The organism is Streptomyces sp. NPDC055749 (genome assembly GCF_053617235.1).
On record NZ_JBSHFH010000033.1, the window covers coordinates 1 to 91,249 of the forward strand.

Here is a 91,249-nt window from a genome sequence, read left to right on the forward strand (position 1 = left end):
GTCCCCAGCCAAAAAGGCTGGGGACCACCCCGGATAAGTGAGTGGAGCTTCCGCTGCCTACCAGCGGTACCAGCGGCCACGACGGCCACCGGCCCCGGCAGAACGCATGATGAAACCGAGCAGCCACACAGCCAGCACGATCACAGCCACGATCCACAGAGCCTTCAGCGCAAAACCGGCACCGAAGAGAACCACAGCGAGCAAAAGCACGAGAAGCAGGGGGACCATATTTATCAACCTCCAGAGCTTCATGTGCCCTGCCGATCCCGCATCATGCACCCGAATTGATGGGTTGCGAATTCACGCAACGACGGGGAACTCGCGGGAGCACAACGGGCTACACGTGCCCCGGCCCCTGTGACGCGTCAGGCGGGCAGGGACGCGAGCCAGTCCGTCAGGTGCTGGTTGATCTCGGCAGGGCGCTCCTGCTGGATCCAGTGGCCGCAGCCGTCGATGATGTGAGAAGACGTCAGCCTGGGCAGCGTGGTGGGGTACGCCTTGATCGCATCGGCCATCCAGGTCGTGGAGGCGTCCAGGCCACCGCCGATGAACAGGGACGGCTGGGTGATGGGGGCGCCATCGAAGTCGGCGAGGTCCTCCCAGTCCCGGTCCATGTTCCGGTAGCGGCGCAGCGCCCCGCTCATGCCGGTCCTCTCGAACTCGCCGGCGTAGAAATCGAGGTCGCTCTCGCCGAGCCAGGCGGGCCGGGGCCCGTTGGGGAAGCGGTCGCGCAGCGTCCCGCCGCGGGCGACGAAGTGTGGGTCGGATGCGTCGGCGCCAGGCATGGTTTCGCCGTCCAGGGCAGCGTAGAAGCCTGCGAGCCAGCCGCGTACGTCGGGCTCGATCTCCGCTTCGGCACGTCCTGGTTCCTGGAAGTAGGAGACGTAGAACTCCTCGTCGCCGCCCATTTGCGCAAAAATCTCACTGGGCCTCGGCCCACTGCGCGGGGCGTACGGAACGCTCAGGAGCCCCACCGCGCGGAAGACATCCGGCCTGACCAGGGCCGAGTTGGCGGCGATGGTCGCCCCCCAGTCGTGGCCGACGATCACCGCGGACTCTTCGCCCAGGGCGTGCACTACTGCGACGTTGTCCTCCACGAGCTCCAGCATTCGGTACGCGTCGGTGCCGGCGGGTTTGGAGGAACGACCGTAGCCACGGACGTCGATGGCCACGGCGCGGTACCCCGCTGCCGCGAGGACGGGCAGCTGGCGGCGCCAGGAGTACCAGGATTCGGGAAAGCCGTGCACGAGCAGCACCAGTGGCCCGGAGCCCTGCTCCACCGAGTGGATACGGCCTGTCGGCGTGGGAATCAACCGGTGAGTGGTGTCTGTGGCCTGCTGCGACATGAGTTCTCCGATGCTCTCGATGCGCCGTGTGCCATGTACCGAGGCCCGGCGCCATGTGCCATGTGCCATTTTGCGGTGCCATGTACCCGAGGCTGGCTCTCTGATCATGCAAGGGATGACTGGGCGCGGCGAGCTTTGTTGCTGCTTCGGCAAAACGGCACTGGGCGCCATCTCTCGTGACGCGGTTCGTGACGCGGTTACGGCACCAGGCCCGCGATCACGGTGTGTGGCAACGAGGTGTTGGCAGCCGCGGCTTCCACCACTCGACGGTCGGTGTCGGCAAGCAGTTCCACGATGGTCGACGCCGGAAGCGCTGGATGACCGGCTGCCAGGGGCCTCGCCTGATCGTCTGCCAGGCACGCCAGCAGCGCCGCGGGCGTCGCGCGGCGATGCCGGGCAATCTCGCGGAACGCCTTCTGCACCGGGGGTATGTGCCGGGTCAGGTCCTCCAGCAGGGCGGGAGTCGCGTCGGGGTTGGTCGCTGCCTTGGCGACGACCCGGACTCCATGCCGGTCGACCATGGCGCGCAACCGGGCGTCCGACAGGCCCGGGTGCGGAGCGATGGACTTCACCACTTTCGCGTCGGGGTCGTCGGCCAGCGTGTCGCGGATCCCGGGTGGCAGATCTCGTCGCTGGGCGAGCAGCATGCGCGCGGACGGGTTCGGCGAGTGGGCCAGTTCCTGGACTTCGGCTGGAGTGGCGGCGGTGATCCGCGGCAGCAGGGCGGCGCCGATTCTGGTGGCGCGGGCCAGGTGGGTCAGCACATCGAGCGGGACGTGCGGGTTGTGTGCCAGGCTGCGCCGCACCTCGTGGTCACTGTCGTCGGCCAGCGTACGGATCACGGCGTCGTCGATCGCGGGATTCCTGGCAACGTCGGCCCTGACACCGGGGCAGGCATCCGCGGCGAGCCGTCGGCACACCTCCAGGGGCAGGTCGGCTCGCGCGGCGAGTGCCCAGCGCAGCAGCATCGACGGATGGTAGGCGAAACCGATGACTGCTTCGGTGGGCGTGGCCGGGTTCCGCAGTGCGGCCTCGTGGATGTCGTGCAGGGTGGACTCGTGGGAGCCGTCGCAGGAGGCGCCCGGCATCAGGTCGCAGTCGAGCCGCGGGCACTCGGGACCGTGTACGTACGGCGTCTCCTCCCGGTCGCAGACCAGGCATCGCTGCGCGGGAGGCAGACCCTTGCCTGTGATCAGCGCCGCCAGCACGGACGGGGGCGCCGCCTCGTTGAGCGCCACGGAGCGGCGTACCTCTGCGTGCTGATGCTCCGCGAGCCGGGCGGACATGTGCGGCGTGGTCCACGACGCGAGTTCCGCGACGACTCGTACGTCTGCGTCCGCGGCGAGAGTCTCCACCACGTCGGCAGGGAGGTCCGGGCAGGCCGCCAGCTTCTCCCTGTGCTCATGAGCCGGGGCCGCCGCGAGCAGCCGCGCCCATTCCGGGCCGCCGGCACCGGCACCGGCATCGAGCAGGGCGAGGGCGGCGAGCGGCTGTGCGACGGGATCGATGTCGGCGGCGGTCAGGTGGCCCTCGTACGCAAGGTGCACAGCACTCTCCGTGACGCGCGAGGCCAACGCGACAGCCTGCGCGTGGCTGAGGTCCGCACGGTAGGCGAGAACGTGGCCCACCTCGTCATCCGCGACCGCGATCAGACGGTCGACCAGTTCGGACGGCAGGGCTTCATTGGCGGCGAGCCCGCACAGGACGTGATTCACAGAGGGCATACTGCCCGGGTCCCGGCCGACCGGCTCGTGAATTTCCGGTTCACGTGATGCGAGGGGGGTGAGCGCCATCAATTCAGACGTCATTGGCGCGGCTCGAATTCCGGTGTGCTCGCGGCGGACCGAGTTCGACGCGGGCGTGCGAATGTGCACGGGCGAGTCCTTCTCGCCGTTCAGAATAGGCGTATCCACCGAGCGAGTGTCCGACGACCAGGGCCGGTCCGCGGTCGAGCGACGCCATAGCCCGTAACTCCTCTCGGAGCGACGTGAGTTGCAGGCTCAGCTGCCCCGCACTGAATCGCGTTCCGCGGACGAGGGCGAGGGCGAGGGCGAGGGCGATAGATGATGCGTCACCTGTCGGCGTTCAGCGGGACGGTGTCACCATGCCCGCCTCGTAGGCGAGGATGACGAGATGGACCCGGTCGCGGGCGTCGAGTTTGGACAGCAGGCGTGCCACGTGGGCCTTTGCCGTGGACACGCTGATGCAGAGCCGGGCGGAGATCTCGCTGTTGGACAGACCGCGGCCGATAAGCGTCAGCACCTCGCGCTCCCGATCCGTGATGCCCTCGACCGTACGCGGCCGGGGAGCGGGTTCGGGTCGTGCGGCGAACTCCTCGATCAGACGGCGGGTGACACTCGGAGCGATCAGGGCGTCTCCGGCGGCGACCACACGGACCGCGGCGAGGATGTCGTCCAGGTCCATGTTCTTGACGAGGAATCCGCTCGCACCGGAGCGCAGGGCCGCGTACACGTAGTCGTCGTCGAACGTGGTGAGGATCAGGACTCGTGCCGGTGTGATGTCGGCCGCGATCGTCCTGGTGGCCTCGATGCCGTCCATGCCGGGCATACGGATGTCCATCAGCACCACGTCGGGGCGTGTGTCCCGGACGAGTTGGACTGCTTCGGCGCCTGTCGCGGCCTCTCCGACGACGCGGATGTCGTCGGTGTCGGACATGAGCACGCGCAGCCCGGAACGTACCAGCGGCTGATCGTCTGCGAGCACGACACGGATCGTCACGGCAGGTGGGCTCCTTCGGGCAGGGGAAGCCGCGCCGCCACACGGAAGCCGCCTTCGGGTCGCGGCTCGGCGGTGAACTGACCGCGCAGCAGGGTGACTCGCTCACGCATCCCGACAATGCCAAAGCCGGTGGCGCCGACGGCGCCCGCCGCGAGGCCGCCGGGCCCGTCGTCCGAGACCTCGACGGACAGCTCACCGCGCCGGTAGTCGACGGTGACGTGGCAGTCGGTGGTGCCGGAGTGACGTACGACGTTGGTGAGCGATTCCTGGATGATGCGGTAGGCGGCGAGTTCGATGTCGGCGGGCAGCGTGCGCCGTTCTCCGCGCCACCGCAGGTCGACTCGGATGCCGGTGCTCCTCGCCGACTCGGTCAGGCGCTCGATGCTGTCCGCGTCCAGGCCGGGCGTCGGCTCGCGCGGTGCGGAACCCGGCGCGAGGTCGGATGCGGAGCCCGGTGCGGAACCCGGCGCGGAGCCCGAATCCGCGCGGCGCAGCGCGCCCAGCGTTCGCCCCAGACCGGCCAGCGTCTCCTTGCTGGTGGCCTCGATGGCGGCGAGCGCGTTGCGCGCCTCGTCCGGCTGCGTATCGATGACGCGCCTGCCCACTCCGGCCTGGATGGCGATGACGCCGACGCTGTGCGCGATCATGTCGTGCAGCTCACGTGCGATCCGGAGCCGTTCCGCGGTGACGGCCTGGGTGGTGGCCTGCGCGGTGGCCTGGGCGTGCAGCACCTCTGTGTGCTGCCGGCGCTCGCGGGCCGAGTCACCGGCCGTCCATGCGGCAGCGAGTGCGAAGCCGAGGAATGCCAGGGTCTCCACGTGCGGGCCCGTCCCCGCCCGGAGGTGGAGCGCGAACACCGCTTGGGCGCCCATTGCCATGGCGGCGGCGCTGAGCGAGATCCTGCGCGGGCGTGTGGCCGCGATGTAGGCGACTGCGAGGTCGCCGATCAGCACCTGGAGCAGGCCGAGCTCGGTCATGCTCCTCGCCGCAGCCCCGGCCAGACCACCGGCCAGCAGCACCGCCAGGGCGGGCAGCGGTCTGTGCCGCAGCCGAGTCGCGGTGTACGCCGTGAGTACGGTCACCAGGAGGAGCATGGGGGCGGAGAAGCCTTGCCGACTGTCACGCATGGTTGCGTACAGAATCCAGGGGTACGCAATGGCTCCGCACCAGGTCAGAACCACGCCCGCAACGCGCAGTGCACCCGTCGGTAGCGGTGGACGTGGCGTTGCGGGCATGGCCTGATCGTAGATGCCGGCGTCCTGGCGGGCCATTGGCCCGTGGGCGTACGCCTACGGGATACCGCAATGCCGGGCTCACAACGGCACGATCGGGTATACCGCGAGCCACGACGGCACCTGGCATGTGTCCTGGCTCGACGAAGTTATTCGTTCGCGTGGTGGCTGACCTGCGTGGGTTGGCTTGGCTTCCGTCTCGCGCGGACCCCACTCGGCTCCATGAGCGTCCAATCGCGAGGAAGGTGGACGGCCAGCATGGCCTTGACCTCATCGGGCGGGAAGTCTGGCCAGCTGCGCTCTACTTCATGTCGGCGGTTCAACCGACGGTCCAGGAAGCGTTGGGTGCGGATCAGACCATCCGCGGCCTCGGCAAAGCCCAGTTGGCCGTCGGCCATGGCCTCTGCGTATTCGTCAAGGTCGCCCGAAGTCTGCCGTCCCGCAGGACGGTCACCGGCTGTCCCAGGCGTGCCATCGAGTCAGTCACGGCGCCCAGCCTGCCATGGGCCATCGCTGCCATCGCATGGTCGGCTGGCTGACCACCACGCGACCATGTTCGTTGAGACAGGACACGGACCGCCGCTCGCTACGCTCGGCTCATGCTGCATGCCGACACCGACGCTGCCCCGTTCCACATCCCGGCCGAGTTCGTCCGGTACGCCGTGGCACTGGAGCCGGAGGAACTCGGCTGGGGGTACGCGACCGGCTGGCTGAGCGCCGAGGATGCCCTCCGCCTCGCCTTTCTGCGCAGGTGCGACCTGAGAGAGCACGCCGGGGCATTCGCCCGGTTCGAGGCGCTGGAACCGGGCGCCCCGGCGCTCGACGTGCTGTGCCGTCAGCTCGCCGACGGTCAGGACGGCGCTCACCGGATCTGGGATCATCTGGCGCTGAGCTGGTCCTGTTCCCACCCCGGCGAGGAGCGCTCCCCGCTGCTCGCCGGGGCGGGAGCAGACGAGGATTCCGACCTTGAGGACGCCGAGCACGTCGCGTACGACTCCGCCCATCACGACATGCTCCTGCTGGCCGCCGGGCGGGACGAGTTCCTCCTCGGGCGCGCCGCCTCCGGGCAGGGCATGAACTGGCTGAACAGTTCGGCGCTGTTGGGGACCGACCGGCCGGAGGAGGTCGACGCGGCCTTCGACCGGGGGGAGGATCTGGTCGGCGTGGCCGTGATCGGTCTCGCCCTCAACCATCCCGAGGCGCACGCGATCCTGCCCAGGGTCGCCCAGGCACTGGAGTCGGCGGACGCCGAGCTGCGTCGCCAGGGCCGCGTCGCACTCGCCCATGTCGCCCGCCTGCACCGCACCGTGGATCGCCGCTGCTTGGAACTCCTGCGCTCCCAGCCCCGGGGCAACGAGGCCGACGACGACCTGTGGTCCTACGTACCGCACCGTCGGCTGCCGATCTGGCTGTGGCGTCACCATCTCACCGAACGGCTGATCTGGCAGCTGCGCGACCGGTGGCGCGGCTGAGAGGCGAGGCCCAACAGAGGACCAGGACCAGCACCTGCACCCGCACCGGAAAATGGGAGGCCGGGACGCCGACCGCTGTGCGAGGCTGGCGGGCTGTCAGCTCATCCCTCTCCGTACTCCACTCCTACCACCTCGCCATGGGAGCCTCAGTGACACCGCCCCGCCTGGACCCGTTGTTGGAGCAGTTCGACTTCGCCTGCGAGCGCCTGACCGGCCGCCTGAGCGGACCGGTGATGGACAGCGGCGACGGTTCGGAAACCAAGGTCGGCCCCATGACTGACGAGGAGTACTTCTGGGAGCCGGTGCCGGACTGCTGGTCCGTACGGAGACGCACGGACGGTCCGGGGCCGCGCGCCACGCTCCTGGCCGGCGCCGGCGAGTGGGGGCGCGACGCCGCGTCGTACCCGCACCCCTGGCCGCCGCCCTTCACCACCCTCGCGTGGCGCTTGAGTCACCTCAGCGAGATGCTGACGCTCCGCGCGGAGCACACAGCCGGCGGCCACGCCCTCACCCGGACCGACTACCGCATCAGCGGGGATGTTACGGAGGCACTCGCCGCCTTCGCTGCCGGTGCCGCGGCCTGGCGGGAGGCTCTGCTGAGCGTCGAGGACGACGCCACGCTCGACACCGTCGGGTACTGCACCTACCCCCATGGCAGTGACGCGGAGGAACCGTTCATCGACATCGTGTGGTGGGTCAACCAGGAAGTCCTGCACCACGGGGCCGAGATCGCCCTGATTCGCGATCTCTACCGTGCACGCGGGCTCTGACCCGGAAACGACGGCACGCGAACAACGGCCCGGCATCGCTGTCGGGCCGTCGGCCGGAGATCATACGTATGTGACCCACATTGAGCGTGCTCCGTTCAGCCGGCCTGAAGCCCCCCTCGATCCGAACGCGTTGCTCGCGCTGGCCGATGGCCATCACGCCCGCACCGTGCGCCCGCTGCCCAGCTGCGAGATCGCCGGGCACCGGGTGAAGCCCTACGTGATCGAGGCGCCCGGGCGAGATGTGACGGACGAGGACGTGAAGGCCGCGCTGCGGCTCACGGCCGACCAGCTGGCCTCCGCCTACCTGCGGGGCTCGCTGGGTCTCGCCGTACTGGTCCTGCACGCCGGTGCAGACGGTGACTACGTCCTGGTGCACACGTGGATCGAGGGCTACATGTCCGATCTCGCGATCTTCACCGGTCCGGCCGGGGACGTCAGCCAGCTCCGCCCGGGTCGAACGGTACTTGCCCCATGCGTGTGGGAAGCCGCCGTACTGGCCCATGAGAGGGACGCCTTCAGCAACCACGTACTGGACGGTGAAGGCACACCTCGCACGCGGATCGAGGCATGGTGCGGCGACGTGCTGGAAGGCGAGGTCCGCTGATGAGCAACGCTGCCGTGCGGGTGCGCCACGCGCGCGTTGCCGACCTCCCCGACGTTGCGCGGCTGGCGGCCGAGCACGCCCGGTTCGAGCAGGCCGCACCGCCGCCCGCCGACTTGGCGCTGCGCCTGGAGTCGCTGCTCTTCGGCAACACGCCCCCGCGCCTGCGCTGCTTCGTCGCGGAAGTCGCGGAAGTGGCGGAAGCGGCAGAGGTGGCAGACGTGGCAGAGGTGGCGGAACTGCATGACGCCGAGATCATCGGCTACGCCTCCTGCGCACCCGAGCTGTCCACTTGGGACGGCGCGGAGTACCTCCACATGGACTGCCTGTTCCTGCGGGACGGCCACCGCGGTCTGGGGGTCGGCCGGATGCTGATGGAAGCGGTGCGAGCCGAGGCGCGCCTGCTGGGGCTCGGTCAGATCCAGTGGCAGACCCCACCGTGGAACGAGGACGCGATCAGGTTCTACGAGCGGCTGGGCGCCGAGGCGAAGGAGAAGCGGCGCTTCTTCCTGCCCGCCGACTGAGGTCGCTGCGCGGACGTCGGACAGAGCAAGCCGAGTCCGAGAGTCCACTTCGCGGCCCGAGCGAGCTCCAGAAAATTTCTGGAGTTCCGCAGGAGCCGAGCAGAGACTACGTGGATGAGCTCCGACGTCTCCTGGTCGCCGCAGATACGGGCCCTTCGTCATGTCGCCACGCTGGCTGCGGGCCCTCCCGTGGACCCGGAGCTGCGGGTGACTCTCAACTTCCACCCGGACCGTCTGCTGCACGGCAAGCCGATTCTGCGCGCTCTGGCCGAGGACGGCGTCTACCGCTCGCAGTTCGTCACGGGCACCAGCAACGGTGGGCTGACCGCTCACCCCGGTGGTGACCGGTGGCTCTGGGAGAGCCGGATGTTCCATGGGGTGTACGACAATGCTCCCGCTCAAGACCGGCCTGTCTACGGGGCGTTGAACTTCCGCCGCAAGCCGATCGGTGCGGCGCCTCGGTTCGGCTCGGCCCATTTCCGGCTGACCGCCCGGACCATCGCGCGGACCACGTTCTGTTATCCCGACAGTTGCGTCGAGCCCTCGGATTTCGGTGTCGCGTCTCGTATGGGGCTCATCGACGTGGCCCTGGCCGATGACCGGGACGACCTCGACGACTACATCGAGGCGCAGGTGCACGGACCGGTCCGGCTGGACACCGACGTGGAGGCGCTGGTTCTGGACCCCTGCTACCGGGGTACGGATGTCGAGGCTGCGGCCCTGCGCCTCGGCTGCCCCGTGGAGTGGCACCCCGGTCTGCGTCTCGGCGTCGAGGAACTGCGTCTTCATCCCGGCTACCGGGGCCAGGAGTACGTGGATCTGGGCACCCGGATCGCCGTGGACGGCGTACTCGATCCTCGCATCGTCGGGGCTGCCGCACGAACCGGCCGCCATGACCCGCAAGCGGTCAAGAAGGTGTGGCACTGCCTGGCCCGGTTCGGGGTTCCGCCAGAATTCTCCCCTCGGCCTACAACCAAGCCCGCTGCTCATGTGTCTTGATCGTCGGCGGTGACACTCCCGCCGTAAACGATCAAGCTGAAGGAACGCATGAACCGACCCAGAGGTACGACGGTCGCCACGGCCTGCGCCGTCGTTCTCGCCACTGCGGGCGGCCTGCTGACCGCGGCCCATCCCGCATCCGCTGCTGTGACCTGCGCTTCGCCGGTCTTCAAGCGGACGTTCTACGCGAACACCACCTTCTCCGGTACGCCCAAGGGCACGGACTGCGACTCCGTGATCGACCAGAACTGGGGCACCGGAGCTCCCGGTTACAAGGGCATGCCCGCCAACTACTTCGGCGTTCGCTGGGCCATGACCCGCGACTTCGGCTCGGGCGGGCCCTGAACTGGACCGGCGCCGCCGACGTCAAGTTCGCCTACGCTCCGCGCACTTCGGCGACGATCGACAAGGTCAAACCACTCGTCCCGGCCGGGACCACCGTCACCTACAGCTCGACGACCGCGTCCACGAAGGTCGCCTGGGCGAAGAACGTCGAGATGGACCTCGCCGGGTACCAGGTGTACCGGCGTCTCAAGGGCACCACCTACCCGGCGAAGCCGCTCGCGACGACGACAGCGGCCTCGTACACCGACACGGCAGTCCCGAAGGACGGCAGGTTCTACTACTACGAGGTCCGCGCCTTCGACAAGGCCGGCAACGTCTCCTCCGGCACCGCCGACCTCGGCGTCACCACCCTGGACCGGACCGCTCCCGCCGCCCCGAAGAGCGTCGAGGACAACTGGGCCATGGGGTACCCGACCAGCATCAGGCTCTACTGGGACAGCAATACGGAGGCCGACCTCGCCGGCTACCGGGTGTACCGCTCCACGTCCTCACAGGTCGCCCTCATCCCGGAGAACCGGCTGACCGGCGACACCTTGTCGCCCGGCGGATACAGCGGGCCCATCCCCCAGACGGGGCAGACCTATTACTACGTCGTCACCGCGGTGGACACGCACGGCAACGAGTCCCCGGCATCGGGCACGGCTGTGTACTACAGCCGCGACCTGACGGGCCCGGTGGACACAGCGCTCAACGCGCGAGCCGCGGAGAGCGAGGCGGGCGTCACGATGGCCTGGGACGCCTCCGAGCGGACCAGCGAAGACTTCGTGGGCTACTCGGTCTTCCGCTCGCGTCAGCCCCGCACCACCCCCGGGCGGACGATCGAAGAGGTCGGCAAGGGTGTGAAGGGCACCACCTTCACCGACGCGGCCCCGCCGCCCGGCGTCACGTACTACTACGCGGTGGTCGCCCTCGACCGTGAGGGGAACGGGGGCCCTGCGTCCCAGGAGCTCGCCGTCGCCGTCGTCGGCAACACGACCGCGCCCGCGGCGGTCACCGGCGTGACCGCGGTCCCGAAGGAGAACGGCGTCACGTTCTCCTGGGACGCGAGCAGCGATCCCGGTCTCGACCACTACCGCCTGCTGCGCGGAACCCTCGTCGACGGGCGGTGGACCTACACGCCGGTGCCGCACCCCTCGGACTTCCGGCCGTGGGAGATCACCGCGACGACGTTCCACGACTTCGTGCCCGCCGACGGGCAGGAGGTGCGCTACGGCGTCGTGGCTGTCGACCAGTACGGGAACCAGCTCACGCCGGACGCCGGTGCGACCGTCACCGCGGTCACCGAGCTGGACCTCCGCCCGACAACCTCGGCCGCCCCGGCCGCGTCCGGAGCCCCCCTCGCCTACCTCGGCGTGAACCAGAGCGGCTGGCTCAGCTGGGCCCGGGCCGGCGACGTGAACGAGAACGGCAGTCCGGTCGCCGGCTTCGCCGTCTACCGCTGGAACCGCCAGACCGAGGCGTTCGACCTGGTCGGAACCGAGCCCGAGGACAATTCCAGCACCGGGTTCTGGGTGGACAGCGCTCTGCCGGCCGCCACGACGGTCTACTACCGGGTTACGGTCCGCTACGCGGACGGCACCGAGTCGGGCGCGAGTCAGGCTGTCGCTGTGACTCACTGACCGCGTCCGCGCGGAAGGTGACTCCCGGGCGGCTCAGTGGGAGGCGGAGTCCGCGTCCCCCTGGTCGAGGGGCCGCAGGAAGCGACGCTCGTAGCGCCGGATGCACTGCGTCCGGCGCGCCAGCTCGAACGCGGCCTGGCACTCGGGGTCGGTGACGCTGTCCTTCCGGTACTTCTCGTACTCCGCGAAGCCGGGGAACGAGAAGAGCGCGTACGCGATGTCGCTGTCGCCCTCGCTGGGCAGGAAGTAGCCGTGGTGGATGCCGCCGAACCGGTTGACCAGGGTGACCCAACGGCGTCCGTACTCCTCGAAGTCCTCGATGCGGTCGGGGTCGATCTCGTACTTCAGGTGAATAGTGATCATGTGACGGCATGATGCCCGAAGAGTGAGGTCGTCACGCCGTACCGTGCGCTTCGGCCGCACTGGGAGCGGGTGCCTTCCCGTCGCCCGACGGCAGTAGTTCGGTGGTCACGAAGGCGACCACCGCCGCGAGGATCACGACGGGCATCATGTCGGCGCTTCCCAGCAGCAATGCCACGAGGACCACACTGCTGACCGGCAGACGAAGAGCGCCGGCAGCGGCTGCCGCCATGCCCGCCGCCATGGCCGGTACGACTCCCAGGCCGGGCAGTGGTGCGAGGAGGACCCCTGCGGCGGCTCCCAGGAAGAGCGCGGGGAAGACCGGCCCGCCGCGCAGGCTGCCCAGGCACAGGGCGTAGGCGACGCCTTTGAACAGCAGGACGGCGAGCAGCGCGCCCACACCCCAGGCGTGCGGGTCGGTGGCCAGTTCGCCCAGTAGCGCCTGACCCGACAGTGTGACTTCCGCGGGTGAGCGGTCCGTGGCCAGCGCGTAGAGGGCGGCGCAGGCGGCGGCCCCCAGAGCGCAGAGGACGGTACGCGGGAGTACGCGGGACGCGACGAACGCCGCCACCCACCAGCCCGCAGCCAGTACGCGCTGCAGGAATACGGCGAGAGCGACGGCGATGAGTACCCCCCAGAGCACGTCCGCGGCGTCCACGCGCGGGAAGGGACCGGGCAGGCCGACTCCGAGGCTGCCCGTTTCCAGCCCGGTCCAGCGTCCGAATCCGGTGAAGACCAGCGCCCCGACTCCGCTGGAGAGCAGGGCGGGCAGCATGACCGCGAAGAGCTGGGGACCGCCCACCCCCGCCACCTCGATCAGGAGCACGGCCGCGATCAGGGGGTTGCCGAAGATGGCCGCTATGGCGGCTGCGGCTCCGGCCGCGCCCAGGAGTGCCGTGCTCTGCGGGGTGGCCGGGGCCCGTGCGAGGTCGCGGAAGAGGAGAGCCAGACCGCCGCCCAGGGCGATCAGGGGTGCCTCCGGGCCCAGAACCGCCCCGAACGGCAGGCTCGCCGCAGCGGCGATCATCACGCCGGGCAGTCCTGCCGGCGAGGCACCGCCGGTGTGCAGCCCCGAGGCGGGGACGTGGCCGCCCGCGCCGGGCAGGTGGGTGGCGACCAGGCCGACGAGGATTCCGGCGACCAGGAGCAGGGGGAAGGGCCACCACCAGGGCGGGGTGTCCCAGCCCAGGTCGTGGGGAAGGTCCGCCCACAGGACGTGTTCCAGCTCGTGCAGTCCGACGAGGAACCAGAAGGCGGCCAAGGACACCGGGATGCCGAGAAGGGCCGAGAAGACGAGGACCTTGAGGTAGCCGGGTGCCCGGAGGATGTCACGCAGCCGGTCGGCCTCCTCCGGCTGCTTCCCGCCGACGGATGCTCCACTGCCGGGGCCGGGGCCGGGGCCGGGATCGTGGCCGGGACCAGGGTTCGGCTCCGTCATGACGGGTCCCCGCCCCGGGATCCGGACCGGGACCGGGACGGTGCGACGTCAGCCGTGGTCGGGCGCGCGGCGGCGGAAACCCTGTTCTTCTGCATCATCCAAAGTGACACGGGATGACGCCGCCGGCGGCGCGCGATCAGGAGCGCGGCGCGCACGCCACACGATTGGCGCTCACCCCTCGGGATGCCGTCGCGACAGGAGGCGAGGACCGCGCCACTGATGTCACGTCATGGCCCGTGCGTGAAGCGGCTGTCAGACCCGCTCGAGCGGCCGGTGCGGCTCGGCCGGGAGCTCCACCTTGATGGTGTCGCCGGGGCGGACCACTCCGCCCTCCAGCACGACGCTCATGATTCCGGCCTTCCGTACGAGGCTCCCCGCCGCGTCCCGGCCCACGACCTGCTTCAGCAGACCGTCCTGGAAGATGTCGATCTGCAGACACGGGTTACGGAGACCGGTGACTTCCAGGATCGCGTCGTCGCCGATGCACAGCCGTGTCCCGACAGGCAGCCCGAGGAGATCGAGGCCCTGGGTGGTGACGTTCTCGCCGAGCTCGCCGGGCGCGACCGAGAAGCCGGACGCGCGGAGCTCGGTGAAGAGTTCCTCGTGGATGAGGTGGACCTGGCGCAGGTTCGGCTGGGTGGGGTCCTGCGCGACGCGCGAGCGGTGCTTGACCGTCACACCCGCGTGGATGTCGCCCTCCACCCCGAGTCCGGCCAGCAGGGTGATGCTGTCCCGGTTCGGCTTGGTGAACGAGTACTCACCGTTGCTGCTGACTGCCGCCACTGCCCCGCTCATCCGCGGATCCCCCTCTTCCCACTTCACACGTCAGGCTGATCCGCCCAGAGCCTGGCTTCCGGCGTGATCCCCCGGGGCCGTACACCGGCCCCGGGCGCGGTCACTCGGGCTCGTCGGTGACGGGCGGGAGGTTCGGCTCCACGAACAGTCCCGCGTACTGCGGCTTGGGCTGCCCCCCGTCGAGGCCGGGGCCGGCGTGCGACTGCGTGTCGGCAGGACTGTCGTCCACGCGGCGCTGCGCCTGACGGGGCGAGGCATAAGACATCGAGTCTCCAGTACATGGCGTTAGCGGTGAGGGACACAGTCCGAGCAGATTGCAGGACTGGTCAGGCGACGAGGATCCGGCGCCGGTGCGGCGGCAGTCCCAGTGATCGGAAACCTGCCGCGCCTGCAGACTCTAACCCCCGCATCGACCGGACAGCCAGGCCACCACGGCGAGGGGCGGGCTCCAGTGCCCCGGATCCTTCGGATTCGATGTGTATGGAGGGGATCTCAGCTGGTGGCGGCCTCGCGAAGCAGGGGTCCGAGTACCTGCCGCGAACGAGCATGTCAGAGCGTCCGGGAGGCGGGCAGGCCCGCCCTCAGCGGCACACCTGCGCGGCCGTCACCCGCTCCTCGGCGACGTCCAGCGCGTGGCGCACCGCGCCCAGCGCGACCGCCCGTTCACCGAGCATCGACGCGTTGAGCTCGACGGGTATCAGGGCGTGCGCCCGCAGGTGCTTCCGTACGGGTTCGAGGAGCGTGTCCCCGGCTCGCGACACCCCGCCGCCGATGACGACCCGGCCGGGGTCGAGTACGAGGAGGAGTGCCGCGAGCCCGCGGGCGAACCGGGCGGCCACACGGTCGACCACCTCGACGGCGGCCCGGTCGCCGGCCTCCGCAGCGGCGAAGAGCGGAGCGATGTCGTGGTCGTCACCAACCGGAGCGCCCGCCTCCACTGCCAGCCGGTGAATGGCCTCGGCGCCGACGAGCTGCTCGAAGGGGCCCATCCCGTCGGCGGCCCGGGGGCCGGGCGGGGAGTCGGGCCCGCGTACGAGGTCGATGAAGCCCAGTTCACCGGCGGCGGCCGAATTCCCCCGGTAGGGCCTGCCGTTGATGACGATGCCGGTGCCGATCCGCGTACCCCACTGGACGAACACAAGGCAGTCACTGCCGGTACCGCCGTCGGCGTCGGCGTCGGGTCCCGTGTCGGCCGCGGCCCCGCGCCAGCGCTCCGCGAGCACCGCGAGATTGACGTCGTTGTCGATGGACACCGGGCAGTGGAGCCAGTCGCGCAGCATGGACACGGCCGGGAGACCGGCCCAGTCGGGGATGCTGGGGGCGAGCAGGACCTCGCCGCGCTCCCGGTCGACGATGCCGGGCGTGCCGGTGCTGACCGCCCACAGACCGGACAGCGGCACCCCCGCCTCGGCCGCCGCAGCCGTCAGCGCCGTCCGGACCGTGGCGAAGAGCTGGGGGCCCGCCGAGCCTTCGTGCACCGCCTCACGGTGGCAGGCCAGGACCGTCCCCGCCAGGTCCGCGATCATCACCAGGACCTTGTGGGGTCCGATGTCGACGCCGGCCACATGTCCCGCCTCCGCACGGAATCTGGCGTACTGGGCGGGGCGGCCGAGCTGCTGGGTTCCGGCGGACGCGGTGAACTCGACCAGTCCGCAGTCCCGCAGTTCCGTCAGGGCCCTCGTGACCGCGGGCCGCGACAGTCCGGTGCGCGAGGCGAGGTCGGTGACCCGGGCGGTGGGGGCGTCGCCCTCACGGAGCGCGGCCAGGACCGCGGCGACGTTCATCCGGCGAAGGACATGCGGACCCGTGGCCGCTGTTCTCCCGACTGGCATGCGCGTCAACTCCCTGGCCCGTACGTGCTGTCGGCACTGTACCCAGCGCATCCGGAGCGAAGGCTGCGCGTCCTCTTGACGACGACCGGGCACCGTACCCATATTAACGAATGCTCCGTTACTAACTCCCCCACGCCCCCGCACCAACTCCATTACGTCTCCCCTTACTTCACCGGACGAGGTCCCCCTTGAGAAGCCTCAGATCCTGGGCCGCCGCCTGCACGGCCACCGCTCTCGCCGTGCTCGCCACAGTCCTCAGCGCTCCGTCCGCACCCGCGGCGGACACACCCCTCGACAGACCCGCGTTCGCCGTCGGCCCCGCCGAGGCTGCACTGGGCCGGCTGCTTCCGCGGCACGTGTCCCAGTTCGACCTCGTGCCCGTGGGCCGCCCGGAAGCCGGTGACTACTTCACGGTCTCCGGGACCGCCGGGCGCGTACGGATCCAGGGCACCAGCCCGGCCGTGCTGCTCAGCGGCGTCAACTGGTACCTCAAGTACTCGGCCAAGGTGGACGTCGGCTGGCCGGGAACCAGCACGTCGAAGCTGCCGTCCAGGCTGCCCGCGCCTGCGGGCACCGTCCGCAAGGACGCCTCGGTGCCGCACCGGTTCGCTCTCAACGACACCGACGACGGTTACTCCGGCGCGTACCGGAACTGGGCCTCGTTCGAGAAGCAGATCGACCTCCTCGCCCTGCACGGCGTCAACGAGGTCTTCGTACAGATGGGCGCGGACGCCGTCTACTACGACACCTTCCAGGAGTTCGGCTACTCGAAGTCGGAGCTCAGGTCCTGGATTCCGGGCCCCGCGCACCAGCCGTGGTGGCTGATGCAGAACATGTCCGGTTTCGGCGGCCCCGTCACCGAGAGGCTGCTCGAACAGCGCGCGGACCTGGGGCGCAAGATCGCCGACCGGCTGCGCCAGCTCGGAATGACACCGGTCCTGCCCGGCTACTACGGCACGGTCCCGCCCGGATTCACGGACAGGAACCCCACGGGTCCCGTCGTCCCGCAGGGCGGCTGGGTCGGTTTCGACCGGCCGGACTGGCTGGACCCGCGCAGCGCGATGTACCCGAAGGTGGCCGCGTCGTTCTACCGCCACCAGGCGGCGCGGTTCGGTGGCTCCTCCATGTACAAGATGGATCTGCTCCACGAGGGCGGCAGGCCCGGCGACGTGCCCATCGGCGACGCCGCCAAGGCGGTCATGAACGCACTGCAGACCGCACACCCAGGCGCTACGTGGGTCCTGCTCGGCTGGCAGAGCAACCCCTCCACGCAGATCATCGACGCCGTCGACAAGAGCAAGCTGTTCATCGTCGACGGCCTGGCCGACCGCTACAACGGCCTGGACCGCGAAACCGCCTGGCACGGCGCGCCCTACGCGTTCGGGACGATCCCCAACTTCGGCGGCCACACCACGATGGGGGCCAATACCGCTGTCTGGGCCACGCGGTTCGAGGAGTGGCGCACCAAGCCGAACAGCGCGTTGCGAGGCATCGCCTACCTGCCGGAAGGCACCGGCGGCAACCCGGTCGCCTACGAGCTGTTCACCGAACTCGCTTGGCGTACGGGCACCTTGGACCAGAAGGCATGGTTCGCCGACTACGCCGAGCGGCGGTACGGCGGCGCCGACCCGCATGCCGCCAAGGCCTGGGAGCTGCTGCGGACCGGCCCTTACAGCACCCGCTCCGGCAGTTGGAGCGAGTCCCAGGACAGCCTGTTCACCGCCCGCCCCCGGCTGACGGCCACCACGGCGGCCAGCTGGAGCCCCGCCGCCATGCGCTACGACGCCTGGACGGTGCAGAAGGCACTGGACGAACTGCTTCAGGTGGCCCCGGCGCTTCGGACCTCCGACGCCTACCGCTTCGACCTGGTGGACGTGGCCCGCCAGGCTCTGGCCAACCGCAGCCGGACCCTGCTTCCGCAGATCAAGGCGGCGTACGAGGCGAAGAACCTCACGCTCTACCGGCAGCACGCCACCGAGTGGAAGCAGGACCTCGCCCTGCTCGACCGGCTGCTCGCCACCGACAGCCGGTTCATGCTGGGGCCCTGGCTCAAGGACGCCAAGTCCTGGGGCAGCACCGACGCGGAGCGGGCGGCGGCCGAGTTCGACGCACGCTCGATCCTCACCACGTGGGGGCATCGCTCCGGCAGCGAGTCCGGCGGACTGCGCGACTACGCCAACCGTGAATGGTCCGGTCTGGTCTCCGGCTTCTACGCCGAGCGCTGGACGGCGTATCTGGACTCGCTCGACACGGCGCTGGTCACGGGCCGGGCCCCGGTCGCCATCGACTGGTTCGCGAGGGACAACGCGTGGAACCTGGAGCGCACGGACTACCCGGTGAAGCCCACGGGCGACCCGGTCGCGCTCGCCGACACCGTACGTACGTCGCTTCCCGCACCGGCCGTTCCGGGTCCCGTCACCGGGACGGACGGCAAGTGCGTGGATGTCTCGGGCGGCAGCTCCGCCGACGGCACAGCGCTTCGGCTCGCCACCTGTGACGGCACACCCGGGCAGACCTGGACCGTGCCCGGCGACGGCACCGTGATGGCGTACGGAAAGTGCATGGACGTCCGTAACGGCTCCACCGCCGATGGCACGGTCGTCCAGCTCTACCAGTGCAACGGGACCCCGGCCCAGTCCTGGACGCACCGGTCCGACCGCACGCTGCAGAACGTCAAGTCCGGGTTGTGCCTGCATGCGGAGAACGGCGGCGCGGAGCTGCTGATCCGTGCCTGCACGGCAGCCGCCGAGCAGCGGTGGAACCTTCCCGGCTGAGTACGGCCGACACGGAATCCGGTGGCCGCCGCCCGCTGAGGGCGGCGGCCTTCACCCATCCCCCTTCATGCGTGCGCGAACGGGCCGTCCAGAGCGGCCCATTGGAGCAGCATGATGGTTTTGGCATCGGCGATCTCGCCCTCCCGGATCATCGCCAGCGCCCGGGGGAAGGGCAGCTCCACAGTGGTGATGTCCTCGCCCTCGGCGGCGATCCCTCCGCCGCCGGCAGTGGTGGTCTCCGAGCTGTAGGGGGCGGCGAAGAAGTGCACGCGCTCGGTGACCGATCCCGGACTCATATAGACGTCGAAGACGTGCTCGGCCGCGCCCAGGGTGTATCCGGTCTCCTCGGCCGCCTCTCTGCGGATGGCTTCTTCGGGGCTGTCGCCGTCCAGCAGTCCGGCGGCCGTTTCGATGAGCATGCCGTCGGGGTGGCCGTTGACGTAGGCCGGGAGGCGGAACTGCCGTGTCAGGAGGACGGTGCGGCGCTCGGGGTCGTAGAGGAGGATCGTGGCGCCGTCGCCCCGGTCGTACGTCTCGCGCTGTTCGCGGCTCCAGTGGCCGTCACCGTGCTGGTAGTCGAAGGTCGTTCTGCGCAGCACGTACCAGTCGCAGGAGAGAACCTCCACCTCGCGGACCCGCACGCGCGGGTTTCCTGTCAGGTCGAGGCCGTGGCGGTCCAGGCCGGTGCGTCCGCGGCGGTCGGGGGTGTCGATGCCGGGGGTGCCGATGCGGGCGGTCAACGGGCGGCCGGGACGTCGTCGAGGCCGATGTAGACGTTCTTGCCCTCGGCGCGGGCCTTCGCCACCATGCGGTCGGCGCCCTCGGATGCGCCCGGGATGCGCAGCACGGCGTCGCAGCGCGAGAGCAGTTGCTCGGCCACCGGGTGGAAGATCTCGTCGAACAGCGCGTCGCCCGGCCGCTCGCTTCCCGCCACGTCCAGGAGCGGAAGGGCGAGCGCCTCACCTGTGACGCCCAGATGTCCGGCCCGGAACAGCGTCAGTGCGGCCTGGGTCATGGCCCGTACGTTCTCGTCGAGTGCGGCGGGGTCGTCTCCGGTGCCCGAGCGGTAGGGGCCGGCGACGAGGATCATCTGCGGGCGGTCGGCCGGGCCGGGGGCCGTGCTGGGAGCAGTGCTGGGGACTGCGTTCATGGCGTCACCTCGGTGTCGGTGGATACGGGGCTCAGGCCAGCACGACGGGAACGCCCGCTTCGCGCAGGGCCTTCAGCGTGTGCGGACCGTTCGGATGGGTTTCGGAGTCCTCGGCGGCGGCGTCGGTGACCAGGCTGTCGACCGCACCGAGGGGAGCGACCTGACTGAACGCCCGGACGCCGAGCTTGGTGGCGTCGGCCACCGCGACCGTGCGGGCCGCCTGCGCGAGACCGGCCTGCTTGACCGCGGCGTCGTCGAGGGAGAACTCCGACCAGCCGTGCTCGGCGTGGACACCCCCGATGGACATGACGAAGCAATCGAAGGCGAGCGATTCCAGGGTGCGGAGAGCCAGCGGGCCGACCAGGGAACGCTCCCCCGCGCGGGAGCGTCCGCCGACGACGATCAGCTCGATCCCGGGACGGTCGGCCAGGCGGACCGCCGCCTGGAGGCTGAGCACCGCCACGGTCAGGGGCGCCCTGGCGGCGAGGTGCTCCGCGACGTACACGGTGGTGGTCCCCGCGTCGAGCAGCACGCGGGACCCCGGCTCCACCATCGCGGCCACACGTGCGCCCAGGCGGCCCTTCGTCGCAGCCTGCCAGGGTTCGCGCGCCGAGAACCCCGCGTCCTCGGCGCGGGTCCGGGTGGCGACCGCTCCGCCGTGCACTCTGCGGACCAGGTCCTTGCGTTCCAGAGCGTCGAGGTCTCTGCGCACGGTCATCTCGGAAACGCCCAGGCGTTGGGCGAGTTCCGCGACGGAGACCCGGTCGGAGCCCTGCACCAGCCGCAAGGTCAGGTCGAGACGGTCAGCAACACTCATGGCTCATTTCTACCATGTCATTGTTCAAATGCACACGACAGAGTTCGAGTGACTGGGTACGTGACCGGCTGCCCGCGCGGTGGGTCCTGCTTGACCTTGACACGGTGGCAGGGCCTTCACTGCTTGCCGAGGAGGTGGTCTCGATGACGATCACAAGACAGGACACGGATGTGGCGCGAGGGATCCAGGGGCTGGAGCACGGCCGTTCGTCCGTGCGGCTACGGGCCGCCCTGGCGGTCGGCACGGCGCCCGACCCGCGCCTCGTCGACAAGCTCATCGAGCGATGCTCGATCGAGCCCGAGTTCTTCGTCCGCGACATGCTGACCTGGGCGCTCACCCGCCACCCGAAGTCCATGACGCTTCCCGGGCTCCTTCGCGAAGTCCGCTCGGAGCATGCGCAGGCGAGGAGCCAGGCGCTGCACACGCTGTCCAAGATCGGGGACTGTCAGGCGTGGCCGGCCATCACACGTACGCTCCTGGCCGACGCCGACGACGAGGTGGCGCGGAGCGCCTGGCGGGCCGCGGTGGTCCTCGTACCGGAAGGCGAGGAGTCCGTGCTGGCCACGGTGTTGGCGACGCAGCTCGGGCGCGGTGGACGGGAGACTCAGCTGAGTCTCAGCCGGGCACTGGTCGAGCTGGGTGAGGTGATCGTGCCGGCTCTGCTTGCTGCGACGACGGCGCCCGACCCGCGCATGCGCTCGCACGCGCTCGCCACACAACGGCTGCTGCGCGACCCGGACGCCGGATTCGAGTTCGCGATCGAGGAGGCGAAGCGCGTCGTGGCCCTCGGCGGGTCCGGCCAGGAGGGACACTAGGACGTGTTGATCGGTGAGGTGGCGCGGCGGTCCGGGGTCAGCGCCCGCATGCTCCGGCATTACGAGTCGCTCGGTCTGGTGCGTCCTTCGGGTCGTACGGGCTCCGGTTATCGGGAGTATTCCGGGGAGGACATCCGGCGGATCTTCCATATCGAGAGCCTGCGGTCGCTGGGTCTGTCGCTGCGTGAGATCGGACGCGCGCTCGACGATTCCGGCTTCACGCCTGCGGCGCTCGTCGGCGACCTCATCCGCCAGACGCGCGAACGCATCGCGGCGGAGACCGAGCTGCTCACCCGGCTGCGCCGGATCGATGCCGCGGACCCCGCCGGCTGGGATGACGTCCTCCAAGTCGTGGCGCTTCTCCAGGCGTTGGGGTCGAAGAGCGCCGACACCCGCCAGCGCGCGGCCCTTTCCTCGGGCGACGAGGTTCCGGTGCCGGTGGAGGCCCTGGTCGAGGCGGCGCTGAGCGAGACGGAGCCGAACGTGGCCGGGGCCCTTCGCTGGGCGCTGGCCCGATCCGGCGACGGCGGCCCGGCACTGCTGGCGGAGGGCCTCGGCTCGCAGGTGGCCGCAGTGCGGGAACGTGCGGTTCAAGCGCTCACCGAGATGCCCGGCGATGAGGCAACCGGGCACCTGCGGGACGCTCTCGCGAACCCCGACGTCGTAGTGCGCGGGTACGCGGCTTTGGCGCTCGGGTCACGTGGTGCGGCCGATGCGGTTCCTACGCTCATCGACATGATCGTGGAGGGAAGGAACGACACCGATGCAGCGGATGCACTGAGCGTGCTGGCGAGCGACACCGAGACGGCGGATCAGATCGCGACCAGGCTCGTCGACCGCCTCGCCCACGACACAACTCAAGCGCCTGCACGCGGACGGCTGACCCAGTCACTGGCGGGCATCCCGGGGGTGGGAGCGTCACATGCCCTCGTGGAGCTGTCACATGACGCGGACCGTGCCGTTGCCCTCACTGCGGCGTACCTTCTTCAACTGCGCGCCCCACGGTGACGGATCGGGCTCTTCCCCCGCCGGTAGCGGAACCGCCCCCTCCCTGTACGTGATCCGTAACAGACATACGACGCAAACGCGTTGAGGGCAATCCCTGGTGCAGACTCTGCTCGCAATCGAGAGTCGCGAGCGGACGCGTGCGGCCGACAACGGGGGAACACAATGAACTCTGCAGCCCGCAAGAACCACAGGAGCCCCAGGGACTGGAAGTCCTACGCCCTCGGGGCCGCGGCGGTCGCCGCGCTGCTCGCGTCCACTGCGTGCGAGCCAAGCGCGGCCGATGGCTCGGACGACACCAAGCCCTCGGGCGCGCCGAGCGCGACGGCCTCGGCGAAGCCGGGCGACACCGGCGGAAGCGACGACAACGGCGACGAGAACGGCAGCAGTGACACCATCGCCGCCTGCACCATGGACGAACTCGCGGTCTCCGCCGTGGTGGAGCCCACGGACAATGATGACAACAGGCACCTCCTCATCACCGTCCAGAACGCCGGCGACAAGAAGTGCCACGTCTACCACTATCCGTACATCGAGATCGGCGACCCGCAGGGCCCGACCCCTGTGATCAAGGACAGCGAATCGGACCCGGGGAAGCCCGTCACCATCGCTCCGGGTGAGGAGGCGCACGCCGCTCTGCTCGTCGCCGGAGGCGCCAGGGACGAGTACGAGGCGAAGAGCATCACCCTCACCCTCCATGACAGCAAGCTCGGCAGCGAGGCGGGCGAACCGGTGGACGTCCCCATGCCCGTCGACGCGTTGTACGCGGACGACGGCCAGCTCGTCACCTACTGGACGACGGCTTCGGGCAGCGCCTTGGACTTCATCATGTCGAGGTGACGGACCTCGGCGGCGTTCGCGCAGAGATCATGGCCGATCCAGCGGCCCCCGGGAGCGGCACGAGTGCCGTTGAGGTCGCAGGAGTGCCCTCGCCGAAATAGGATTCAGGCACTTACGCACCCGGAGCGGCCATGAACCGGCGTCGGACCCCGCGCTCAGCAAGCGCCGAGGAGCTGCTCACCACGCTTCACCACCTGACGGCGCGTGCCCGGCAGGAAGTGGAACTGCACCGTGCCCGGGTGGAGCTGGCGCAGGCCCTGCAGCGGGGGATGCTGCCTGCCTCGCTGCCCGCTCTCCCGGGGCTTCAGAGCGCCGCCCGCTACACACCGGCGCACCACGGGCTGGACATCGGCGGCGACTGGTACGACGGGTTCGCCCTGCCCGACGGCTCGCTCGGCTTCGCCATCGGTGACGTCCAGGGGCACGACGTCGAGGCTGCCGCTTTCATGGGCCAGATCCGCATCGGCATGCGCGCCATCGCCGGCACCGAACCCGATCCGGGCGAGGTCATGGGCCGTACGAACGACCTGCTGGTGTCCGTGGGCTCGACGCTCTTCGCCACCTGTACGTTCTTCCGCCTCGACCCGCTGACCTGGGAACTCCACAGTGCGCGTGCCGGTCATGTGGCGTCCGTATGGGCCACCACCGACGGGCGGACGGGCATCACCGACGACGAGGGCGGGATGCCGCTGGGAATCGCGGCGCACGAGCGCTATCCGGTGACCCGGCACTCCCTCGACGCGGCCGGAGCCTTTGTCCTGCTGACCGACGGGGTGATCGAAGGCCCCTCGTTGCAGATCGACGAGGGTCTGGACCGCGTGCGGAGGATCGTGAGTGCGCATGTGGAGGCCTCGGCCGACGATCTGGCCGACGAGATCCTCCGGGCGGCGGAGCTCACCGGCCACGAGGACGACGCGGCGGTACTCGTCCTGCGCCACGAGGCCGCGCTCCGTCGGCCGAAGTGACAGCAGAGCCGAAGTGACGGCCCAGGTGACGTAGGGGTCCGCAAAGCGTGTCACGGCCGTCTGGAGGCATGGCCGGTGTCTGATGAGATCCGTGATCCGTAGCCAGGAATCGAGACGCCGGACCGTAGCCATCCTCCAAATGCTCGGCGTCGCCGCTGCCTACTACGCGTCCGCGCAGCTCGGTCTGCTCCAGAAGGTGTCGGTGAACGGCTCGGTCGTCACCCCGCTCTGGCCGCCGACGGGCATCGCTCTGGGTGCGCTGCTGTATCTGGGCACGCGGATCTGGCCGGGCATCGCCCTGGGTGCGCTGCTCACCATCATCGAGATCAGCGACTCCTTCACTCTGTACGGCATCGGGATCGCGGCGGGCAACACCGTCGCTCCCCTGTGTGCGTACCTCACGCTGCGCAGGATCGGCTTCCGTGTCGAGCTGGACCGGCTGAGGGACGGTGTCGCGCTGGTCTTCCTTGGCGCGCTGCTTGGCATGCTCATCAGCGCGACGGTGGGTGCCGGGATGCTGTTGCTCAGCGACAAGCTGCCCCTGGGCCACTTCTGGATGGTGTGGTCGGCCTGGTGGGTGGGGGACGCGATGGGCGTCCTCGTGGTCACGCCGTTCCTCCTCGTGCTGCGCAGGGCGCGGCTGCCGCGGAGGACGGACCGGTGGCCCGAAGCGACGTTGCTGCTGGCCATCGGGGTGGCGACGACGGTGGTGGCCACCAGGGGCTCGCTGTCCATGCTCTATCTGGTCTTCCCGGTCATCATCTGGGCGGCTCTCCGCTTCGAGCTGCCGGGAAGCGCCCCGTGCGCCTTGTTCGTCTCCGTGCTCGCGGTGGTTGCCGGGAGGGAGTCCATCGGGCCGTTCGAGGACCACACCGTGCTCGAGGTCATGGTGAACCTCGCCTTCCTCAACGGCTGTGTGGCGCTCACAGCGCTGCTTCTGGCCGCGATCGTCACCGAGCACCAGAACATGCGGCGGGAGACGGAGGTGGCCTGCGAGGAGCTGGCATCCCTGGTGGACCAGCTCGCGCCGCTGCCGCCGATTCCGCGCCCCGGCACAGGCACCGGCCCGTGGGGCGACGGCGAGCCCTGACGGCGCTCAGTACGGAAGCGGGCGGCCCGACGGCGTACGCAGGTCGAGCGGCGGCGGCCCCGAGGGAGGCGGCGCGGGACGACGGACGATCTGGATGCGGCCCATGGCCACCACCCCCTCCTGGTTACCCGGTATGTGCCCACCGTGGCGCCCTTCACACGTCCCGGCGACGGCCGGCGGGACCTCCCGGATGCGAAGACCACGGGGTGCGGTGACTCTGGACGGGTGGGGGTGCCGATTCGAGGAGGGTCATCCATGTCCGCGATGGACAAGATCAAGAAGATGCTGAAGGGCCACGAGGACCACGCCTCGAAGGGCGTCGACAAGGCGGGTGACATGTTCGACGCCCGCACGCAGGGCAAGCACAGCGACAAGGTCGACACCGCCCAGGACAAGCTCAAGCAGCAGCTCGGCACCGACCGCGAGCAGGAGGGTCCGCCCAGGACCTGACCGGGCACGCTCCATCCGTTGCCCCGCGCCGGACTCCGGCGGGCTCCACGCCCGCCGGAATCCGGCGCGGTGTGTTCGCACGAGTTTTCTTGTTATCGTCCCGGCCTCACCGCATCTCCCGAGTGTGGGACGTGATGGAACAGGACACCGAAAGAGTGAGCACAGCATGGGCGAGGCACACGAGACGGCGTTGATCAGGGCCGCGCAGAGCGGTGACGAGCAGGCACAGGACCAGCTCGTGACCTCGTATCTGCCGCTGATGTACAACATCGTCGGCCGCGCGCTCAACGGCCACGCCGACGTCGACGACGTGGTGCAGGAGAGCGTGCTGCGCATGCTTCGTGCCCTGCCTTCGCTGCGTACGCCGGACAGCTTCCGCTCCTGGCTCGTGGCGATCACCATGAACGAGATACGGGCGCACTGGCGTGAGCGCCGGGCCGAGCGGATACCGGCCGGCGGGCTGGAGGACGCCCATGACGTGGTCGACCCCGGTGCGGATTTCGTCGATGTGACGATCATCCGGCTGGGTCTCACCGGTCAGCGCCGCGAGGTGGCCGAGGCCACGAGGTGGCTGGACGAGGACGACCGTGCCCTGTTGTCGCTGTGGTGGCTGGAGACCGCCGGGCAGCTGTCCAGGTCCGAGGTGGCGCTCACGCTCGAGCTCTCCCCGCAGCACACCGCGGTACGGGTCCAGCGGATGAAGGGCCAGCTGGAAGCGGCCAGGCTGGTGGTCCGGGCCTTGGCGGCGGAGCCTCGGTGCGCGCTGCTGGAGTCCATTGCCGCCGAGTGGGACGGGGCTCCCTCCGCCCTCTGGCGCAAGCGGCTGGCCCGGCACGCCCGCGACTGCACGGTCTGCTCCGGTCACAGGGTGGGCCTGGTCCCGGCGGAGGGGCTGCTCGTCGGGATGGCACTGGTTCCCCTCGCCATGTCCGTCGCCGGCGGTGCGGCTCCGGACCTGATTCCGACAGCTGCGGTTTCGCACTCCGGGCAGCCGGGACGCGCGGAGCGCAGACGCCTGCAGTCCCGGCGGCGTCGCCGCAGTACGGTGCTGGCAGGGCTGGTCGCCGTCGCGGTCCTGGGGACCGGCGGTGCAGCGGTGCACCTGTACGCGGACGAGGAAGGCCGGGACGAGGCGAGCCAGGACGAGGTGCCGACGACGGCCGCAGCGCCCGCGACCCTCCCCACGGCCACGACCCCCACTCCGCCGACGTCCTCCTCGCCCTCACCGTCACCGACGCCGACCCCGTCCCGGACCCGGAGCGCCTCTCCGTCGCCGACTCCCACCCCCAAGGCCACGCCGAGCACGCGGAAGCCGACGCCGCGTCCCGCACCGCCCCAGCCCGCGCAGCCGGCTCCGTCCGGCATGTCCGATCAGGTCACCGCTCTGGTCAACTCCGAGCGTACGAAGGAGGGGTGTGGATCGGTCCGGAGCAACGACCAGCTGGCGACGGCCGCTTCGCGGCACTCGGCCGACATGGCTGCCCGCGACTACTTCTCACACACCGCCCCGGATGGTTCGGACCCCGGCGACCGCATCACGGCGGCCGGATACCGCTGGAGCACGTACGGAGAGAACATCGCGAAGGGCCAGCGGACCGCGGCCGATGTGATGGATTCCTGGATGAAGAGCCCGGGGCACCGCGCGAATATCCTGAACTGCTCGTTCAAGGAGATCGGCGTGGGCGTGAAGGACACGTCCGCGGGCCCCGTGTGGACCCAGAACTTCGGCACCGCGCTCTGAGGTTCCCGCTCCGAGGTTCCCGCTCCGAGGATCCCGCTCCGCGGTCCGCGCTCCGAGGTCCGCGCTGTCCGGCGATCGGCGGCACAAGGCCGACACCTTGCGGAAATGGGCAGGAAGCATCCCCTCCATATCGGGACTCTAGGCTGGCGTGACAGCGCTCAGGCCAAAGGTGTCCGCGCGAATTCCGATTCCCCGCGCACCACAGGAGTCCGGTGTTCAGACCCGCCTTTCCCACCCAGTCGCCTCCCATCCCGCCGTGGCTCGGCCACATGCTCCGCACCCAGCGGGGCCCCGTTCCGTGGAGTGCCGTGGTGCGTGGGGCGCTCGCCGCGGCTCCCCTGCTCGCGACGGTGCTCGCCGGTCACCCGACGGCCGGAGTTCCCGTGGCGCTCGGGGCGATGTTCGCCGGGATCAATGACAGGCCGGGCAGCCGGCGGGCTTCGGTCACGCGGCTGGGGGTTCCGGCTCTGGCGGGTGCGGCCGGTCTGCTGCTGGGCACCGCGACGGCGGTGACCGCCGGTCCGGATCGCTCCCTGTTCGTGCTGCCGCTCGTGTTCGGGCTGCTCGGGCTGGTCGCGGGAGCGATCAGTTCGGCCGGGCCCGTGGCATCGGCCTGCGGTACTCAGCTGATGGTGGCGGCCGTGATCGGCGCCGGTATGCCCTTGCCCGAACCGGGATGGCTGCGGGCCCTGTTGTTCCTGGCCGGGGCCGGCTGGCTCGCCTCGCTCAGGCTGGCGCTGCCCTCTCCTCGGGCTTCCGGCAGCGGGCCTTACCGCTTCGACGGGGAACGGGAAGCGGTGGCGGCCGTCTACACCGCCGTGGCCGAACTCCTCGGCGCCGCGGGCGGACCGGGGGCCCTCACCCGGCGCGCCGCCCTGACCGCTGCCCTTGACCACGCCCAGGACGCCCTGTCGGGTCCCAGACTGCGGCGGCATGCGAGTTCGGCGGCCGAGCGGCGACTGCACGCGCAGTATGCCGCGGCGCTGCCACTGGCCGAGGCGGCGACCGCGCTGGCCTGGGCGGGCGACGCGCTGCCCGCCCGTATCGCGGAAGGCCCTCGCCGTCTCGCCACCGCCGTACGCACGGGTGGGCCCTCCGGTCCGCTGCCGGCGCCGGCGCGGGGTGATGCCGGACTGCGCGCTCTGGACGACGCCCTGCTGCAAGCCGCCGCCGCCTTCGACTGCCCTACCGGACAGCGGCTGCGCACCCGGGGCAAGGGCGCGTACGCCTCCGTGCTGCGCAGGGCTTTCGGCGCCGCCGGCCGGGAGTACGGCATGCGCGTCGCGCTGTGCTGCGCGACGAGTACGGCGGTGGCGCAGAGCCTGCACCACGAGCACTGGTACTGGCTTCCCGCCACCACCGTGTTCCTCGTCAAACCCGATCTCGGGCCGCTCGTCTCACGGGTGCTGTGCCGGGCCGTGGGTACGGTCGCGGGCGCCGCGGTATTCGCCGCGCTGATGCTGTCGGCGTCCGGCCCGTTCACGCTGGTAGGGGTGGTCGCTCTCTGCGGCGCGCTGATCCCGCTCGCCACCCGGCACTTCGCGGCGCAGACCGCGGTGGTCACCGTGCTCGTACTCGCCCTGGTGCTGCTGGCCGGAGAACCGCAGGCGGCCTGGGACCGGGTGGTGGAGTCGCTGCTCGCCTGCGCGACGGTTCTGCTGGTCGGCCACCTTCCGCTGCCGGGACAGCGGGGCCACACCGTCCGCGCCGCCCTCGATACGGCGGTGAGCGCTGCGCACCGCTACCTCGGGCACGTCCTCGCGTCTCCGGAGGACCACACGGGCCGTGGTGCGCTGCGGCGCGACGCCTACCGCTCGCTGGCCGAGGCCCGGACGGCCATCGACCTGTCTGCGGCCGAACTCCCGGCGGTCGCGCGGCGGACGGCGGGCTCGGAGGACATCGCGGGCGCGCTGGAGCGTCTCATCGACACCACGACGGCCTGCGCGGTGCATCTTCACCACACGACCGCGGAGCTGCCCGCCGCCCATGCGGAGCGGCTCGCCGAGCAGGTGTCGGCGCTCAGCGCAGCCCGGAGTCCCGCGCCTTCCTAAGATGTGGAAATGATCGCTGAATTGCAATGCGTGGTGCTGGACTGCCCGGACCCTCTGCTTCTCGCCGGGTTCTACGGAGCTGTGCTCGGTGGGACCGTCAACCGGACCGATCCCCGGTGGGCGGTCGACGAGAGCTGGGCGACCGTACACACCCCGACCGGGGCCGTGTACGCCTTCCAGCGAGTGGCGGACTACCGGGCGCCGCAGTGGCCGGACCCGGCCCGGCCCCAGCAGTTCCATCTCGACTTCGGGGTCGCGGATCTGGACCGGGCCCAGGCCGACGTACTGGCCCTGGGCGCGACCCTGCTCGACGAGGGGCCCGACAGCGATAGTTGGCGGGTCTTCGCGGACCCTGCGGGACATCCCTTCTGTCTGGTACGTCATTAGGCCGCTGCGTCACTGAGGTCGCCCGCCCCCCGGCACCCGGCCGGGGGTCAGCGGGTGAGCAGCGTCAGTGCGGCGCAGGTTCCGCTCGCCGCGCCGACGGCCAGCACGACGGCCGCGAGGCAGCGCTTCCGGAGCAGGTGATAGCGGCCGGAGTACTCACCGCGGAGTTCGGCGGCGCGCTCGGAGATGCGGATGAGCGACTCCCGGCAGGAGGCCACACGGTCCGCCGTGTAGACGCGTTCGACGTCTTCCCGTTGTGCGCGGGTGAGCCAGGGCAACTGGTCGGTGAAGCGGCGGGCGCGCCGTCGGGCATCCTCCACCTCCGCGCTCCACAACAGGTAGCCCTCCAGCTGGGCCAGGCCCCGGGCGCTGTCCTTGTCGTGCTCCACGGCATCCCCTTCTCCGTCGGGCCGTCCTCGTCCTGAGCGGGCTTCCTCACGTCCACCGGTCCCCCGGCAGGACCGGCTTGTTGGCGGCGTCGTCGAGCGAACGGACCCCCGGGTGGTGCAGGTCGAACGCCGGGGATTCGGAACGGATCCGCGGCAGCGTGAGGAAGTTGTGCCGCGGCGGCGGGCAGGAAGTGGCCCACTCCAGCGAACGGCCGTAGCCCCACGGGTCGTCGACCTCGATCTTCTTGCCGTACTTGGCGGTCTTCCACACGTTGTAGAGGAACGGGAGGATCGACAGTCCGAGCAGGAACGAGGAGATCGTCGAGATCGTGTTCAGGGCGGTGAAGCCGTCCGCGTCGAGATAGTCCGGATAGCGTCGCGGCATGCCCTCGGCACCGAGCCAGTGCTGTACGAGGAACGTGCCGTGGAAGCCGATGAACAGCGTCCAGAACGTCATCCTGCCGAGCCGCTCGTCCAGCATCTTGCCCGTGAACTTCGGCCACCAGAAGTGGAATCCGGCGAACATCGCGAAGACCACGGTGCCGAAGACGACGTAGTGGAAGTGCGCGACGACGAAGTACGAGTCGGATACGTGGAAGTCCATCGGCGGCGAGGCCAGGATGACGCCCGTCAGACCGCCGAAGAGGAAGGTGACGAGGAAGCCGATCGACCAGAGCATCGGGGTCTCGAAGGACAAGGAGCCCTTCCACATGGTGCCGATCCAGTTGAAGAACTTCACACCGGTCGGCACCGCGATGAGGAAGGTCATGAAGGAGAAGAACGGCAGCAGCACGCTCCCGGTGGCGTACATGTGGTGCGCCCATACCGTCGCCGAGAGGCCCGCGATGGCGATGGTGGCGGCGATCAGACCGATGTAACCGAAGATCGGCTTGCGGCTGAAGACCGGGATGACCTCGCTGACGATCCCGAAGAACGGCAGGGCGATGATGTACACCTCGGGGTGGCCGAAGAACCAGAAGAGGTGCTGCCAGAGCAGCGCTCCACCGTTCGCCGCCTCGAAGACGTGCGCGCCGAACTTCCGGTCGGCCTCCAGCACCAGCAGGGCGGCGGCGAGTACGGGGAAGGCGAGCAGGACCAGCACACCGGTCAGCAGCACGTTCCAGGTGAAGATCGGCATACGGAACATCGTCATGCCGGGCGCGCGCATGCAGATGATCGTGGTGATGAAGTTGACCGAACCGAGGATCGTGCCGAAGCCGGAGAAGGCCAGGCCCATGATCCACATATCGGCGCCGATACCGGGTGAGCGGATCGCGTCGTTGAGCGGGGCATAGGCGAACCAGCCGAAGTCGGCCGCGCCCTGGGGCGTCAGGAAGCCCGCCACGACGATGAGCGAGCCGAAGAGGTACAGCCAGTACGCGAACATGTTCAGCCGCGGGAACGCCACGTCGGGCGCGCCGATCTGCAACGGCATGATCCAGTTCGTGAATCCGGCGAAGAGCGGCGTCGCGAACATCAGCAGCATGATCGTGCCGTGGATCGTGAACGCCTGGTTGAACTGTTCGTTCGAGATGAGCTGCGTGCCCGGACGTGCCAGTTCGGCACGCATGACCAGGGCGAGGACGCCACCGACGATGAAGAAGGCGAAGGACGTGACCAGGTAGAGCGTGCCGATCGTCTTGTGGTCAGTGGTGGTCAGCCACTTGATGACCACATTGCCCGGCTCCTTGCGCCGTACCGGCAGCTCGTTCTGGAAGACATCGGCATCCGCCGATTCTGAGGTGTCCCTCGTCGTCACTGCGACACTCCTTCGGTCGACGGCCGTTCGCGGACTCGGCGACCAGAATGGACCCGCAGCCATCCACGCTGTGGGACATCCTTCTCAGCACGGGGATGGCTGCCGCCAAGGACACTCCTTTGGCCGACGGCCGTGGCTGCGCGGACCCGATCGGCAGACTCTAGGCACCGGCCCATTCGCGCATGGCCCGGCGTGAGGGGAAGTCCGCGACGTCTCTGTCCAGGGGCTCGTCGGTGTACTGGTGGATGCGCCAGGGCGCCTTGATGCGGGGCTTGCCCGAGGTGACGTAGTCGGCGATCCACAGCCCGTCGCCCGCGTACGAGGTGGTGTCGTGGTTGAGCCAGAAATGGCGGTTGCAGTAGAGCAGGACGCGGTGGCCGGGCCGCAGGCGCTTCACCTCGCGGATGAACCGGTCCTTGTCGGCGTTGCTGGCGCGCGTGCCCTCGCCGGTCTGTTCCCAGTCGACGGCGAGCAGGTCACCGGCCCGCTCCGGGGCCTTGCCGACGAAGTACTCCGCCTGGTCGGTGATGTTCCCGGGCCAGAGGAAGTGGTAGAAACCGACCACGCAATCGGCGCCCCGCGCGCGCTCGGTCTGGGCCGTGAGACGCGGATTGATGTAGGAGCGGCCTTCGGTGGCCTTGATGAGGACGAAGTCGAGACCGTCGGTGTCGAAGGACGTCTGGTACGCGCTGACGTCGACGCCGTGCAGCATGAGGCCACCTCCAAGTGGGGGTATGAGGTTCCGGTTCTTCCCCGGTTACGTGCCCGGGCCGCCGGCCTCCCATCCCCCAACGGGATGAATAACCGGTCCCGCCGCATCGGAATAGTGTGCGCCCGCGCACAGTTGGTGACCGAACGAGACTTGATCACATCGCGCACGCCGGCACTCAGTATCGGAAGGTCGAAGCCATGAAGATCGGCATCATCGGAGCGGGCCACATCGGCGGCAACCTGACCCGCCGTCTCACGGCCCTGGGACACGAGGTCTCCGTCGCGAACTCGCGCGGCCCGGAGACCCTCACGGCGCTGGCCGAGGAGACGGGCGCCCGCCCTGTCTCCGCCGCCGACGCGGCGCGGGACGCGGAAATCGTCGTCGTGACGGTGCCGCTCAAGGCCGTCACGGCCCTGCCGAAGGGCGTCATCGACGGAGCGGCGCCGGGCGCCGCGGTCATCGACACGGGCAACTACTACCCGCAGCAGCGCGACGGCCGCATCGCCGGGATCGAGGAAGGGCTGACGGAGAGCCGCTGGACCGAGCAGCAGATCGGCCACCCCGTCATCAAGGCGTTCAACGGTACGTACGCCCAGGACATCCTCGACGCGGGCCGCCCCAAGGGCACGCCCGGCCGCCAGGCCCTGCCCGTGGCAGGTGACGACGAGGCCGCCAAGCAGGCCGTGCGTGACCTCATCGACGAGCTGGGCTTCGACACCGTGGACGCAGGCGGTCTGGACGAGTCGTGGCGCCAGCAGCCCGGCACGCCGGTGTACGGCAACCAGGGCGACGTGGAGGCCATCGTGAAGGCCCTCGCCGAGGCCTCGCCGGAACGTACCGCGGAGTTCCGCGCCTGAGCTACCCGCTTGACGCTACCGGTGAGTAAGGTGTGCCTCCGGGCGTCGGCGCCACGGCCCACCGGGTCCCGGTAGTTGTTCAGGGCGGCCGTGAACAAGGAGCCGCCGCATGCCCCGCACCATGTCCGTCTCGGACAGCATCGTGATCAACGCCGCCCCGTCGGCCGTGTACGAGCAGCTCAGCGATCCTACGGCGATGGGGCGGTGGAGTCCGGAGAACACGGGCGCCACCGTGGTCGGGGAACGCCGGGAGGCGTACGTGGGCATGGTCTTCGACGGGCGCAACAAACGCGGTTCGCTGCGTTGGACGACCAAGTGCACGGTGACGGCCGCCGACCCGGGCAGCCGCTTCGCCTTCCGTGTCCACGCGATCGGCGCCCGGCGCCCGAGGCTCCCCGGGTCGATAGCCACCTGGGAGTACCGCTTCGAAGCGGTCGACGGCGGCACCCGGGTCACCGAGATCTGGACCGACGACCGGCGCGCGTGGCCCGATTTCCTGGCCAACGCCTTCGACCGGGTCGCGACCCGGGGGCACACCTTCGCCGCGTTCCAGGCCCGCAACATCCGCACGACGCTGGAGCGGCTGAAGACGGCGCTGGAGCAGAGCGATGGGCGCCCGCTCGGCTCATGAGGCCCAGTGCGAAGGACGGCTCAGGGAGGGCGGCAGCTTGGTGCCGACGTCACCCCTGGCCGCGTTGAGCTGGGCCTGCGTGAGGAACAGGCTGCCGGTGAGGTCGGCGCCCGCCAGTTCGGCGTCGCGGAAGTCGGCGCCGATGAGATCGGCCAGGCGCAGGTCTGCCCCTGTGAGGTCGGCCGCGATGAGGTAGGCGCCCCGGAGGTCGGCGCCTTGCAGGTCGGCGCCCCTGAGCCGGGCTCCGATGAGGTCGGCGCCCCGGTGATCGCGCTTCTTGCGCCGGGGCGCGGTGGCGCGCACGAGTTCGCTGGTACGCAGAAGCAGGGCGGCCACACCGTCGCGATGCGCCGACACGTCCAGCTCCGCCAGGGAGCCGGCGGGGCGGTCCGTCAGGCGTTCCGTGGCGTCGAGCGCTTGCCGGATCTCGGCGTGGAGCGGCTTCGCCGCGGGCAGCGCGAGGGCCTCGGTGAGGTACCAGAGCAGTTCGTGGAGCTGACGCATCACCGGGAACACCTGGAACATCTCCTGGGCCGTGCCGGGCTGCCGCCGCCAGTCCCGGCCGCCGTAGGTCTCCTGAGAGACCTTCTGGCCGGCGCCGAAGCAGTCGTACACGGTACAGCCGGAGAATCCCTCGGACCGCAGCGTGGTGTGAATGCCACAGCGGAAGTCGTCCCGGAGGTTCCGGCAGGGCTGTCCCGCCTCCTTGTTGATCGCGAAGTCCGCCGAGGCGGTCAGGGTCAGTGCGACACAGCACAGCCCGAAGCAGTTCGCGCAGTCGGCGCGCAGAGCGGGGCGCTCGTCGGCAGGGACGGAGGTCGGATCGTTTTCGGGCACGGTGCGTGGCTTCCTCTGGTGCGACGTACAAGCCTCTTGTGTGACGTACAAGAAGGTCGAGCTTAACGAGGTGTCACCCATACGCGCCGCCTCATGATCATCACCCGGTGGGAGCTACCGCCGTAACGTCCAGTTTCGCCCTATTCCCCAGGCGAAAGAGCCCCCCTTCATGCGCGTACGTCCGATGGCTGCTCCCGGTTCCCCGTCCGGCCGCGACCCCCGTCACCGCCCGCTCGCCCGTCGGCTGGTCGTCTCCCTGCTTCTTCCGCTGCTCACCGTGGCGGGCAGCGCACTGTTCGCACCCGGTGTCTCGGCCGCTGCTCCCGTGGCCGTCTCGTCACTCTCCATCAGAGTCGCGCCGACTGCCGACGGGCCGTGTACGAGCAGCGACCCGGTCGTCTGCGCGATCCGGGAGATGACGCCGCAGGAGCGGGCGGAAGCGCGCGAGGTCCGCATGCGCTACCACGAGCTCCTGGACCACATGGAGCAGGTCGAGCAGCAGATGCGCGACGAGGGCCGGTCGGACGAGGAGATCGCCAGGGTCCTGGTGGACATGCGCAACGAGGCGAAGGACATCACCAGGGCCGGGATGTCCCCGGAGGCGGTCGCGCTCCTGGAGGCCCGCAACATGGTCAAGTACGGCAACCCGCTGGGCCCGACGGCCGATCAGCAGTTCGCCAGGTACGGGAGCTGGGACAAGGTCATCGACGCGGCGACCCGCAGCAGCGCCGCGGTCGACGAGGAGCTCGGGCTGGAGCCGCGTCGCTGATGTCGGCAGTCGTGCTGCAGGACTACGACCGCCACGGCGAAGTACGAGTGCTCGACCCGGACTCCGGCCGCCTGTCGACCGGCGGTGCGATCACGACGGTGGTCTGCCACGGCTTCGTCCATGTCCTGCCGCACGACCCCACCTCTCCCCGTGCGCTCGCTGAGGGCGCCGCCCTGTACGCCGAGTCGTCGAGGCTCTGGCTGCAGCTCGGCGGGGACCGCTGGGACTGCGAGGTGGTGTCGGTGCGGTACACCCGGCAGCCGGACGGCTCCCGCCTTCTCACGGTCGCTCCCGCGGACGGTCCGCCCCGGGTGCTTCCTGTGCCCGGCCCGGACGCCGGCCCGTTCGATCCGTCCTACGACTGGACGGACGCCGTCGCGGACGACTTCTTCCTGTGGGCTGCCGATCAGCTCGCCGACGCCGGACACCGGGCCGTGCTGCGCGCCCACTATCTGCAGGGTTTCGCGCCCGTGTGACCGGGGTTCGACGGCCCGTTCCGGGGCGTTGTCAGAGGGGTGACGCAGACTGGGGCTCACGCAGGTCACCGCCGAACGGGGGCACCGATGAGCACTGCGGACGAGGCGGGGTTCGAGCCCGCCACCGGAGACGGTCCGCCGCTTCCCGGCGCCGGGGAGAAGCGCGCCGGATCGGTCAGGACCGCGTTCGAGGGGATGCTGCAGATCCGGCGGCTGACGAACGCGGAGCACGCGAATCCGGAAGGTGTTCCTGCGCCTTGGGAGCTCCATCGGACGGTGCGGGCTGTGGCCCTTGCCCTGGAGGCCGCAGGAATGTCTCCCTCCGTCGTCGACCTGTCCGGCCAACGGGTCGCCCTCGGCTATCGCGTGAGCCCCGGTGAGTCACCCGGCTCCGTCCGCGTGGAGTGGCTCGGCCCGCCTGGCAGCGGGGCCGCCCAGGACGAGGAGAAGGCGCTGCCGCAGTGCGCGGAGGTGCTCCAGCGGCTGGGCTGGACGGCTCTGCTGTACCGGGGCCCGCGCCGCAGACGCTACCTGGAGGTGGAACCGCCTGCGGGTGACCCGCGTGGGCGTGGCGCCTGAGCGAGGGGCGATCGTGCGCACTGGGAGCGGTACCCGGAACGGTGGCAGGAGCGGCGCACGGAACGGTGGCGGGAGCGCATTGTCAGACCCATGGTGAATGCTTGACGGTCCGACACCTCTGACCGGGAGATGCTGAGATGCGTAACGACGAGATCGCCGCGGCCCAGGCGTACATCCGTCTACTGGAGGCCACCCGCGCCGCGCTCACCGACCCTGATGACGCCCCGCTCTACATACCGCTGCTAGCCTCGCCGATCGCGGAGGCCGACGAGGCGCTGCGGAGCGCGGGGCTCTCGGGGAACGAGGAGCGGCTGTTCTCGCTCGTACGGGCTCTTCGGCCCAGCCTCACCGGCTCCGACCGCTGACCGGCAGCAGGGGGGCCGCCGGGCTAGGCGCCCTACGCGGGAGAGCCGAGGCCCAGCTCCTGATCGCCGAGCGGCGCGAAGTAGCGGGCGACATCGGTTTCGGAGACGTCAGCGAGCTCGGCCGGGGCCCACTTGGGAGTGCGGTCCTTGTCGATGATCTGTGCGCGCACGCCCTCCACCAGATCGGGTCCGGTGAAGGCCCGGCAGGAGACGCGGTACTCCTGATCGAGCGCGGCCTCCAGGCTGTCGAGGCCGCGGGCCCGGCGCACGGCGGCGAGCGTGACCTTGAGTGAGGTGGGCGACTTGGACAGGAGCGCCTCGGCTGTCTCCTTCGCCGCGGTCACGCCACTGGCGTTGAGCCGGTCGACGATCTCCTCGACGGTGTCGGCCGCGTAGCAGGCATCGATCCACGCGCGCTGCGCGGCGAGCTCACCTTCGGGTGCCTCGGACGCGAAGCCCCGCACGGTCTGTGCCACTTCACCCGGGCTCGCGCACCCGGCGAGTGCCGCGGTGAGCTCGGGCAGCCGCTCCGCGCGTACGAAGTGGTCGGCCAGCCCGCACAGCACGGCATCGGCCGCGCCGACCGCCTGTCCGGTGAGCGCCAGATGGGTGCCGAGCTCACCGGGCGCCGATGCCAGCAGGTGGGTGCCGCCGACATCGGGGACGAACCCGATGCCGGTCTCGGGCATGGCGACGCGTGAGCGCTCCGTGACGATACGGACATCGCCGTGGGCCGAAACCCCCACGCCGCCGCCCATGACGATGCCGTCCATCAGCGCCACGTACGGCTTGGGGAATCGGGCGATGCGGGCGTTGAGCCGGTACTCGTCCCGCCAGAACGCCAAGGACGCCTCGCCCCCGGCGCGCGCGTCGTCATGGATGGAACGGATGTCCCCGCCCGCGCACAGTCCCCGTTCCCCCGCCCCGCTGATCACGACGGCGACGACCGAGTCGTCCTGCTCTGCGGTCGCGAGACCTTCGGCGACACGCCGCACCATGGTGTGGGTCAGCGCGTTGAGAGCCCGTGGCCGGTTGAGCGTGATGTGAAGGGTGTGGCCTTCGGTGTGCAGCAGGACGGTGTCGTCGGTCATCTATGCGCTCCGGTCAGGGCCTGGGCGTGTCTTCCGCCGGTCGTGGACGATCTTTCACTGCCATTCTGCGACGGCGGTCCCACGGCCCGGACAGCGGGCGCCCCGTTCAGAGAGCCTTGTGCATGATGTGCAGCCCGACGTAGCCCTCGACCGGATGGTTGAAGCCCTCGGGCAGAGTCCCCAGAACCTCGAACCCGAGGGACCGGTACAGGCGTACGGCATGGACGTTCGTCGCCACCACGGCGTTGAACTGCATCGCCCGGAAACCGGCGGTGCGGGCCCAGTCCACGCTGTACTCGCACAGGGCCCTGCCCACACCCTTGCCCGAGTGGGCGGGGTCGACCATGTAGCTGGCGCTGGCGATGTGTGAGCCGTTACCCATGTGGTTCCGGTTCATCTTGGCCGTGCCCAGAACGGCACCGGACTCGTCGACCGCGACGACCGCACGGTTCGGCGCCGGCACGAGCCACCACTCCCGTGCGTCGTCCCTGGCGAGGTCGACGGGGTAGGTGAACGTCTCGCCCGCGGCAACGATTTCGTGGAAGAACGGCCAGATGGCGGGCCAGTCCTCGGTGGTGGCTTCCCTGATCAGCATGGGATCAGAATGCCTGTTCCCTTCGCGAGCCGCGAATCCATTGCCGAGCGCCGGGCGGGGCTACGGCGCGGTCGCCCTCCTGCGCAGCCCCAGTCTGGCCAGCAGCCGCGGCCTCGTTCCCCGTTCGGAGTTCAGCGCGCCCGGGCCCGTCGACGCGGGCGAATCCACCGACTCGGGCGGGTCCACCACCGCGCCTGTGTCCGGCGCCGCGCCGTCCGCCCGCGCCGGTGCGACCCGGCGGCCTCGATCCTCACCCGGGCGCGGAGCGGGCCTCGTCTCACGGGCCCGGTCCAGCTCCAGGGTCAGATTGACCCGCCGCCACAGAATCTCGTCCGGATCGTCGGCGAGCATCAACTGCGCCATGATCTCCCGCCCGCTCACGGACCCCGGGCGTCCGAAGACCGGTTCCGGCCTGACCCTGGCGAGGTAGGCGCGCTCGTACGGATCGTCGACCACCTCCGCGAGCTGGACCGGATCGAGCGCGGATGCCTGTACGGATGCGCGCACCCACGAATCCTCGGTGCCGCCCAGCAGCCGGTCGATCCTGCCCGTACGCCAGTTGCGCGCCCGCCAGTCGACGCCCGCCTCCAGCATCGTGCGCATGCCCACCGGACTCTTTCCCGCGAGGAGCCCCGGTTCACGAGCGGCGAACCGGGCGAGTTCCTCGGCGAGATAGAGCCACACCACCGCGCGGTAGCGGTTGAGGTAGAACGAGACCGGGGAGACGCAGCCCACCCTGGCGAGTCGCGTGAACCGGACGGGACTGATCCCGAGCAGTGCGGCCCCTTCCGCCGTCCCCACAGTGCGCACCCGGTCCCGCAACGCTTCGGGAAAACCGTCCTGCGCGCGCAGTCGGCCGATCTCCTCGCTGTGGACCCTCGGCCGCCCTCCGCCCTGCCCCGCCGTGACCGCGATCAGGCCGAGATGCACGGCCAACTCGAACTCACCGCGCCTGAGCTCCAGTTGTTGCGCGGCGCGGCCGGCCGCCACCGTGACCGCAACGCCTGCGCCCGCCTCTTCCGTACCACTTACGCCGTACCCGCGCGTCGCTTCCCTGACAGCCATGACCGTCCTCCCCCGTGAAGGCTCGAATACTCTGTGTGATCACCGTAGCCCGGAGGAGGCTGTCCCGGTTCGGCCTGTGGATAACTTCGCGGCCGAACGAAAGGAGCAGGTCAGAGGCGGATGGGGCCGTCGCCTCCGCCGTTGCGTATCCCGACGCCGAGATGCTCGCCCACCCGGTTCACGAGCAGGGTCATCTCGTAGGCGACCTGGCCGACATCGGCCTCGGCCGCACTCAGTACACACAGACAACTGCCTTCGCCCGCGGCCGTCACGAACAGCAGTGCCTCATCGAACTCCACCATGGTCTGCCGCGCCCGGCCCGCTCTGAAGTGCCGGCCCGATCCACGGGCCAGGCTGTGCAGACCCGACGACACGGCCGCGAGATGTTCGGCGTCCTCGCGTGCCAGGCCCGTGCTCGCCCCGGTCACGAGGCCGTCATTGGACAGCACCAATGCGTGCCGTACGTGTTCCACCCGGCCGGTCAGATCGTCAAGGAGCCAGTCAAGTCCCCGGTCCAACGCCATGCGCTCTTCCTCCCCGCTCATACGTTCCCCACATCGCGCGTAAGCCTTGCGTACCGCTCCCGTACGGGCAAGCGCCTCCCTTTCGTCGGGGCGCCGCTTCGCGCCACGCCCTTTCCCCGTCCGAGGATGGCTCCATGGCACACCACATGACACGAGACGAGTGGCATTCCTTCGTTTCCGAGGGCACACGCACAGCCAAGGTGTCGACCGTCCGGGCCGACGGAAGCCCGCACATCGCTCCCGTCTGGTTCCTGCTCGACGGTGACGATCTGGTCTTCAACACAGGCAAGGAGAGCGTGAAAGGCCGGAACATGGCGCGCGACGGCAGGGTGGCGCTGTGCATCGACGACGACCGTCCGCCTTTCGCGTTCGTCGTGCTCCAGGGGCATGTCGAACTCAGCGAGGACCCTGCCGAACTTCGTCACTGGGCGACCCGTATCGCCGCCCGCTACATGGGCCACGAGGCGGCAGAGGAGTTCGGCGCGCGCAATGGCGCTCCCGGCGAACTCGTCGTGCGCGTACGCGTGGACAAGGTGACGGCGATGGCCGCCGTCGCCGACTAGCGGCGGCCCTTCGCCGGCCTCCAGGCCCTAGCTGACCGAGTCGAGGAGCCGGGCCGTGTGCATGCGGCCCGCGTACTCGACCATACGGATCAGGACTTCTTTTCCGGAGTCGCGGTCGCGCGCGTCGCACAGCACGACCGGGGTGCCCTGGTCGAGGTCGAGAGCCCGGGACACGTCCTGCGCCCCGTAGGTGCGAGCGCCCGGGAAGCAGTTCACCGCGACGACGAAGGGGATGTGCCGGTGCTCGAAGTAGTCGACGGCCGGGAAGCAGTCCTCCAGGCGCCTGGTGTCGGCGAGAACCACTGCTCCGAGCGCACCCTGGGACAGCTCGTCCCAGAGGAACCAGAAGCGGTCCTGCCCCGGGGTGCCGAACAGATACAACGACAGTCCGGACCTGATGGTGATGCGGCCGAAGTCCATGGCCACGGTCGTGGTGGTCTTCTGGTCGACGCCACCGGTGTCGTCAACCGTCTGTCCGGCTTCACTGAGAAGCTCCTCGGTACGCAATGGCCTGATCTCACTCACGGCGCCGACCAGGGTCGTCTTCCCGACCCCGAATCCGCCGGCGACCAATATCTTCAGCGCGAGTGCGGTGGACTCGCCGCCTTCTTCCCCGTCCATGGTGTCAGCGTTTCCCACGTGCTCGGAGGGCATCGATCACTTCTCTCACGCATGAGCCTCAAGAGGCATAAGTGCTGGTCATGGTCATCTTGTCGAGCTCGGTCGAGCATCTTCGGGCATCGGCACGGGGACAGCATCGCAAGCAGGGGACCGACCCCGAGGGGTGTGATCGGTTTTGACCGATGAGGCTGAACGAAGTTTGCCAATTGCCCATGTGCGGTCGTAATTCGAAACGGGATGGTCGATTTTTCGCCAACAGGATGCCGTCGTCACAGAGCCCGGAGGCCGTCGATCACCTCGCGCAGAATCCGCTCGTTGGGCAGTTGGGCGGGAGGTACGGGGCGACTGACCCGTACCTGGCCCGCTTCGAGCAGATCACCGAGCAGCACCCGCACCACGCCGACCGGAAGGTCCGCGTCGGCGGCGAGTTCCGCGACCGACTGCGTCTCGCGGCGGCAGAGGGTGAACAGCGCCCGGTGTTCGGGGCCGAGAAGGGGCGGGTCGGCGGCGTCGGGTGGATCGTCGGCGATGTCGACGAGCGCGATCAGGTCGAAGCGCACCCCGCTGGGCCCCGGTTCGGTACGTCCGCCCGTCATGGCGTAGGGACGTACCAGGGGGCCGGCTTCGGCGTCGTACCACTGGCTGCCCGGCAGATCCTCCTCGTCCGCCTTCTCCCGTGCCGGGTACCGGGCGTGGGCCCCGAAGGGGCCGTGGGGCGAGTACGAGTGGTCGGGTTCCTCGGTCATGCGCACGTCTCCGTCCCGTCAGCCCGCCGTCGGGGGTCCGACGAGCCGCGGAGGGGTCCGCAGGTGCTCGCCGACACGTTTCACGAGGCGCGCCATCTCGTACGCGACCAGACCGATGTCGGCAGCGGCGGTGCTCAGCACCGCGAGGCACGATCCGTCTCCGGCCGCGGCCACGAAGAGGAAGCCGTCGTCCATCTCGACCATGGTCTGGCGCACTCCCCCGGCCCTGAAGTGCCGGCCCGCTCCCTTGGCGAGGCTGTGGAAGCCGGAGGCCACCGCGGCCAGGTGCTCGGCGTCCTCACGGCTGAGCGCGCTGGAGGCGCCGACGGCCAGGCCGTCGCTGGAGAGCACGACGACGTGCCGCACTTCGCCGACCCGCGTCACCAGATCGTCCAGCAGCCAGTCGAGTTCGCCGGAGCGACGCGCCCCCGCCGTCCATTCGTTCACGGTCATGCGTGGTCTCCTTCGATGGGCTGACGGGGCCCGGAGTCGGGCCGGTGCCTTGCGGGGGCGGCCTGCGGAGCCGTACGTCCTGGGGCGGGGCCGCCACCGCGGACCCATCCGTCGCGGTACGCGGTCATGCGGTCGCGGGCCTGTTCCGGGGTGCGTTCGGCGGGCTGCGAAGTGCCCTCGGCGCTGTCACGGGGCGGCGGCTCGGGGCGCGGCTCCTCGCGCAGTTGGGGGACGAGGTGGGCCTGCCGTACGCGACGGGGCAGGTCGCTGTCATCTCCCCCGTCCGGCAGGTCCGGCATGTCCGGCGCATGCGCGGGAGGTGTCCGGACGGCTGTGCGTTCCGACCGTTCCGACCCTTCCGACCGTTCCGTGAAGCGGGCGCGGCCCTGCCTGCTCTCGTCCACGGATCGCGGACGCTGCCGCTGCCGCAGGCTCGTGACGGGCGCCGAACCGGGGCCCGGTGCCGACTCGATGGCGGGGACGGCGACCGGGGCGGGGAACGCGGTGGGGCGCCGGCGCGCCGGGCCGGGGCCCGGGTCCGCACGGCCGGCGTCGTCCCGGTCCATCGTCGCTGTCGCGGGGCCGGGGCCCACCGCGGCGGGTGGCTCGGCCGCGGGCAGTCCGCTCGGCAGCAACGCGGTCGGTACGAGGACGACCGCGGTCGTACCCCCGTAGGGAGAGGTGCGCAGCTTCACCTTGATCCGGTGGCGGGCGGAGAGGCGGCTCACGACGAAGAGTCCGAGGCGGTCACTGTCGAAGAGGTCGAGGGTCTCGGACTCCTCGATCCTCCGGTTGGCCTGGGCGAGGAGTTCCCCGCCCATTCCCAGCCCCCGGTCCTCGATCTCCAGTGCGTAGCCGTTGCCCACGGGTTCGCCGCTGATCCGCACCTTGGTGTGCGGTGGCGAGAACTGTGCCGCGTTCTCGATGAGTTCGGCGAGGAGATGGGTCAGGTCGGCGACCGCGTCGCCCTTGACCGCCGCGTCGGGCAGCTGGCGCACCTCGACCCGCGCGTAGTCCTCGATCTCCGAGACGGCCGCGCGTACGACATTGGTCAGTGGTACGGGCATGCGCCAGGCGCGCCCGGGGGCCGATCCGGAGAGGATGATCAGGCTCTCGGCGTGGCGGCGCATGCGTGTGGTCAGGTGGTCGAGCCGGAAGAGGTCGCCCAGTTCGTTGGGGTCCTCGGCGCGGCGCTCCATGCCGTCCAGCAGGTTGAGCTGCCGGTGGACGAGGACCTGGCTGCGGCGGGCGAGGTTGACGAAGACTCCGGAGATGCCGCTGGCGAGTTCGGCGCGTTCGACGGCGGCGGTGAGGGCGGCACGGTGGACGGTGTCGAGCGCCTCGCCCACCTGGCCGATCTCGTCGTGCGACGACCGGCCGGGTGGCGCCTCGGCCTCGATGTCGAGCTCTTCTCCCTCCCGCAGACGCTGCATGGCGTGGGGCAGTTTGCGCCGGGCGATCTCCAGGGCGCTGTTGCGGAGGCTCACGAGCTCGACGACGAGCGCGCGGCCGATGCGTACGGAGATGACGAGCGAAGCGGCCACGGCGACGAACCCGAAGAGGACCGCAGCCCCGGCCGGACTGAGCAGCCCGCCGGCCAGCGGATCGGCGCGGTCGGCGGCGTGGCGTGCGGCGGCCGTCTCGATCGCGCGCAGTTCGGCTCGTACGTTCGCGGCGTTACGGCCCCACTCGGCGGCCGGGACCGCCTGTGCGGCCTTGCGGCCGGGCGCGGCGGCCAGCACCTTCTCCTCGGTCGCCTGGATCCCCCGGTAGGCGCGCCCGTCGGTGACGGATCGCCAGGTTTTGCCGGCGGCTGCGGGAAGGTCGGCGCCGGCCGTGTCGGCGAGGCTCCGGTGGCTCTCCACGGCGCCGGTGAACCGGCGGTGTGCGGGGCCGTCGAGGGTCCCGGTGAGTGCGGCCGTGGCGAGCAGTGCGTCTTCGCGGGACAGCATCTCGCCGGCCCGGTTCAGTTCGAGCAGGACGCGGGCGTCGGAGCCGAACTCGGCGTCCTGGATCCCGGTGAGCGCACCGGAGACACCGAACGCCGCCGTGATGGCCTCGGTGTACTGCGTGTACGCGGCGTCCTGGTCGGCGTCCGTGTCCCGGTCCCCGGTGTCGCGGGGCGGCGGCTCCAGGAGACGGGTGCGCAGCGCGCCGAGCGGCCGGGTGCGGTCCAGGAAGGTGGTGAGGCGCTCCGTGACTCCCGCCGGGAGTCCGCCCGCGTCTGCGACGGTGTGGTTGTCTCCGAGCCTGAGCGCGGCGAGCGCGGTGTCGGTCTGCCGGGACTGCTGCCGCAGTTCGGCGGCGTGGCCCCGGTCGGGTGCGACGAGTTGGCGCAGCGCCGCCTTGCGTTCGGCCTGGAGTGCGTCGACGGCGCCCGAGACCGGTCCCCGCACGGTGGCGTCGACGCGCTGCAACTGGCGCAGACGGGCCACGTCCTGGGCAGTGGTCACCGTGGCGAATCCCCAGAGGGCGAGCAGCGACACGACGGGCACCATGAGCAACGAGATGATCTTGGCCCGTACGGTCCGGGGGCGCAGGGACAGGCGGCGTGGCTCGGGCCCTTCGTCGGACGGGGGCGCCCATGTCTCCCGCTCGTGTCGTTCGTCGGCCGGCGGCCCCGCGTGCGCGCGCCGTCCGCGCGTCGGGGGCGCGGGCCGGTCGGCGGGCGGGCCGGTCTCCGGGGTCGTGCGGGGTGGGCGCATGGCCTCCTCGTTCCGGTGTGAGCTCTTTGTGACACGTGGTGCGGGTGGTGGCCCGCCGCTTCCGGGTGACGCGGTGCGGCCGGGCGTGAGATGCGGGTGCGGTGCCCGGCGGGTGTCAGGGGGCCGGGGCAGCTTGTGCTTCCGCGGGGTTGCGTACGGGTTCGGCGGGCGCCGCGCCCGACCTTTCGGCCGAGGCGTAGGCGGCTCGCTCCCGGTCCGTGGGCGACAGGGCGACGAAGGCCGAGGTGAGGAAGAGGTAGGAGCCGAGGCCGACGGCGAGCGGGAAGATGAACTGCATGACCGTGGCCCCGGGCAACTGGCTGCCGGACGGGACGACCCCCACGTCGACGGCGAACATTCCGGTGTAGTGCATGCTGCTGACCGCCGCACCCATGACGAGGGAGGCGAGGGCAACGGCACCCGGGGTCTTGATGTTGAGCGCTGCCCACAGTGCGGCTGTCGCGGCGACGACGGCGATGACCACGGAGAGCGTCACCAGGAGCGGGTCGTACCGGATCGTGCCGTGCAGCCGCAGCGCGGCCATGCCGATGTAATGCATGCTGGCGACGCCGAGTCCGGTGGTGAGCCCTCCGATCAGCAGCGCCTGGGGCCGGCCCCGGCCGTATCCGACGGCGAAGACCCCGACCCCGACCACCACCATCGCGACGAGCAGGCTGAGCAGGGTGAGCGGCACGTTGTAGCGGATGTCGGTGCCGGTGACACCGAATCCGAGCATGGCGACGAAGTGCATCGTCCAGATGCCGGTGCCGATGGCGGAGGCCGCGGTGAGCAGCCAGTTGCGACGCGACCGGCCGCTCGCGTTGAGCGCGCGCACGGTGCAGCGCAGTCCGAGCGCGGCTCCGATGCATGCCATCGCGTACGACAGTGCGGGTGTAAGCCAGCCGAAGGTGGCGTGGTCCAGGTGTCCCATGAATCGGGGACGCTAGTCCGCCCGGGGGCGCACGCCAGGGGCGCAGTTCGAAAGCAGTTGAAATATGACAGAGAGATGTTCCCGAACGATCGCGCAGCGCTCGAACGTGCACACAACTTCTGACCGTTTCGTTCACTTGGGGACTGCGCGATCATGTGCGTATGACTGACGACCGCACACACGTGCAGGACTTCTTCGCCGCCCGGGCCGCCGGCTGGGACAGCCGCTTTCCCGATGACGGCCCGGCGTACACGGCCGCCGTCGAAACGCTCGGGCTGCGGCGGGGCGACGCCGTTCTCGATGCCGGCTGCGGTACGGGGCGCGCCCTGGCCGCACTGCGCGAGGCGGTCGGTCCCGGAGGCACGGTCCTGGGCGCGGATCTCACACCCGCCATGCTGGACACCGCGGTCCGGGCCGGACGCGACCGCAGCGGCGCCCTGCTGCTCGCGGACGTCGCACAACTGCCGCTGCGGGACCGGTCGCTCGACGCGGTGTTCGCGGCCGGTCTGATCTCGCATCTCGCACAGCCCGGGCCGGGGCTCCGGGAGCTTGCGCGCGTGGTGCGGCCGGGCGGGCAGCTGACTCTGTTCCACCCGCTCGGCCGGGCCGCGCTCGCGGCGCGTCACGGCCGCCCGATCACCGACGACGACCTGCGGGCGGAGCCGAGGCTCGGTCCCCTGCTGGCCGCTTCGGGGTGGCGCATGGACACGTACGTCGACGAGGACGAGCGCTTCCTCGTCCGTGCGGTACGTGTCGGCTGACCTTCCGCGTCACGTGTATCACGAGTGACGCGTCACTCCTCACTCGAAGCGTTCGGCAATCGCTCCCACCAGTGCGTCGGGCCGGTCGAACATGATGTTGTGCCCCGCACCTGGAACAGTGAGCACCCGTACGCCCGAGGCCATGAGCCCGTCCGCGCCAAGGAGTTCACCGCTCAGGGCGCCTTGCAGATAGATCCGGTCCGCCGTCGACTCCGTGAGCATGCGCCGCATGGTGGGATCGGTGCCACGCATCAGCGCGGTGGCGGTGCGGTGCAGGGCCAGGGGGTCCGCGAGCCGCATCGTGGCCGCCCACGTAGGACCGACGCGCTCCAGCACACGGGCGAAACCTCCCCCGTGCACGAAGTCCTCCTCCGTCCACGAACCGATGCCGCTGCCTCCGGTCGTCCCCGGCGGGTACGGGTCGAGGTTGGCCTCGGTCAGCACCAGGCGCGCGACCAGGTCGGGCCGCCGGTGCGCGAGTACGACGGCAACCGCACCACCCATGCTGTGGCCGACCAGCTCCGCGCCCCGCACACCGGCTGCGCCCAGCACGGCGGCCAGCGCGTCGGCGTGATCCTCCAGGGTGTACGCGAAGTCCGCGGGACGGTCACTGATGCCGTGTCCCGGCAGGTCGACGAAGAGCGAGCGCCGCCCCGCGAGCGCAGCGTCGGCGGCGATATGGGCGTGATAGACGGCGGACGTCGCTCCGAGACCGTGAACATAGACGGTCGCCCTCCCGCCACCACCCGGCCGCGCCACCGACTCAGTCCACCGGATCCTGCTGCCGTGCGCGTCGAACTTCGCCTCGTACATCGGCCCTCTCCCTCTGCATCGGACGCACACAATACCTCGGTGTCGATGTATAGCGCCATCGCAGTATGACGTCAGCGATGTACGCCGCCGTGCGGCAGAATGCGGGCATGCTGGAGCTCGCCATCCTCGGATTCCTGTACGCCTCCCCGCTGCACGGCTACGAGCTGCGTAAACGCATCACGGCCCTCACCGGGCATGTGCGGCCGGTCGCGGAGAGCACCCTCTATCCGGCGATCAAGCGGCTGGAGAAGTCGGGACTGCTGGCCCGGGAGACGCAGCCGGGCTCCACGGCGGCCCCTCGCCATGTGCTCACGCTGACGGACGAGGGCAGGGCGGAGCTGCTCCGACGGCTCGCGGGGCCCGCACGCGGGGACATCACCGACGAGAACCGCTGGTTCGTACTCCTGGCGTTCCTCCGGCATCTGCCGGACGCGGCTGCTCAGGCGGACGTGCTGCGGCAGCGGCTGGCGTTCCTCGAAGAGCCCGCGAGCTTCTTCTACGAGGGAGACCGGCCGCTGCGCGCGGAGGAACTGGACGATCCGTTCCGCCGGGGCGTCCTCACGATCGCCCGGGCGACGACGGAAGCGGAACTGCGGTGGCTGCGCGGCACGCTGGAGTCACTCGACGGGCGCGTCTGACCCCCGCAGGTGCGCGACAGGGCAGCCACGAACGCCCGGGGTCGGGAACGTACCGAGCGCCCCGACCTGGTAGCCGTTCGGGTATCCCTTGATCTCCGGATTGAGGCGGGCGTAGTGCGCCGTGGAACGGGGCGGCAGGAGACGTACCGCCCGGGCGCGCAGGCGCAGCGCCGCGCGGGTCAGCCCGCGGGCGACGGCACTCGGCCTCTCGTAACGGAAAGCTCGTAGCAGCGAGTCGTCCAGGAGGGCGAGGCTGGCCCCGCGCGCGACGCGGGAGAGGGGCCTCGGGTACCAGGAGGCCATCAGCGCGAGGGTGGCGTCGGACACCTCGCGCGCGCCCTCGTCCCAGCCGAAGTGCGCGTCCTCGTAGTCGTCGAGTGTGCGCTCGAACTCCTCGTACGTCTGCGGCACCTCCTTGATGCCCATGTGGGCGCCGAGCGTGCGGTAGTAGGCGGCGAAAGCCTTCAGTTCGTGGCCGGAGAGCCGACGCCATCCGTAGCTGTCGAGCCAGCGCTTCGGCGTAACGACGAAAGTGCACAGCACGTAGCGCATGTCGTCGTTGCTGATGTCGTAACTGCGGTGCATCTGGTTGATCCGCCGGACGGCGGTGCGTCCCGCCTCGCTGGTGAATCCGTGCTCGACGACGGTGTCCAGGAGGAGTGCCGTGTCGTCGTATCTCTTCTGCGAACGGTCGGTCAGTTCTGCCGTCTCCGCCAGCAGCCGCCCGATACTGGGCACGGCGTAGGTGCGGTAGAGGGCGAGTTCGAGTGCGCGTGTGATGTCCCAGGGGAACTCGAAGGCCGCGGTCAGCCGGTAGATCTCCAGGAACTCCCGCTCCGGGTCCAGTTGCTGAATCTCCTTCAGCCGGTCGTACCGCTTCGCCATGCTGTCCCCCTTCTTGGGCCGCTCGTCCCACCTTGCGAGGAGACCGGCGGCGCGGCTGCTCACGCGGGACATGTTCCTCCGCAGCACCTCCATTGTCAGGGCCTCGACGATGCGGTTACCGACTGGTTAAGGTGCGCCGACAGATCAAGCCATGACGAGAACGAGGAGGGCGCTGTGGCCGGGACGCAAGACACGGTCGCCGACGACGACGCACTCTATGTGCTGACCGCGGTGCTGTTGACGCCCGCGCAGTTCCCGAGTGTGTTGGGTGACGACTACGTGGCCGCGTGCGGTGCGCTGGCCCTTGAGCCGTTCGCCGAGGGGTACGGCCTGGTCCTGGGCCAGGACGGCGACGGGGCTCGTTGGACCGTGGTCGTCGACGACGTCTCGCTGGTCGCGGTGGCCATCGCCTCCTGGGACTGCGGCATGGAGTACGACCTCTCGCCCGACGACCGCTCGGTGGTCTGCGCGCTGCCGGGCTGGCCGCTCGCGGTCGCGGTCGCCGCGCCCGGCGTGCCCGCCCCGCACGATCCGCTGCCCGACCCTGAGGCGGGAGGCGAGGAGCCGGCCCCGCTGACCCCGCCGGACACGGAGACCTGGGGGCCCGCGCAGCGGCGCCTGGGAGCGGACGAGGTCGCCTCGCAGTGGGCGGCCTGGCGCGAGCAGATCGACGACGAGCCCAACGCGGAGGACAACGCGGGGAACGACGCGAAGAACCACGTAGAGAACGACGCGGGGAACGACGCGGAGAACAGCGGCTCCGCGCCCTCCGGCCGGCATCCCGGTATCCGGAGAGTTCTCGACGAAGCGCGTGCCTATGCCGCCGCTCCGCCTCCGCCCGGCCGCATCCGGTCCGCCTTCGCACCGGGCGACGCCCGCACCCTGCGCGTCGACGGTCCGGGCTGGTCCCTGGTCGCCAGGACCGACGACATCGCGTTCGTCCTGCTGGACGAGGAACCGGGTGAGGTGCTGCCGATCGGACGCGGGCCCGAGCTGCCCGGCCTGCTGAAGACGCTGGACGACATGGCCGTCCGCCCGGCCTGAGACCGCGCCCCGCAGCCGACGACGGAAGGTCGCACCGCCCCGCCATGTGCGCGCCCAAGCGCCGCCCGCGGGGCGGGCGGCGCAGCGGCGGGGGCTACCGGCGCCGGGTCAGCGTCCTATCTCCTTGCGGCCGACCCTGCGGATCCTGCGTCGCTGGGACGGGTCCAGCATCAGATAACCCACTGCGGGCACCCCGATCAGCACGAGCAGGGTCCACCAGAATCCGATGAGCGGCCACAGGATGGCTGCCGCGACGACTCCCCCGATGGCGATCTTTGCACCGTTGGACATGGTCCACGCCTCCTTCGCGGCCGGAGCCGCTCCTGCTGTGAGAACGCATCTACGCGTCCATCGGTTCCTGGGAACCGCCGCCTATCGCAGCGGTTCGCCGACCTCGTGCATGTGTGTCAGCGCTTGCCGGTAGGACTCGATGAGTCCAGTCTCCGCGTAAGGCATGCCGATCGCCTGGCAGTGGGCCTTGACCAGGGGCTGGGCGAGGCGGAGGTGGGGGCGGGGCATGCTCGGGAAGAGGTGGTGCTCGATCTGGTAGTTCAGCCCGCCGAGGAACCAGTCGGTGAGGACGGAGCCGCGGACGTTGCGCGAGGTGAGTACCTGGCGCTGGAGGTGGCCCCAGCGGTCGCCGTCCGGGTCGGGCATCTCCATGCCCTTGTGGTTCGGCGCGAAGGCCATGCCCAGGTGGAGGCCGAACAGCGCGTGGTGCACGAGGGCGAAGACGACGGCCTTGCCGAGCGACATGGTGGTCAGGAGCAGTGTCGCGTACAGAGCGAGGTGGCTGACCATCAGTACGCCCGATACGGCCCTGTCACGCACGGGCTGGTTGCGCAGGAACTGGAAGCCGGAGATCTTGAGGGCGATGCCTTCGAGCAGCAGCATCGGGAAGAAGAGCCGCGCCTGGTTGCGCGTGAGCCAGCGTGCGAAGCCTTCTCGCTGTGCCGCCTGCTTCTGCGTCCACACGAGCGCCCCGACGCCGACGTCGGGGTCCTTGTCTATGTGGTTGGGGTTGGCGTGGTGGCGATTGTGCTTGTCGTTCCACCATGCCTCGTTCATTCCGAGGAGCAGGTTGGAATGGACCAGCCCGATGTTCCGGCTCGCCTTGCGGTTGCCCGATATCTGGGAGTGGCCGGCGTCGTGCCCGACGAAGGCCATCCGGGACCACACGAGGGCCAGCGGCAGCGCCAGGAGCAGGGACCACCAGGTGTTGCCGAGGAGGACCAGACCGGTGATCACGGCTCCGAGTGCGACGAAGTTGACCGCGATGCCCGCCGCGTACCAGCCGGTACGACGCTCCAGGAGTCCCTGGCTCTTGACGGCCCGCAGGAGGGGCGCGAAATCGCTCCCGGTGGTCCCGGAACCAGTGGAGCTGCCGAGGCTCGCGGAGTCGCCCGGCACCTCCGCTCCGTCGCGAGCGTGTTCAGCAACGGTGGCTACCGCCTGGGGCATGACGTCTCCGGTCTCTGGGCATCTGCTCTGACCTCATGAAACGTACGGATGGGAGGCCCGTGGCAGCCATGGCGCCACCACCCGGCCATACCGGGGGCATGCCCCCGGCACCGGTGGTGGTGCTGGCTACACCACGAGTCCCTGAAGGCAGAAATGAGTGACCTGAATCACAGCGCATTTCTCCCGGAAGGTGCTTCGGGTGGAGTACCCTCGGCGACCCCGGCCCCACTAGTCAAATTTGAGGAATCTGACATCGCTGTGCACAGGCTTCCTGCGGCAACGCTTTCCGAGATCTCTGAACTGTCCCGCTGCTCCGCAGTCTTCCTCCCCGCAGATCCGGCCCGTACCGGCCTGATCGCGTTCTGGAACCCGGACGGTAGCACCCCTCCCGCGGCCCCCGGGATTCCGCGGGAACTGACCGTCGTCGGGGCGGACGCCGAACCGTACGCGGTACCGGCGCTGCTCCTGTCCGTACGGGAGGCTCTTCCGGTACTCACGCGGGCGCGGGCGAGCGGACACGCCTCCCCCGCCACCGCGTTCTGGGGCGCCGCCGCCCTGCTTGCACTGCAATTGGGCGCCCGTGGACTGCTCCTGCCGGGGCTGAGCGCCACCGACCACGACGCCTGGCGGGCCGGCCCGCTGACGGCAGAGGACTTCGAACGGATCCGGACGCTCGCCGCGGCGATGCCGCCCACCGCCCACGCCGTGCCGCTCGACGAGTCGGCCGAGCCTGTCCTGCTGCCAGAACCGGAAGGGCTCCTGCGCGCATTCCTGGACGCCGTGGCCGACAGCCTTCCGCGTACCCCCGCCGCCGCGCTCGCCACCGGCAGCCCTGCCTTCACGGCCGATGAGCCACAGAAATGTGCTGATCAGCGCGGGTGGGCGGCCGATGTGGCGGCCGGCCACGACGCGGGCGTACGACTGTCCCTGCGGATCGAAGTCTCCGGTATCGGGAAGCCGTCGGAAAGCACGAGCGGAATGGGAGACGGGGCAGCCGCCGGGCCGTCGTTCCGCGCCGTTCTGCAGATCCACAGCGTCAGCGATCCCACGCTCGTCGCCGATGCGGCGGACGTCTGGGCAGGCACCGCTCCGACGGCCGCGGCCTTCGGCCCACGGGCCCGGATGGACGCCCTCCTCGCGCTGCGCCGCGCCGCGCGCGCCTGGCCTCCGCTGACGCCGCTGCTGTCCGCCGCGGTACCGGACTCCGTCGACCCCGCGGACGAGGAGATCGCCGAACTGCTGGGGCCCGCCGCTCGGGCGCTCGCGGCGACCGGCGTCCAGGTCCACTGGCCCAAGGAGCTGGCCCGCAAGCTCACGGCACGCGCGGTGATCGGTCCCGTGGACCCCCACGAGACCGGGGACGGCCAGGACGGCGCCAAAGGGCCTGTCCGCACGGCGTCGGACACCCCCTCCTTTCTCTCCGCCGACGCACTGCTCGCCTTCGACTGGTCATTCGCCCTCGGGGACCAGAAGCTCACCCGGGAGGAGCTCGACCGCCTCGCGGAAGCCGGCAGACCGGTCGTCCGGCTGCGCGATCAGTGGGTACTCATCGACCCGGAGGAGGCCCGGCGCGCCCGCGAGACCCAGGACCGCAAGGTCACTCCCATCGACGCGCTCGGCGCCGCACTGACCGGTTCCACCGAGGTCGACGGGCGCCGGGTCGAGGTCGCGGCGACCGGCTGGCTCCAGCAGCTGCGGGACCGGCTGGCCGATCCGGAGTCGGGCCGGAACCAGACGGTCGGCCAGCCCCCCGCTCTCACCGCGACATTGCGCGACTACCAATTGCGCGGTCTGAACTGGCTGAACACCATGACGTCCCTCGGTCTTGGCGGCTGTCTCGCCGACGACATGGGGCTGGGCAAGACCATCACGCTGATCGCGCTGCACCTGCACCGCCAGGGCGTCGATTCCGCCGCCGGGCCGACGCTGGTGGTGTGCCCCACCTCCCTGATGGGCAACTGGCAGCGGGAGATCGAGAAGTTCGCCCCCGGTACGCCGGTACGCCGCTTCCACGGCGCTTCACGGTCCCTTGAGGGGCTGGCCGACGGCGAGTTCGTCCTCACCACGTACGGCACGATGCGGCTCGACGCGCCACGGCTCGCCGGGACCGACTGGGGCATGGTCGTCGCGGACGAGGCCCAGCACGTCAAGAACCCGTACTCCGCGACCGCGAAACAACTGCGGACCATCGGAGCGCGGGCGCGCGTCGCGCTCACCGGAACCCCCGTGGAGAACAACCTCTCCGAGCTGTGGGCCATCCTCGACTGGACGACCCCTGGCCTCCTGGGCCGGCTGGGTACCTTCCGTACCCGCTACGCGAGCGCGGTCGAGGGCGGCAACGACCCGGGAGCCGCCGAACGGCTCGCCACGCTGGTGCGCCCGTTCCTCCTGCGGCGCCGCAAGTCCGACCCGGGCATCGCCCCGGAGCTTCCGCCGAAGACCGAGACCGACCGTGCGGTGTCGCTGACCGCCGAACAGACCGGGCTGTACGAGGCCGTGGTACGGGAGACGCTGGCCGAGATCTCCGGCTCCGACGGCTTCGCGCGACGCGGCCTCGTCATGAAGCTGCTGACCGCGCTCAAACAGATCTGCAACCACCCGGCGCAGTATCTCAAGGAGGAGCGGCCCCGGATCGCGGACCGGTCGGGGAAGGTCGAGCTGCTCGACGAGCTCCTCGACACGATCCTCGTCGAGGACGCGAGCGTGCTGGTGTTCACCCAGTACGTGCAGATGGCCCGGCTGCTGGAACAGCACCTGGCGGTGCGCGGCGTGCGTACCCAGTTCCTGCACGGTGGTACGCCGGTCGCGGAGCGGGAGGCCATGGTCAACCGGTTCCAGGCGGGCGAGGCACCGGTCTTCCTGCTGTCGCTGAAGGCGGCCGGTACGGGACTGAACCTGACCAGAGCAGGTCATGTCGTGCACTTCGACCGCTGGTGGAACCCCGCCGTCGAGGCCCAGGCCACCGACCGTGCGTACCGGATCGGCCAGACCCAGCCGGTGCAGGTGCACCGGCTGATCGCCGAGGGGACCATCGAGGACCGGATCGCCGACATGCTGGCCCGCAAGCAGGGCCTCGCGGACTCGGTGCTCGGTTCCGGCGAGACGGCGCTCACCGAACTGACCGATGCGGAACTGGCCGATCTGGTGGAACTGCGAGGGGGCGCCCGATGAACAACCGATACGAGGCGGACGACGACTACGAGGAGCAGGGCAGCCACGGGCAGGAGGGGCAGGGCATCCCGGCGGGACAGGAACCGGAACGCACCTTCGCCGCCCTGCCGCCCTCCCCGGGCCGCGGCTTCGCGACGTCCTGGTGGGGCCAGGCATGGCTGAAGGCCCTCGAGGACACGGCACTCGACGGTCAGCAGCTCAAGAAGGGGCGCCGGCTGGCCCGCGAGGGCAGGGTCGGCGCGGTCTCCGTACGGCCCGGGCGGATCACCGCGGTCGTTCAGGACCGGGACTCGACCGCGTACCGCAGTGATGTGCTGCTCCAGCAGCTGAGCGAGGAGGAGTGGGACCGCTTCCTGGACATGGCTGTCGACCGGGCGGGGCACATCGCCGCGCTGCTCGACCGTGAGATGCCACCGCATCTGGTGGAGGACGCGGCGGCTGCCGGAGTGGATCTGCTGCCGGGGATCGGGGACCTGGAGCCGGAGTGCACCTGCGAGGCGTGGGACCACTGCCCGCACACGGGGGCGCTCTGCTACCAGGTGGCGCGGCTGCTGGACCAGGACCCGTTCGTCCTGCTCCTGATGCGTGGGCGCAGTGAGCGCCGGCTTCTCGACGAGCTCCAGGCCCGGAGTACCGCCCGGGCCGTGCGGGACGCGCCCGGTGCGCAGGAGGCGCGGGAACGGCCCGGGGCGGGTAGGCGGGCCGGTGTCGGGGCGCGGGAGGCGTTCGCCGCGCGGGACATCCTGCCGCCGCTGCCCGCCGTTCCCGTGCTGCCCTCGGAGCCGGGGCAGGCGCCGTCCCTGGACACCGAGGCCGGCCCGGCGCCGGGCATCGATCCGGCGGCGCTGGAGTTCTTGGTGACCGACAGCGCCGTACGTGCCTGCCGGCTGCTCGCGGAGGCGCTGGCCGACGGTCACGGACAGCAGCCGGTTCCAGGGGAGTTGACGGTCGCGCAGGACGCGGTGCGACTGGCCGCCGACAGCCGGCCCGAGTCGTGGATCACGGCCCGTATCGCCGCGGGAGCGGGGCGGCAGCGGGCCGACCTCGACGCGGCCGTGCGCGCCTGGCAGTACGGCGGGCCCGCCGCGCTCGCCGTCCTCGACGAGGAGTGGGAGCCGGACCCGGAGTCCCTGGCGCGGGCCCGCACGCAGCTCGCCGAGGCGTGGGAGGAGGGCGAGCGGCCACGGCTGAGGGCCGGACGCAGCCGGTGGACGGTCGCCGGCGCCGATGTTCAGCTCCGGTACGGGCCTGACGGGCGCTGGTGGCCGTACCGCAAGGAGCGGGGACGGTGGATGCCGGTGGGGCCTGCGGACAACGACCCGTCGGGGGCGCTGGCGGGTGCCCTGCCCGAGGCGTAACCGGAACCGGAACCGGCCTGACTGGTTGGAAGGGCGCGACCGGCCTCGGGACCGGCCGCGTCCTTCGCCGACAGCTGCTGCCGGCTCCTACGGGGGTCCTACGGGGGTCCTACGGGGCGAGGGGCAGTTGACGCTTGTGGTCGGTGAGGCGGTAGCGGCTGACGATCGTCTCGAAGACGCGCTCGTCCACGGGCTTGCCCTCCAGGAAGTCGTCGATGTCGTCGTAGGTGACACCAAGAGCTTCCTCGTCGGTCTTTCCCGGGTCGAGGGACTCCAGGTCGGCCGTCGGGGCCTTCCACACCAGCTCGGCGGGGGCGCCCAGCACGTCAGCGACGGCACGCACCCGGCGCTTCGTCAGGCCGGTCAGCGGAACGAGGTCGGCCGCGCCGTCGCCGAACTTGGTGAAGAAGCCGGAGACCGCCTCGGCGGCGTGGTCGGTGCCGACGACCAGGCCGCTGTGCGCGCCTGCCACCGCGTACTGGGCGATCATGCGCTGCCGGGCCTTGATGTTGCCGTGCACGAAGTCCTGGTGATGAGCGTCGCGGAAGCTCACGCCCGCGGCCAGCGAGGCGTCGAGCGCGGCATCGCTGGCGGGCTTGATGTCCACGGTCAGCACCTGGTCGGCACGGATGAAGGAGAGCGCGAGCTGAGCGTCGTGCTCGTCGGCCTGGACGCCGTAGGGCAGCCGCATCGCGTAGAACCGCGCCTCGTGACCCTCGGCACGGGCGCGCTCGACGGCGAGCTGGCACAGGCGGCCGGTGGTGGTGGAGTCGACGCCACCGCTGATGCCGAGCACCAGGGAGCGCAGACCGGTGGAGGTCAGCCGCTCGGCGAGGAAGGCAACCCGGCGCTCGATCTCCCGCTCGGCCTCGAAGGTCTCGGCGACCTCGAGATCCCGGGCGATCTCCTGCTGCAGGGCGATGGACGCCGGCTCGCTCACGTCTGCTCCTTGTTCCGGTTCGTGTTCACGTACAGGTTGTGCGGTCGCAGCCACCCTATCCAGGGGGTGTCCGACGGATCAGGGGTGGTCGGCCCGGATCGGCCGGTGAGCCGGGCCCCCGTTCGTGAGGTGCTGTCCTCACCTTCAACCGGACGTCACGGAATGTTGAGGGCGAGGGCGGACCCTGACCCTCGTCCGAGCGCTTGCGCATCAGCCTGACGCTCGTCGGAGCGTTTGTGCATCTGGAGGCACCATGTCCGCGCGTACCGTCCGTCGTTCCCTCACCGCGGGGCTGCCGCTCGCTCTGCTGGGGACGCTCTGCGTGGCCACCACGGCGACCGGTGCGCAGGACCGTCCCGGGCAGCACGAGAACGCCGGGCAGACCGCCCGGGTCACCGGCAGCGCGGTCCTCGGCGACATACCGCTGGCCGGGTTCAGCAACGGCCTGCTGCCCGGTTCGGTCGACGACGACCGTGACGTGAAGCTCGGCGGGATCGGCAGTGACATCTACCCGGCGGGCCGCAAGGGCGAGTTCTGGACGGTCACGGACCGGGGCCCCAACGGCCAGATCAAGATCGACGGCAAGAAGCGGCGTACGTTCCCCGTGCCCGGCTTCGACCCCGCGATCGTGAAGGTACGCGTCAACGGCGACCGGATCGACGTACTCCAGGCCATTCCCCTGACGACATCGTCCGGAGCCCCCGTCACCGGCCTGCCGAACCAGCAGGGCCGTGACGAGGCCCCGTACGGACATGACGCGCGCACAGCACTCCCGTACAACCCGAACGGTCTCGACACCGAGGGCATCGTCCGCGCGGCGGACGGTTCCTTCTGGCTGGTCGACGAGTACGGGCCCTCCCTCGTCCATGTCTCGTCGCGCGGCCGGGTCCTGGCCCGGTACGTCCCGGAGGGGCTCCGGCTGGAAGGTGCCGGCTACCCGGTGGTCGAGGCGCTGCCCCGCATTCTCCTGAACCGCAAGATCAACCGCGGATTCGAGGGCCTCGCCCTGCTGCCCGGCGGCGATCTGGTGCTTGCCGTACAGAGCCCGCTCTCGCTCCCCGACCAGGAGGCGGGCGAGAGCTCGCGCCATGTCCGGCTGCTGCGCTTCTCCACGAAGAAGCAGGCGGTCACCGCCGAGTACGCCTACCGCTTCGACGCGGTCGAGGTCGTCGACCCCGGTGAGGACGACACCTCCGAGCTGAAGATCTCCTCGGTGGTCGCGCTCGGCCGCAACACCCTGCTGGTCGAGGAGCGCACCGACAAGGCGGCGCGGCTGCACCGTGTGACGCTCCCGCGCGGCTCCGGCATCCTGGGCTCGGCCTGGGACGACCCGGCGGCCTCGCCTTCGTACGAGGAGCTCACCGACCCCTCGGCGGCGGGGGTTCCGGTCCTGCGCAAGAGCCTCGTCGTGGACCTCGGGACGATCGAGGGCATCCCCGGCAAGATCGAGGGCGTGGCGGTCACAGGTCGTGACACCCTCGCGCTGATCAACGACAACGACTTCGGGATGACGGACGGCGCCGAGGCCTTCGACGCGAACGGCCGGCTGGTGGACAGCGGCATCGAGACCTCGGTGACGTTGCTGAAGCTGCCTCGCCCGCTTCGCGGCTGACGTCTGGCGGCAGGCGCGCGAGGAGGGAACCGAACCAGGGGCTCCATCGTCATCTGCGGGAGACGGCCGCACTGTTACCGCGGCGCCGACCCCGACCCCTGTCCCCTGTCCCCCTGTCACCTGGAGTGCTGATGGACCGCCGAAGAATCCTCCAGGGGGCGGCGGTCACCGCTGCTGCGGCTCTGCTGCCCGCTTCGGCACGCGCGGTGGCCGCGTCGACGGGCGAGACGGACTATCCGCACGCGGCCTGGGCACCGGCCTCCCCCTCCAACTACACGGCCTCGAACCGGCCTTCCTCCTCTCCGGTCGACTTCGTCGTCATCCATGTCGCCCAGCAGACGTTCGGCGAGACGGTCGGGATCTTCCAGAATCCGGCGAAGCAGGTCTCGGCGCACTACGTGGTGCGCTCGGCGGACGGGTACATCGCGCAGTGCGTGCGCGAGAAGGACACCGGCTGGCACGCCGGGAACTGGGACTACAACACCCGCAGCATCGGCATCGAGCACGAGGGCTGGGTGGACGAGCCCGCGTACTTCACCCACTCCATGTACGAGCGTTCGGCGAGGCTCACGGCGAACGTGTGCGACCGTCACGGCATCCCGAAGGACCGTGCGCACATCATCGGCCACCACCAGGTCCCGGGCAGCGACCACACCGACCCCGGGAGCAACTGGGACTGGGTGCGCTACATACGCCTCGTCAATCTCTCCTGACCCCGTCGGCCTCTCCTGACCCCCGCTCGCGGGCGCGGGCGATTACTCTCCGCACCGTGGTTGTCGCGGACGCCGACTGCGACGACGATGGGGAGGCACGACGCCCCTGGACGGGAGGGTGAGTTGACGGACCCCTGGGTGGCCCTGGCAGCCGATGCCGATCCCGGTGAACGGCTTCACGAACTGCGCCACGCACACGAGGTGTTCACCTCGGCGGGGCGGGTGGAGCGTCCCGTACGCACCGTGGTCGGCGAATCCTGGCGGCGCTCGGCGCGGGCGCGGGTGAGCCCGGACGGCGCGGACCTGATGGACCTGAGCGCGGACGACCTGGAACCGTACCGGGCCGGTCATCCGCTGGCGCGTGCGATGCCGGTGATCCGCGAGCTGATGGGCGCGTACGCGACGGACGGGGAACATCTGCTCGCCGTGTGCGACGCGCACGGCAGGCTGCTGTGGGTCGAGGGGCATGCGGCGGCCCGGCGGCGCGCGGGGCTGATGAACTTCGTGGAGGGCGCCCGCTGGGCGGAGTCCGTGGCGGGCACCAACGCGCCCGGCACCGCGATCGCCGTGGACCGCCCGGTCCAGGTGTTCGCGGCGGAGCACTTCCTGCGGCCGGTCCAGCAATGGACGTGCGCGGCGGCCCCGTTGCACGACCCGCACACCGGCCGGGTGCTGGGCGCGGTCGACATCACGGGCGGCGACCGGCTCGCGCATCCGCACAGCCTCGCCTTCGTGCAGGCCGTGGCACGCGCCGCCGAGAGCCAGCTCGCCCTGCTCGCACCGCCACCGGCCGGGGACCGCGTACAGCTCGACGCGCTCGGCCGGGACGAGGCCCTGCTGATCGCGGGCGGCCGCAAGGTCCGGCTCAGCAGGCGGCACAGCGAGATCCTGGTGGCGCTGGCCCGCCACCCGGAGGGCATCGGCGGCGAGGAACTGCTCGTGGAGCTGTACGAGGACGAGTCGGTGACCCCGGTGACGCTGCGCGCCGAACTCTCCCGGCTGCGGCGGCTGCTGGGTCCCGGACTGCTGCACTCGCGTCCGTACCGGCTGGCGGCGCCGGTGGACGCGGACTTCGACACGGTCGCACGCAGGCTGGGCTCGGGCGCCGTGGCCGCGGCGCTCGGCGCGTACGCGGGACCACTGCTGCCCGGCTCGCAGGCGCCCGCCGTGGTCCGGCTGCGGCACCGGATCGCCGACCAGCTGCGCGCGGCGCTGATCGCCCGGAACGACCCGGGGCTGCTGGCCGACTGGGCGTACAGCCCGTGGGGCGAGGACGACCTCCCGGTGTGGCAGGCGCTGGCCGGGGCGGTTCCGGCGGGTCGGCGCGCAGCTCTCCTGGCAAGGGTGCGGGGGCTCGACGCGGAGCAGCGCGGATAGCGGAGCAGTACGGATAACGGGGCGGCGACGCAACGAGGTTGCAACGTTACGTTCCCTAGCCTCGCGCCGAGGGCCGTCCAACGGCGGGCGGCACCGGATCCGGGAGGCCACAGAGATGACCCGTTACGCTGCGCCGGGCACCGAGGGCGCCATCGTCTCGTACGAGTCGCGCTACGACCACTGGATCGGCGGCGCGTACGTCCCGCCGGCGCGCGGCCAGTACTTCGAGAACCCGAGCCCCGTCAACGGCCGCCCCTTCACCGAGATCGCCCGAGGTACGGCGGAGGACGTCGAACGCGCCCTGGACGCCGCGCACGCCGCGGCCCCGGCCTGGGGAGCGACAGCGGCGGGCGACCGGGCCAATGTCCTCAACAAGATCGCCGACCGGATGGAGGCGCATCTGGAGGAGCTGGCCGTCGCCGAGAGCTGGGAGAACGGCAAGCCGGTACGGGAGACGCTCGCCGCGGACATCCCGCTGGCCATCGACCACTTCCGGTACTTCGCGGGTGCGCTGCGCGCTCAGGAGGGCTCGCTCAGCGAGATCGACGACGACACCGTCGCGTACCACTTCCACGAGCCGCTGGGCGTCGTCGCCCAGATCATCCCGTGGAACTTCCCGATCCTGATGGCCACGTGGAAGCTCGCTCCGGCGCTCGCCGCGGGCAACGCGGTGGTCCTCAAGCCGGCCGAGCAGACCCCGGCGTCCATCCACTTCTGGCTGAAGCTGGTGGCCGACCTGCTGCCGCCCGGCGTGGTCAACATCGTGAACGGCTTCGGCGTGGAGGCGGGCAAGCCGCTCGCGTCGAGCCCGCGCGTCGCGAAGATCGCCTTCACCGGCGAGACGACGACGGGCCGGCTGATCATGCAGTACGCCTCCGAGAACATCAAGCCCGTGACGCTGGAACTGGGTGGCAAGTCCCCGAACATCTTCTTCGACGACGTGTGGTCGTCGGACGACGACTTCCGGGACAAGGCGCTCGAAGGGTTCACCATGTTCGCCCTCAACCAGGGCGAGGTGTGCACCTGCCCCTCGCGCGCGCTGATTCAGCGGGGGCACTACGCCGAGTTCCTTGAGGCGGCCGTCGCCCGTACGGAACAGATCGTGCCGGGCCACCCCCTGGACACCGACACGATGATCGGCGCGCAGGCGTCCAACGACCAGCTGCAGAAGATCCTTTCGTACCTGGACATCGGTCAGCAGGAAGGCGCGAAGATCCTGACGGGCGGTCAGCGGATCGAGCACGGCGGCGACCTGGAGGGCGGCTACTACGTCCAGCCGACGATCTTCGAGGGCGACAACCGGATGCGGGTCTTCCAGGAGGAGATCTTCGGCCCGGTGGTGGCGGTGACCTCGTTCACCGACTTCGACGACGCCATCAGCACGGCCAACGACACCCTGTACGGCCTGGGCGCGGGAGTCTGGACCCGCGACGTCAACACGGCCTACCGCGCCGGCCGGGCCATCAAGGCGGGCCGCGTCTGGACGAACTGCTACCACGCCTACCCTGCGCACGCGGCGTTCGGCGGATACAAGCAGTCGGGAATCGGCAGGGAGAACCACAAGATGATGCTGGAGCACTACCAGCAGACGAAGAACCTGTTGGTGTCGTACTCGCCGAAGAAGCTGGGCTTCTTCTAGACACCCAAGAAGGGCGCCTGAGCAGGTGATTTACCTGCCAGGCGCCCCCACAACGCCTCGACTCTCAACACCTCACGCATACATGGGAAATGCCGAGTTCGGAGCGTTCAGCAACACGCTTCGAAGGTTGTCCCGTACGGGGTGGTACCTATGCCCTGGGGGTCATGCCCAGCCCTTGTGCGAGTCCCTGGTCCGATGCCCCACGCTGCAGTGCCCCGATTTCCCCCGAACCACCTCTGTGCCGCAGTACGACCAAGCACCCCACACCTACGGCCGCGAGGACAACCACCGTGGAAACAATGAAGATCATGGGTCCCCCGCTTGTTTGGCGGAACCGTCCTGTGGTCCCTTATTGATCCGATGGCGTCAGTATCGGCGCGATGGCGGAGTTTGTGAATACCGCGATCATTGCATCTGACGCGTGTTGCAGAAGGCCGCGCCGCAGCGTTCAGCAACACGCTTTAGGTCACGGCCCTGAGCAGCACACATGACCCATCGGACAGGCCCAAGTTGTGTCAGCCGCTATAGGTCCCTGCGGCCAGCCGCAGTGTCAGTGTGGCGAAAGGCCCTATCTGCCACACACTTGCCGCCGTCCCCTGACGCACTGCGGCCTCTCCCGTCGGTTCCTCGTCGAATCGGGATGGAGTGAGCAGTGCCCCTTCGGGGGCGCCGATTCGCGTCTCGCAGGGCCTGGACGTGCAGTTACTCAGGCGCAGGATCAGTCCGTCACCGTTCTCGGCGGGCTTGAGAGCGGTGAGTTGGGCGCCTTGCACGTGTACGGCACCGGAGGCTGGTGCGTCCGTGGTGCCGGGGCGCAGTTGCCAGGCGCGCAAAGGGGTCCGGTATCCGGCGGCGAGTTCTACGAGTCCGGCGTCGTCCGTTACCGGGGTGCCGAGGGCGACGCCGACGTCGAAGGTCTGCGGTCCTTGGCATTGCGCCTCGGGTGTGGGGAGCATCGGGCCTGCGCCGGTGGTGCGGCTGCGCAGGTCGAAGCGGGAGAGCCAGCCCACGGACCTGAGGAGGGTGACGACGATCTCCTGGTCGGCACCGGTAGCCGTCTCCGTACCGGTCAGGGCGCGCATCTCGGGGAGTCCGGGGGCGAACAGCGCCGTTCGGTCGGCTCCTTGGCCGACCGCGCCGATGCCCTGGACCGGGGCGGACCCACAGACCGCCTCGTACCCACGCTCGGTGGGCAGCGGGCCGAGGTCGGGGAGGACCGGGCGCTCGATGAGGCTCCATTGGCCGTCGCCGGTCCAGGTGGCCGCTCCCCGGGCGGTGGGCATGTGGAGGCGCAGCCGGTGATCGCTCGCCGTGTTGTCCAGTGCGATACGCCAGCGCAGTACGGGGTCGCCGGTCCAGTGGGCGACCTCGATCCGGACCGGGATGGGCGTGACGTCGTCGCTGCGCCGGGAGCGGTCCGGGGCGAGGGAAACCGGCAGGTCGAGTACAGCGTCGAGTTCGAGCACGGAGCGTACGGCGGAGACGCGGGTGCGGGTGGCGGTCAGGCGGGGTGAGAGGACGGTGTCCTGACGGGGCGGGTCGTAGTTGTAGGTGTCTCCGCTGTCGCCGCCGTCGGTGAGCAGGCCCAGGCCCGCGAGCTCGGTGCCGTCGGGTCGGCCCAGAGTCAGCGAGGCGTCGCCGGCTGCCGTGAGTTCGCCGCCGCCGGGCGCCGCGATCGATCGGGCGCCTTCGTCTGTGCGAGCGAGGGTGGCGTCGGCCGGGGCGTCGCCCAGGTGGACACGCAGGACGGTGCGGCCCAGGCCGGGTACGGCGGGGGCGTTGAAGCGCAGGCGGTGGCGCAGGGCGGGGCGGGAGTCGGGCAGCAGGTCGAGGTCTGCCTCGAAGGCGGTCTCGGCGCCGAGGGTTTCGGTTTCGAAGGGTACGGGCGCGTTGTCGGGGTCGGTGAGCGCAATCGGGTAGCGGCCCGGTGCGGTGAGGAGGTCTGTCTCGACGGGGCCGGCCGCGGTGTCCCCGTGCGGGTTGAGGACGACCAGGTCGGTGGTGTCGTGCGCGGGGTCTCCGTAGGCGCGGGTGTCGAGTCCGGCGCTGAGGAGGGCTCTGCTCACGATGTGTTCGCCGAGCTGGTGAACGCGCTCGTAGCGGACGGCGTTCTCCCGGTGCACCTCGTCGACGCTGCATCCGCACAGGGAGTCGTGCGGGGCGTTGCGCAGGAGGAGTTCCCAGGCGTGGTTCAGGTCGGCCCGCAAGGTGGGGTCGCCGGGGGCGTGGAGGGCGAGGGCGGGTTCGGCCCAGCGTTCGAGGAGGTTCTGGGCCGAGGCGTTGGCCTGCTTGAGATAGGTGCGGGCGGAGAGTGTGCCGGGCAGGATGAAGGTCAGGTAGCCGGCTGGGTGGCGTAGTTCGCCTTCGACCACCGGCAGGGGCGTGCCGTCCTCGGCGCGTGCGTCGGCCGTAGCACGGGCTGCGTCGAAGAAGTCCTGAAGCGTGCTTTCGCGCAGGTGGGCGCCGAGCGCGGCGGCTCCGTCGGCGGCCTCGCGGATGCGGGCACCGGGGCTGGACGGTGCGAGGTGGTCGCCGCCGTTCATGAGAAGCCAGGGGCCTTCGGGCAGGCGTTCGCGCTCGGTGGTGAGGAAGTTCTTGACCCGCTCGGTGACGGGCGACGTGTCGGGTCCGCCGGCCCAGAGGACTTCGGCACCGTGGTAGCCCTGGTTGACGGCGAAGACCTCCGAGCCGTCGGGGGAACGCCAGCGGAATCGGGCCATGCCGTCGGGGGCCCCGCGCCACACCAGGGCGGTGTCCATCCCGAAGCCGCGGAGCAGGCGGGGCAGGTCGGCGGGGTGGCCGAAGGCGTCCGGCGAGTAGCCGACCCCGGCGAGAGTGCCCGCGGCCGGGGCCCAGCGGCGGGCGGTGAGCAGGTTGCGTACGAGGTTCTCGCCCGATACCAGCTGGTTGTCGGCCAGGACGTGCCACGGGCCCAGGGTCAGCCGGCCCGCCCGCGCGTGGGTACGCAGCCGGTCGGCGAGGTCGGGCCGCAGCGCTTCGACGTCCGAGAGGACGATGGTCTGGCCGTCCAGGTGGAAGTAGTTCATGCGGGCGTCGTCGAGTTCGTCGCAGACGCGTTCGGCGAGTTCGACGAGCCGGGCGCGGAAGGACTCGAAGGGGCGGTACCACTCACGGTCCCAGTGGACGTGGGTGACGACATGGCACTCGGTGGTCGCGGGCGCTGATTCGCTTCCGGCTCGGCTGCCGTGTGCTGCCACGAACGGCGTGGTCCCTGGCTGCCTGGGGGCGGTGGTCATGCGGTGGGCTCCTCAGCGGTCCGGCACGAGGTAGTCGCGGGTACGGATCGGGGTGGTACGGATCGGAGGGGTGCGGATGGGCTTCGCCGCCTCGGTTCGCCGGAGGCGAGTGCGGCAGCGAAGCGTTCGGTGATGCTGGTCGGGCGGGTGATGGCCCCACCGACCACAACAGCGTGAGCTCCCCGCCCGAGGGCGCGCGCCGCTTCCTCCGGTGTCCCGATGCGCCCCTCCGCGATCAGCGGGACGTGGAGGGCTCGGGCCAGGGAGGTCATGAGAGCGAAGTCGGGTCCTTCGAGGCGTGCGCTGTGCGGGGTGTAGCCGGAGAGCGTGGTGGCGACGGCGTCCGCTCCGGCCGCCGCTGCCGCGAGACCCTCCTGGTGGGTTGAGACGTCCGCGAGGACCCCGATGCCGAGCCGGTGCAGAGCGGCGATCGTCTCGGCGAGCGGGAGTCCGTCGGGGCGGGGCCGGGCGGTGGCGTCGAGCGCGACCAGGTCCGCCCCGGCTTCGGCGATCTGCCGGGCGTGGTCGAGGGTGGGGGTGATGTAGACCCCCTCGTCACCGTCTTTCCAGAGACCGATGATCGGGACGGATACGGCCTTGCGTACGGCTGCGACGTCCTCGGGGCTGTTGACCCGGACTGCCGCCGCTCCGCCCGCCACGGCCGCCCTGGCCATTCTCGCCATCACTTCCGCGCCGTGCAGTGCTTCCCCGGGCAGGGCCTGACAGGAGACGATCAGCGCCCCGGACAGGCTGTGCAGGATCTGCGAAACCGGGGTGGTCGAGGGCACCTGGTCCCTTTCGGTGGTGAAGGTCGCGGTGTCAGGCACGGGGGCTCCCGGCCGCAGGGGCGGTCGTGCCCGTGGCTTCGCCCAGGGTGCGCCGCACGACGCCGACGAGTGTGGCGGCGACTTCGGCGAAGCTCTCGGCGTCGTCCGATGAGCTCGTGCAGGGGAGGGCGCTGACGGCCGGGTCTCCCAGAAGACGGCCGGCCGCCGCGTGCAGGGCACGGCGCTCCTCGGCGTCCGCGCTGTCCTGCGGCCGGATGTGGAGGTCGCCTGCGCGGCGGCCGGTGAGCGCGCCCGCCGCGGCCAGCAGGTGCACCGGCACGAAGGCCGGGTCGTCCACCGGAACGTCGAGGATCCAGGCGAGCGGTACCCCGGCCGCGGCAAGGTTCATCTGGAGCAGGGTGAGTTCGCGTCGGTCTCCGACGATGCGCGCGGGTGCGAGAGCGCGGAGGCATGCCTGGGCTGCCAGCGCTCCTGCCGCCTCGCCGACGGCCCACTCCCCCTGGTGCACCCGGTAGGCGGACGCGGCGACCTGCGTGGCAGCCAGGTTCTTCGCGGCGGCGAGCAGGTTGTCCGGGGAGGCGGCGACCAGCGACGAGAGCGGCACCTGGAAGGGGGCCGTGGGGGCGTACGCGCTGCGCGGGTGGCCGATGCGGCTGTGCAGGTCCATGTGGTACATGGCCAGGCCGCCGGAGTCGGAGAAGTTGGCGGCCCGTGCCTGGCCGGGGACGGGCTCCAGGTCCTGCTGGCGCACCGGGGTGGCCGTGAGGAGTCTTCGGGACTCGCGCAGGTAGGGCTCCTCGGCGAAGCCGTCGGGGGTGCCCGCGATGCGCGGGGCGAGTCTCAGTTCCGGGTAGCCGTGGCCGCCGTCGTCGCGGGGGCACTCGGTGCGCAGCCAGTGCAGGAAGGCGGCTGAGAGGTGCTTGGCCTCGGCGTAGGCCGCTTCGGGATGGTCGATGGAGGAGCGGTCGGCGTAGTCGTTGCTCGCCCAGTTGATGAGAGCCGCGTCCGGGCCGCCGAGCGCCGAACCGTCCCGCAGCCGGCGATAGGTCCAGAACGGCGGATGGCCGTCGGGGCCGTCCTCGAACATGCGGTAGCGGTGGCTACGGTCGTCCCAGCCCGCGATCTCCAGCGTGAAGGGCTGGCTGTCGCGCCGGCGGGCGTAGCCCTCGGGCGCCGGGCCGACCGGGTCGTACGGCTCGTGGGGAGCAGTCGGTTCGACGACGAAACCGACCGTGCACGACTGGACCGCTGCGGGTTGGGGGCCGCCGGGCAGGGCGAGGGACTCCCCATGGGCATCCTGGCCTTCGGAGCCCACCACCCAGGGGGCGTCGGCCAGCGGCAGCAGGTCGCCCGCTTCCGTGGCATCGCAGAAGACCTCGGCGTCGAGTTCGACCGCGACGTCGCGGCCCTCCAGCCGAACGGAGGCCAGGCGGTTGCCCTCCCGGCGCGCGGCGGTCGCGGCCATGCCGGTGAGAACGGTCAGCCGGCCGGAGGCGACATGAGGAGCGAGGAGGGCGTCGATCGCGGCTTCCGCGGCGACTGGTTCGAAACAGAGCCGGCTGACCCAGCCTCCACCGGGGTTGGCGAGACCGTCGTAGCGTTCCCGCACGAGATCGCGGAACGCGCGGTAGGCGGCGGATATGCCGCCGGTCTCGACGTGCGGGTGTTCGTCGAGGGCGGGCACCAGTTGGGTGGTGACCTGTCCGCCGAGCCGGCGATGTGGGGCGGCGAGAACCACGCTGCGGCCCGCCCGGACTGCGGCGAGGGCGGCGGCGACGGCTCCGAGACCGGACCCGATGACGGCCACTTCTGCGTGCAGGGTACGGATTTCAGGGGCGGGGTGGTTCACCGGATCTCCTCGGCGAGGGCTGGGGTGGACGGGCACGAGGCAGGGGCGACAGGAGCTGTCGGCATGGCGGTAGCGACTTCGAAGTCCACCTCGAAGGTCCGCCGCCATGGCAACCGGACCGATCCGGGCCGTACGCGTGCGCCGAAGCCGGGCAGGGCGGCGGCGTGCCGTGAAAGGCCCTCGGTGACGGATTCCAGAAGCGGGTGACCATCGGGGACATGGTCGTGGCGTCCGGGCAGGCTGCCGAAGGCTTCGCGGGCCTCGGCCCGGACAGCGGTCATGTATCCGTGGTCCTCGACGAACCGGTGGGCGAGGAGGTCGAGATGGGCCCGTTCGTCGAATCGTCCTGCCCTCCGCGCGGTGACGGCGGTGACGCCATGGGCGATCGCGGTGCCCAGGGTGTTCCCGGCCGTGTTCCATCCGGCGTAGGCCGAGAGCCGATGCGCCAGTCCGGTCCGCAGCAGGGCGTCGACCAGGAGCGGGTCGGCGCCGTTGGGCTGGGCGCAGTCGGCGACGGCCACTGCCTGGCCGTCCTGCAGCAGAGCGGCCGCGCGGTCGGCCAGCGCTTGCGCCGCACCTTGCGCAGTTGCCGAGCGGCGGGTCAGCGGGGCCATCGCCCAGTCGCCGTCCCCGTCGGGGGTGTGGATCAGCAGATGGAGATCGGGGTGGGGCCCTTCGTGCACCAGTGCTCCGCAGGCCTCGATCTGCCCTGCGGCGGTCCCGCCCACGGGGACGTTCTCGTATGGTGCGACGCGAGCGAGTCCTCGGGTATCGGTGGCCTCGATTCGTACCGTCACCGAACCGTCGTGGAGCAGGCTGCCAAGGGTGCGCGCAACGAGAGCGGCCGTGGCTTCGTCGGCTCCGGGCCGGATGGAGACGCGGTCCTCGGCCTCCAGCCGGGTGCGCCACAGCTGTACTTGCTCGAGTTCGGCGGTCGCCACGGCCCAGGGAGCGGTGTCGTCGGCGCCGATGACCAGGCTGTCGAGGACGCCGGCCGCGGCGAGTTCGAGGGCGGTGAGGTTGAGGGCGTGGTTACGCAGACGGCGACGCGTGAAGTCGGAGCGTATGGACGCGGGAACCCTTTCTCGGGCGGCGGCCAGTTCTCGCACTCGGTACGGGTCCGGGTGCCCGGTCTGCTCGGCCCGGTGGAGTGCGGCGGACAGTGCGTGGAGCGCGGGCCCGTGCGGGTCCCAGTACTCCGGCTCTTCCATCGCGTCCGGGGAGTCCGGGGTTCGGGTGACGAGGGTGACGGCATGCACGGGGGTGCCCGCGGCGGCGATCTCGGCCAGTGCCTGCCAGCGGGCGGCGGTCGCGGCGACCGGTGAGGGCTGGGTGCGTGAGGCGATCAGGCCGCCGTGACCGAGCGTCTCCAGGCTGACTACCGCGGCGTCGGCGTCCCGGGCCGCCGTGGCGAGCCAGCGGCCGAGTCCGTCCGCGTCACCGGGTTCCCGCAGGCGGGGCATGAGGTCCGCGGGTGGCAGCAGGAGCTCGGCGCCCGCCACGGCGGCGATCTGTGCGGGCAGCCGTGAACAGGCGGGACGTTCGTCGAGCGGGAGCAGGGCGATGCGCAGCGGAAGGTGCTGAGTGCCTGTGTGCGGGGAGGCGGCGCTCACGGAGGATTCCTCGTCTTTCGGTTCGTGCGAAGGCGGTGCGGGTTCTCATCCGGCGGGCGGCGGGTTCCCCATGCCGTACGAGGCGAGCGAGGCGGGCCGGCCCTGACCGGCGAGGGAGGCCGCGCCGATCAGTACGGCGTCGCTGCCCAGGGCGGCTCGTACGAGCGGAACCCTGCGGAGCAGGGGCAGCGCACGGAGGGCTAGTTCGGCACGCAGCCCTTCCTCGTACCAAGGCCCCGATTCGAAGACTCCTCCGGCCAGGACCACCACATCCGGGTCCAGCGTGTTCACCACACCGGCAAGGGCGGTGCCCAGGGCCTGACCTCCGCCGCGCAGGATCTGCCGAGCGGTGTCGTCCCCGCGGACCGCCGCCGCCGCGACGTCGCGCAGATCGGTGGTGGTGGCATGGGCCGGGTGCAGGGACATCAGTGCGGCCATGGCCGGGCCCGATGCGACCGCTTCCACATGCCCCGCCGCTCCGCAGGGGCAGCTATGGCCGAGGGCTTCGGGGACGGGGATGTGGCCGAGGTGTCCCGCCGCACCGTGCCTCCCCCGCAGCACGGTGCCGTCGACGGCGACGGCTCCGCCGACGCCGGTGCCCGCCATGACCGCGACGGCGCACCGGGCGCCGCGCGCCGCACCACGGACCAGCTCACCCGCCAGGAACGCCTGGACGTCTCCCAGAAGGACGGCCGGGACGCCCAGAGCCTCTTCGAGGCGCGTGGCGAGCGGCGTACCTGTCCAGCCGGGCAGGGCCTCGGTCGCGAAGGCGATGGTGCGGCCGTCGGGGGCGACGACACCCGCCGTACCCACACCGATCGAGGTCGGCCGGAACCCGGCGACGGCCTCATCGGCCAGTGCGCGCGTGGCGAGGTCCAGGACCCCATCGACGACGGCTCGGGCTCCTTGCGCGGCAGGCGTGAGGGCCTGACGGCGGGTGAGGACGGAACCGTCCGCCGTGAGGACCGCGACGACGGTCTTGGTCCCACCGATGTCGATTCCCAGCCGCACGTCACCGGTCTCATGGCGGTCCCATGGGGTGAATCGTGCCGGTGGCGCCGAACAGGGCGTCATGTCCGTCGCTCCCGGAAGATGGTGAGGCGGTAGTCGTAGCGGTCGGCGCGGTAGAGGCTGATGGCCCGCTCGACGGCACGGCCCCGGATGTCACGGGTGATCCGTTCCACGTGCAGGGCGGGGAACTGGGGCGGTACGCCGAGCAGCGTGGCCTCGCGCGGGCCCACCACCGTGGCACGGATGGTCTGGTCGGCGCTCTCGGGTGCGGCGCCGGTCTGCTGCAGCCAGCTGTACAGGCTGAGCGGTTCGCCGTGTTCGACGAGGCCGGGTACCAGCGCTTCGGGCAGCCAGACGTTCTCCAGGCACATCGGTTCGCCGTCCGCGGTCCGCAGTCGCTCCAGGTGCACGACGGGCGATCCGGGGGCCACGAACAGGTCGCGGGCGCAATCGACGTCGGCCTCGGTGCGTTCGAGAACCAGCAGACGGCTGTCGGGGACCATCCGCCGACTGCGGATGTCCTCGGAGAACGAGGTGAGGTGCAGGGTCTTGCTGATGGTGGCGGGGTCGGCGACGAAGGTTCCCGCGCCCTGGATCCGGTAGACCCGGCCCTCCTGGGTGAGGCGTTCCACCGCCCTGCGGACGGTCATGCGACTGACGGAGTACCGCTGCATCAGGTCGCGTTCGCTGGGCAGCGCGTCGTGCGGCTCCATCCCGTCGTCGATGAGTGCCATGAGGACATTGCGCAGCGCTTCGTGCTTCGGCTCGCGCTCGGCGGGCGTGCCCGCCGCGGCACTGGGCTCCGGCCCCTGGTGCGTCTCCGCACCGTTGTGCGTCCCCGTGTCGGTGTTCATCCCTTGACCGCCCCTTCGCCCACGCCTCGGAAGAAGTACCGCTGCAGGGTGAAGAAGAGAAGCAGCAGCGGAACAACGGCAATCATGGTGCCCGCCGCGACGACGCGCTGATCATTGGTGAAGGTGCCTGACAGGTATTGGATACCCACGGTGAGCGTGTAGTTGGCGGGGTCCGACAGCACGATCAGCGGCCACAGGAAGTCGTCCCACGCGAAGACGAAACTGAAGATGGCGACGACCGCCGTCGTGCCGCGTACCGACGGCAGAGCGATGCGCGCGTAGCGCTGCCACTCCCCCGCGCCGTCCAGGACCGCGGCCTCTTCGATCTCTCGTGGCAGGCCGAGGAAAGCGTTGCGGAACAGCAGGATGGAAAGGCCGGTGACGGCCATCGGCAGCATCACGCCGACGAGCGTGTCGTTGAGGCGCAGAGAGCGCATCATCAGGAACTCGGAGACCATGATGCTCTCGAACGGAATGATCATCGTGGCGAGGAAGATCCCGAAGGCGATCCGCCGGCCCCGGAACTGCATCCGCGCCAGGGCGTAGCCCGCGAGCGACCCGAACAGACAGTTGGTGGTGGCGCATCCCAGCGCCACCAGCAGCGAGTTGAGTGCGTAGGAGAAGACCGGGACGGTACGCGCGGCCGATGCGTAGTGGTCCAGAGTGGGGTGTTGCGGCAGCAGTTGGGGCGGGTACCCGAAGACGCTTTCACCGGCTCCCTTCAGGGAGGTGGAGAGCTGCCACAGGAAGGGCCCCACCGTAATCACCAGGACGGCGAGGAGCAGCAGATACCGTACGCCGGTACCGCCCGCCGCCCGCAGACGCAGGGAAGTCGGCCTCGGTGCGAGCGGGGCGGCCGGTGTGCGCGAGGGGGGCGTGATCGGCAGGGCGGTGTCGGCCGGCGGGGTTGTGGTGGGGGCACTCATGCCTGCTGCTCCCGGGAGTTGAGGCGGGTGACGAAGACGGACAGGCCCAGGGTGCCGAGGAACAGCGCCAGGCTCATGGCGGAGGCGTATCCGGCCTCTCCGCTCAGGCCGAGCCCCGTTTCACGGATGGTGTAGACGAGGGTTCGGGCTTCTCCGCCCGGGCCGGCGCTGCCGTCGCTGAGTGTGTAGACCTCCGCGAAGACCTTGGCGGAAGCGATCGCGGAAAGCGTGGCGACCAGGACCATGGTCGGACGCAGCAGGGGCACGGTGACGCTCATGAAGCGGCGTACGGGTCCCGCTCCGTCGACCTCCGCGGCTTCGAGCAGCGAGCGCGGGATGTTGGCCAGGGCGGCGAGGTAGATCACCATGTAGTACCCCAGCCCTTTCCAGACGGTCATGGCCATGGCGCTGAACAGCAGCAGCCGCGAGTCGGTGAGGAAGGGCAGTGGCTCGGCGACGAGGTGCAGGCCGCGCAGCAGGGAGTTGATCAGGCCGTCGCTGGACAGCAGCCAGGACCAGATGAGTCCTGCGACCACCATCGACGCCACAACGGGCGAGTAGAACACCGCGCGGAAGAAGCCGACGCCTGCGATCCGGCGCTGTACGAGAACGGCGACGAGCAGGGGCAGGACCACGAGCAGCGGCACCACGACCACGACGTACAGGGCGGTGTTGCGCAGTGAGAGCCAGAATTCGCTGTCCGACAGCAGGCGCTGGTAGTTGGCGAGTCCCGTGAACTGTCCGCCGCCGAGCGTGCTGGCGTCGGTGAAGGACAGGATGACCGTGTTGCTGAACGGGATGATGAAGAACGTCACCGCGACGGCGAGCGCGGGAGCCAGGAACAGCCAGGGGGCGTACCAGCGTCGGCCGGTCACGGGTCCTCCACGGTGTGCGTGTGGTGCGGGACGGCGGCAGGGAGTTCGCGTCCCTGCCGCCGCTGTGGGATCGGTGGCTTCCGTCGGATCAGCCGGTGATGGCGTTGGCCGCCTCGACGGCTTCGTCCAGCGCCTTCTGGGGGCTGAGCTTGCCCTGGAGGGCGAGCTGGACCTTGCCGATGACGGCCTTGGTGACGCGCTCGTCGTACTGCACGGGCACCAGGTTGCGCCCCTTGGCGATCTGCTCCGCGGAGATCTTCCGGGCCTCGGCCTCGGCGGAACCGTCACCGGCCTCGGTGAAGTACGGGTCCTTCAGGGCCTCGGAGACGCTGGGCAGCACAGTCACGATCTTGCTGAACGCCAGCTGGTTCTCGGCGTTCGCCATGTAGGAGGCGAAGGAGACGGCGGCGGCCTGGTTCTTGCTCGACTTGGGCACCAGCAGGCCCATGACGGACATGTTCGTGGCGCCGGAAGCACCGGTGATCTGCGGGCCGACGCCGGTCTGCTCGGCGATCTTCGGCGCGTTCTCCTTGATGATGGTCAGGAAGTTGGGACCGGAGGGAAGCAGGCCGATGCGGCCGGCCTGGTACGCCTCGGTCGACTTGCTGTGGTCCTGGGTGATCGAGTCCTTGGGGAAGACGCCCTTCTTGTAGGCGTCGACGAGCTTGCCGAGGTAGGTGGCCGCCTCGGGCGTGTTGAACGTCCACTTCTTGCCCGACGCGTCGAGCAACGGGACGTCCTGCTTGGCGAGATCCGTGATGAAACGGTTCTCCAGGGCCGGATGGATGCCGTACGAGGACCCCTTGCCCTTCTTCGACAGCTCGGCGCCCGCGGAGAGCAGCTCGTCGAAGGTGGCCGGCGGCTTGGCCGCGTCCATGCCCGCCTTCTCGAAGAGGCCCTTGTTGTACATGGTGACCTCGGAGGTCAGGTACCAAGGGATACCGAACGAGCCCTTCTGCCCCGGCACGGTGAACGCGTCCCACGCACCCGGGACGTAGTCCCCCTTGATGTCCTTCGCCGCGGCGTCCATGTCGACGAACTGGCCCTTGGCCTCCAGGGCCTGGGCGAACTGCGGGTTCAGGTTCACCACGTCGGGAAGCGTGCCGGCGACAGCATCGGCCGTCATCTTCTCCTGCGCACCCTGGAAGGGAATGTCGAGCCACTTCACGTCGACGCCCGGGTTCTTCTTCTCGTACGAGGCGATGACGCCCTCGATGTACTTCGTGAACGTCGGCTTGAGCTGGAGGGTGGAGAAGGTGACGGTCCCCTTGAGGGCACCACCCGCGCCCTTGGACTGCTGTTCGGCGTTCTCGGTGCCACCCGAGGCGCCGCCCAGACCGCATGCGGTCGACAGGACGCCGAGTGCCACGGCGACGGACGCGAGACGAATGCCTCTGCTGGAGGGCATGACGCTCCTAGGAAAGATCCGGACCACCGGCCGGAGAAGGGATGACGAAGACGAGCGGGTGAACGGTGAAGCAGCCACCGTTCGGCCAAGTGGTCCGTACCACTTGCGAGCTAGAGTTTGCTGAGCTGTCGATGTCACGTCAAGAGGTGGACACAAACTTTCTCGTACGAGCACGAGAAGGGAACCCGGAGCGACGCCGGAGCGGGCCGGCTCAGATGGTCACAGGTCTTGTCAGGCATGGCTTTCACATGGGTTGATGTGCGCCGCCCCCTCTTGAGAGGAAGACCGTCCATGACCGGATCACCCCGTCGGCGCAGCCTGTTGATGGCTGCTCCCGCAGCTCTCGCCGCCGCAATGGCAGGCCGAACCACTGCCCACGCAACTCAGCTGACCGGTACGAACCAATTGGCTGCGCTCGGCGTGGCCGACACGGTGATCGGTCAGTCGGAATGGACCGTCGGCACCCCCACCGCGCCCGGTCCGACGGTCGCGCGTGATCTGCTGCGCCAGTTGCCCGGCAGCATGGCGGGCCCGGAACTCGTGGTGTCGAACAACCCCGAAACCGTCACGGGGCCGGGTTGGCTGATGCAGCACGCGCGTACCACCAGCACCCGCGGCGGCAGCACCCGCAAGCTCTCAGGGACCTTCCCCCTGTACCTCTACCACCAGAACAGCACCGGAGGTTCGGCCTGGTTGCACGTACTGGTCTCCAACCCCAACACGGCATCCGTCACCGTGAGCGCGCGCGGCTCGGCCTGGACCAACACCGAGAAACCGCTCCTCCAGGATCCGTCCCAGCGCGCAGGGACAGGCCCCTGCTACGCCACATCCGCCGACTGGGCCACCGGCAACCTCCGGACCTACCTCTCCCCCACAGCCGTTGCCCCGAAGAAGATGGTGCAGGTCGCCCGGCTGCCCATGACAGGGTCCATCCTGGACGGGCTCATCGAGATCACCGCGAGCGCCGGCGTCCACACGTACACCGTCGTCACGACCGACGGCAGTACGACCACCGCGATCAACCTCTCCCAGACGGATTCCGCCGCTGCCCCCGGCAACATCATCGGCCAGACGGAGACGACGTACGGTCGCGAGGCCGGGGTGTACGGCGGTTCTCTGTGGTCCACGGGCCTCACCACCATCGATGTGCCGGCGGCGGGCTCCCACCTGGGCCTGGCGCTCAACACCACCGTCCGCCAGGTCGCGGCTCTCGATCAGACCGTCCCAGCCACGGCCGCTCTGAGCGACTCCTCACAACGCAGCTGGGGCAACTACGGGGCCCGTTACTCCGTAGATCTCGCCCTGCGCAACCCGTCTTCACAGCCGCGCACCGTTCGCCTGGTCTTCGGCTCGAACGTGACCGGCTCCACCGATGTGCCGGGCAACACCTGGAACGGGGCGATGGCCGTGTCGGTCGATGGCGCTCCGGCAGCTCTCCAGACCGTGTACGTACGTCCCACGGTCCCCCGGGACACGATCGGCAGCTACCAGCTCGCCCCAGGGGCCACCCGATCAGTCAGCCTCGACTTCATCGTTCCGGGTCTGATCACAGCCGGTTCCCAACTCCTTCTGGAGAGTGTGGCCGTGTAGCGGCCGTTCGCCGAGGCCCAGGTCCGTGCCGCCTTGATCGCCTCGCGATGAGGGAGTGCGCTCGACGCGGGACAGAAACCTGGGCCCGGCTCCCTCACGGGAAAGGGTGGATCTGATGTTCTGGATCAATGAGAAAGACGGCTCCGCAGTGCATCCGAACATGTGCCGGAATCGGAAAGCCGATCACCCGTTCCATGCGTGAGTGAGGTTGCCCGATGAGAGGGAGAGCGATGCCCCGCACCCACGAGTTGCCGACCGAGGACGCGCAAGGTTGGCCCGAGCTCACCCGTGTCGAGGAGGACACGCCGGCCGGCCCCCGGCCGGACGGTCGTCGTGGTCCGCATGAGAGTGAGCCCGACCGAGGCGGGGCCTCCAGCTCCGGGCTTCGTAGCCGTTCGGCCGCCCATGCCGCGCGTTCGCTCTCCGGCCAAGGACCGGGGACTCATCTGCCCGTATCGGAGGTACTGGACGCCGATACCGAAACGGCGGAAGCCATTGAACGGGTGCTGGCCGTGCACTTGCGAGGGCTCGCCCACGATGCCGCGGAGATCGATCAGCTGTTCGCCCAGGACGTGGCCGAGCGCGTGCGGGCCTTCGCCCTGAGCGGCGGCAAACGGCTGCGCGCACGGTTCGTCTGGTGGGGCTGGCGTGCAGGCGGCGGGGCGGACACCGGGCCGGGCGCCGAGGCGGCGCTCCGGCTGGGCGCCGCGCTCGAATTGATTCAGGCGTGCGCGCTGATCCACGACGACGTGATGGACGGCTCGCCGTTGCGCCGGGGCTCACCCGCACTCCATGTCGACTTCGCGGTCCAGCATCTCCGCTCAGGCATGCGTGGGGACGCGGCGGCGTACGGACGAGCGGCGGCCATTCTGGCCGGCGACCTGGCCCTCGCCTGGGCCGACGACCTCGTACTCGACATCGAGACCGAACCGGTGGCGCACAGGCGCATACGAGGCCTGTGGCAGGTAATGCGCAGCGAGATGGTCGCCGGGCAGTACCTCGATATGCACGCGCAGGCGAGTGCCGCCTCCTCGCCGGAGGAGGCCCTGCGCATCGCCCGCCTCAAGACCGCCCTCTACAGCGTCGAACGGCCGCTGGCGCTCGGTGCCGCGCTCGCCGGGGCGGATGCCCGTACGGCGCGGAAACTGTGCTCCGCGGGCCGCTGCGCCGGAGTCGCCTTCCAGCTGCGGGACGACCTCCTCGGAGTGTTCGGCGACCCGGAGGTCACCGGGAAGCCCTCGGGTGAGGACATCCGCAACGGGAAGCTCACCTATCTGGCGGCCGTGGCCCGGACACTGGCCGAGAAGAGCGGTGATGTGACGTCCCAGCAGATGCTGGAACGCGCCGTGGGCGATCCCGACCTGTCCGACGACGATCTGGACCGGCTGCGCCAGGTGCTGGAGGACACGGGGGCGCGCCGCACGGCCGAAGCGGAGATCGACCGGTTGATGCGGCGCGGTCAGGAACATCTGCGCGATGCATCCATCGCCGGACCTGCCCACCACGGCCTGTCGACGCTCCTCGGGATCGCCGTCGGCGCGCCACCTGGCGTCATGGTGGACGGCCTGCGACCGAACGGAGAAGTGCGAGGGTGAAGTCGTTCAAAGGGCCGACCGACCATGTGGTCGTCGTGGGTGCCGGGCTCTCCGGGCTGGCCGCCACTTTGCATCTTCTGGGTGCCCAGCGGCGCGTCACGGTCATCGAGCGCGACGCGCTGCCCGGTGGCCGGGCGGGCCGTTTCGAGATGGGCGGCTATCGCGCCGACAGCGGTCCCACGGTCATGACCATGCCGGAGATCGCCGACGAGGCCTTCGCCGCGGTCGGTGACCGGCTGGCCGACCGGGTCGAACTGATGGAATTGCATCCCGCCTACCGCGCGCAGTTCGCCGACGGCTCCCAGCTGGACGTACACACCGGTGCGGAGGCCATGGAGGAGGAGATCCGCCGCTTCGCGGGCGACCGCGACGCGGCCGGCTACCGGCGGTTGCGGTCCTGGCTCACCGACCTGTACGCCGCCCAGATGCGGCGTTTCATCGACACCAACTTCGACTCCCCACTCCAACTGCTGCATCCCGACCTCGCCCGGCTGGCGCGCCTTCGCGGCTTCGGCCGCATGGCCCCGCAGATCGGACGGTTCGTCTCGGACGAGCGGCTGCGCCGGGTGTTCTCGTTCCAGGCGCTGTACGCGGGCGTACCACCCGAACGCGCCCTGGCCGCGTACGCGGTGATCGCGTACATGGACACGGTGGCCGGCGTCTACTTCCCGCGCGGCGGAATGCACGCGCTGCCCCGGGCGATGGCGGACTCCGCAGAAGAAGCGGGCGCGGACTTCCGGTGGAACACCGAGGTCACCCGGCTGGAGCAGAGCGGCAGCCGGATCACGGCCGTGCACACCTCGAACGGTGAGCGCATCGCCTGCGACGCCGTGGTGCTGACTCCGGACCTGCCGGTGGTCTACCGGCTGCTGGGCCGCTCCCCCCGCCGGGCGGTCGCCCTCCGCCACTCCCCCTCGGCCGTGATCCTGCACGCGGGGACGGACCGGACCTGGCCCCAGCTCGCTCACCACACCATCTCCTTCGGCGCCGCCTGGAAGCGCACCTTCCAGGAGATCACCGTCAAGGGAGAGGTGATGAGCGACCCCTCGCTGCTGATCACCCGGCCCACCACTCACGACCCCTCGCTGGCACCGGCGGGCAAGCATCTGCACTACATCCTCGCGCCGTGCCCCAACACCGATATCGGTCCCGCGGCGCGCGAGTGGAAGGATCTCTCGCCGCGCTACCGCGACGGCCTGGTGACCGAACTGGAACGCCGCGGGCTGGACGGACTGGGTTCGGCGATCGAGGAGGAGTGCCTGATCACTCCGGCCGACTGGACGGCCCAAGGGCATGCGGCGGGTACGCCGTTCTCCGCGGCGCACACCTTCGCGCAGACAGGCCCGTTCCGCCCCCGCAACCTGCTGCGCGGGATCGACAACGCGGTCATCGCGGGCTGCGGTACGACACCGGGTGTCGGCGTGCCTACCGTGCTGATCTCAGGAAAACTGGCCGCAGCGCGCGTCACCGGCGCGACGGGTTCCGCCCGCAGGCCGCCCGCACGCTGCGACAACGCCGTGCTCCCCCGGACGACTCCGTGAAAGGCGTGGCCCCGTGACCCGACGAGAGCTCGATGCCGCAGGCATCAGGGACGCCGGCCTGCGCGCCGCCTACAGCCACTGCCGGCGTCTCAACTCCCGTCACGGCAAGACGTACTTCCTCGCCACGCGGCTGCTGCCGGTGGCCCGCAGGCCCGCGGTGCACGCTCTGTACGGATTCGCCCGCTGGGCCGACGACATCGTGGACGACCTCCGGAGCGGCGCCACCCCGGCGCGGCAGGGCGACGCCCTGCGAGCCCTGCGGGAACAGCTGGAAACCGGCCTTCGCACCGGCAGGAGCGAGGAACCGGTGGTCACAGCCCTGGTCCACACGGCGGCGGTGTACGACATCGACCACCAGCACTTCATCGACTTCATGGAGTCGATGCTCAGCGACTTGGAGGTCACCGACTACCCCACGTACGAGCACCTGGCCCAGTACATGCACGGTTCGGCCGCGGTGATCGGGCTCCAGATGCTGCCCGTGCTCGGCACGGTGGTACCGCGGGAGGAAGCGGCGCCTCGCGCGGCAGCTCTCGGCGTGGCATTCCAGCTGACGAACTTCCTACGGGATGTGGGCGAGGATCTCGACCGGGGGCGGGTCTATCTCCCTGCCGATCTCCTCGCCGCCCACGGCGTGGACCGGGAGCTGCTCCTGTGGAGCCGCAGGACCGGGAGCGACGATCCGCGGATCAGGGCCGCGCTGGTGGAGGGGGTGGCGCTGACCCGTGAGGTGTACCGGCAGGCGGAGCCGGGGCTGGACATGCTGGATCCGGTGGCGCGACCCTGCATCCGGACAGCGTTCACTCTGTACGGGGACATCCTGGGGGCCATCGAGGCCGACGGGTTCCGGGTCCTGCACCGCCGGGCGGTGGTGCCGGGGCGACGGAGGGCGGAGGTCGCCATCGCCGGGGCGGTCCAGCTGGCCTCTGCCCGGCTGCGGGGCCGCGCGAGTCACGGACACGGCCCCTCCCCAGCCGTCCGCGCAGACAGGCACCCGGGAATGACAACACCGGCCGGCAGGAAGGAGACGGCGGAATGACGGACGGAGACGCACGTCGACGCAGCCTGCGGGACCATATCCCGCTGCGGCTGCGGAAGCCGGTGCCCTGGCATCGGCAGGGTGCCACCTGGCGGGAGGCGAAACCGGCCCTGATCGCACAGGCACTCAAGCGGGCGAGCGCACGCCCCTCCGGCAACTGGTATGTACTGGCGGCGAGTTCGGAGATCGACGGCAAGCAGCCGTTCGGCCGGAGCGTCGAGGGCGTCGAAGTGGTCGCGTGGCGGGACGAAGCCGGCCGGCTCAAGGCAGGACCGGGAATCTGCCCGCATCTGGGAGCCCCACTCCGTAAGAGCAGAGTCCTGTGCGGGACGCTGGTGTGCCACTGGCACGGGCTGGCCCTGAACGGCGGCCCGTTCGCCGGCTGGGACCCCTACCCAGTGCACGACGACGGCGTACTCGTATGGGTGCGGCTGGACGCGGTCGGCGGTGAACCACCCCTGGAACAGCCCGTGTTGCCGGTCCGGCCGGACATCGAACAGGCCGTCGCCGCGGTGTACACGGCGGTGGGGACCTGCGAGCCGGAGGACATCGTGGCCAACCGGCTCGACCCGTGGCACGGCGCCTGGTTCCACCCGTACTCGTTCGTCGATCTGAAGGTCGACCGTGCACCCGCGGCCGACTCCCCTCCGGGTGAGGACGGCTTCACGGTCGACGTCTCGTTCAAGGTCGCGGGCCGTGCCGTGGTACCGGTCCGCGCGGTCTTCACCGCCCCCGAACCCCGCACGGTGGTCATGCACATCACCGAGGGTGAGGGTGCGACCTCCGTGGTCGAGACCCATGCCACGCCACTGGGGCCCGACGAGTGGGGCAACCCCCGTACCTACGTCATCGAGGCGGTCATCGCCACGTCGGGCCGGCCGGGTTTCGCGGTGGCCCGGGCGGCGGCCCCACTGCTGCGGCCCCTGATGCGCAGGACCGCCAGCCGGCTGTGGCGTGACGACCTCGCGTACGCCGAGCGGCGCTGGCAGTTGCGGAGCACCGGCAGGTTCCCCGGCTGAGCCGGCCGGGAGTGACGTGACGGCCTGGCCGGGCGGCCACGGTGCGGCGGCCCGGCCACCCGGTCAATCCCGGCCGGCGGCCAGGCCCGCGAGCATCCGCATGGCTCTGGACCGGCCGCTCCGCGGCACCGTCCAGAGGACCTGGCCGCGCACACCCCACTGTTCGAGCAGCGCGTTCGCCGCGAGGAAGCCGCTCGTGGCGGCTCGTTCCATCAGCGCGACCGGCAGATCTGTACGCACCAGGTCACCCGCAAGGACGAGCGTGCGGTCCGGAGTGCGCACCCCGGGGCGGCTGTCGTACGCCCCCACGGGGAACAGCGGGCAGTCCGCACGCCACTCGTGCTGAGCGTCGACGATCTTCGCGTCCCGGGTCTCCGGGTACACGCGATGCAACTGGGCGAGCAGCCGGGCCTGTTCGGCAGCACGGTCGGCGTCAGGGCCGACCGCGTAGGCGTGCAGTTCGACCACCGAGCCGCCAGTACGGGCCGCCCAGCGGGCAGCCTCGCCCTCCCAGCGTTCCAGGACGCTGATGTTGTCAAGCGAGGCGTACCCGCTCGTGCCGAGAAAGCCCGCCCGCTCCGGGTCCACCGGTCGGTCCAGCCAGAGCCGGGAGACCAGGAAGGGCGGTGCGGAGCGCAGTTGGGACACGCTGTCGCGCCAAGGGGCGTCGGCGAGTTGGGGCGATGCGGTGACGAGGCCGCACAGGCCGGGGGTGTCGAGGGCGAGGACCGTCGCGTCGAAGTGCTCGGTCCGGCCGCCGGCGGTGACCTGCTGGCCGCCCGAGGCATGGGGAGCCACCGTGTCGACAGGGGTCGCGGTGAGCAGCCGAACGCCGTGGCCTGCGAGATAGCCGGCCAGCGGATCCCAAAGAGCCTGCGGGAACGGCTCGTTGGGCACATCGAAGAGGAGCCCCTCGCTGGAACCCAGGAAGTAGATGTGGAACATCAGCACCAGCTCCGCCGCGGACAGTTCGCGAGGATCGGCGAAGAAGCTGCGGGAGAACACCTCGAACGCCAGATGATGGGCGGCCTCGGGGAAGCGGATACCGGCCAGGAAGTCGTGGGCGCTGACCGAGTCGAGCTGTTCGTAGACCTGGGGCACCCGGACGTCCAGCAGCGGGAGCGCCGCCAGCGGGTCCATCCGGGCCAGATCGCGCCAGCCGAAGGTGGGGCTGAGCGCGGCGAAACCGACGGCGCTCCACGGGGGCGTACGGGGCACCTTGGCGAAACTGTCTCGCAGGCCCGCACTGTGCTGGAGAGGGTAGTCGGGCACCGGGGTGAGCATGCCGAGGCCGCTGTCGGCGCGCCGTAGCAGGCCGCGCAGGTTGTAGTACTGCCGGAAGAAAGCGTGGAAGCCGCGGCTCATCGTGACCTGCGATCCGTCGGCCAGTTCCACGGGCCAGCCGGCCAGCCGGCCTCCGAGCGTCGGCTCGCGCTCGTACAGGGTGACCTGTGCGCCGCGCTCGGCGAGGCCGGTCGCAGCCGCGAGACCCGCGATCCCGCCGCCGATCACGGCGACCCGGGGCGCAGCCCCCGTGAAGCGGGCACGACCGGGGGCCGGGTACAGGACCTCGGCCCGCCGGTCCCTGCCGCGGCGCGGGGCACGGTCGGGTGAGCTCCGACGGGGGGTGAGCCGCGAGGTCATTCGTCTGCTCCTTCCATCACGGTTTCCTGAGGCACGAAGGCGGCAACCGCATCATGGGCCGGGCCGGTTGCTCGGGCCGTCCGGGCTCTGCGCGCCCTGGGCGGACGGCCGGGGCGCACGGGCCACCACCGTGTGCACAATGCCCGTCTGCCAGCCCGGCATCGGCGCGGCACGAACGTTCTCGTACCCCGCCTGCCGCAGCCTCCGACTGAACGCCTCGACTGTGTCGAAGGCCAACACGCTGTCGAACAGGTGACGGTACAGCTCCCGGTCGCCGGTGAGCGTGCCGGTGGGGAGGATCACCGTCTTGCACACGGCTGACCACAGAGCGCGGTGCAGGGGTGAGGCTCCGAGGGTGTATTCGTGGATGGCCAGCCGCCCGCCCGGTGTCAGTAGCCCGAGGACCGAGTCGAGGATCGCGTCGGGATCGGAGACGTTGCGAAAGAGGTACGCGGCGAAGACCGCGTCGAACCGGTTCCCGACGCCGGCCGCGGCCAGTTCCTCCACCGGAAGGTGCAGGAAGCGGACGTTGGGCGGCCAGCGTTTGGATCGCGCCTGCTCCAGCATGCCCGCCGACGCGTCGATCGCCGTGATCTCGGCCTGGGGAGCTGCCCGAAGCAGGGCCGCCGTGGAGGCACCCGTGCCGCAGCCGAGATCCAGCACCCGTAGGCCGGCTCCCGCATTCGGCAGGGCAAGTCGGCGGGCGGAGCGTCTGAGGTGGGAGTGGTACCCGGGGTTGACCGAGACGAGCAGGTCGTAGTTGTGTGCCGCATGGTCGAAAGCGGCGGCGAGCTGGTCGTCTCGCAGAAGTGTCATCTTCACCCTTGTCAGTGGCTTCTCGGTTGACCCACTATCACGCGACGCAGCGTCACAGGTCAGCGTGACACCTCGCGGCGGGCCAGGAACGCCAGGTCGGCGACGCTGCGCAGCATGGGCAGCACGGGTGTCTGGAACCCGATCGTGAGATCCTCGCGGATACTCGTACGGCCGTCGAGGAAGCGCAGCAGCCGCTCCATCGGCACGCGCTCGAACAGACCGGCGAAGAATTCGGCCCCGTCAACCCGACCGGAGTCCAGCGCCCGCAGCATGACCGCGTCCATGGCACGCGAACGCCTGGAGTGGGGCGGTGGCGGTGCGGGAACTGCACCGGACCTGTAGGCGGCGGCGATCGCTCGGCTCTGGCGCTGTACGGCGGCGAAGGTATAGCCAGTGGCGGGACGAGTCGCTCCTCCCGCGGTGCCGATCCGGAACACCCGGTCACCGATCTGCCGGGGGAACCGGGCATCGGTCATCGGGATGACACCCTGTTCGGTGGCATACACCTGGAGCGGGCCCAGTCCCAGCACACTGCCGGTGTAGTGGTGCAGGGCCGCCTCGTACGCCTCGGTGGACAACCGGGCCGCCGAGAACTCTGTGTACTCGACCAGCGCCCGGTCCGGAGCCAGTGGGAGCAGATAGCCGAACGAGAGCCCATGTGCCGGCTGTGGGGTACGGAAGTCCATCAGGCATGCGGAGTCCACGTCGAAAGGCGCAGCCGAGCCGGCCGAGCGAGTGCCGGTGCGGACGAACCAGCCGCGGAAATGCTGCAGCAGCGTGGTCCGGGCTGGAGGCAGCTTGGGCAGCGGGCGGGAATCGTACGCCCAGCGGGCACTGAGGTTCAGGCGCCGGCCGTCAGGGGTGGTGGCGAGGACATGCACACCGTCGGGGACGTTGCGAACGACATCGACGGTCGCGGTCACCCGGTTCACCTGGGGAGAAGCCGCGAGCCGGGCGTCAACCAGTGCCTCGAAGCCCCGGGACCGGATCATCTTGTATCGCCATGGGTACGGCCGGCTCTCCCAGGCGGTCCCGTCCGGCCCGCGTACGCTCAGCCGTTGCCATGAGCGGACCACTGCGTCCTCGAACTCGCCGCGGCCGTCCTCCCAGAAGCACCAGGTGCGCTCCGGCGGCCGCAAGGGCCCCTCAGGAGCGTCGATAAGAGTCACCCGGGGCGCATGTCTGGTGCCGGGCGGCGAATCCACCCCGGTGAGGACCGCGTCTGGGGTGGTGAGGTGGTGCGCGAGCGACAGCCCGGCCGCCCCGGCACCGACGATGATGACGTCGGAGTCACTCATGGCTACGTTCTTCTCCTCACAGCGCAACGGACACCCACGGGCACAGCGCGCGACCGAAATTGCGCGTCACACCCCCGGCCGCTCATCGGCGGCTGCCGGCGCACTCCTGGGACGGACGTCGCTGGATCTGTTACTCCATCACAAAGCTCCCGCCTGGCCCTGGACGCACAAGCGCGGCGCCGGAGGCGATCGCCTCGACGACCGTGGCCATCGTCTCACCGAGATCGGCTCCCGGAGGCAGGACAGGCGCACTGCCCACGACGGGGCGTCCGGCGAACCCGGTGTCCAGGTGCGGCAGTCTGGCCTCCAATACAGCGGGCCCGCGGCGTCGTTCCTTACGCGTCGCGCCGAGCCAGGCGGCCAGAGCGGCCTTCGCGGCGCTGTAGTCGGCCATGCCGGGCTGGGGCCGCTCGGCGACCACACCCGTGACGGCGACGACCGCACCCGTCTCGGGAAGCAGAGGCAGGGCCGCCCGCATGATTGGGACCGGCGTGAGGGCCACGGCGTCCAAACCGCTCAGTTCATCGGCAGCCCATTGGGCCAGCCCGGCGCATGCCTCTCCGTCGTAGGCGTCGAAGGTACGCAGAGGCGCACCGCCGCAGACCCGGGCAGCCTCAGTAAGGCGCCCGGAGTCGCGGCCCGCCAGAGCGACTGTGGCGCCCCGATCGGTCAGCAGTCCCGCCAAGGGGCCGTGTCGGCTTCGCTGGTGGAGCACCCAGGGGGTGTCTGTCATCTGCGCGGAGTGAGTGGTTTTGCATGTTCAGTATTCCGAGGTCCGCTGGTTCACGGATGCAGACGAACAGCGGAACCGAGTCTGCGACGGCCCGCAGAAGGGTGCGGATCATGCGGTGTTGTCGATTCCGCTGAGGGCGCTGCGGGCGGCTGGGCCGGGGCGGTCCGGCGGAGCGCGTGGAAGATCATTCCGCGGTGGCAGTGGAACAGGACGCTGCGTGTGCCAGCGGGGCAACAAGTTCGTCAGCTGGCAGGCGTACATGCGACCGGCCGGCGGGGGCATCAAGGGAATCGCTCCTTCTCTATCGGGAACGTACGGCCCGTCCCGAGAGCACAACTGCCAGGTTCCCTTCCAGCGGAGTCACTGCGAGAATTGCGCGATCACGCGGCAGTGAAACGGGGGACTGGCTCGTGGCAGAGGCAGTGACGGTGGCATGGATTGCCGTTGGTGGCGCGCTCGCGGGCGCAGCGGCCACCACGATCACGGGTCGGTTCACGAAAGGCGGAGCGATCGGCTCGGCCACCGTCGGCAAGCTAGACGTCCACGGTAGAGATCAGCTTGAATTTTGCATGCCGTTTGTCGAGGTCAAGAGTCAGCTGAAACCCGTGCTGTCCGGCCGCACCCCGTCGGAACCCTGGCAGCGGATAGCGCCCCGCCTTCCGGACGCCCCACCAAGCTGGACCACGGGGTCAACTATTGCCTTGAGGCTGTGGGACATGCCAGGTGACGTACGAAGGGCGGCAGCCCCTCTTGATCAGAACATACCTTCATTGCAAGCCAGCGCAGCGCCTCGGCTCACTCCAGAACTGCTTGCGGCGGCTCGGGGGTTACACCGCAACATAGAAGAACTCCTTGACGCATACACCAAGGAATACCAGCGCCTCACCAAGCGGGGCATGGGGGTGGTCTAGAGGCTGGCCACCCCACCCGCATAGCCGACGAGGGGGCTCCGTCTCTCTCCCTGGGCATAAGGGCGCCCCTCCGGCGCGAGTACCGGCGAGGCGTCTCTGTACGGCGGGAGGGCCGATGAGGGTCTACCTCCCTGCAGAGCGGCGAAGTGGAGTGTCATGACGGTTCGCTCCATCTGCAAGCCGAAAGCGGCCAAGCCTGCGAACGACAAATCCCATCGAGAGCACCTGCAGCACCGTGAAGTTGAGGACCAAGGTCACTCACGGGGCCGGCAGCCCGGTCGCGGCCTTGGCGATGGTCTTCAAGCTCGTCGAGTCCGCCCAAGCCCGCTGGCGCGCGATCACCGCCCCCCCCATTTCGTCGCTCTCGTCCGCAACTGCGCCCGCTTCGAGAACGGTCACCTCATCGAACGCTCCGAAGCGGGGCCGCCTGATGGCACCGAAAGACGAGCGACGCTAGGCAGACGATGCCTGGCTGTCCCAGCCCGAGGCCGCCCGCAAACTGGGCATCGCTCGCTTCCGCATCGGCGCACTCATCGCCTGCGGCCACTTGGTGCCCGCGGAGAACTCGACCGGGAGGGCGGGCGTCACGATCGCCAGCGTGCAGGCAGAGAAGACCCGGCGCGACAGCGCCACATACCGAGCCGCGACCGTGAGAAGGACGGTCAGTAGCAGCGCGCTCGATGGTTAGGGCGCGCCTCTGGGAGGCCAGCCACGGAGCAGAGGCTGCACCGGACTGCAGGCGGGAATGAGGCCCGGTAGCGGTCGTCCCGTGCGCACTCCGCTCTGGACCCTACCGACCAGACTTCTTCACCCGCTCGGCTGCCTTTGCCGCGGTCTCTTCTGCTTTGCCCTTGGCCTGCTCGCCGAGGCCCTCTGCCTGCATTCCCTTGTCGTCCACCGCGCCGCCGACGGTCTCCTTGAGCTTGCCCTTGACCTGCTTCGCCTTGCCCTTTGCCTTACCCATGACAATCCCGGCCTTCACTGCGAGGGCTGACATACCACGTTCCCACCTTGCGCCGTTCATTTCGAGCGCGCAACCGGTGAGGTGTGATTGCCTCCGTTACCTTCTTCGGGCTCCGCAATGAGGCATCGACGGACCGCTGACGAGGGGCTTGAGTACCGGCTTCACTCGAGCCGGAAGAACTCCCCGTAACGTGGATGTGGCAGCTCCGTGGCGTGGCAGGCCGGACGAAAGCATGAACGGAAGGACCTGCACTTAATCGACACCGGCGGCATCGGCGTCTTCCTCGGCCTGCACGCCGGCAGGACGAACACCACGCCCCGCCGACAAACGCCTGGCCTGACCTAAGGTCCACCAGCCTGCAGAAGGCCACACATCGCCGCCCGCACAGCACAGGCAATTCCCCCTCTTCCCATGTGCTTAGCAGCATTGCTGAAACCGGCGCGGCCACGGCCAGCACAGCCCGGCTCGGGGATAACAGCGGTCGGCTACGGAAAGCCAGGGCCGGTCAGGGGAAGAAGCCACGGGCCGCGTCTCCTTTCGGCCGCGGAGGGAATGCGTCGTCCATGACCACACGAGATGCACTCCCCGGCACTCACTCGTGTACGAACAGCTACGCCGCACGCGCGGGGAGGAAGGCGCACGCCAGTACGCTCACTCCCAACAGGCAGGGGTGGAACGGGTCGCGTCGGTGGCGAGGTACTTCACGGCCCGGCTGTGCGCCCACTATCTCCTCGGACGATCTGAGCACGGTCATCGGCCCAGCTCAGGAGCCGGATGGAAAGCGATAAGCACCTGACACACTTGTCCCGACTCCACGTGTGACCAGCCCGGTCATGCATCCCACCGCGCGGCTTCACACAGTGGAGTCAGCATCGTCTTTCGATCAGCGCCGACTGCCCGGTCCGCCAGGTATTCAGCAGGTGAGATGCCAGTCGGTTCTCCAAGTGCACAGTGACGTCGGCTCCGAAGGCAACCTCTGAATCCAGGTGCGGCTCGTCGGCGAGCAGACCGCCGATCACTTCTCGGCGTACGACTTGTTCATGTACGGCGTCCGCCTCCACGTGTTCCGTATAGAAGCGCTCGGCCGCAGGCCCGGCGCCGGTGCGCCGCATCGCCGCGGCGAGCCGCCGCGACCCCGGCGACGAGGTCACCTCGACGCAAGCGAAGTGGCCCACCAATGCTCCGCGCAACGCTCGGTGCAAGCCAAACAGTGTCATTACGTTGACGACGGCGAGGGCGGGGGCGGGCGCTGCCTCCACGTAGTGTCCGTAGCGTGTGTTCAGCCCCAGGTCCGCCATCAGCTCGGCGAAGAGCTGGGCGTGAATGTTCTCGGCCCGTCCGGCGCCGAACTCGTCGTATTCGATGGCGACCATGCCGGCCTTGGCCCGCCCGCGCAGCCGAGGGATCACCCAGGCGTGCGGGTCTGCCTCCTTGAGGTGGTAGAGCGAGCGCAGAGCGGCGTATTCGCGGATCTGCCACAGCTCTCCCTCATGCTCGAGATGGTGGGCGACGCTGCCACGATGGTCGGTGGGCTCGACCAGCAGCTGGCCGAACACCTCATCCGCCGAGCGGCCGGAAAGCACATCGGCTCGCAGAGCCCCGAGAAACCGCCCTTCGAGCGCCCGGCGCAACGGCATGAGCGCGGGGTCCCACTCACGGTCCTCGGCGACGTCGGCGAAACCTCGGTAGTGCAACTCGTAGAGCACGTAGAGGGCCAGCTGCAGGTCCTCCCCGTACGGGTCGGCGGCTGCGGCCTCGTCCGCCTCGGGAGGAGGAGCCTGCTGCGGGGAGGCAAGGGCAGCGAACAGACCAGCCGAAAGCGGCCCCCGGGGGCTGGGAATGGTGGGGTCGGCAGGGCTGTGGTCAGTGCTGGTCGCCGTCATGGGTGCCCTCCGGGTCGCTACCTGAAGAATGGTCGGAGCCCTCGCGGCGGTCAGCGCCGGGAGGGTTCGCGCGGCGGCGGTGGCTGGTGTCGCACCACGGGTACACGCGGCTGCGACGGCAGGTGCAGACGGCGACGACGAACCGGTCGGAGGCGGCGATCGTGCCGTCCTCCTGGACAATCTCCACCGGCCCCTCGATCAGAATCGGACCGTCGCGGACGACGGTCAAACGCCTGGCGTGGTCAGACTCGTTCGGCACGTACGACCACCAGTTCCTCTCGGTCCTCGTCGGCGCCGATCAGGCCCCGAGCCCGCAGCCAGGGCAGCCGTCGGGTGATCACGGGTCCGTAGGGTATGTACGACCTGTCCGTCACCGAGCAGCGCAGACCGCTGTCGGT

84 protein-coding genes and 3 pseudogenes are annotated in these 91,249 nt (G+C 70.3%); 38 read left to right on the forward strand and 49 right to left on the reverse strand.

Features of this window, described 5'->3' with window-relative positions:
- Nucleotides 1–57: 57 nt before the first annotated feature.
- The 6 genes from ACWGO0_RS23485 to ACWGO0_RS23510 form a co-directional block, all read right to left on the reverse strand.
- Nucleotides 58–228 (reverse strand): hydrophobic protein, encoded by a 171-nt coding sequence (locus tag ACWGO0_RS23485; protein WP_453538527.1) that lies wholly within the window; start codon nucleotides 226–228, stop codon nucleotides 58–60.
- Between the two features lie 137 nt (nucleotides 229–365).
- On the reverse strand, nucleotides 366–1,346 hold the full coding sequence (locus ACWGO0_RS23490; protein ID WP_453538294.1) for an alpha/beta fold hydrolase: 981 nt from the start codon (nucleotides 1,344–1,346) through the stop codon (nucleotides 366–368).
- A 197-nt stretch (nucleotides 1,347–1,543) separates the two neighbouring features.
- Complete coding sequence (locus ACWGO0_RS23495; protein ID WP_453538297.1) at nucleotides 1,544–3,061, reverse strand: hypothetical protein; 1,518 nt, start codon at nucleotides 3,059–3,061, stop codon at nucleotides 1,544–1,546.
- 370 nt (nucleotides 3,062–3,431) lie between these two features.
- Nucleotides 3,432–4,085 (reverse strand): response regulator, encoded by a 654-nt coding sequence (locus ACWGO0_RS23500; protein ID WP_453538300.1) that lies wholly within the window; start codon nucleotides 4,083–4,085, stop codon nucleotides 3,432–3,434.
- Nucleotides 4,082–5,167, reverse strand: coding sequence for a sensor histidine kinase (locus ACWGO0_RS23505; protein ID WP_453538303.1), 1,086 nt, complete (start codon nucleotides 5,165–5,167; stop codon nucleotides 4,082–4,084). Before ACWGO0_RS23505 ends, ACWGO0_RS23500 begins: the two co-directional genes overlap by 4 nt.
- A gap of 299 nt (nucleotides 5,168–5,466) precedes the next feature.
- The gene (locus ACWGO0_RS23510) at nucleotides 5,467–5,715 is read right to left on the reverse strand and encodes a hypothetical protein (protein WP_453538306.1); all 249 of its coding nucleotides are present in this window, start codon (nucleotides 5,713–5,715) and stop codon (nucleotides 5,467–5,469) included.
- Nucleotides 5,716–5,916: 201 nt separating this feature from the next.
- Between ACWGO0_RS23510 and ACWGO0_RS23515 the strand changes: the two genes are divergently transcribed.
- The 6 genes and pseudogenes from ACWGO0_RS23515 (at nucleotide 5,917) to ACWGO0_RS23540 (ending at nucleotide 11,647) form a co-directional block, all read left to right on the forward strand.
- On the forward strand, nucleotides 5,917–6,789 hold the full coding sequence (locus ACWGO0_RS23515) for a hypothetical protein (RefSeq protein WP_453538308.1): 873 nt from the start codon (nucleotides 5,917–5,919) through the stop codon (nucleotides 6,787–6,789).
- Between the two features lie 137 nt (nucleotides 6,790–6,926).
- Nucleotides 6,927–7,559 carry a DinB family protein gene (locus tag ACWGO0_RS23520; RefSeq protein ID WP_453538311.1) on the forward strand — a complete coding sequence of 211 codons (633 nt, stop codon included), beginning with the start codon at nucleotides 6,927–6,929 and terminating at the stop codon, nucleotides 7,557–7,559.
- A 70-nt stretch (nucleotides 7,560–7,629) separates the two neighbouring features.
- Nucleotides 7,630–8,163 (forward strand): hypothetical protein, encoded by a 534-nt coding sequence (locus tag ACWGO0_RS23525; RefSeq protein ID WP_453538314.1) that lies wholly within the window; start codon nucleotides 7,630–7,632, stop codon nucleotides 8,161–8,163.
- Nucleotides 8,163–8,684, forward strand: a complete 522-nt coding sequence (locus tag ACWGO0_RS23530; RefSeq protein ID WP_453538317.1) for an N-acetyltransferase family protein — start codon at nucleotides 8,163–8,165, stop codon at nucleotides 8,682–8,684. Before ACWGO0_RS23525 ends, ACWGO0_RS23530 begins: the two co-directional genes overlap by 1 nt.
- Nucleotides 8,685–8,798: 114 nt before the next feature.
- Complete coding sequence (locus ACWGO0_RS23535) at nucleotides 8,799–9,683, forward strand: DUF3626 domain-containing protein (protein WP_453538320.1); 885 nt, start codon at nucleotides 8,799–8,801, stop codon at nucleotides 9,681–9,683.
- 48 nt (nucleotides 9,684–9,731) lie between these two features.
- Nucleotides 9,732–11,647: pseudogene (locus tag ACWGO0_RS23540) on the forward strand (fibronectin type III domain-containing protein).
- 33 nt (nucleotides 11,648–11,680) lie between these two features.
- On the opposite strand, the gene ACWGO0_RS23545 reads toward ACWGO0_RS23540, so the two are convergent.
- The 5 genes from ACWGO0_RS23545 to ACWGO0_RS23565 form a co-directional block, all read right to left on the reverse strand.
- A complete protein-coding gene (locus ACWGO0_RS23545; protein ID WP_453538323.1) occupies nucleotides 11,681–12,010 on the reverse strand; it encodes an NIPSNAP family protein in 330 nt (109 codons plus the stop codon).
- 31 nt (nucleotides 12,011–12,041) lie between these two features.
- Nucleotides 12,042–13,445, reverse strand: a complete 1,404-nt coding sequence (locus ACWGO0_RS23550; RefSeq protein WP_453538325.1) for a chloride channel protein — start codon at nucleotides 13,443–13,445, stop codon at nucleotides 12,042–12,044.
- A gap of 252 nt (nucleotides 13,446–13,697) precedes the next feature.
- Nucleotides 13,698–14,240, reverse strand: coding sequence for an MOSC domain-containing protein (locus ACWGO0_RS23555; protein WP_453538328.1), 543 nt, complete (start codon nucleotides 14,238–14,240; stop codon nucleotides 13,698–13,700).
- A gap of 100 nt (nucleotides 14,241–14,340) precedes the next feature.
- Nucleotides 14,341–14,505, reverse strand: coding sequence for a hypothetical protein (locus tag ACWGO0_RS23560; protein ID WP_453538331.1), 165 nt, complete (start codon nucleotides 14,503–14,505; stop codon nucleotides 14,341–14,343).
- Between the two features lie 316 nt (nucleotides 14,506–14,821).
- On the reverse strand, nucleotides 14,822–16,024 hold the full coding sequence (locus ACWGO0_RS23565; protein WP_453538334.1) for an ROK family transcriptional regulator: 1,203 nt from the start codon (nucleotides 16,022–16,024) through the stop codon (nucleotides 14,822–14,824).
- Between the two features lie 236 nt (nucleotides 16,025–16,260).
- On the opposite strand from ACWGO0_RS23565, the gene ACWGO0_RS23570 reads away from it, so the two are divergent.
- Nucleotides 16,261–18,846: an alpha-N-acetylglucosaminidase gene (locus tag ACWGO0_RS23570; RefSeq protein WP_453538337.1), complete on the forward strand. Its 2,586-nt coding sequence runs from the start codon at nucleotides 16,261–16,263 to the stop codon at nucleotides 18,844–18,846.
- Nucleotides 18,847–18,911: 65 nt separating this feature from the next.
- Here the strand turns inward: ACWGO0_RS23570 and ACWGO0_RS23575 are convergent, their stop codons facing one another.
- The 3 genes from ACWGO0_RS23575 to ACWGO0_RS23585 are packed head-to-tail and all read right to left on the reverse strand — an operon-like array spanning nucleotide 18,912 to nucleotide 20,813.
- Entirely contained in the window at nucleotides 18,912–19,586 is a 675-nt protein-coding gene (locus tag ACWGO0_RS23575) for an NUDIX domain-containing protein (RefSeq protein WP_453538340.1), read from the reverse strand.
- Complete coding sequence (locus tag ACWGO0_RS23580; RefSeq protein WP_453538343.1) at nucleotides 19,583–19,996, reverse strand: DUF4406 domain-containing protein; 414 nt, start codon at nucleotides 19,994–19,996, stop codon at nucleotides 19,583–19,585. The genes ACWGO0_RS23575 and ACWGO0_RS23580 overlap by 4 nt, the downstream gene beginning before the upstream one ends.
- Before the next feature lie 31 nt (nucleotides 19,997–20,027).
- Entirely contained in the window at nucleotides 20,028–20,813 is a 786-nt protein-coding gene (locus tag ACWGO0_RS23585) for a DeoR/GlpR family DNA-binding transcription regulator (protein WP_453538346.1), read from the reverse strand.
- A 143-nt stretch (nucleotides 20,814–20,956) separates the two neighbouring features.
- Between ACWGO0_RS23585 and ACWGO0_RS23590 the strand changes: the two genes are divergently transcribed.
- The 9 genes from ACWGO0_RS23590 to ACWGO0_RS23630 all read left to right on the forward strand — a co-directional run bounded on the left by ACWGO0_RS23590 (nucleotide 20,957) and on the right by ACWGO0_RS23630 (nucleotide 30,157).
- A complete protein-coding gene (locus ACWGO0_RS23590; protein ID WP_453538349.1) occupies nucleotides 20,957–21,628 on the forward strand; it encodes a HEAT repeat domain-containing protein in 672 nt (223 codons plus the stop codon).
- Between the two features lie 3 nt (nucleotides 21,629–21,631).
- Complete coding sequence (locus ACWGO0_RS23595) at nucleotides 21,632–22,636, forward strand: MerR family transcriptional regulator (RefSeq protein WP_453538352.1); 1,005 nt, start codon at nucleotides 21,632–21,634, stop codon at nucleotides 22,634–22,636.
- Between the two features lie 162 nt (nucleotides 22,637–22,798).
- Nucleotides 22,799–23,473, forward strand: coding sequence for a DUF4232 domain-containing protein (locus ACWGO0_RS23600; protein WP_453538355.1), 675 nt, complete (start codon nucleotides 22,799–22,801; stop codon nucleotides 23,471–23,473).
- 131 nt (nucleotides 23,474–23,604) lie between these two features.
- Nucleotides 23,605–24,438: a PP2C family protein-serine/threonine phosphatase gene (locus ACWGO0_RS23605; RefSeq protein WP_453538358.1), complete on the forward strand. Its 834-nt coding sequence runs from the start codon at nucleotides 23,605–23,607 to the stop codon at nucleotides 24,436–24,438.
- 91 nt (nucleotides 24,439–24,529) lie between these two features.
- Complete coding sequence (locus ACWGO0_RS23610) at nucleotides 24,530–25,528, forward strand: MASE1 domain-containing protein (protein ID WP_453538361.1); 999 nt, start codon at nucleotides 24,530–24,532, stop codon at nucleotides 25,526–25,528.
- A gap of 255 nt (nucleotides 25,529–25,783) precedes the next feature.
- Nucleotides 25,784–25,978, forward strand: a complete 195-nt coding sequence (locus ACWGO0_RS23615; protein ID WP_453538364.1) for an antitoxin — start codon at nucleotides 25,784–25,786, stop codon at nucleotides 25,976–25,978.
- Between the two features lie 166 nt (nucleotides 25,979–26,144).
- Entirely contained in the window at nucleotides 26,145–27,719 is a 1,575-nt protein-coding gene (locus ACWGO0_RS23620) for a sigma-70 family RNA polymerase sigma factor (protein WP_453538367.1), read from the forward strand.
- 269 nt (nucleotides 27,720–27,988) lie between these two features.
- Complete coding sequence (locus ACWGO0_RS23625; protein ID WP_453538370.1) at nucleotides 27,989–29,770, forward strand: FUSC family protein; 1,782 nt, start codon at nucleotides 27,989–27,991, stop codon at nucleotides 29,768–29,770.
- Nucleotides 29,771–29,779: 9 nt separating this feature from the next.
- Nucleotides 29,780–30,157, forward strand: a complete 378-nt coding sequence (locus ACWGO0_RS23630; protein WP_453538373.1) for a VOC family protein — start codon at nucleotides 29,780–29,782, stop codon at nucleotides 30,155–30,157.
- Between the two features lie 47 nt (nucleotides 30,158–30,204).
- Here the strand turns inward: ACWGO0_RS23630 and ACWGO0_RS23635 are convergent, their stop codons facing one another.
- The 3 genes from ACWGO0_RS23635 to ACWGO0_RS23645 all read right to left on the reverse strand — a co-directional run bounded on the left by ACWGO0_RS23635 (nucleotide 30,205) and on the right by ACWGO0_RS23645 (nucleotide 33,017).
- Nucleotides 30,205–30,546 (reverse strand): hypothetical protein, encoded by a 342-nt coding sequence (locus tag ACWGO0_RS23635; protein WP_453538376.1) that lies wholly within the window; start codon nucleotides 30,544–30,546, stop codon nucleotides 30,205–30,207.
- 46 nt (nucleotides 30,547–30,592) lie between these two features.
- The gene (ctaD, locus tag ACWGO0_RS23640) at nucleotides 30,593–32,305 is read right to left on the reverse strand and encodes an aa3-type cytochrome oxidase subunit I (protein ID WP_453538379.1); all 1,713 of its coding nucleotides are present in this window, start codon (nucleotides 32,303–32,305) and stop codon (nucleotides 30,593–30,595) included.
- Between the two features lie 160 nt (nucleotides 32,306–32,465).
- Entirely contained in the window at nucleotides 32,466–33,017 is a 552-nt protein-coding gene (locus ACWGO0_RS23645; RefSeq protein WP_453538382.1) for a glycoside hydrolase family 25 protein, read from the reverse strand.
- A gap of 158 nt (nucleotides 33,018–33,175) precedes the next feature.
- Here ACWGO0_RS23645 and ACWGO0_RS23650 point away from each other — a divergent pair, with 158 nt between their 5' ends.
- On the forward strand, nucleotides 33,176–33,874 hold the full coding sequence (locus ACWGO0_RS23650) for an NADPH-dependent F420 reductase (protein ID WP_453538530.1): 699 nt from the start codon (nucleotides 33,176–33,178) through the stop codon (nucleotides 33,872–33,874).
- 109 nt (nucleotides 33,875–33,983) lie between these two features.
- The gene (locus tag ACWGO0_RS23655; protein WP_453538384.1) at nucleotides 33,984–34,505 is read left to right on the forward strand and encodes an SRPBCC family protein; all 522 of its coding nucleotides are present in this window, start codon (nucleotides 33,984–33,986) and stop codon (nucleotides 34,503–34,505) included.
- Here ACWGO0_RS23655 and ACWGO0_RS23660 read toward each other — a convergent pair.
- Nucleotides 34,500–35,342: a pentapeptide repeat-containing protein gene (locus ACWGO0_RS23660; RefSeq protein ID WP_453538387.1), complete on the reverse strand. Its 843-nt coding sequence runs from the start codon at nucleotides 35,340–35,342 to the stop codon at nucleotides 34,500–34,502. The two genes, ACWGO0_RS23655 and ACWGO0_RS23660, sit on opposite strands and share 6 nt — an antisense overlap.
- A gap of 169 nt (nucleotides 35,343–35,511) precedes the next feature.
- Between ACWGO0_RS23660 and ACWGO0_RS23665 the strand changes: the two genes are divergently transcribed.
- The 4 genes from ACWGO0_RS23665 (at nucleotide 35,512) to ACWGO0_RS23680 (ending at nucleotide 37,531) form a co-directional block, all read left to right on the forward strand.
- Complete coding sequence (locus ACWGO0_RS23665) at nucleotides 35,512–36,111, forward strand: hypothetical protein (RefSeq protein ID WP_453538390.1); 600 nt, start codon at nucleotides 35,512–35,514, stop codon at nucleotides 36,109–36,111.
- Nucleotides 36,111–36,587 carry a hypothetical protein gene (locus ACWGO0_RS23670; protein ID WP_453538393.1) on the forward strand — a complete coding sequence of 159 codons (477 nt, stop codon included), beginning with the start codon at nucleotides 36,111–36,113 and terminating at the stop codon, nucleotides 36,585–36,587. Before ACWGO0_RS23665 ends, ACWGO0_RS23670 begins: the two co-directional genes overlap by 1 nt.
- A gap of 87 nt (nucleotides 36,588–36,674) precedes the next feature.
- On the forward strand, nucleotides 36,675–37,166 hold the full coding sequence (locus ACWGO0_RS23675; protein ID WP_453538396.1) for a hypothetical protein: 492 nt from the start codon (nucleotides 36,675–36,677) through the stop codon (nucleotides 37,164–37,166).
- A gap of 137 nt (nucleotides 37,167–37,303) precedes the next feature.
- Nucleotides 37,304–37,531, forward strand: a complete 228-nt coding sequence (locus ACWGO0_RS23680) for a hypothetical protein (protein ID WP_453538399.1) — start codon at nucleotides 37,304–37,306, stop codon at nucleotides 37,529–37,531.
- Between the two features lie 32 nt (nucleotides 37,532–37,563).
- On the opposite strand, the gene ACWGO0_RS23685 is transcribed toward ACWGO0_RS23680, so the two are convergent.
- From ACWGO0_RS23685 to ACWGO0_RS23700, 4 genes are all read right to left on the reverse strand, one after another.
- Entirely contained in the window at nucleotides 37,564–38,622 is a 1,059-nt protein-coding gene (locus ACWGO0_RS23685; RefSeq protein ID WP_453538401.1) for an enoyl-CoA hydratase/isomerase family protein, read from the reverse strand.
- 106 nt (nucleotides 38,623–38,728) lie between these two features.
- Nucleotides 38,729–39,217, reverse strand: coding sequence for an N-acetyltransferase family protein (locus ACWGO0_RS23690; RefSeq protein WP_453538403.1), 489 nt, complete (start codon nucleotides 39,215–39,217; stop codon nucleotides 38,729–38,731).
- 60 nt (nucleotides 39,218–39,277) lie between these two features.
- Nucleotides 39,278–40,282, reverse strand: coding sequence for a DUF6397 family protein (locus tag ACWGO0_RS23695; RefSeq protein ID WP_453538406.1), 1,005 nt, complete (start codon nucleotides 40,280–40,282; stop codon nucleotides 39,278–39,280).
- Between the two features lie 110 nt (nucleotides 40,283–40,392).
- A complete protein-coding gene (locus ACWGO0_RS23700) occupies nucleotides 40,393–40,806 on the reverse strand; it encodes a roadblock/LC7 domain-containing protein (RefSeq protein ID WP_453538408.1) in 414 nt (137 codons plus the stop codon).
- Between the two features lie 134 nt (nucleotides 40,807–40,940).
- Here ACWGO0_RS23700 and ACWGO0_RS23705 point away from each other — a divergent pair, with 134 nt between their 5' ends.
- Nucleotides 40,941–41,369, forward strand: coding sequence for a PPOX class F420-dependent oxidoreductase (locus ACWGO0_RS23705; protein WP_453538411.1), 429 nt, complete (start codon nucleotides 40,941–40,943; stop codon nucleotides 41,367–41,369).
- 27 nt (nucleotides 41,370–41,396) lie between these two features.
- On the opposite strand, the gene ACWGO0_RS23710 is transcribed toward ACWGO0_RS23705, so the two are convergent.
- From ACWGO0_RS23710 to ACWGO0_RS23730, 5 genes are all read right to left on the reverse strand, one after another.
- Entirely contained in the window at nucleotides 41,397–41,990 is a 594-nt protein-coding gene (locus ACWGO0_RS23710; protein ID WP_453538414.1) for a GTP-binding protein, read from the reverse strand.
- Between the two features lie 269 nt (nucleotides 41,991–42,259).
- A complete protein-coding gene (locus ACWGO0_RS23715) occupies nucleotides 42,260–42,736 on the reverse strand; it encodes a DUF742 domain-containing protein (RefSeq protein ID WP_453538417.1) in 477 nt (158 codons plus the stop codon).
- 18 nt (nucleotides 42,737–42,754) lie between these two features.
- A complete protein-coding gene (locus ACWGO0_RS23720) occupies nucleotides 42,755–43,189 on the reverse strand; it encodes a roadblock/LC7 domain-containing protein (RefSeq protein ID WP_453538420.1) in 435 nt (144 codons plus the stop codon).
- Nucleotides 43,186–45,894, reverse strand: a complete 2,709-nt coding sequence (locus ACWGO0_RS23725) for a nitrate- and nitrite sensing domain-containing protein (protein WP_453538423.1) — start codon at nucleotides 45,892–45,894, stop codon at nucleotides 43,186–43,188. The genes ACWGO0_RS23720 and ACWGO0_RS23725 overlap by 4 nt, the downstream gene beginning before the upstream one ends.
- Nucleotides 45,895–46,009: 115 nt before the next feature.
- Nucleotides 46,010–46,825, reverse strand: a complete 816-nt coding sequence (locus ACWGO0_RS23730; protein WP_453538426.1) for an MHYT domain-containing protein — start codon at nucleotides 46,823–46,825, stop codon at nucleotides 46,010–46,012.
- Between the two features lie 161 nt (nucleotides 46,826–46,986).
- On the opposite strand from ACWGO0_RS23730, the gene ACWGO0_RS23735 reads away from it, so the two are divergent.
- Nucleotides 46,987–47,586, forward strand: a complete 600-nt coding sequence (locus tag ACWGO0_RS23735; protein WP_453538429.1) for a class I SAM-dependent methyltransferase — start codon at nucleotides 46,987–46,989, stop codon at nucleotides 47,584–47,586.
- Between the two features lie 39 nt (nucleotides 47,587–47,625).
- On the opposite strand, the gene ACWGO0_RS23740 is transcribed toward ACWGO0_RS23735, so the two are convergent.
- The gene (locus ACWGO0_RS23740) at nucleotides 47,626–48,399 is read right to left on the reverse strand and encodes an alpha/beta fold hydrolase (protein WP_453538432.1); all 774 of its coding nucleotides are present in this window, start codon (nucleotides 48,397–48,399) and stop codon (nucleotides 47,626–47,628) included.
- 107 nt (nucleotides 48,400–48,506) lie between these two features.
- Between ACWGO0_RS23740 and ACWGO0_RS23745 the strand changes: the two genes are divergently transcribed.
- Nucleotides 48,507–49,037, forward strand: a complete 531-nt coding sequence (locus tag ACWGO0_RS23745; RefSeq protein ID WP_453538435.1) for a PadR family transcriptional regulator — start codon at nucleotides 48,507–48,509, stop codon at nucleotides 49,035–49,037.
- Here ACWGO0_RS23745 and ACWGO0_RS23750 read toward each other — a convergent pair.
- Nucleotides 49,017–49,922, reverse strand: coding sequence for an oxygenase MpaB family protein (locus ACWGO0_RS23750; RefSeq protein WP_453538533.1), 906 nt, complete (start codon nucleotides 49,920–49,922; stop codon nucleotides 49,017–49,019). The two genes, ACWGO0_RS23745 and ACWGO0_RS23750, sit on opposite strands and share 21 nt — an antisense overlap.
- 174 nt (nucleotides 49,923–50,096) lie before the next feature.
- On the opposite strand from ACWGO0_RS23750, the gene ACWGO0_RS23755 reads away from it, so the two are divergent.
- Nucleotides 50,097–50,966: a hypothetical protein gene (locus ACWGO0_RS23755; RefSeq protein ID WP_453538438.1), complete on the forward strand. Its 870-nt coding sequence runs from the start codon at nucleotides 50,097–50,099 to the stop codon at nucleotides 50,964–50,966.
- Nucleotides 50,967–51,074: 108 nt separating this feature from the next.
- Here ACWGO0_RS23755 and ACWGO0_RS23760 read toward each other — a convergent pair whose 3' ends face one another.
- Together ACWGO0_RS23760 and ACWGO0_RS23765 are read right to left on the reverse strand one after the other, a co-directional pair.
- Entirely contained in the window at nucleotides 51,075–51,257 is a 183-nt protein-coding gene (locus ACWGO0_RS23760) for a hypothetical protein (RefSeq protein WP_453538441.1), read from the reverse strand.
- A gap of 81 nt (nucleotides 51,258–51,338) precedes the next feature.
- Complete coding sequence (locus ACWGO0_RS23765; protein ID WP_453538444.1) at nucleotides 51,339–52,427, reverse strand: acyl-CoA desaturase; 1,089 nt, start codon at nucleotides 52,425–52,427, stop codon at nucleotides 51,339–51,341.
- A gap of 258 nt (nucleotides 52,428–52,685) precedes the next feature.
- Between ACWGO0_RS23765 and ACWGO0_RS23770 the strand changes: the two genes are divergently transcribed.
- A complete protein-coding gene (locus ACWGO0_RS23770; protein WP_453538447.1) occupies nucleotides 52,686–55,598 on the forward strand; it encodes a DEAD/DEAH box helicase in 2,913 nt (970 codons plus the stop codon).
- A complete protein-coding gene (locus tag ACWGO0_RS23775; RefSeq protein ID WP_453538450.1) occupies nucleotides 55,595–56,956 on the forward strand; it encodes an SWIM zinc finger family protein in 1,362 nt (453 codons plus the stop codon). Before ACWGO0_RS23770 ends, ACWGO0_RS23775 begins: the two co-directional genes overlap by 4 nt.
- Before the next feature lie 109 nt (nucleotides 56,957–57,065).
- Here the strand turns inward: ACWGO0_RS23775 and nadE are convergent, their stop codons facing one another.
- Nucleotides 57,066–57,896, reverse strand: coding sequence for an ammonia-dependent NAD(+) synthetase (gene nadE, locus ACWGO0_RS23780; protein WP_453538453.1), 831 nt, complete (start codon nucleotides 57,894–57,896; stop codon nucleotides 57,066–57,068).
- Nucleotides 57,897–58,149: 253 nt separating this feature from the next.
- Between nadE and ACWGO0_RS23785 the strand changes: the two genes are divergently transcribed.
- The 4 genes from ACWGO0_RS23785 to exaC all read left to right on the forward strand — a co-directional run bounded on the left by ACWGO0_RS23785 (nucleotide 58,150) and on the right by exaC (nucleotide 63,237).
- A complete protein-coding gene (locus ACWGO0_RS23785; protein WP_453538456.1) occupies nucleotides 58,150–59,508 on the forward strand; it encodes an esterase-like activity of phytase family protein in 1,359 nt (452 codons plus the stop codon).
- 131 nt (nucleotides 59,509–59,639) lie between these two features.
- Nucleotides 59,640–60,221: an N-acetylmuramoyl-L-alanine amidase gene (locus ACWGO0_RS23790; protein WP_453538459.1), complete on the forward strand. Its 582-nt coding sequence runs from the start codon at nucleotides 59,640–59,642 to the stop codon at nucleotides 60,219–60,221.
- Nucleotides 60,222–60,344: 123 nt separating this feature from the next.
- Entirely contained in the window at nucleotides 60,345–61,598 is a 1,254-nt protein-coding gene (locus ACWGO0_RS23795; RefSeq protein WP_453538462.1) for a GAF domain-containing protein, read from the forward strand.
- A 115-nt stretch (nucleotides 61,599–61,713) separates the two neighbouring features.
- Nucleotides 61,714–63,237: an acetaldehyde dehydrogenase ExaC gene (gene exaC / locus ACWGO0_RS23800; protein ID WP_453538465.1), complete on the forward strand. Its 1,524-nt coding sequence runs from the start codon at nucleotides 61,714–61,716 to the stop codon at nucleotides 63,235–63,237.
- Between the two features lie 515 nt (nucleotides 63,238–63,752).
- Here exaC and ACWGO0_RS23805 read toward each other — a convergent pair.
- From ACWGO0_RS23805 to ACWGO0_RS23845, 9 genes are all read right to left on the reverse strand, one after another.
- Nucleotides 63,753–66,494, reverse strand: coding sequence for a glycoside hydrolase family 38 N-terminal domain-containing protein (locus ACWGO0_RS23805; RefSeq protein WP_453538469.1), 2,742 nt, complete (start codon nucleotides 66,492–66,494; stop codon nucleotides 63,753–63,755).
- Nucleotides 66,491–67,255, reverse strand: coding sequence for an N-acetylmannosamine-6-phosphate 2-epimerase (locus tag ACWGO0_RS23810; RefSeq protein ID WP_453538536.1), 765 nt, complete (start codon nucleotides 67,253–67,255; stop codon nucleotides 66,491–66,493). The genes ACWGO0_RS23805 and ACWGO0_RS23810 overlap by 4 nt, the downstream gene beginning before the upstream one ends.
- Nucleotides 67,256–67,313: 58 nt before the next feature.
- Nucleotides 67,314–69,131 (reverse strand): FAD-dependent oxidoreductase, encoded by a 1,818-nt coding sequence (locus ACWGO0_RS23815; protein ID WP_453538471.1) that lies wholly within the window; start codon nucleotides 69,129–69,131, stop codon nucleotides 67,314–67,316.
- The gene (locus ACWGO0_RS23820; RefSeq protein ID WP_453538474.1) at nucleotides 69,128–70,744 is read right to left on the reverse strand and encodes a DUF4127 family protein; all 1,617 of its coding nucleotides are present in this window, start codon (nucleotides 70,742–70,744) and stop codon (nucleotides 69,128–69,130) included. Before ACWGO0_RS23820 ends, ACWGO0_RS23815 begins: the two co-directional genes overlap by 4 nt.
- A gap of 45 nt (nucleotides 70,745–70,789) precedes the next feature.
- Complete coding sequence (locus ACWGO0_RS23825; RefSeq protein WP_453538477.1) at nucleotides 70,790–71,755, reverse strand: ROK family protein; 966 nt, start codon at nucleotides 71,753–71,755, stop codon at nucleotides 70,790–70,792.
- A 59-nt stretch (nucleotides 71,756–71,814) separates the two neighbouring features.
- Complete coding sequence (locus ACWGO0_RS23830; RefSeq protein ID WP_453538480.1) at nucleotides 71,815–72,609, reverse strand: GntR family transcriptional regulator; 795 nt, start codon at nucleotides 72,607–72,609, stop codon at nucleotides 71,815–71,817.
- Nucleotides 72,606–73,535, reverse strand: a complete 930-nt coding sequence (locus tag ACWGO0_RS23835) for a carbohydrate ABC transporter permease (RefSeq protein WP_453538483.1) — start codon at nucleotides 73,533–73,535, stop codon at nucleotides 72,606–72,608. The genes ACWGO0_RS23830 and ACWGO0_RS23835 overlap by 4 nt, the downstream gene beginning before the upstream one ends.
- The gene (locus ACWGO0_RS23840; protein WP_453538486.1) at nucleotides 73,532–74,410 is read right to left on the reverse strand and encodes a carbohydrate ABC transporter permease; all 879 of its coding nucleotides are present in this window, start codon (nucleotides 74,408–74,410) and stop codon (nucleotides 73,532–73,534) included. The genes ACWGO0_RS23835 and ACWGO0_RS23840 overlap by 4 nt, the downstream gene beginning before the upstream one ends.
- An 88-nt stretch (nucleotides 74,411–74,498) precedes the next feature.
- On the reverse strand, nucleotides 74,499–75,818 hold the full coding sequence (locus ACWGO0_RS23845) for an ABC transporter substrate-binding protein (RefSeq protein ID WP_453538489.1): 1,320 nt from the start codon (nucleotides 75,816–75,818) through the stop codon (nucleotides 74,499–74,501).
- 291 nt (nucleotides 75,819–76,109) lie between these two features.
- Between ACWGO0_RS23845 and ACWGO0_RS23850 the strand changes: the two genes are divergently transcribed.
- From ACWGO0_RS23850 to ACWGO0_RS23870, 5 genes are all read left to right on the forward strand, one after another.
- A complete protein-coding gene (locus ACWGO0_RS23850) occupies nucleotides 76,110–77,408 on the forward strand; it encodes a DUF3370 family protein (RefSeq protein WP_453538492.1) in 1,299 nt (432 codons plus the stop codon).
- 230 nt (nucleotides 77,409–77,638) lie between these two features.
- Nucleotides 77,639–79,003, forward strand: coding sequence for a polyprenyl synthetase family protein (locus ACWGO0_RS23855; RefSeq protein ID WP_453538495.1), 1,365 nt, complete (start codon nucleotides 77,639–77,641; stop codon nucleotides 79,001–79,003).
- On the forward strand, nucleotides 79,000–80,544 hold the full coding sequence (locus ACWGO0_RS23860; RefSeq protein ID WP_453538498.1) for a phytoene desaturase: 1,545 nt from the start codon (nucleotides 79,000–79,002) through the stop codon (nucleotides 80,542–80,544). Before ACWGO0_RS23855 ends, ACWGO0_RS23860 begins: the two co-directional genes overlap by 4 nt.
- 13 nt (nucleotides 80,545–80,557) lie before the next feature.
- Entirely contained in the window at nucleotides 80,558–81,583 is a 1,026-nt protein-coding gene (locus tag ACWGO0_RS23865) for a phytoene/squalene synthase family protein (RefSeq protein ID WP_453538501.1), read from the forward strand.
- Entirely contained in the window at nucleotides 81,580–82,602 is a 1,023-nt protein-coding gene (locus ACWGO0_RS23870) for a DUF5914 domain-containing protein (protein WP_453538504.1), read from the forward strand. The genes ACWGO0_RS23865 and ACWGO0_RS23870 overlap by 4 nt, the downstream gene beginning before the upstream one ends.
- Nucleotides 82,603–82,665: 63 nt before the next feature.
- On the opposite strand, the gene ACWGO0_RS23875 is transcribed toward ACWGO0_RS23870, so the two are convergent.
- The 4 genes from ACWGO0_RS23875 to ACWGO0_RS23890 all read right to left on the reverse strand — a co-directional run bounded on the left by ACWGO0_RS23875 (nucleotide 82,666) and on the right by ACWGO0_RS23890 (nucleotide 87,093).
- Nucleotides 82,666–84,246 (reverse strand): FAD-dependent oxidoreductase, encoded by a 1,581-nt coding sequence (locus tag ACWGO0_RS23875; protein WP_453538507.1) that lies wholly within the window; start codon nucleotides 84,244–84,246, stop codon nucleotides 82,666–82,668.
- A 51-nt stretch (nucleotides 84,247–84,297) separates the two neighbouring features.
- Nucleotides 84,298–85,062, reverse strand: coding sequence for a class I SAM-dependent methyltransferase (locus ACWGO0_RS23880; RefSeq protein ID WP_453538510.1), 765 nt, complete (start codon nucleotides 85,060–85,062; stop codon nucleotides 84,298–84,300).
- 59 nt (nucleotides 85,063–85,121) lie between these two features.
- Nucleotides 85,122–86,360, reverse strand: a complete 1,239-nt coding sequence (locus ACWGO0_RS23885) for a lycopene cyclase family protein (protein WP_453538513.1) — start codon at nucleotides 86,358–86,360, stop codon at nucleotides 85,122–85,124.
- Between the two features lie 130 nt (nucleotides 86,361–86,490).
- Entirely contained in the window at nucleotides 86,491–87,093 is a 603-nt protein-coding gene (locus tag ACWGO0_RS23890) for an SDR family NAD(P)-dependent oxidoreductase (RefSeq protein WP_453538516.1), read from the reverse strand.
- 1,107 nt (nucleotides 87,094–88,200) lie between these two features.
- On the opposite strand from ACWGO0_RS23890, the pseudogene ACWGO0_RS23895 reads away from it, so the two are divergent.
- Nucleotides 88,201–88,415, forward strand: a pseudogene (locus ACWGO0_RS23895) (IS256 family transposase); the annotation flags it as partial.
- A 379-nt stretch (nucleotides 88,416–88,794) separates the two neighbouring features.
- Here ACWGO0_RS23895 and ACWGO0_RS23900 read toward each other — a convergent pair.
- From ACWGO0_RS23900 to ACWGO0_RS23915, 4 genes and pseudogenes are all read right to left on the reverse strand, one after another.
- On the reverse strand, nucleotides 88,795–89,001 hold the full coding sequence (locus tag ACWGO0_RS23900; RefSeq protein WP_453538519.1) for a CsbD family protein: 207 nt from the start codon (nucleotides 88,999–89,001) through the stop codon (nucleotides 88,795–88,797).
- 833 nt (nucleotides 89,002–89,834) lie between these two features.
- The gene (locus ACWGO0_RS23905; protein ID WP_453538521.1) at nucleotides 89,835–90,851 is read right to left on the reverse strand and encodes an iron-containing redox enzyme family protein; all 1,017 of its coding nucleotides are present in this window, start codon (nucleotides 90,849–90,851) and stop codon (nucleotides 89,835–89,837) included.
- Nucleotides 90,832–91,110, reverse strand: a complete 279-nt coding sequence (locus ACWGO0_RS23910) for a CDGSH iron-sulfur domain-containing protein (protein WP_453538524.1) — start codon at nucleotides 91,108–91,110, stop codon at nucleotides 90,832–90,834. The genes ACWGO0_RS23905 and ACWGO0_RS23910 overlap by 20 nt, the downstream gene beginning before the upstream one ends.
- Nucleotides 91,094–91,249: pseudogene (locus tag ACWGO0_RS23915) on the reverse strand (methyltransferase); the annotation flags it as partial. The gene ACWGO0_RS23910 and the pseudogene ACWGO0_RS23915, both read right to left, overlap by 17 nt.

Coding starts and splice junctions, on each gene's coding strand:
- ACWGO0_RS23700 (WP_453538408.1), bottom strand. CDS start 40,806: ATGGCGTTGGACCGGGGACTTGACTGGCTCCTTGACGATCTGACCGGC.
- ACWGO0_RS23850 (WP_453538492.1), top strand. CDS start 76,110: ATGACCGGATCACCCCGTCGGCGCAGCCTGTTGATGGCTGCTCCCGCA.
- ACWGO0_RS23750 (WP_453538533.1), bottom strand. CDS start 49,922: ATGGCGAAGCGGTACGACCGGCTGAAGGAGATTCAGCAACTGGACCCG.
- ACWGO0_RS23785 (WP_453538456.1), top strand. CDS start 58,150: ATGTCCGCGCGTACCGTCCGTCGTTCCCTCACCGCGGGGCTGCCGCTC.
- ACWGO0_RS23685 (WP_453538401.1), bottom strand. CDS start 38,622: ATGACCGACGACACCGTCCTGCTGCACACCGAAGGCCACACCCTTCAC.
- ACWGO0_RS23805 (WP_453538469.1), bottom strand. CDS start 66,494: ATGACCACCGCCCCCAGGCAGCCAGGGACCACGCCGTTCGTGGCAGCA.
- ACWGO0_RS23560 (WP_453538331.1), bottom strand. CDS start 14,505: ATGTCTTATGCCTCGCCCCGTCAGGCGCAGCGCCGCGTGGACGACAGT.
- ACWGO0_RS23705 (WP_453538411.1), top strand. CDS start 40,941: ATGGCACACCACATGACACGAGACGAGTGGCATTCCTTCGTTTCCGAG.
- ACWGO0_RS23545 (WP_453538323.1), bottom strand. CDS start 12,010: ATGATCACTATTCACCTGAAGTACGAGATCGACCCCGACCGCATCGAG.
- ACWGO0_RS23695 (WP_453538406.1), bottom strand. CDS start 40,282: ATGGCTGTCAGGGAAGCGACGCGCGGGTACGGCGTAAGTGGTACGGAA.
- ACWGO0_RS23855 (WP_453538495.1), top strand. CDS start 77,639: ATGCCCCGCACCCACGAGTTGCCGACCGAGGACGCGCAAGGTTGGCCC.
- exaC (WP_453538465.1), top strand. CDS start 61,714: ATGACCCGTTACGCTGCGCCGGGCACCGAGGGCGCCATCGTCTCGTAC.
- ACWGO0_RS23715 (WP_453538417.1), bottom strand. CDS start 42,736: ATGACCGAGGAACCCGACCACTCGTACTCGCCCCACGGCCCCTTCGGG.
- ACWGO0_RS23585 (WP_453538346.1), bottom strand. CDS start 20,813: ATGAGTGTTGCTGACCGTCTCGACCTGACCTTGCGGCTGGTGCAGGGC.
- ACWGO0_RS23790 (WP_453538459.1), top strand. CDS start 59,640: ATGGACCGCCGAAGAATCCTCCAGGGGGCGGCGGTCACCGCTGCTGCG.
- ACWGO0_RS23905 (WP_453538521.1), bottom strand. CDS start 90,851: ATGACGGCGACCAGCACTGACCACAGCCCTGCCGACCCCACCATTCCC.
- ACWGO0_RS23530 (WP_453538317.1), top strand. CDS start 8,163: ATGAGCAACGCTGCCGTGCGGGTGCGCCACGCGCGCGTTGCCGACCTC.
- ACWGO0_RS23580 (WP_453538343.1), bottom strand. CDS start 19,996: ATGAACGCAGTCCCCAGCACTGCTCCCAGCACGGCCCCCGGCCCGGCC.
- ACWGO0_RS23485 (WP_453538527.1), bottom strand. CDS start 228: ATGGTCCCCCTGCTTCTCGTGCTTTTGCTCGCTGTGGTTCTCTTCGGT.
- ACWGO0_RS23675 (WP_453538396.1), top strand. CDS start 36,675: ATGAGCACTGCGGACGAGGCGGGGTTCGAGCCCGCCACCGGAGACGGT.
- ACWGO0_RS23515 (WP_453538308.1), top strand. CDS start 5,917: ATGCTGCATGCCGACACCGACGCTGCCCCGTTCCACATCCCGGCCGAG.
- ACWGO0_RS23645 (WP_453538382.1), bottom strand. CDS start 33,017: ATGCTGCACGGCGTCGACGTCAGCGCGTACCAGACGTCCTTCGACACC.
- ACWGO0_RS23555 (WP_453538328.1), bottom strand. CDS start 14,240: ATGAGCGGGGCAGTGGCGGCAGTCAGCAGCAACGGTGAGTACTCGTTC.
- ACWGO0_RS23535 (WP_453538320.1), top strand. CDS start 8,799: ATGAGCTCCGACGTCTCCTGGTCGCCGCAGATACGGGCCCTTCGTCAT.
- ACWGO0_RS23590 (WP_453538349.1), top strand. CDS start 20,957: ATGACGATCACAAGACAGGACACGGATGTGGCGCGAGGGATCCAGGGG.
- ACWGO0_RS23775 (WP_453538450.1), top strand. CDS start 55,595: ATGAACAACCGATACGAGGCGGACGACGACTACGAGGAGCAGGGCAGC.
- ACWGO0_RS23735 (WP_453538429.1), top strand. CDS start 46,987: ATGACTGACGACCGCACACACGTGCAGGACTTCTTCGCCGCCCGGGCC.
- ACWGO0_RS23760 (WP_453538441.1), bottom strand. CDS start 51,257: ATGTCCAACGGTGCAAAGATCGCCATCGGGGGAGTCGTCGCGGCAGCC.
- ACWGO0_RS23565 (WP_453538334.1), bottom strand. CDS start 16,024: ATGAACGTCGCCGCGGTCCTGGCCGCGCTCCGTGAGGGCGACGCCCCC.
- ACWGO0_RS23625 (WP_453538370.1), top strand. CDS start 27,989: ATGCTCCGCACCCAGCGGGGCCCCGTTCCGTGGAGTGCCGTGGTGCGT.
- ACWGO0_RS23680 (WP_453538399.1), top strand. CDS start 37,304: ATGCGTAACGACGAGATCGCCGCGGCCCAGGCGTACATCCGTCTACTG.
- ACWGO0_RS23670 (WP_453538393.1), top strand. CDS start 36,111: ATGTCGGCAGTCGTGCTGCAGGACTACGACCGCCACGGCGAAGTACGA.
- ACWGO0_RS23655 (WP_453538384.1), top strand. CDS start 33,984: ATGCCCCGCACCATGTCCGTCTCGGACAGCATCGTGATCAACGCCGCC.
- ACWGO0_RS23605 (WP_453538358.1), top strand. CDS start 23,605: ATGAACCGGCGTCGGACCCCGCGCTCAGCAAGCGCCGAGGAGCTGCTC.
- ACWGO0_RS23630 (WP_453538373.1), top strand. CDS start 29,780: ATGATCGCTGAATTGCAATGCGTGGTGCTGGACTGCCCGGACCCTCTG.
- ACWGO0_RS23725 (WP_453538423.1), bottom strand. CDS start 45,894: ATGCGCCCACCCCGCACGACCCCGGAGACCGGCCCGCCCGCCGACCGG.
- ACWGO0_RS23745 (WP_453538435.1), top strand. CDS start 48,507: ATGCTGGAGCTCGCCATCCTCGGATTCCTGTACGCCTCCCCGCTGCAC.
- ACWGO0_RS23550 (WP_453538325.1), bottom strand. CDS start 13,445: ATGACGGAGCCGAACCCTGGTCCCGGCCACGATCCCGGCCCCGGCCCC.
- ACWGO0_RS23835 (WP_453538483.1), bottom strand. CDS start 73,535: ATGAGTGCCCCCACCACAACCCCGCCGGCCGACACCGCCCTGCCGATC.
- ACWGO0_RS23720 (WP_453538420.1), bottom strand. CDS start 43,189: ATGACCGTGAACGAATGGACGGCGGGGGCGCGTCGCTCCGGCGAACTC.
- ACWGO0_RS23730 (WP_453538426.1), bottom strand. CDS start 46,825: ATGGGACACCTGGACCACGCCACCTTCGGCTGGCTTACACCCGCACTG.
- ACWGO0_RS23880 (WP_453538510.1), bottom strand. CDS start 85,062: ATGACACTTCTGCGAGACGACCAGCTCGCCGCCGCTTTCGACCATGCG.
- ACWGO0_RS23600 (WP_453538355.1), top strand. CDS start 22,799: ATGAACTCTGCAGCCCGCAAGAACCACAGGAGCCCCAGGGACTGGAAG.
- ACWGO0_RS23490 (WP_453538294.1), bottom strand. CDS start 1,346: ATGTCGCAGCAGGCCACAGACACCACTCACCGGTTGATTCCCACGCCG.
- ACWGO0_RS23900 (WP_453538519.1), bottom strand. CDS start 89,001: ATGTCAGCCCTCGCAGTGAAGGCCGGGATTGTCATGGGTAAGGCAAAG.
- ACWGO0_RS23765 (WP_453538444.1), bottom strand. CDS start 52,427: ATGCCCCAGGCGGTAGCCACCGTTGCTGAACACGCTCGCGACGGAGCG.
- ACWGO0_RS23510 (WP_453538306.1), bottom strand. CDS start 5,715: ATGGCCGACGGCCAACTGGGCTTTGCCGAGGCCGCGGATGGTCTGATC.
- ACWGO0_RS23520 (WP_453538311.1), top strand. CDS start 6,927: ATGGGAGCCTCAGTGACACCGCCCCGCCTGGACCCGTTGTTGGAGCAG.
- ACWGO0_RS23665 (WP_453538390.1), top strand. CDS start 35,512: ATGCGCGTACGTCCGATGGCTGCTCCCGGTTCCCCGTCCGGCCGCGAC.
- ACWGO0_RS23875 (WP_453538507.1), bottom strand. CDS start 84,246: ATGACCTCGCGGCTCACCCCCCGTCGGAGCTCACCCGACCGTGCCCCG.
- ACWGO0_RS23845 (WP_453538489.1), bottom strand. CDS start 75,818: ATGCCCTCCAGCAGAGGCATTCGTCTCGCGTCCGTCGCCGTGGCACTC.
- ACWGO0_RS23870 (WP_453538504.1), top strand. CDS start 81,580: ATGACGGACGGAGACGCACGTCGACGCAGCCTGCGGGACCATATCCCG.
- ACWGO0_RS23690 (WP_453538403.1), bottom strand. CDS start 39,217: ATGCTGATCAGGGAAGCCACCACCGAGGACTGGCCCGCCATCTGGCCG.
- ACWGO0_RS23615 (WP_453538364.1), top strand. CDS start 25,784: ATGTCCGCGATGGACAAGATCAAGAAGATGCTGAAGGGCCACGAGGAC.
- ACWGO0_RS23830 (WP_453538480.1), bottom strand. CDS start 72,609: ATGAACACCGACACGGGGACGCACAACGGTGCGGAGACGCACCAGGGG.
- ACWGO0_RS23710 (WP_453538414.1), bottom strand. CDS start 41,990: ATGGACGGGGAAGAAGGCGGCGAGTCCACCGCACTCGCGCTGAAGATA.
- ACWGO0_RS23740 (WP_453538432.1), bottom strand. CDS start 48,399: ATGTACGAGGCGAAGTTCGACGCGCACGGCAGCAGGATCCGGTGGACT.
- ACWGO0_RS23890 (WP_453538516.1), bottom strand. CDS start 87,093: ATGACAGACACCCCCTGGGTGCTCCACCAGCGAAGCCGACACGGCCCC.
- ACWGO0_RS23885 (WP_453538513.1), bottom strand. CDS start 86,360: ATGAGTGACTCCGACGTCATCATCGTCGGTGCCGGGGCGGCCGGGCTG.
- ACWGO0_RS23620 (WP_453538367.1), top strand. CDS start 26,145: ATGGGCGAGGCACACGAGACGGCGTTGATCAGGGCCGCGCAGAGCGGT.